This window comes from Bradyrhizobium sp. HKCCYLS2038, from assembly GCF_051167655.1.
Classification (GTDB): Bacteria; Pseudomonadota; Alphaproteobacteria; order Rhizobiales; family Xanthobacteraceae; genus Bradyrhizobium.
In genome coordinates, this window is sequence record NZ_JBNPTM010000004.1 from 1 (window position 1) to 111,760 (window position 111,760).

Below are 111,760 nucleotides of genomic sequence, written 5' to 3' on the forward strand. Positions count from 1 at the left end.
GCTGCCGTGGAGCTGGAAGCTGGCCGATCATATCAAGACCTGAGGTATGTGCAGCGGCCGGACGCTTACGTCGCCCTCTTTCGACCCCCATCCTTCTCGGCAATTCGCTCGTACGACTGCGCTCTCCGTCGAAGGTTCGGCTACTCCAGAGAACTCTCGGCGGTCCTGAAATCGACGGAGAATGGAGATCGCGAGAATCCGCACCTCGATGTGACCGACATCAACTCCAAATTCGACAATTCTCTCGACTTCGCCGACGAAGAATCCAGTCTTCGACGCGCACATAGATCGCATTCGAGCGCAGCTGCTTTGCATCAGATCTGACGCGTGTTTTGCAGTTGGACTGCAGACTGAGCGCATCATCACGGCTCCCCCGTGAACACGGGAACTGCGCGTCCGATGACATCAGACATCGCCGTCAAACCGAAATATCGGCCGTCAAACGAGCTGTCAGACTGCCAATTCATCAGGAAGATCTGACCGTCGCCGACGATACGGCAGCCCTGCCAATCCGGCAGCGGATGGCCCCGGCGATCGGTCTGTTGCGCGGCTCCTACCTCGACATCATCCACGCTGATGGCTAGCTCACGGCGACAGACCGTTTGGCCGGGAAGGGCAAGGATCCGCTTCAGCATCGGGACGCCGACCGGCAAGAAGCCGCCGGCGGCGAGGAACGCCGCTAGCTGCTGATGAGGCCGCACAACGACCAGCTCGGTGACGTACCAGTCGCTGACCGGCTGCACGGCATAGAGCCCGATTGGCACGCTTTCAGAGGCATTCCAGATCAAGCGCGGCTGCGGATCGAGCGCACTCGTTCCGAGCAGGAGCGAGACGCCGGAAAGCAACGCCACAGCGATGGAAAAGCGCTGTCTCATGGCATGATACTCCGGCGATGCAACCAGGCGCGGTGCCGGAGCAGCGTGTAGGGCCGCGGCGGTTCGTTGGTCGTGAAGCGGTTCTGAACGTGCCGCCAATGATCCGGTGCGACATCCACTGGGTCGATGCCGAGCGCCTCGACCGCGTCGATGTGCTGCAGCACGCGCTCGACCTTCGGCCAGCCGAACACTTGCAGGAGAATTGCAGCTCCAGGGCCGACGAAGGGCACGGTCGCGCAGGCTTCCCCGGGGCGGACAGCCTGCAATATGTCGATCCGCGACAGCACCGTGCCGTAGTCATTCGACGACCAGCGGACGAAAGCAAACACGCTGCCCGGCGTGAATGAGACCACGCGTCGATAGTGATCGAGCCGCAGCTCTTGAACGGTTCGGCCGAAACGGATGCGGTTCTCGATCTTGCCCTGCAGCCATAGCAGCTGGACGCGCGTCAGCTCGCTCATCGGATCATCTCTCGGCTGGACAGGACTGGGAGGCGCTGGAGGGCCCGGCACGAGCGCACAGAAGGCCGCTCCAGCATCCCGGAAGGCCGCTCACGCAAAGGCAGCAGGCGTCCAACGGCGCGGCGCAGACGGTGACCGTTAGACAAAATCCGAAGGATTTTGCAGTTAGGTAAGTTAAGGGGCCGAAAAGCTAAGCCGGCAGAGCGACTTAAGACCGATTTTGGTCCCCGATAGCACGAGGATCCGGTCCCCGATAGCACGAGCCTTACGGTCCCCGATAGCACGAGACAATTCACAGCTTGTCCCCCGCAGCGCTCGATGAGTGATGCTTGGCGAAGCGCCGAGCGACGGGGTCCGTCATGGCGGCGGTGAAGTTCAGCCGCTCGGTTCCGTTCGGATCGCGGGTCAGCACGAGCTCGTAGCCCGGCAATGTCTGACGGCGGACGATTTCGCGCAGATCGTAGGCGAAATGTTTGAGCGGCGAGAGGCTGCCGGACTTGGCGTGGAGATAGCCGAGATCGAAGCTCCAGCCGCCGTCCTGATGACCGCCATGCTTGCGCACGAGACGATAGAGCCAGCGCTCCAAGCCGCCTGTCAGTGCAAAATATTGGCGGTCGATCGTCAGCACGAGCGCATCGTCAATTACGCCCGAATAGAACCAATCCGGCAGGATCAGCTGCAGTCCGGACGGACTGCCATGCGCATCCGCAGTCTCCTTCCACTCGTTGATCCAGGAGAAGCGGTGCCGCCGCCGCTCCGTCGGTTGACGGATCGAGGTCAGCACGGTCGTCGATTGCAGGCGGTCGAGACCTGCTTTCAGACGGTCGTAATCGCGCGCGCCGGTACCACGCCCGACGAAGTTCAGGATCTCATACGGCGTCGCCGCCATCAGACGCGATGTCTTCAGTCCGGCGTCACGCGCTCCGACAATCTGCGACGCTGCCCAGATCAAAACATCCGCGTCCCAGATGGTTGCCATGCCGTGCTCGGGGACGGCCTCAACACGGATCGCGACGCTTCCTGCGCGGAAATCGATCGGCACGACGCGTTTGGCTTTGGCCAGCGAGAAGAACGGATAGGCCATCAGATCCTGCGCATCGCGTGGCGCGAGATCGCCAGGCAGCGCGCGAAACAGATCGAGCTGTGCACGCTCGGATTTGCGCAAATGACGCATGCTCACGCGCGCACGGCGCGCTGTACGCGACGCTCTTTGCCCGCATAGGGAACGAGACCTGCATGCCTCTTCGCCGGCAGGACCGTCCCCTGCCCGGGATCGGCGGTGGACGTTTTCGTGCCGCGATCAACCCAAGCCTTGAGGTCGTCGAGCGCATAGACGACGCGTCCGCCGATCTTGCGATAGGTCGGGCCAGTGCCGTAGGTCCGGTGCTTCTCGAGCGTGCGGCCGGACAGGCCGAGATAACGCGCAGCCTCGGGTGTACGAAGAAAGCGCGGCGGAAGACCGGCTAAGGAATCGGACATCTGGCAACCTCCAGGACAGACCTGCGCGCTTGCGCGTAGTGCAGCGCGTCGACGGTCAGCATGGAGGCGTAGAACAGCGAAGGGGGAGGCCGCAGATCGAGGGGGCCGTTTCCGGCCACCTCCTCAATTTCCGTGAAGCTATTCGTCCTTGCGCGGCGGTCGCAGGAGTTGCCGATATCCCCCGCGGATCAAGGACAGGCCGTCCTCGACCAGACGTCGGGTAAGGCTGCGCACTTCGCTCGTTTTCCAAGCGCGCGCAGGAATGCGCGCTGCGCCGAACAGCACTTCCGCAATCGTCCGATGACTATTGCCCTGCTGCCAACCGTCGAGCGCGCGCAAGATCAGCACCAGGCGCGTGCGGCGCTGCTCCGTCAAGCCGTCGGAGGCGGGTCCAAGCGGCTGCGCGCGCAGAGCACGCCAGAGCCGGTCGGCGGCATGGTGGCGCATCTTGAAGTCGCGGTCATACGGCAGCAGCACCGCGTAGGACGCCGTGCTCATCGGCTTCCTGCGCAGCCACACGCGATGCTGATTTGTGCCGATTCGAACGACGACATGCCAGCCGTCCATCGCCCGCCGAAGCTGGTCCGGCGCAAACGAAGGCAGTTTTACGATCGGCGTGACCACTGGCACGCGCGTGCCGATCTCGACAAGCGCCAGCACAGTAGACAACCGCTCAGGTGCCCAGAACACGGACTGGGCATCGAAAGGCAGCGCGGGATCAGCGGCGAAATATCAACCCCCAATGCTTCCGGAAGTTGGCAGGCGCACTGCGATCAGGATGTGTTATCGCTGAGAACTGCGCACGATAGTTCGGTGATCGGCGAACACTCTCCCAAGCGAAGCCTGGACGGTCCGCGCGATGAATGTTCGCGTAGGCCTTGGGTGAGCGCCAATCGAATTCCGCCATCGTGCTGTCCTCATCAAGTTAGGACTGCAACGCAACAGACCAATGATGGCGCCATTTAAGATTGTTGAAGAGATTCTCGACTCGCGCAGGTAAATGGATGCGGACTACAGCCCAAACCAACTACACGATTGCTTGAGACGATCAAGTTCCGCTCTGGTTGCACAACTTCAGGTCTCTGGGGGACTACGTAGGAAGTGGTTGTAACCTTCCTCTGACAACCACTTTGCCCGCGCCAGATGGCTGTCGAATGCGCGGCGGGCGCGTTCGGGTTCGCGGACCGGATCAATGTGCAGAACGATCTGCGCGACCTCTTCCCAGTCGGCGCCGGCCGCCTCTGCATCGAGAAGCCGGAGATACGTGACGAGGTGCTCCTCGTCGTACGGCGTCAGAACGGGCTCGGTCGGAGCAGTATCGGCCACATCAGGATCGAGCGGAGGAAAGGACATCGGTTAGAAACCTACAAAATCAAACACAATGCTCTTTTTTTGCCGACGAGAGAGACGGGAGCAGCCCTACAGGAGACCGAGACGAGGCACCATTAGCCAACGTAATCAATCGCTTGGTCCCGATTTGTAGAAAATACTCCGTGGTGAAATACTCGACAAGCCTGTGCTGTCTTGGAGATGAACATCCGAGACGTCTTGGCCGCCAACTTGAAGCGCTTGCGCCGAACCAAAGGCGTTTCGCAGGAAGAACTCGCCCACCGCGCCGATATTGATCGGACCTATATCAGCTTGGTTGAGAGAAGCCGCAATGCCGTCTCGATCGACGTGCTCGCCGCTCTCGCGGCTGGCCTCGGCGTCGAGCCGGCAGACCTGTTGAAGCCGACGCCGCCGGCAGTGGATCTCAACAAGAACGGGCGACGTATCAAGAACCGATAATGCCAAAGCGTGCTCAAAGTTTGGCAGTCGGGTCCTGCTCGGCAGCGTCCTGGCTCTCCCCTCCGAGTTCCGAAAAGCCCCTTCAGCCAAGTGCTGGGGGACATCAGGCATTACGCCCGCAGACTTAGCGGCTCACCTTTCAGCCGCTGCGCTGGAATCAATACGGGCATGACCACCCTGACCCGCCGCCGCGATCCACAATCACCGAAGGAGACTTCGGCGCATCTATTTCGGGGATGTCCAGGCCGTCACGATTGCCAAGCGTACGGAAGGTCCTATGGGCCCGCCCGCCTGGCAATGGTCCTGCGGCTTCTATCCCGGCAGCCACCCGGGCGAGCAGAAGGTCGACAGCACCCGTAGCCATGAACAGGCGTGTGAGGCCTTCGGGCGGCATGGGACGCCCTTCCAACCAGCCGCCAGAAGACTTCTGAATCAGATTTAGTTAGATGGACAGCTGGGCGAGGCATAAATCTCATTGAGATAGCGGGCTAGCCTGAGACCTGCGCGCCCCAACTGCATCTCTACTTTCGGCTTCGCCTTCCTGAAGTAGCTGCGGTCCAGCGTCGTACCTTCAGCGACCCACATCTCCTTGGCGATGGCATGGGCCTCATTTGCCCAGTCGAGGGGTGAGCCTTGCGCTTCCTTGGCGACGTCTGCGTTCTTGAGCCATCCCTTTTCCAGGGCGTCGACGTAGGAACCCCAAGCGTAAGTGGTCTTGGTGATTAGAGTCGAATCCCAGACCTCGTGCAGGTTTTGCCATTCGTGCGCCACAAGGCAGGTGCGGCCCTCACAGATATCTCCAGGAATCAGCATATGCAGGTGAACGCCGTTGGCACCTTCCTCTTCCTTGACGGTGTGAAACGGCTGGTGGATGTCGCCAAGGAAATGCACCGCGAACCTGAGGTTATCGATCTTCTTGGCGGGATCGGTCTCGCATCGCATCTCCTTCTTGAGGTCTTCCAGCTTGCTGACCACGCACCCCGCGCCGCAGTCACCCGGCCAGTTGATCGCGGTGTCGACCGGAGAGTTGATGTAGTGCCACTTGCCCGTCTCGGCGTGGCCGGAGCGGTAGTCATCCGCCCAGCTTGCGCTTGAGGCCAGGGATGGGAGTGAGAACGCGGGAAGGGGGTTGTTAGGGTCCGGCCACAGCAGCTTGCTGATGGCTTCGGCCGCTTCCTTCGAGAGCCGCCGCTGAGCAACCTCGGCGACGATGGAATGTCCCTCCTGCCCCCAGGCGAACGCCTGGCCGGGAATGGACAGCAATGCTGCGACACAAAAAGCTATTCTGATCATGAAAACCCCTTGCGACCTAAAGTTGGCGGGAACTAGTATGCAACTCTAGCCCCATTTCTGAAGTCAATATTTTAGTCGACCTCCTTGGAGGGCTTATGACGCCGAATTTTACCTTCGATCCCATTCGCCGATCTCTTTACTCCGCCGAAGAATTGCTCACTGGCTACGATCCTGCCGATGTCCGAAGCTACGCCAACAGTCTCGATTTCAGGATCATGCAGGAATATGTCCGCGCCGGCGGAGCGCAGCCGGATGATTACCTGGCGAGTCTGATGAGGTCGCTGCACGATGCGACCATCACCCAGCATCTAGCCAATGTCCTGGATGGTAAACGGGTCGCGGCGATCATGGGTGGCCATAGTATGGCGCGATCCAATACTCCAGACTCCGACTATGCCCTGACAGCCCAGATTGCCAAGGGGCTCGCCGAGCGTGGGATGTTGGTCCTCAGTGGCGGCGGCCCTGGTGCCATGGAGGCTACTCATCTCGGGGCCTTGTTTGCCGGAAATGACGAGGGCCTTCGCAAGGCGCTCAACGACTTTGCAGCTGCGGGGGTGCTCACGTTGCCCCCCGATCAGAACAAGATCCTCGCTCCAGATGGCACGCCCGACTTCAAGATCGTAGAAGAGTATGCAGCCTGGAGTAAGCCAGCGATCGAAATTTGGAAGTCTCAGGGAAAGAAAGGCGCGGGCATATCGATCCCGACCTATCAATATGGCCAGGAGCCGTTCAGCCCGTTCGCAGAAGGCATTGCCAAGTACTTCCAGAACAGTATTCGCGAAGACGGCCTTCTCGCCGTGGCAACGCATGGCATCGTCTATGTGAAGGGCGGCGCCGGGACATTACAGGAGGTGTTCCAGGACGCGGCGCAGAACTACTACCATACTTTCCCGGCCAAGCAGGGTGCAGGCTATTTCAGTCCGATGGTCTTCTTCGGACCAACTTGGAGTACTGACCGTCCCGTGCAGCCCCTGCTGGATTCCCTGTTTGCGGGTTCAGCCGAGTACAAAAGCCGCGTGCTCTTTACCAGCAGCGTCGAGGCTGCGGTCGATTTCATCTCCGGTTTTGCACCGCCCCACCCTAACGTCACGATCGCCGCTCTCGCGGATAAGCCCAGCGCGGTATAGCGCGTGCACAATTTGAGCCGAATCTAACCGATTAATTGAGCCGGAATCATTGGCATGTCGGAAAACTCTATTAAAGGCTCTCCCAAGGGAAAAGGTGACATGCAATCGCCCGAGCCCGCTTCGCCCTCCCTTAGCGCGCAAATCGCTTCGTTTGTCGACGCGCTGACCGCTTTGGGAAAGCTTATGCTTGTTCTGGCCGTACTGGGATTGCTCTGGAGTAAACACGAAGCTGTGGAGACCTATGCGCTTCAGTGGCTCAACAGCGCCAACAAGGTCGGCTTCCTTGGCTGGAGCATCGAGCGCCAAATTTCAGCCGAACAGGCGGTTGCCAGGATCGCAAAAGACAAGGCGGATGTTACCAATCTCGCTTTCGCCGAGGGAGCGATTGAGCGCGCAGCTCGAAGTGCGCCAGCGATCGTTGGCTCGCGTGTCCTCTGGGTGGACGATCATCCCACAAACAACGATCCTGAGCGTGATGCGCTTAAGGCCATCGGAATTCAGGTGTTCAGGGTCAAGAACACCAGTGACGCGGTTCGCTTCGTTCCTGTCCTGGAGCCGGACCTCATCATCACCGATGTTGTCAGAGAAGGCGATCAGGCTCTACCTTTACGCAAGTGCCCTGCCCACTATTTCGAGTTGCCGCCGAACGTAACGGTCGACCTAGCCTCGCTCAACAGCGACTTACTCCAGGGAAAGACTAAGGCTACTGGCTTCAGCTTGCCTGAAGCAATTTCCGACCTCGATCAAGGTTATACGGATCACCTGACGTCCAGAATCCTGCTCTATTCCGGTTCAGCCGGTGGCCGTGCCGCGAGTCAGTGCGCAAGGCTGGTGACAAATCGTCCTGACGTTCTGCTTCACAGCATCGTCAGCGCTTTGGAGGAGCGGCACTGGCAAAAGTTGAGGCAACAGCCTGCAACTGACACCAAGACCGCCGAAAAATAGTCGGCATTGCCTGTCCAAAGATCTCTCTCGGAATCTGTCGCTCTCCATGATTGGGCGGCGCGAACTATCTCTATCGCCACGTCTCTCCTGGCGTCCAACGCCCTAGCCTGCAACTGACCTGACGCATACTTCCCTCCTGCGCCGCAAGTGGCAGGCCCTCGCGAAGCCGCCAATACCGCCGGCTTTCGCGACCTACCGAGCCAGTGCTAGCCATTTGGTCCAGATCAATTGTCCCCGCCCGGATCACTCGGACGGGGACGATCTAGCTTCACTCGGCTGCCTTGCGCGGCCGCGACCAGAGGAGCGTGTATCCCTCGCCGCCTTCGTCGTCGAACAAGTTGGCGTAGATCGGGGCGTTGAACGAGGGATCGTCGAGCTTGAGCGAGAGATAGTCGCGTCCTTCCTCTGATCGGCGGGCCCAGGCGGCACCGATCTCGACCCGGCCGGCGTAGACGCGGTGGCTGGGCGCGTTCTCGCTGGAGCGGTTGGCCTCGGGGACGATGCGCACGCCCTTGGCCTTGAGGCTCAGGGTGATGATCTCGCCCTGGAAATCGTCGCCGACCTTCTTGAAGGAACCGATGGAAGCCATGTTGTCTCTCCTTGGCTGGTTCGGGCCGCGACCACCGCGGCCTCGATGGCGCATGTCGGGCCGAAGGCGATCGGCGGCGCACCCGAAGGGCTGCAGCGACAGCGGAGGATGCCGCTGGCCAACTTTCTTGTCCCGCGAGGAATGGGCTTCGCCCAGGGGAAGAAAGTTGGCCGGCGGCGTTGCGCTCAGGCGATCGAGGCGCAGCCGGTCTTCGGACAGATCAAGCCATCAAGAGGCAAGGTGCGTCGCGAGCCGATCAGTTTCAGGAGAGACGTGGGGGCCTGGACATACAAGACGTTCGGCGAACCAGGCGTACGATCAGAAATCCCCGAAAAGAATAGCGTGTGCGAATCGAGGCCCCTGTCCGCGACTGCCTGACGCGAGGTACTGATCTCTTGCGCCGGAAGGCTCGTTCTGCCGAGGGCCCCATTTCCAGAGGGACGCCCGCCTCCGCTCAGCCGGTCACGTCCCGCCTTTCAAACGCCTAACCGCGGACCGCTCAAGCCACAGGCGGTTGGGCTACACAGTCCAGGCTTACAGCCGTGAGGAGTAGAGAGACCGATCCCTGTCCTGCTCGGACTGCAACGGACGGGACAGTTCGTTGTTGAGCAACTGCTGCAGAGCGTATCCGGCGACCAAGAGCGCACCCGACCATCCAATGATTTCGCGCCAGAACGGTGAAGGCTCGGCAATCAAGGCAGCAACTGCAAACGCGACTTGCCGACCAGCCATCGCTGCCGGGACGAGAAACGCGGCTGCCACAAGCCCGCGTAGCAGCAAGGATGTCGAAGAGGCGAACAGGGCGCGGCCGATCATCAAGGTAAAAGCTGCCGCAGCAATGCCGGCCAAAATAGCCAGGCCGCCCCCGCAACCTGCATTCAGGACCGTCATGCCGACGGTGACCGCGACGAAGAACGGCAGAGCATGGACCGCAAGCTTGAACACCGCACGGCACAAAAGCCCGACGCTGACCAGTCCAAGGATGAGAGCAATCGCGAGCATGGTGGTGGCCTCCGTGCAAAGCTGTGACGGGATGCGCCTTCCACCACCACCGCGGCGCAATCCAAACACGATGCATCGTGATTTGGACGAAGTTGAGGAGAGTCACGCGAACGATCGAGGTGGTCCACGCATGAGGTTGACGAGTTGACGGCGCTCACGCGCCGCCCTTGCCGAAGGTCCAGACGGGAATGCCGAGACGACGGGCCTTGTCGGCGAGGTTGCCCTGGATGCCCGAACCCGGGAAGACCATGACGCCGATCGGGAGCGTCTCCAGCATGGCGTCGTTGCGCTTGAACGGTGCAGCCTTGTTGTGCCTGGTCCAATCGGGCTTGAAGGCGATCTGCGGCACCTTGCGGTTTGCCGCCCATTTGGAGGCGATCAGTTCGGCGCCTTTCGGCGAGCCACCGTGCAGGAGTACCATGTCCTGGTGTTTGGCGTGAACCTTGTCGAGACGATCCCAAATGAGTGCGACGTCATTGAAGTCCGGCCCGCCGGTAAGAGCGATCTTCGGCCCCGGCGGCAGCATAACCTCGGTCTCGGCGCGGCGCTTGGCTGCGAGGAAGTCGCGAGAGTCGATCATGGCCGCCGTCAGCGTGCGATGGTTGACCTGGGAGCCCGATCGCGGCCGCCACGGTGATCGCGTATGCAGCTCGAAGGCCTCGGCGGCAAGGTCGCGGAACAGCTCCAGGGCGTTGCGGCGCTCGACCAGCGACACTCCTTCCGAGGTCAGGCGCTCGAGCTCCACGGAGCGGACCTCTGAGCCGTTCTGCTCACGCTGGCTCGTCCGCTGCGCCTGCTCGTTGTCGTCGAGCTCGCGCTCGGTGCGTAAGGTCGCGCGATGGAACAGGTTGACCGTCGACCAGAGCAGATCTTTCAGCTCGGGCTCGAGGCGGGTGTCGGAAAGTGTAGCGACGAGCGCATCGAAGATGTCGGCTACTGCGCCGGCGATTGCCCTGCCCTCCGGCAGCGGCCGCGGATCGGGCTCGTCGTCGAAAGGCCGGTAGCCATGCAGTTGGAGTTCGGCCAAGGCGTAGTCGGTCGTCGATTGGGTGCCGCGGGGGTCGCGCGTCTCGTCGTGCTGGTCGGACATGGTCATCTCGTCTGTGATCGCTGACCGCGCCGATCGCGGCCTTCCATAGCGATCTCCAAGACGGCGGGCGGACCGGACCAGAACCCGCTGATCCCCTCGGGAGCGGCGGGCCGGAGCGACAGCGGAGGATGGCGGTGCGCGGCTATTTTGTCTCGCGATGCAAAGGCCCGCGCGCGGGCTGGCGGAAAATAGCTGCGCACCGCCATTGCCGGACCGGACCGCCTGCCGTCCGATCGCCTCCGAAGAAGGCCCCGGCGCGCTTTCGAAGGTCACAGATGAGGAGGCCCGTGTCCGGGCGACAGGCGACGAATGCAGCACTCACAGGCAGCATCCAGCCGATGCCTCAAGCCTTGTCTCCGTCCACGAAGCGCGCGACGTCCTCGGGCAAGAGCTGACGTCGCACCACTCCGTGGAGTTGGGCCTTCCCAAGAAGCCGCAGATCCTCGTTGAAGTCCTCGAGACGAGGACACAACGCGATCGCCTCGATGCCGGCGTCGAGCGCCCGTGCGGTCAGTGCTTCAGCGGCAGTGATGCCGGCATGATCTGCATCGACAGCGACATAGAGCCTGCGCAGCGTGGCCGGCCAGAGCAGTGTCGCGAGGTGGTTGGCGGAGAGTGCGGCGGCAACGGGCAAGAACGGCAGCACTGTCCGCAACGATAGCATGGTCTCGATGCCCTCACCGGCCGCCATGACGTCGTTGGCCATTCCAAAGCGAACGGCATGTCCGAGCAGATCGCCCATCGCCCGCCGCGGCGTCTCGATCGGCGCCTTGCCGAACCGTCGATCATCAAAGCCATCGGGATCGAGCCAGGTGCGATGAACGCCGGTGAGGTGACCCTCAAGATCGGTCACGGTAGCAATCAGGGCTGGCCAGGTCTCGACAGTGGTCTCATCGTCCGGGCGATAGAAGCATTGTGGGTGGAAGCGCAGAGCGTCGGCGCCCACGGGTGGGTCGATGTCGCGATTGCGCAAATACACTTCACCGAGGGTACCAGCGATCGGCTGGGCCATCGCAAACAATCGGCGAGCCGCCCTGACCGGGTCTCTGGAGCGTCGGAAGTTCTTGCGCGGAGCCGGCGGCTCCCGCTGCGAGGTCGGCAGCTTCAGGAACCGACGCGCCTCCTCGGCGATCTCACGGAAGCTGCGCAAGCCGCATGTATGGCCGATCACATCGAGCAGATCGCCATGTTCACCAGTTGCGGCATCGGTCCATTTGCCAGCCGCTCCCTTCGCTGACGCCTGCAGACGCACGAACAGCGAGCGCCCGGGCGTGTTGTTGATGTCCCCGACGAGCCAATACCGTCCCTCACGCTTGCCGTTGGAGAGATAGTGACGGCATACGCACTCGGCTTCACGCGCAAGGCGGCCTGCCAGCTCGGATGCATCGCTCATCACGACTGCTCCCGCCCACGAACACCCACGATCGGAAACCGCTCCAGCACCTTGGCGAGGATTTCAGCGCCGCCCTCACCCGTTGGCACGAACATCCTGAGCTTCCAGGAGATGATCTCACCGAACAGTCCGTAGGCTCGGAGACAGTCCCTGAGTCCATCGGAGAAGCCTGCGAGCTCGATCCGAGTGGCGCCCATGACGCGGACGCGCCGGAGCTGCAAGCCCTCTGCGAGTTCGAGCACGCCCCCGTCACGCAGCAGCGCCGAGAACGCGTCATCGGCTGAAAGCGAAGGCCCCTCCACTGACATCGTGGTCACCCAGCTCAGCAGGACCTTGCGGCCGATGATGCGCTCGCCCGCGTCAGTCTGGAGGCGATAGACCCGGGTGGACTCGTGGGGCAACCGCTTCCAGATCGGAAGCAGGAGCCCCGTAACGAGATAGATCGTGCTTGTCGTGAACTCGGGAATGGATGCGAGCTGTGCGTTCCAGCCCGCCTTGAACTGCTCACGGTCCGTCTCACCCCACTCTTGCTCGGCGAGCTTGGCGACCGGCAGGGTCTGGCGCCCCATCGGTCCGATCAAATGAACACGCTGCTCGATCTCGCCATCATCCAGCAACCAGCTCGGCGCGGGCACCTGGATTGCGGTCCGCCCGGACAAACCATGACGCACCGGAACAGCACGACGTTGCAGCAGCCGCTCCAATGCCTCGTCCAGCGGCATCGGCCTGTTGCGGTCGCGCTGGCTGATGGTGACCAGATGGGTCTCTGCGCCGGTGGCCGGATGCGTATAAATCGTGCGCCGCTCCTTGATGACGAAGCTTTCGGCGCGCAGCGTCTCCAGACCAGCGTCGTAAGTGCCGGACGCGATCGCGCCCTCGATCCGCGTCGCAAGCAGCTGCTCGAAGACCGTGAACAGGATGTTCTGCAGCTCGATCGTCAGCGCCAGCAGCCGGTTCAAGAAGGTCGTGATCGGCGGCAGCTCGTCGCGCAGGCCGTTCTCGTCTGTAAGCTTCAGGCCGGTCGCCCGCTCGAAGCGCTGCAAAGAGCAACTCCCAACCTGGCCGCGCGCGAGAAGCCCATAGAACTGCCGCAGCGCATCTCGCGCGTGCGGGCTTTCCAGATTGTCCTCCGGACGGAACAGCCCCTGCCCGCCAGTCTGACGCTGACCACGGGTGATCGCCCCCAGCGTGTCGAGCCGTCGCGCGATCGTCGACAGGAACCGCTTCTCCGCCTTGACGTCGGTCGCGATGGGCCGAAACAGAGGCGGCTGGGCCTGGTTGGTGCGGTTGGTCCGCCCAAGCCCCTGGATCGCGGCATCCGCCTTCCAGCCGGGCTCCAGCAGATAGTGCACCCGCAGCCGCCGGTTCTTGGCCGAGAGCTCCGCATGGTAGCTGCGCCCGGTGCCGCCAGCATCGGAGAAGATCAGGATCCGCTTCTGGTCGTCCATGAACGCGACAGCCTCGGCGAGGTTGGCTGAGGCCGGCCGGGTCTCTACAGCGAGCCGGTCACGGATCCGAACGATCCGTCTGCAGCGCCCCGTGATTTCGGCGACCATGTCCGTGCCGAACCGCTGGACGATCTGATCAAGCGCGCCCGGCACAGGCGCGAGCGACACGAGATGCTCGATCATCTCGTCGCGACGTGCCACCGCCTCGCGGCTCTCGACCGGCTGGCCATCGCGGTACACCGGGCGCGAGCACAGATTGCCCTCGCCGTCGGTGAACGTCTCATAGAGCTGAACCGGGAAGGAATGGGCGAGATAGTCGAGGACGTATTCGCGGGGCGTGATATCGACCTGGACGTCGCCCCATTCCTCGGTCGGGATCTCGGCGAGCCGGCGCTCCATCAGGGCCTCGCCCGTCGAGACGATCTGGATGACGGCGGCATGGCCGGCTTCGAGATCTCGCTTGATCGCATTGATCAGCGTCGGCGTCTTCATCGAGGTCAACAGATGCCCGAAGAAGCGCTGCTTGGCGGATTCGAAGGCCGAGCGCGCCGCCGACTTGGCCTGAGCATTCAGCGTCCCGGTTGCGCCGGTGATATTGGCCGCGCGCATCGCGGCCTCGAGATTGTTATGAATGACCGCGAACGCCTCGGCATAGGCATCGTAGATCCGGACCTGCTCGTCCGTGAGCTGATGCTCGAGAAGATCGTATTCGATGCCCTCGAAGGACAGTGATCGCGCGGTATAGAGGCCGAGCGCCTTGAGATCGCGCGCCATCACCTCCATGGCTGCGACCCCGCCCTCCTCGATCGCCGCCACGAAATCGGCCCGCGTCGGGAATGGAAAGTCGGCGCCACCCCACAATCCGAGCCGCTGGGCATAAGCAAGATTGTGGACGGTCGTCGCCCCCGTCGCTGAAACATAGACTATCCTCGCATTCGGCAGCGCGTGTTGCAGCCGCAATCCCGCGCGGCCCTGCTGCGAAGCCGCCTGCTCCCCGCGCTCGCCCTTGCTGCCAGCAGCGTTCTGCATCGCATGGCTCTCGTCGAAGATGATCACGCCATCGAAGTCGCGCCCTACCCAGTCGACGATCTGGCCGATGCGCGAAAGCTTCTCGCCCTTCTCATCGGTCCGTAGCGTAGCGTAGGTCGTAAAAAGGATGGCTTCACCGAGCCGGATCGGCGTTCCCTGCCGAAAGCGCGACAGTGGCGTGACCAGCAAGCGCTCCATGCCGAGCGCCGCCCAATCGCGCTGGGCGTCCTCGATCAGCTTGTCGGACTTGCTGACCCAGATCGCCCGGTGCCGGCCCTTCAGCCAGTTGTCCAGCAGGATGCCCGCGACCTGACGGCCCTTGCCCGCGCCTGTGCCGTCGCCGAGGAACCAGCCACGCCGGAAACGCACCGTCCCCTCGGCGTCTTCGCTGGCTGCGCGGACCTGATCGAAGGTCTCATCGACGATCCAGGAGCCTGCGAGAAATCCGCCATGCGCCTCGCCGGCATAGATGAGGCTCTCGAACTGCGCGTCGGATAGAACGCCGTTGCTGACGATTTGAGGCAGCACATGCGGTCGATAGGTAGGCTTGGGCGGCATGACCGAGGCCATCGCCGCCGATTGCACCAGCTTCGTCGGATGAGGCTTTGCGCCTGGGATCCTGATCGACTGCAGCTGATACGGCTCATAGAGCGCCTCCGTCAGGCGAGGCCCGTCCTCGGGCAGATCATCCACGAGATCATAGGCGAGCTCGCAGCCGGCCGGTTCGCGGGCCGGCGCCGAAGGAGGCTCGCAGGCAGCAGGCGGGACGCGTCCTGCTCTCGCACGGAGACCAACAGGCTCGCTTGCCTGCGCGAGAAGGCACCCCGTCATCGGCAGCCGTGGCGGCACGAGCGCCGTGATCCACTCGAGCAAGGTCCGAACATCCGGTGCCATTCCCGCCGACTGCGGAAACACGCGAGGATCCGACGCCGGCTGCTTGTCGATCACGATCAGGCGCGTGGCGGTGGTGGTGCCTTGTCGTGCGTAGACCGAGCCGTCGATTGCGGCGGAGAACACGACACGACCTCGGTCCTGCAGGCCCACGAAGGCGTCCGTCCAGGTCGGGTTGTCCGGCGCAAAACCAGCGGCTGTGATGGCGACCAGGCGTCCGCCCTCTCCAAGCCGCGCGAGCGCCGAAGAGAGATGGCGCAAGGTTGTATCGGCCTGAGGACGATCCACGTTCATCGTCGCCGAGAACGGCGGGTTCATCAGGACCACGCTCGGGACGCAGGCCCTATCGAGATAGTCATCGATCTGCGCGGCATCGAAGCGCGTCACGGTCAACCCTGCGAATACCAGATCGAGCAACGCGGCGCGGCTCGCAGCGAGTTCGTTGAGCAGAAGCGAGCCGCCCGCGAGCTCCGCGAAGATGGCCAAGCTTCCCGTGCCTGCGGAAGGTTCGAGTACGCGATCGGCCGAGGTCACTTGCGCCGTCGCCGCCGCGACGAGCGCCAACGGCAGCGGCGTCGAGAACTGCTGAAGGGTCTGGCTCTCCATCGAGCGCCGAGTATGGCTCGGCAGAAGCGCAGCGATCTTGCAGATCATTGGCAGCAAGGCTGAGGGCACGCCATTGCTGGCCTTGATCATCGCGGGTCCGTACTTCGCCAAAAACAGAACGGCGGCGACCTCGCAAGCCTCGTACGCCGTCCTCCAGTCCCAGCTGCCCTCGGCATCAGAGGCGCAGAAGGCGGTCTGCATGGCGTGGCGCAGGCACCTCGCATCGATGCGCTCGCCGCGGGCAAGATGTTGGAGCAGCAGCTCGGCCGCACGATGGATGGCTTTGGCGCGTGCAAGGAGCGCGAAGGGAGCCGTGTGACAGCTCGTCTCGGTGACCATGGCGAAGAACCTCAAGGGAGAGCGAGGATACGGAGGTCCGCCGAACGCTCTCTCTTGTCAGGCGGCCTCACCCGCGCTGCCCCGTCTCTCACTCTCGCTGCGCCCCAGCTCGCTGATGACCTGCATGAAAAAGCCCGGCCGAACTGGCCGGGCTTCCATGATCTCTATCCTGACACTCAGGCCGTCCCGCACCGCGGGTCACTCCGCAGCGATGATCTCCTCCACTTCATCAGCGCCTTCCGTCGCCTCCTCGTCCTCGCTGAGGAAAGCCGGGAGGCTGTCGCCACCTTCGCCCTCAGCTGCCGGCGCAACATCGGTCTCTGCTCCTCGCAGCGGCTCCGGCAGCCAGCCACTGCCATCGAGCAACCGTTCGGCTTCGCGCGCCATATCTGGCTTCTTGAGATGTTCGATGAGCTGGGCCGAGGCCTCGCCCTTGGCCTCGCGCACAGTCTGCAGGATGCGATGCTTGGTGACACGACCGAGATAGTTGTCCACGGTGGGCTTCCAGCCGGCACTGATCATGTCGAGCCCAACAGCGCGCGACAGCCGGTCCGCCTGGTCGAGGCGACCGCGGACGCCGTGCACAGACAGGCGCCCTTGATGCACCCGGTTGGCCGGCTCAGAAATCGCATTCACCGCCTGCGCTGCGCAATGCGCGAAGAGCTCGGCCTGCGTCGTCCCGTCCATCGCCGTCAGTGCTTCCCAGAGGTCCTTGTCGCTCGCCGGCAGCTTTGCCTTCCAGGCCGCGTGACGGGCGGCAATCGCCTTTGCCGGAATGCTGTCCTGCAGGCCCGGCGGCTGCTCCGAAAAGCTCGGGCTACGCAGCGATATCTCCAGGCAGTTGAGCGCGGAGCCAAATGGATAGAACGTCGCCAACACGAAGCTGTGCAGCACCGCCTGGAAGGCGACCGACGGCTGCTGACCCAGCGCATCGCGCAGAGCGAGCGTGCGATAGGCCGAGAGCTCGCTGATCAGCCGGTCCGGCAAGGGCCGTTCGACGTCCTCCTCTTCCTCATCGGGCACCTCGCTCTGGCCGCCGCCGATCACGATCGTCGGCGCCGTTGCCCTGACCTCCGCGTCCGGAATGCCGGTCCGGCCATCGGCGTCCGTCCCAGCTTCGGCACCCAGCTGGTCGCTCGTCGCGGCGACCTCATCTTCCGGGCGGACGAAGCCGCGGGCGACCCGGAGCCGGCCCTCGGAGTCGACGCTGACGAACGCGCCGGCGCGCGCCATCTCCGCCGCATCGAAGGTCACGGGCCTTTCCTCGAAGGATTCCAGCGCAGCTTCGATCTCACCGAGGCGCCGATCGACCTCCTCGGGCAGCTCATCGGCCTGACCATAGTCCACTTCGAGCTTGGCCTGTTCGGCCTTCAGCGCTTCGATTGCAGCCTGCTCGCCGGCGGTGAGCTCGGCCGGCTCTCCCTGAAGCTCGCGCAAGCCATGGGAGTGTCCGAACGGGAAGTCAACGGCGGCCGCGATCCACTTCCAGCCCTCCGCGCCGATCCTCTCGGCTTCAGTCTGCAGCTTCTCCGCCACGAGGCGATCGAGCAGCGCGACATCCTGCAGCCAGCCGCCGTCATCGGCCTCGAACAGATCCCGCAGCACCACCCCGCCTGCAACCTCATAGGAGGCAAGCCCGACGAATTGGACCCTGCGATCGAACGCCCGAACCGTCAGCTCGGTCAGCTGACGGCGGATCTGGTAAGGCGCATCGCAGCCAGAGCGGCTGACCTTGTCCCAGACCTCCTGCTGACGGACATGATCGGTCGCGACCGTGAAGGCCATCAGTTGCTCGAGCGTCATGCCGTCCGCGGCGTAGACATCGAGCAGCACTGGCGAGACAGCCGCCAGCCGCAAGCGTTGTTTGACCACCGCACCCGTCACGAAATGCCGCGCCGCGATCTCCTCCTCGCTCATGCCGCTGTCACGCAGCGCCTGGAACGCGCGGAATTGATCAAGGGGATGCAGACCAATGCGCTGGTCGTTTTCGGCGAAAGAGTCATCCAAGGCTGAACCGGAATCGCGCACCACGCAAGGCACGGCCTGCGTCTTGGCCATCAGCTTCTGCTTGACCAGCAGTTCGAGCGCCCGGTAGCGCCTGCCGCCCGCCGGCACCTCGAACATCCCGGTCTCCTTGCCATCATCACCGAGCACGGCGCGGACGTTCAAGCTCTGCAGCAGCGTCCGTTCGGCAATGCTTTCCGCCAATTGTTCGATCGAAACGCCGCCCTTGAAACGGCGGACGTTGGACTGGCTCAGGACGAGCTTGTTGAAAGGAATGTCGCGCGACGGCGACAGCGTGATCTTCTGGGTAGCCTTGGTCATCGCTCGGTTCTCCACGACGGGCGGCCCAAGAACCTCTCTCTCAGGCCTTCACCCCGTCGCAGAGCACCTCTCGCCCTCTTGCTCTCCTCCGCTCGGCCCCGGAGCACCGCACTCACGCAGCAGCGCAGTCGCTTCCGCTCGTATCCACCTGGCCGTCCGCTTGCGGTGCAAATCCGAGGATATAGTCGGCCACACGGCTTGCCTGGCTCGCCGCACGGACGATGGCGCGATTGTCCTCGCGCAGGACATCGAGCCAGGCGCCGATGTAATCGGCATGACGCACGGTCGGCACGATGCCAAGCGCAGCGCAGCTGAAGGCGGACGCGATTTCCGCGATCAACTCCTCGAAGGCATATTTGCTGCTGCCGAACCGGCCTGAGAGATCGCGGTTCAGCCGCGACGAATGCCCGCTCGCATGGGCGAGCTCATGCAATGCCGTGCGGTGCCAGTTGATAGGCTCGAAGAAGGCGGCAGGTGGCGGCACCTGCACGAAATCCTCAACCGGAGCATAGAACGCCCGGTCACCACCAATCCGGAACTCGACGCCGCTGTTCGCGATCAGCGTCTCCAAAACAGGCTCAACCAACCCAGGCCGCGGTGGTGGCGCCGCGGTTGCGATGTCCTCGGACAAACCGTCGCATTGGTCGGTGTTGAAGACCGTAAACCGCTTGAGAAACGGAATCGCCTGTGCCTCCTCGCCCACCTCGCGGGCACGCTGCCGCTCATCGGTGGGGACAAAGCGGTCTGCATAGACGACGGTGACACCACGCTCGCCCTTGCGCACATGGCCGCCGACCGACAGCGCCTGCCGGAATGTCAGCCAGCTCTGGCCGAAAAATCCGTGCTCGATAACGGCGCCCCATAGTATCAGGACATTAATCCCGGTGTATGCCCGACCCGTCGTCGCATTCCGGGGTAAGGCAAGCTGGGCTTTCGCGGCTTGCGTGCCCCAGGGCTGAACCCAGGGCACACGGCCGGCCTCCAGCTCGCCGATGATCTTGCTTGTTATCTCCTCATAGAGGCTCGCTCGGCCCTCGCCAGAGCGCCCACCAACTCTCCGTCCCTGCATCGCGGTTCTCCGCGACGGGCGCGGCGAGAACTCTCTCGCCACTTCCAACCCGTCACAGCCAAACCGGCCTGCACTCTTCCTCTATCCGACCAAGCCGCGGGGGGACCGTGGAGCTAGCCGATCCAGGAGTGCGGATTCACATGGCCGCGGCAACCGCATTGAGCCCCGTCAACCTGTTCGAAGCGCAAGAAGATTTGGCCCCCAGTCAAGACCCTAAAGTTCGAGATATCAATCGTAATGAATAGAGAAGTCCCGCCAGCGCTTATTCTGAGTCCATACGGTCGTAACCGCGGAAGCAAAGAACGGAACGAAGCGCTCTGGTAGCTCACGCCGCAGCATTAGCGTCCGGCCAACAGACCTCGCGATGAAGCTGTCCATGACGAGGAAGCTCATGCCGATCGTATCCCAGCAACATGAGAGGAGATCACCATCGCCGCGGCTGGCAGCTTCTGCCATCTGAGCAGACGCGACAAGCCAGGTCTTGCGTGATGCGGCGCGATCCGCGGCAATAACGGTGACAGATCAGGAGAAGAACCTGACTCCGGCGGTCAGAAGCACTGACGAAAGCAGCCGCGCCGTAGAGGGAGACGAGGTCACATTGGCCGTCTTTCCCACAATCACGTAGAGGCCCACGAACGTGATCCACATGGCCTGCAGCCTGATATCCCAAATTGGTTTAGCCAGGGGATGCCCCTGACGCGGAGAGACTGCTCGCTCCTGATTCGTATGTGTCATCAGTTATCCTCTCGTGCATCATCTTGCCGCGCCTGCGGCGCGGCAAGATGAGCTGGTGCCACGAACTGTTTGCCGCAGCCCGCAACTCAAGCGCGCCTGCTCTGCACACGGCGTCCTCGATCAGCCGGGTATGCACACGCAGCTGGTCCCCCAAGCCGGACGGTCACAATCCTGAACCTCCGCGTTTGCCCTGCGTGCCATTCGCAATGTCCAATGCGACCTCCAATACCTCCTTCGCTACGACTGGCCTGTCTCCGCGCTTGATCCGCAGCGCCACGATCAACGGCTCCATATTCGAACCAAACTCGTCGGCTTTCAGCATTTCGCTGACGCGGTCGCCATGACCGGTGGCCGCTATCGCCATAGCCGCATCCACGAACATCGCCGTGAGCTCCCGTTGTTCCGGCAGATCCTTCAGGGCGAGTTTCAGGTGCTCAAGAGCTCGATTGGCCTGACCACGATCCAGCAAAGTGCGCGCGAGGAAAAGCTGCGCTTCCGCGGGCTCCGGCGAAAGACGCGCGGCCTCTAACGCATCTCTTATCTGACTTTCTGGGTCGTTCTGACGCAGTCGGGCCCGCGCGAGAAGTGCACGCGGGTCTAAAGCATCGGATTCCATCGCGCGCGCGATGAGTTGCTCTCCCTCATTGCGGTCGACGAAGCGAGAAAGACCGGTCAACGCTTCGATGCCGTCGTCTCGCTCTCCGAGCGCAGATCGGTAGGCACGGCTAGCGTTTTCTGCATCACCGTTGCGCGCTGCGATATCGCCCTCGAGAACCGCGCAGCAATAGCAGGGGCTCTCGCCCGCGAACCATTTTGCTATCGCCTCCTGGGCGGCAGTCTCTTCGCCCCGATGGACCAGATACTCTGCGAGGAATCGAACCGCAGAACAATCACGCCCTTTTCGGGCTACCGAAACAGCCTCCCTAAAGGCCTCTTCGGCCTCAGCAGATCTCTTAGGTTGCGATTGAAGAAGAACGGCCAACATAATCCAGCCGCGAACATGATCTTCTATCGTCAAAGCCTTCCGTACGTAGACTTCGGAAAGAGTCTTATCATCGGCGGCCTTCGCGAGCAGACTGGCGTATATCCAGGCATTGTAGTCTTCCGGAAGGCGTTCAGTGAGATCTTTCGCGACCGCCAACACGCGAGAGATCGGCTCTCCGATCTGCTGCAACGCCCGTGCATAGCTGACAAAGACTTCTGGCGCCCCCGCTCCCTTTGCAATGGAGCTTTCCAAAGCTTGGACAGCATCGTTGGGACTGCCTTCTCGCGCAAGGAACGAACCCAAGTCGGCCCAGGCGAGCCACTCCTGCGAAGCTTCCGCTGCTCGTCGGAGTAGATCGATCGCTTCTTGTCGACGGTCGGATCCGCTCAACAATTCGGCCAAGGCCCGCCTGCTAAGGAAGTTGTCTCGTTCGTCTGCAAATCCGCGCAGTAGAGACTCGGCTTCCACAAGCTGGTTATCGGCTTGCAAGACTTCCGCGTAACCGGCGCGATCCTGGTCAGTAATCGCACCGAAACGCAAGGCCCGTTCATAAAGTTCGATCGCCTCCTTCCGCTCTCCCTTCTCTTCTTTGATTCTTGCTAGATGGCCGAGAGCGAAGCCGAAGTCGGCATCCGCGCTCAAGGCTGCCTCGAATGCCGCCTCAGCGAGTTCTAGTTCGCGGGCTTCGCCGTGTGCCATGCCCTTGATTGCGTGTCCCCAAGGGTCCTGCGGGCGAAGCCTGATGGATTCGTCGGCCGCTCTGAGTGCCTCGTCCGTTCGGTCCTCGCCGAGGTAGATCAACGCGAGCTTCATCCACGCTTCAGCGTCGTGGGGGCGGATTTCCGTGGCCCGCGAATAGAGATTGATGGCTTTCTCTGTGTCCCCGGCGTCCAGTAGCCGATCGGCCTCAGAAAGCAACTCTGCAAGCTCATCATCGGCGTCTCGCGATTCAACAGCGACTGATGGCGCGTGAGCCCGGGCGCTGTCTGCTGCGGCTTTTTGGTGGGCCGTGAAGGACGTGAGGAAGTCCGGAGGAGTTCGTTCCAGAATGCTTGTGCGAACGAGCGTCGGAGTGCGTTCGAGGATCGCGTCGTAGAAGGCATGGTAGTCCGTGCGGCTGTCAGGCCGAACAGAGCAAGCCTCCATCGCAAGCGTGGTCGCGGTGTCGATAAGTTCGTCGCGGTCGTAGTAATCGGTCATGAACGAGACGAGCGCGCGAACACGGCTCGACGGATGACTGCGGCGACGCATGAGGTAGTAGATGTTGAACAGCCGCTCGGCCGCCGAGTAGAGCGCCTGTTTCCCTGATCCGGGGCTTTTGATCACAGAACCGCGCTCCGCGAGGCGCGCCAGCATCGCCGACGCGGTGTTGGTCGATACGCGCGCGGCCTCGGCGACCTGTTTCGCCGTTGCCGGGTCCCAGGCTTCCAGCAGGGCGGCAAATATCTTGCGTTCCGTGGGCGGAAGGCTATCGAGCTGGCTCTTGAAATACTCAGTATTCTGGTCGATCAGGAAATTCAGGTTTTCCATCAAGTTGTGAAGCGAAGGAGACCGCATGAACTCCGCGAGGATGTGGATCATGCGAGGGCTTCCGCCCGTCAGAATCTCGATCGGGCGGATCCGGTCGATCTTGATCTCCTGCTTGGTGAGAAAATTCCAAAGTGCACGGCACTCCTCGCGCGACAGCGGCCTGAGGTCGATCCTAAGAAAATCGGACGGGAGGGCGACGTTCTCTGCGGTCGCAAGCTGGGAAACCGACGTGGCCAACACTCCGAAAACGGAGACATCGGAAAGCCGCTTCAGCAGATCCTGCGCGCCCAAGCCGATCTGATCGTCGAGTATGGTCTGGAAATTTTCGACGATGATCAAAAGCCGCTTTCCTACGCTGGCGGAGAAGTCCTGCAGCGCTTTCGAAGCGAGATCGAGCAGTTCCTCCTCGCCCGGATGCGACAGGGCTCGCTCATAGGCGGCTTTGATTACGCCATCGTTCGACCGATCCTGAAGATGGAATAAGCATTCAAGGAAGAATTCCCCCGGCGTGGTGATGGCGTAGCTTTCCTCCCCGAAGAAGATCGGGTGCCACCTTCTGCTCAACGACGGATCCTGGTGGACCTCTGCCAGGACGCGCCGGCACAGGGTGGTCTTGCCAGCGCCGCGCGGCGCAACGATCAGGACTCTCGGTGGGGCCGAAGCGCTCTCCCGGAAGGGAGCGAGAGCCAGTTCGAGGTCCGCCTTCCGCACGATGAAGGTCTGGACGGACTCCTCGTCGGTCTGAAACCCAGGATTGAACCTGTACGTCGTTGCCATCAGTCTATTGATTTCATTAGAGAATTAGGCCGACCGAGGATCGATCGGTGCCGCCGCCACCATACATGCCAACAAAATTGATGGCAATTCTTGCGAATCGAGCCATCCGGGAGTAAGGTTACCAACAAATTTGATGGCAAACTGAATTCGGCCCTCCGGATGTCCGGGCGCCCCTTCAGATCCGCCATCGACGATCAAACCCGGCGATCCCGATCGAGAATCGCCGCCGAACGCATCGGAAATCATGTGACGGCGAAACTGAAGGCTGTTCCCGCGGAGGCAGATCTGCCCAAGGGCATCCAGCGCATCCTCTCTCTTCCGGACGACTCGCTTGGCGCCCTCTGGAACTCCATCGTTCTGGACCCGGCGATCAAGAACAAGCTCACGGCCCAGGCGATCCTTAACTTCACGATCCGGGAGAAGGTCTCCCGGACAGTGCTTCCTCTGCACGGCGTCATTCTGCTGGTGGGGGAGCCCGGAACCGGCAAGACCTCCTTGGCCCGCGGCTTGGCGCACCGTGTCTCGAAGGCATTCCCAGGCGCGAATTTCCGTCTGATGGAAGTAGAGCCGCATCAGCTTGCGAGCTCGTCCCTCGGGAAGAGTCAGCGTGCGGTCACGGAGCTGTTCGGCCAAGCCATCGCGGAAGCCGCCGCACAGGGACCCGTCGTTGTTCTGCTCGACGAGGTCGAGACACTCGCCGTGGATCGCGCCAAATTGAGCATGGACGCCAACCCCGTCGACGTACACCGCGCGACCGATGCTGTCCTGGTTCAACTCGACGCCTTGGCCGAGCGATATCCGAACCTTCTCTTCGTCGCGACCAGCAACTTCCCGCGCGCGGTCGACGGCGCCTTCACTTCCCGCTGCGATCTCATCGTCGAGATCCAGCTCCCCTCGAAGGAGGCGTGCGCGCAAATCCTCAAGGACTGCCTGACCGCGCTCAGCGCGACGTATCCAGCAGTCGCAAGACTCGCGAACGCGCCCGGCTTCGCGGAATGCGCCGCAGCCTGCGTCGGGCTCGACGGCCGTGCCATCCGCAAGATGGTCGCGAGCGCGCTGGCGACCGATCCGGACACGGCCATGCATCCGGAGAAGGTCACCCTCGGGCAACTGCTCGCAGCGGCAAAGGCGGCGAAAGCGGCCCGTCTCACTGTGGAGGGCTGACGATGAGCACGGTCATCCGACGCACCTTCGCCTCCACTCCCGCCCGCGATGCCCTCGCGACGTGGAGCGCGATCGCCGACCTGCTCGCGCCCGGGGCCTCGCACCCCGCCCGCAAGGAGCTGGCCGCCGTTGCCGGCATTGCCGCCAGCATCATCTCGGACCGCGCACCGAAGGACTACCCCATCGTTGCCACCTGCGACGGCCCGCGCACCCGGATCTACTGCATCTTCGACGACGACGCCGTGGACGGGTCGGACGCGAACGAAGCGGTCCTGGGTTACGACGCCCTGAAGGGCAACTGGGCTATCTCGTTGCCTTGCAATGCCGACGAACTCGACTGGGTGCAGCGGGCTCTGAAGCAGCACAGCGCCAGGATCACGGCGCGTGAGGCCGATGCTCCAGTCGCAGCCGATCAGAACGAGCCCACTACGGCCGCGTCCCGGCTCTCGCTCGTTCCCGATCTCAAGGGATTGCTCGAACCATGACCGCCGTGGCCGTAAACGTCTATTCCCACACCCACTCGGTCACATACGTGGCCGAGAACATTCTCAAGAGCCTGAAGGACGTCATCCTTCACAGTGGACTCGATCCGGCGGTGTTCGTGAACAACTGGGAGCTTCACAAGCGCGGCGTCGACGGATGGCTCCGCTCCGGCGACCTCAAGTGCGTGAAACTCGACATCTATCACCCGCTCACCGATGAGCTTCTGTTCCAGTGGAACATCGAGATCTCCTACAGCTGGACGGGCGGCGACGGCAGCTTCTGGACCGACACCGAACAGCTGAAATATGCGATCCGCAAAGCCGGTCTGGTGCCGAGCGAAGCGAAGTACGACCTGCGCCTCAATTTGAAGTCGGGGCATCGCGAGATCACCGGCTGGGGCACGGGGAAGGCCCGTTCTGCCGAGGGCATGATCCGCCAGAGCCTCGGCACTACCATCGGCCACGGCAGCCTCAGCGGCAGCACGTCGTACCTGAGGAGGCCCTGATGCTGACCACTAACGAAGCCTTCCGCAAGTTCAAGAATAAGCTCGAGCTCAACCAGCGCGAGGAGGACAACGCCAGATCGCGCGAGCAGGAAGTACGCGAGTACCTGGACACCAAGTTCTCGATCGTCAACGACTTCCTGACCGGCTCGTACGCGCGCTGGACGAAGACCAAGCCGCTTAAGGACGTCGATATATTCTTCGTGCTGAACCCGAACAAGCACGACTACCGCTCCAAGGCCCCTTCGGTGGTCCTGGACGACTTCTACGACGCTCTCGTCAAGAAGTATGGCGACAAGGCCGTCAAGAAGCAGGGGCGATCGATCAACATCGACTTCGGTGTGCAAGTCGATGCCGAGGACAACACCGACTACCGCATCATGAGCGTCGATGCCGTGCCCGCCTTCGTCGCCGGCGACGACTACGAAATACCCGACAAGGATCTCGGCAAGTGGATCAAGACCAATCCGAAAAAGCATGCCGAGAAGGCGACCGCTGCGCACCAAGCCTACTCTAGCGAATGGAAGGGTCTCGTGCGGATGGTCAAATACTGGAACAATAATCCGAAGCACGGCGAGAAGCCCGTCAAGCCGTCCTTCCTGATCGAGGTCATGGCGCTGGAGGTGCTCTACGGAGGCTTCGGTGGTAGCTTCGATCGCGAAATCCAGAGCTTTTTCGCAACTCTCGCCGATCGGATCTTCGACACCTGGCCGGACCCGGCGGGGTTGGGGCCGCCGATCAGCGACGGCATGGATCAGGCGCGCAAGCAGCGCGCACGCGATCTGCTGCGCGCGGCGGAGCAAGAGGCTGCCTATGCGATCGATCTCGACCGTAAAGGACGTCATGGCGACTCGCTCAAGGCTTGGCGAGCGCTGTTCGGCCAGAAGTTTCCGATATCGTGAGGAGTATCCAACGTGACTGACTGGTCGCTTTCCGTGCTGCTGTCGGGGTTGCACGACGATATCCAGCAGAAGCTTGCTATCGCACGCAAATCGTTCGCCCACCCCGGGACGAAGGGCGACGCGAGCGAGCAGGTGTGGCTGGAGATGCTGCAGGCCTACCTGCCGCAACGGTACCAAGCCGCATCGGCGCACATCGTCGACAGCCAGGGCAACTTCAGCGACCAGATCGATGTCGTCGTCTTCGACCGGCAGTATTCGCCGTTCATCTTCAAGTACCAGGGACAGACGATCGTCCCGGCGGAAAGCGTATACGCGGCGTTCGAGGCGAAGCAGGCGATCAACGCCTCCATGGTCGGATACGCGCAGAAGAAGATTGCCTCTGTGCGATGCCTTCACCGTACCAGCTTGCCGATACCGCACGCCGGCGGAACCTATCCCGCGAAGCCGCTGATCCCGATCATCGGCGGCCTGCTCACGTTCGAGAGCGACTGGAGCCCGCCCTTCGGAGAGCCGCTTGAACGCGCGCTCGATGTGACCGACGAACTCGAGCGTTTGGACATGGGATGCGTCGCCGCGCACGGGCACTTCACGTTCGACCCCAAGGCGAAGACATACAATTTCACCAAGGACGGGCGCCCCGCGACGGCCTTCCTGTTCAATCTCATCTCCATTCTCCAGTACAGCGGGACTGTTCCGATGATCGACATCCAAGCCTACGCCCGCTGGTTGTCATGAACTGCCAGGAGCGCATCGAATGAAAAGAGTTCTCCGGTTCATCGAGCGGACTGCGCATACGGTCGGCTTTCTCCTTGCCATCATCGCGATCGTCTGGATCGGCGTTCTGGTGGGTCGCCCCGCAGAGAAGAGTGGTAGTCAACCGACGTTCGCTGGCGCAGACCAGAAGCAGAAGCGGTTGGTGGTCTATCTCGACGGCACATGGAATTCCGTCGATAGCAACACGAACGTCTGGCGGATGAGGGCGCTGACGGCGGCTAAGGGCAAGGACGACAGGCCGCAGCTGGTCTACTACTCGGTCGGCGTGAACGGCGTGCTCGGTGGCGTCTTTGGTCAGGGCTTGGATGACAACATCCGTCTGGCCTACGAATGGCTGATCGAGAACTACAATGAAGGCGACGAGATATTCATCTTCGGATTCAGCCGCGGCGCATACACGGCGAGGGCACTCGCCGGCCTCATCGCCATCGACGGTGTCCTGAAGGCCGGCTCCCCGATCGGAGTGGCCGAATTGTTCGCCCGCTACCGCAAGGGCAACGAGGAGACCATCTGGAGACTGAGGGAGATGCAGGCCTCCGGCGAGGCAAGCAAGCTTACCGAGCAGGAGCGCTGGCTCCTGAAGTATTCCAACCCCGCTGATGTCAAGATGATCGGCGTTTGGGACACGGTGGGCTCGGTCGGTTTGGCGGCCGGCAACATCGAGGGTATCAGCCGTTCGCAGTTCGACTACCTGCAGACCGGCCTGCGGATCCACATCCTCAATGGCTATCATGCGCTCGCTGTCGACGAACATCGCAGAGATTTCGCTCCGACGCTCTGGACCGTCCGTCATCCCAAGGAGCCGAAGGCGGTGATCGCGCAACCTCGTCCTCTGTCGGCCGTCGAACAGCGGTGGTTTGTAGGCGCCCACGCCAACGTCGGAGGCGGCTATGAAACCGATCTTCTCAATCAGGCTCCGCTCCGTTGGTTGATGAAGAAGGCAGAGTCTCACGGGCTGACCTTCCGAACCGAAGTAGAGTTGGAAGGGGACTCGCTGGCCGCCCCTATCGCCGATTCATACGGCAAATTCGGCTACGGATTGTACCGATGGATCACGTCGCCTTTCTACCGTCCAATTGGCGCCGAAGCCGAGGAGCGCGACGACGGCACTCATCCGACGGTTAACGAAACAATCGACGTAAGCGTCTTCGACCGGTGGCGCGCAGACCCCGCATATCGCCCGGTCAACCTTGTCGATTGGGCCAAGCGAAAGAACCTCGATCCGGGTCGGCTGCAAACGTCTGTTCAAGCAGCGAACCCGCAATCGTCCGCGCCCGACTGATCCGTCCGGAGCTGACCGACAGGATTCGGTCGTGGGTCGTCTGCGTAATGTCGCGCAGCGTTGCGGCGGTCTTAGTCCGACGGATGCCGTCCGGGCCAATCGACGTGCGTGTGAGCAATCTCTGCGCCGGCGCGGATCCGGTCAAGTCTTGTTCGACTTCGGCGCCTGACCACCGCCTGTTTAACGAACTGCCAAGCGTTCCGGTCGTTGGCAGCGGCCTCCTTAACTGTCTCCGTGATATCCGGCTTCATGTAGAATAGCACTGCACGGCGCCGATCCCGCCGGGCCTTTCAATACCGTCGCGGCCCGCCCGATTCACGTGCCGCGAGCTGCGTCCAGACCGTGCCCCACCTGCCACCCATCAGAAAGCCGCGTGAGCTCGCCCGCTCTCCTCCTGGTCAAATTCTTAGACTTGAACTGTATCGCGCCAGCCCAGGCGCACATGTCGCGCCGGACCTTCGGACCGTTTGAAAAGCCGTTTTAGTTGTCAAAACTCAAACGGTGATTTTGGCTAAGTGCTTGAATTGAATGGCGCGCCCGGAACGATTCGAACGTCCGACCCTCAGATTCGTAGTCTGCCCGCTAGTCCTGCCCTTGGCCTAGAACCAACATTCGGACTGGCGCGCGACGGCCGAGAAAAGTTCGCATTGGCGCTCCGGCAGGGATCGACACGAGCCGGTTATGGCGAACTAAGGCGCGCAGTTGCTACCTAGTAGTCGAGCGCCAACTCTAGCGCATTTGATTGGGTCGAACCACCTCCCATTTCAGCCTGATGCTTGGCATGAAATGCGGGAGAACACGCAAAACTCGGTGTAGCCAGTGTGAGACGGCTGTTGTCGCTTACACGAATTTCTACGCCATTGTATCCGAAACACTCACCGACGTTTCATAGGTCTTCCATCGGTGAGCTGTAGCACTTTCACTGATTTAGAAAGCACCGTGCTCCTCCGTGCCCGATGCTAAACTGAGGCGACCGCAACGATTACATGAGCACAGCAGACAACAACGCCATCAAGCAGCGCCGTCTCGTCGACTTGAAGGACGGGTGCAGCTATGGCAAATTCGGCAAGACAAAAGCCTACGAACTTATCGCGCAAGAGCGTATCAGGGCCTACAAGATGGGAGGCAAGACACTCATCGATCTCGATAGCATTGATGAGTATCACGCCTCGCTGCCACGGGTCGAATCGCGAGCTATGATTTAGGCGGACTTGCGCAGCGGCTCGGTGGCTCTTTCGCGTAAGCGATCTAGGCGATCGGCCCAATGCTGCATGAGGCGCACGCGTTCGTTCCAATAGGCTGCTCGGTTATAGATGGCGCGAATCTTGTTCTTGTCACCCTTGGCAAGCTGGCGCCGCACCACCTCGTCGCGACGCCGTCTCTTTTTCTCGTCTGTTTCATGGGCGAGTTGGGCTTCCACCACATCGCCTTCAAAAGCACCTTCTTCATTGAGCAAGGTCGAGGCGCTGGAGCGGAACCCGTGTGCACAGTGGTCGCCACCGGGGCCGGTGTCGTAGCCCATGATGCGCAGCGCCTTGTTGATCGTGTTGTCGGACATCGGCACATCGTCGTCATGGGAAAACAAATACCGACCGCGGCCAGTCAGGGGTCGCAACTCGGCCAGGATAGCCAGGACTTGGCGAGACAGCGGCACCTCGTGATCATCGCGCATCTTCATCTTCTCTGCGGGGATCAGCCAGACGCAATTCTTCTCGTCAAACTCAGTCCACTCGGCCAGCCGTAGCTCGCCAGGGCGGACCATGGTCAAGGCGATCAGCTTGAGGGCGTAGCGGACAAGTCCGCCGTTCTTGGCGTCATAGACCTCAATGCGGCGCATCAGATCGCCGACATCTTCCGGATCGGTCAGTGCTGGGCGAGGGTTGCCTTTGGGTGCCTTTGTGAGGGCGTGCTTCAGATCGCGGGTGGGATCGCTGCTGCAGTACGAGGCGCCGACACCAAACTGGAACACACGCGAGGCGGTCGATCGCAGGCGCCCAACGGTGTAGAAGCGGCCACGGGCCTCGACGCGGCGCAAGGCTGTCAGCAGTTCCGGCGGCGTGATCTCGGACAGTGGGCGATCACCAAGCTCGCGATAAAGCTGAGCAAGATTCCAGCACTCCCGCTTGATCGTTGCCTTTGCCTTGTTCTCTTTCTCGAGCTTCGCCTTGACCCATTCCTCGCCCACGGCCCGAAAGGTGTGTTTGAGCTTCGCGTCTTCCTGGCGGTTCGTCTCGCGCACAGCGACGGGGTCCAAGCCTTGGTCGAGCAGCTTCGCCGCCTCATGACGCTTTTCGCGCGCGGCCTTGAGCCCGACAGTTGGAAAGGTGCCGAAAGACATGTTCTTGCGCTTCCCGCCGAAGCGGTAGCGAAAAAGCCAGAGCTTCGTTCCATTGGGCCGAACCACGACGCTCAGGCCCTGGCCGTCGGCCATCGCGTATTCCTTGGCCAACGGCGCCGCGTTGCGGATCTTCGTATCGCTCAGCTCGTCCATGGGAGGCGCCCTCGCAATAGTGAGCCGCTCCAGTGTACCCGGCCAATTCAGTGTACCTACAGTGTACCCAAAAGAGCCGGATGCCAGCGAACGGCCGCGAACCGTATCGGGCTTTTATAGACGCCGAAGCGTCTGATTTTATGGCGAATCTAGCTGAGCGGCGAACCGGCGCGCACGGGAAAGAACGGGTCCGGAAAGGATGATGGTGCCCAGGGGCGGGATCGAACCACCGACACTGCGATTTTCAGTCGCATGCTCTACCAACTGAGCTACCTGGGCAGGTCTCGTGAGGGGCAAAAAGCCCTGCGAGCCGGCGGTTTATAGTGGGCGCGGACGGTGCTGTCTACCGCCCAGACGCGAAGTTTTCACATTCCTTTTGCAGTTGCCCAGCCGCGCCGCCGGGCGCCGGCATCGCCGGCCCAAGACGATGAAAATACTGATTTATTCGACGTCCTCCTCGTCGCCCTCGGCGGCCGGGATGACGTAGGAGCCGCTGAGCCAGCGATGCAGGTCGACGTCGCGACAGCGCGGCGAGCAGAACGGGCGGGACGCTTCCGCGGCGGGCCGGTTGCAGACCGGGCAGCGGCGGATGGGCTTGGGCGGGGCGGCGGTCTTCGGGCTGGTCGATTCGTCGGACATGGCCGCTATTTAGGCGTCCCGACGGGCGGATGCACCCCCATCCTGCGCTCAGACGCCGACGGTGTTGAGCCAGCCGAAGCGGATCGGAAAACCCTCGCCGGCGAGCAGGGTCGTGGTCTCGTACAGCGGCAGGCCGACGACGTTGGTGTAGGAGCCGACCATCTTGACCACGAACGAGCCGGCGATGCCCTGGACGGCGTAGCCGCCGGCCTTGCCGCGCCATTCGCCGGAGCCGATATAGGCCTGGATGTCGTCCTCGCTGAGCCGCTTGAAGCGGACGCGGGTCTCGACCAGGCGCTGGCGGAACGCCTCCTTCGGCGTCACCAGGGTGATCGCGGTGTAGACGCGGTGGTTGCGGCCGGACAGCAGCCGCAGGCACTGCGAGGCCTCGTCGACCAGATTGGCCTTCGGCAGGATGCGGCGGCCGACCGCGACCACGGTGTCGGCGGAGATGATGAAGGCGCCGCGCAGCTCGTCGTCGAGCTGGACCGATTTCAGCGCCGCATCTGCCTTGGCGCGGGCAAGGCGGTTGGCGCAGGCGCGCGGCAGCTCGCCGCGCTTCGGCGTCTCGTCGACGTCGGCGGGGCGCAGTGCGTCAGGCTCGATGCCGGCTTGGTTGAGCAGCGCGAGACGCCTCGGCGAACCGGATGCGAGAACGATTTTGGGACGGCCGAGCATGCTGATTTCGCTAGGGGATTCGGAAGCGGCGGGGCGGGCGCGCGGAACCTATCGGAAGGGCTGTCATTCCACAACCCGAAGGGTGCGGCAAGCTGCGACAGCCTGCTCTAAGGCGCGAGTTTGAGCTGAGGACGACGCTGGCATTTCGGTTCGATGACACCGCGCTCGGGACCCGGAGCTCACAACGCGGCCGGACCCGGCTTGGCGAAGCGCTTGCGGATGCGCGTGAACAGGCCGTCGCAGACCTCGCGATAGGCGGCGAGCTTCTGCTCGCGGTTGCCGTCGGTATTGGTCGGATCCGGCGTCGGCCAATATTCGACGTCGGCGGCGATGGTGCGGGTCAGCTCGAGGGCCTTGTGATGCGCCTCGGGCGAGAGGGTGATGATGAGGTCGAAGTTGAGTCCCTCCCAGTCCTCGAGCTCCGCGAAGGTGGTCGGCTTGTGCTGCGAGATGTCCTGGCCGAGCTCGGCCATCACGGCGACGGCGAAGGGGTCGAGCTCGCCCTTCTTGACGCCGGCAGAGCGGACGTACAGCGCCTGCGGAAACATCTGGCGCAGCAGGCTCTCGGCCATCGGCGAGCGCACGCTGTTCTGGCCACAGGCGAACAGCACCGCCTGCGGCTGGCGCGCGCGCGGCGGCCCCTCGGCCATGCGCCTAGGCGCCCTTGGCCGAAAGCTGGGACGCGCGCTGGCGGGCGCGCGGCGTCACTGGCCCTCGCCCTTCCAGTGCAGCACCGTGATCAGGGTGAACAGCCGGCGCGAGGTCTCGAAGTCGACCCGCACCTTGCCCTTGAGCCGCTCCTGCAGGGTGCGCGAGCCCTCGTCATGGATGCCGCGGCGGCCCATGTCGATGGCCTCGATCTTGTCCGGCGTCGCGGTGCGGATCGCGTTGTAATAGCTGTCGCAGATCATGAAGTAGTCCTTCACGATCCGCCGGAACGGCGACAGCGACAGCAGGTGCGTCACGACCGGGGTGCCGTCCTCCTTGCGGATGTCGAACATCAGCCGGTTGGCGGTGATGCCGAGATGCAAAGTGAAGGGACCATTGCCGTCGGCGCCCTCGGGCGCGAACAGATTCTCCTCGACGAGGTCATAGATCGCGATCGCCCGCTCATGCTCGATGTCCGGACCGGAGCGGCCGATCGACTCCTCGTCGAGCGTCACCGCCACGATGCGATTGGTCCGGTCGTCGCCTGGCGGGTTCTGGGTCATGGCAGGTTGAGACGTATTCCCACGGAGCGCGAATGGGCGTCGAGACCCTCGGCCTTGCCCAGAGTCATCGCCGCTGGTCCCAGCGCGCGCAACTGGTCAGGACCGCATTTCAACAGCGACGTGCGCTTCATGAAGTCGAGCACGCCGAGACCGGAGGAGAACCGCGCCGAGCGCGCGGTCGGCAGCACGTGATTGGAGCCGCCGACATAGTCGCCGATCGCCTCCGGCGTGTGCGCGCCCAGGAAGATTGCACCGGCATTGCGGACCTTGGCGGCGAAGGCGTCGGGGTCGGCGGTCATGATTTCCAGGTGCTCGGCGGCGATGGCATCCGCCAGCGGCACGGCCTGGTCGAGGTTGTCGACCTCGATGATGGCGCCGAAATCGGCCCAGGACGCGCCGGCGATCGCCACGCGAGGCAAGGTCTTGAGCTGGCCCTCGACGGCGCGGGCAACGTCATCGGCCAGGCGGCGGCTGTCGGTGATCAGGATCGACTGCGCGCTGGCGTCGTGCTCGGCCTGGGCGAGCAGGTCGGCGGCGATCCAGTCGGCATTGCCGCTGTCGTCGGCGATGACCAGCACCTCGGACGGGCCGGCGATCATGTCGATGCCGACCTTGCCGAACACCAGCCGCTTGGCAGCGGCGACATAGGCATTGCCGGGGCCGACGATCTTGGCGACGGGGGCGATCGTCGCGGTGCCATGGGCGAGCGCGGCCACGGCCTGGGCGCCGCCGACGCGGTAGATCTCGGAGACGCCGCCGAGCTGCGCGGCCGCCAGCACCAGCGGGTTGAGCCTGCCATCGGGCGCCGGCACCACCATGACCAGCCGGCCGACGCCGGCGACCTTGGCGGGAATGGCATTCATCAGCACCGAGGAGGGATAGGCCGCGGTGCCGCCGGGCACATAAAGACCGGCGGATTCGATCGCGCTCCAGCGCCAGCCGAGCTCGACGCCGGCGGCGTCGGTGAAGCGCTGGTCGGACGGCAGCTGCTTGAGATGAAAGGCCTCGATGCGGTCGCGGGCGAATTTCAGCGCATCGACGGTCGCCGCATCGCAGGCCTTCACCCCGGCTTCGATCTCGCCCGCCGTGACGCGCAGCGTGGCGGCGGTCAGCTCCAGGCGGTCGAACTTGGCCGTCGCCTCGAGAAGCGCCGCATCGCCGCGCCGGGCGACGTCGTCGACGATGGCGCGGGCGGCGGCTTCGACGTCGGCGGAGGTCTCGCGCTTGGCGGCGAGAAACTGCCGAAACTGGGCGTCGAAATCGGCGCTGGCGCGGGACAGGCGAATGGGCATCTCTGGCACTTTCCGAAGGGGTGGCTGCCCCCGACCCCCTGCTCAATGGCGCGGCAGCGCGGGGCCGTCAACCCTTTGAACCCTGCCCTACCCCGACAGCGGCGGCACGTCGTCGATCGCGCCGACACCGAGATCGTCCTGGCCGAGATCGGTCAGCTCGCATTCCAGGCATTCGACATCCAGTCGCAGCGCCCCGCCATGGGAGAACAGCAAGAGCGCGCTGCCGGCCGGAGCCTCGCTGCCGGCATGGAATTCGATGCCGATCAGCTCCAGCGCCGCATCCGGCGCGGCGAGGTCGATGCGGCGCGACTTGCAGGCCAGCACCCGGTCGAAACGCAACGCCGAAAGCAGCCGGCGCGGCTCGCTCTCGCCGTGCAGCGCCTGGTCCCAGTCGAGCCGGTTCATGCCGATCACCAGCCGCTTCTCGGCCTGGCGCCAGATGATGTCGGCCGGCACAACCCGCGCGTCCTGCACATGTGCCGAGATCACCGCGAGATCATCGGCGTCGAGCGCGATCAGTTTGAGCCGGTCGGTCACCACATCATCCTCTTGGCCAAGCCCTCATTCGCGGATGCGCTCGATGGTGGCGCCGCAGGCCTTCAGCTTGTCCTCGAGCCGCTCGAAGCCGCGATCGAGATGGTAGACACGGTTGATCATGGTCTCGCCCTCCGCCGCCAGCCCGGCAATCACCAGCGACACCGACGCGCGCAGGTCGGTCGCCATCACAGGCGCGCCGCGCAGGGTCGAGATGCCTTCGATCCGCGCGGTCTCGCCGTCCAGACTGATACGCGCACCGAACCGCGCCAGTTCCTGGACGTGCATGAAACGGTTCTCGAAGATGGTCTCGGTGATCGCCGACGCACCCTGCGCACGCACCATCAGCGCCATAAGCTGGGCCTGCAGATCGGTGGGGAAGCCGGGAAACGGCGCGGTCGTGACCTGCACCGGACGGATGCCGTGACCGTTGCGCACAACGCGGATGCCATCGGCATCGCTCGAGATCTCCGCGCCTGCTTCCGCCAGCACGTCGAGCGCCGATTGCAGCAGCTCGGGCCGGGCGCCGGCGAGCCGGACGTCGCCGCCGGTCATCGCGGTCGCGATCGCATAGGTGCCCGCCTCGATGCGATCGGGTAGCACGGTATGCCGCGCGCCGTGCAGCGACGCCACGCCCTCGATCTCGATAACAGGCGTGCCGGCGCCGGAGATGCGCGCGCCCATCTTGTTGAGGCAGTCGGCGAGATCGGTGATCTCCGGCTCGCAGGCGGCGTTGGTGATGACCGTCGTGCCCTTGGCGAGCGACGCCGCCATGACCGCCACGTGAGTGCCGCCAACGGTGACCTTGGGGAAATCGATCGTGCCGCCGCGCAGGCCGCCCGGCGCCTTGGCGACGACATAGCCGGCGTCGATGTCGATGCTGGCGCCGAGCTTTTCCAGCGCCATGATCAGGAGATCCACCGGCCGCGTGCCGATGGCGCAGCCGCCGGGCAAGGACACCCGCGCCTCGTGCATGCGCGCGAGCAGCGGCGCGATCACCCAGAAACTCGCCCGCATCCGCGACACCAGCTCATACGGCGCCGTGGTGTCGATGATGTCAGCCGCGGAGATCTGCAGGGTCTGGCCCTGGTACTGGCCGTCGCCCGGACGCTTGCCGACCGACATGATGTCCACGCCGTGATTGCCGAGAATGCGCTGCAGCTGCGCGACGTCGGCCAGCCGCGGGACGTTGTCGAGAATCAGCGTCTCCTGCGTCAGCAGGCCTGCGATCATCAGCGGCAGCGCGGCGTTCTTCGCGCCCGAAATCGGGATGGTGCCGTGAAGCGGGGTGCCGCCGACGATGCGAATGCGATCCATGCTGATCCTGCTGGGCTGACCGGGAAATTTGGCTGAGATGGGCGCAACAGGACCGACATTACGGCGATTTGATGGGTTCGCAACGGCGGGGCGCAACCTCGGGGATTTCGTCCCCTGCCTGTGCAATCCGCCGCTCCCGAATCACACCGGAGGCACCAGCGGATCGGCGAGAAAGCCGTGCAGCGCCGCCACCACCTGGGCGCCCTCGCCGATCGCGCCGCCGACGCGCTTGACCGAGCCGGAGCGGACGTCGCCGACCGCGAAGACGCCGGGCACCGAGGTCTCCAGCGGTGACACCATCCGCCCGGCATTCTGCTCCGACTGCGCGCCGGTCACGACGAAGCCGGCGCGGTCGAGCGTGACGCCGCAATCGCCGAGCCAGCCGGTGGCCGGATCGGCGCCGACGAACAGAAACAGATTGCTGATGTCAGCGGGCGTCTCCTCGCCGGACAGCCGGCTCTTCAAGGTGATGCGTGCGAGCCCGGTGTCAGTGCCGCCGTCGAGTGCGACCACCTCGGTATTGAACAGCAGCTCGATGTTCGGCGTCGCCTCGATGCGCTCGATCAGGTAGCGCGACATCGACGCAGCCAAGCCGCCGCCGCGGATGATCATGCGCACCTTCTTGACGTGGCCCGACAGAAACACCGCGGCCTGCCCCGCCGAATTGCCGCCGCCGACCAGCGCAACCTCCTGCCCCGCACACAGCCGCGCCTCGATCGGCGACGCCCAGTACCAGACGCCGCGGCCCTCGAACTCCTTGAGCCGGTCGAGCCCCGGCCGCCGATAGCGCGCGCCGCTGGCGACCACGACCGAGCGCGCCCGCACCTCGTCGCCGCCCTCCAGCGCCAGCACGAAGGCGCCGGCCTTGCGCTCGCAATCGAGCGCGGCCACCGACACCGGGATCATGATCTCGGCGCCGAACTTCTGCGCCTGGTTGAAGGCGCGCGCAGTCAGCGCCAGCCCCGTGATCCCCGTTGGAAAGCCAAAATAGTTCTCGATACGCGCGCTGGCGCCGGCCTGGCCGCCGAACGCGCGCGAATCCAGCACCGCCACGGACAGACCTTCCGACGCGCCATACACCGCGGTCGCCAGTCCCGCCGGCCCGCAGCCGACGACCGCGACGTCGTAGATCTTCTCGCTGCGCGGACCGCCGATCATGCCTACGGCGCGCGCGAGCTCGGTCTCGCTCGGATTGCGCAGCACGCTGCCATCGGACACGACGACCAGCGGCAGCTCGGCCGGCGTCGGCGAATAGCGCGCGATCAGGTCGGCGGCGTCGTGATCCGTGGCCGGATCGAGCAGATGGTGCGGAAAGCCGTTGCGGGTGAGGAAGCTCTGCAGCCGCGCGATCGCGGCCGATTGCGGCGGGCCGATCATGACCGGGCCGCCGGCGCCGCCCTGGATCAGATTGACCCGGCGCAGGATCAGCGCGCGCATGATGCGCTCGCCGAGGTCGGCCTCGGCGATCAGCAACGCACGCAGCTTCTCGGGGCGAATCAGGATGACCTCGACCTCGCCCTCGGCGTGGCCATCGACCAGCGCGATGCGGCCGGAGAGCTGGCCGATCTCGGCCAGGAATTGACCCGGCCCCTGGTCGATGACCGGCGTGACGTGGCCGAGGCCATCGCGCTGGGTGATGGCGACGTGGCCCTTGAGAATCACGAACATGCCGGGCCCGGGCTTGCCGGTCTCGAACAGCAGTTCGCCGTCGCGATAGGTTTGGATCTCGCCGAAGCCACGCAGGCGCGTGATCTCCGACGCGGTCAGCTCGGGAAAGGTCTGCTCGAAGCGGGCGAAGCTCTTCGCCAGATCCGCTGGCTGTGCCGCGTTCGCCGTCGTCCCGTCATTCGCCGCCATCACGCTCCCCGCTTCCGCTCTGCTCAATGCGTCACATCATCCTGGTCGCCGGGCGCGGCCTGGTCCGAGCTGTCATCCTCTGCCGCCGCCTGGCTGCGCTCCCGGCTCTGCGCCTTGCGCCGCTTCAAATTCTCGCGCAGCGCCTGCTTCAGCCGCTCCTCGCGCGATGATTTCTGCGGCGCCTTGCTGGTCTGATCCGTCATCCCTCCTCCGGTCGCAAATACCGCTGCTCGCCATGCGCACAATTGATGCTGCGAACGCGAAAGCCAAGAGGGGATGGCGACGCAGACGGTAGGTTCCGCCTTTTCCGGCGTCGCCTGCCCGGATGGGGAGGTGCCGGCACGTCCCATGGCCATTTCCGGCGATTCTCGCCGCCAACGGTGCCGATCGCGGCCCGAACGACGATTTCGCCCCGATTCGGCGGCCCTTCGCTGGATTTTGCCCCCTCGGGCCGGCGTCTTTCCCCGAAAACCGGGCGAGCCGCGCTTGCGCAGGAGGGGACCTTGTGGCAAGAACCGCCCGCGTTCGGTCGCAGCCTTCGGGCCGGCCCCCGCGAGTCCCTTTGCTGCCGTAGCTCAGTGGTAGAGCACTCCCTTGGTAAGGGAGAGGTCGACAGTTCAATCCTGTCCGGCAGCACCAGGGCATCCCTCCAAGCCTCGCAACACCTTCCGCCGTCACGCAGACCCGTCGTCGCACGATCGCAGATGTACATCATCGGCCTCGCGGCGCTGATGCGTCCGAGCTTTGCGGCAGGATCGCCCTCTTCGAGATCGAGGGCGCAGGGAAGGCCGGGCGCTGGCCGCGCCCGTGGCCCGCCTGCGAAAGAAAATGCAGGCGGCAGGTACCACAGGTCTGGCCGAACACGCCCGGCCCTCCCTGCGCAATGGGCTTACGGATTATACGCGCTCTCCCTGGGGACCGGCTTGTTTGCCCCCATCACCCGCGACGCGCGTGACGCACATCAGCGAGCTTGACCTCGGCACCGGGAGGCCAGGACCACGCGACTTCTCCGTCCGCATCGAGATTGTTCGTCCGCTCGCGAATGCGTAGCTTGCAACCCGATCCGGCCATCGCATCCCCCACCCAACGCTCGTGACGACTCGCGAACGCCCCTCTTCGATGAGCACGGGACGGCCGAAAATGTGCAGGTGATTTGCCCGACGGTGCAAGGGGAATTGTTGCGGCAGAGTGGCACGACGGGCAGTTTGGGCATGGCGGGTATGCGGGAGGCTTTGTTGTTTGATGAAGCACCAACGCAATCCTGCTGCCGTAGCTCAGTGACAGAGCACTCCCGTGGCAAGGAAGATGTCGACAGATCAATCCTGTACAGCAGCACCATCTCGGTCGGACTTTCTCAAATAACTAAGCTGGCCGCCTATTAAATCAGCTTTTTGGGCAGCGCCTTTAGCGCCTTTACAACCGTTTCTCCTCCAAAAATAGTGCCTGCGATCGCCACTGCTATTGCCGAATCGGCATTCAGCAGATGCAGCAGACTTGCTGACCCCAAGAAGAGACTTCCAGCTGCGGCATTGTCGCAGATATTCGCATGTCGCTTTGACCACCATCCGTACAGCCCTTCCTTGAAGGTGCTCACCGTCTTAACGACAACAGTTTCCTTTTCGTGTCCGTTAACGTACGCCGTAACTGCGCTTCGAATGGCCTCTAATTGAGCACGCATACCTTCGAGTTCGGATATCTGGCTTTTCCTGGCGGCGATGGCCTCTGGAGAATTCGGACGCTCGTCAGCTAACACTTCAATTTTGCCGTCGATCTGAAGAGTGAGCGCAGCAATGGCCACTTGAATGGCCTTGTAGTTCGCTTCTACCGACTTCCCGATTTTTGTCCGCGACTTGGACTTCTTGGACCGAGGTGGAGCAACGACGGCCCTAAGCTCCTTCAGATCAAACACTCGAAAATTTCCCTCCTTAATGTAAGCAAGTTCTTTTGGCTCGCCAACATATTCAGTTCCAACGAGCCAAAACTCATCAAAATCCTGAAAGGGCTGTTTGACCTGCTGTAACCAGTTTTGAAAGCGACTTCGCTGCTCTCTGATAGTTATGGCATCAAGCTTGAATTTAAGTTCAACTCCGTACCGCCGCTCTCGACCAAGTTCGACACGAGTTGCAACAAGGTCGGGAGAGAATCGGCGCCGACCTCCGGCAGCCGTCACGCTCCACCCCGCTGCCCGAAATATTTCCACTACATCGAGAAGCATCTTCTTTTCGAATTCAGGCAACCCGCTTGACGAAATATTGAGCGCCTCTTGAATTGCTTGCAGTGCAATCTTCTTAGGATCCACATTTTCTTTTGCCATTGTCGCCCCGCCGCCCAAGCCCCATCAGCTTCCAGTTCTTGGCACGCAATTTCCAGCAGACATATTCGCTCTCAATACTAACTGAATTGCTTTCGAGCTCAACTTTTTGTCGACACGCAACGCACGCGTTACTCGATTCAAACAACTGAACAAAACTCGCCCGACGGCATCTTCAACGGGGCTCACGCACAGAACCCTTAACTGGACGTCGATTAAGCATCATCGGACGGCCGAACCGCATCAAAGCACCCCCTCTGCCAGAAGAAATTACGGTGACAGCGCTGTCACCGTAACTCCGCGCACAATTATGTGAGATAGTTACGTTGACGCCCACCAAACCCGACCCAGTAATTTACTCCCAAGTCAAACCGCCAGCAGAAGCTGCTAGTGTAAGACTTACCTCTTACATCTGAGTACTCTAGCAAGATGTAAAAGAAAAAGCTCTCTAGCTGATCCAATTCAGGCACAGGATGAACCTCCTGAGAGAGCAAATCGACCACTACGCCGTACTTTGCCAAGCCACCAGGGCAATCGACTTGCAGCTTTCCTGACCTTTCTTGGGGTCCGATAGAGATGTGGAATTCATCACGTAGTAGTCCTGATGAAGGCTCAGTCTGATGTACTCCCTCGAGAGCAATGTAACAGGCTGCTATAGTCGCAGGCATTCGCCCGTGGTTCGCAATCTCAAAGACGGCGACCGGTGGTGCACCAAAGGAATTAGCATCATCGCCTCGGCTAACAAGATGCCGTGACAAATGAACGAAAATCCAAGGTCGCTCCAACTCACTGAGTGCCCGCTCCGCCGCCTTGGCCGAGCGGTCTGCGACCGCGATTGACTTTTGCGTATCGCGAAACTGGATGGCCGAGCTCTTCTTCAAGAATCGAAGCTGTCGCTCGCCGGCCTTATACAGACCAATGGTGGCTATCCAGAGCCCAACCGTTGAGATTGCAAGCACGAGCGTGAAGAGCGCCACCGGGTCAGAAGTCGTGCGTTCCCAGATCGATCTGCACTCATCACCTTTCAGGCCAGAGTGCTCGGCCAGTTCGAAACACTTCTGTCGTTGCGCCTCAGTCGGCGCATAGGCCGCCTGCCATCCGAGGACAGCGATCCAGAACAGGGTGCTCACGAGGAACCCGATCACAATCTCGGCTCTCATCCACCGACAGATGCGCTGCAGCAATCGATCCATTGAAATTCACTTCTACAATTGGAAAGCAGTACCTCCGGCTGAGCGAAGGCCGCAAGGCTGTCGCTCGAAGTAACGAATGACAATTGTACCCACCGCCAATACACTCAGTCCACCGGAGACACGTAAAATCTCAACAAGCGAGAGCGGCAACCCGGCGACGAATCTCCTGACGTCGGCGGGCGAGCGCAGGGTGATGCCGTGCAGGCCCGGCGGCAGCTGGGCCATCAGCTTCGCCTCGCCGGGCCGGCGCGAGGGATAGGTCCAGACCCAGTTGCGGAAGAACGACCAGTCGAACCGCTCGAGATTGCCTTCACCGACGTCGGCGCGGGGGCGGCCGTAGCCGCGAAGACTCCGCCACACCGCGCGCGGAAAATAGATCCGGCGCGGCAGGTCGAGCCAGATCACGACCTCGGCGCGCGGCAGCCGCAGGTCGAGCGAGCTGGCATAGTTGCCGTCCATCACCCAGGCATCTCCTGCCGCAGCCGTCGCGACCTTGGCGCGGAAGCTCGCGGCATCCGATGCCACCCAGCCGGGCGTCCAGTACAGCGCGTCGAGGTGCACCACGGGCAAGCCGACGCGGCTGCCGATGGCGCGTGCGAGCGTCGACTTTCCCGCGCCCGACGGGCCGAGAACGAGGATGCGGCTTGGTTGCGAGTTCGGCGGCGGCTCCATCAGCCCTCGGACGTTGGCTCGCTGCGCATGGCCGAACGGAGCACGCTCTTGGTCGTCGTCGCGAACGAAAAACCATGCGAAGATAGAGTCGGCCGGAGCATCCTGGAAGACCCCGATGTCCCTGATCGATCGCCTGCTGCCGAACTACCAATTCTCCGAACGGCACGAGGCGCGCGTGCGCTGTCCGCCCGGCGAGTTGCTCGACATGATCCAGGGCTGGGATCCGCGCGACCGCTTTGCCGACATGGCGATGGCGCTGCGGCAGACGCCGGCGCGGCTGATGCATGCGCTGGCGCCGGCGCGGCATGCGGCGCCGCAGCCGTTCGGCCTGAGGAGCTTCACGCCGCTCGGCCGCGACGGCGACCACGCCATCGTCGCCGGATTGATCGGACGGTTCTGGCGAAACGATTTCGGCCTGGTGAAGATCGACGGCCCTGAGGCGTTCATGGCCTTCGACGCGCCGGGCACGCCGAAGCTCGTGCTCGGCTTCATGGCGGAGAGCGAGGGCGAGATGACGCGGCTCGTCACCGAGACGCGGGTGTATTGTCCCGACCGCAAAGCGTATCTGATGTTCCTGCCGTACTGGCTGCTGATACGGCCGGCAAGCGGCCTCATTCGCCGGCGGATGCTGGGTGCGATCGGCGCAATCGCGGAGCAGCGCGGGAGCCAGTTCGCGCCCGGCCAGTAAGGGCTTTGTCGCAGCCTCGACGCTCACGTTCGACTGTGAAACGTGCGCATGACAGGGAGCCATGAGATGGCGGACATGGAGCTGATCGCGCGCTGGAAGGCGACGACCGCCCTGCTCGACCGCGCCCGTCACGCGCTGCCGAAGCCTTTGCCCCCGCACGAGCTGGCCTATGCCAGCCTTTCGACGCAATTGGACGAGTATCTGGAGCACAACGAACTCGAGCTCGCGCTCGATACGCTCATGGAGCTGGGCGACCTCACCACGCCCCGCGGCGCATTCTGGCGCGATTTGGAGCGCGCCGCCGAGATCATGAACCTGAACAATCGGCGGCAGGCGTTCCGCGCGGCGCCGATTCCGCCGGCGGACGAATAGGACGCCCACGCGAGGGATGCGTCTCGGTGCTTGCGGAGACCGCGCATGTCGCTGGCGTTCATGCGACTGCGTTCGCCGAAGGACGATCGAGCAGCACGCCCCGCCGACGCCGCTCTATCCGGCGCCGTCTTACGCCGCGCGCACCGAGTTCAGGAAGCGGCTGACCTCGTCGCGGAGGCGGCTGCTCTGGCCGGACAGCGACTTCGCGGCCGACAGCACCTGCGAGGAGGCCGAGCCGGTGTCGTTGGCGCCCTGGCGGACATTGGCGATGTTCGCCGACACTTGCTGCGTGCCATGGGCCGCCTGCTGGACGTTTCGCGAGATCTCGCGCGTCGCCGAGCTCTGCTGCTCGACCGCCGAGGCGATCGCCGACGCAATCTCGGACATCCGCGCGATGGTCTCGCCGATCTCCTTGATCGAGCCGACCGACTCCTGGGTCGCGGACTGGATGCCGCCGATCTGCTGGCCGATCTCGCCGGTCGCCTTCGCGGTCTGCTCAGCCAGCGCCTTCACCTCGGAGGCGACCACGGCGAAGCCGCGGCCGGCCTCGCCGGCGCGCGCGGCCTCGATGGTGGCGTTGAGCGCGAGCAGATTGGTCTGTCCGGCGATCGCGTTGATCAGCTCGACGACGTCGCCGATCCGGGCCGCCGCCTTGGCGAGCTCGGCGACATTGTCGTTGGTCTTGCGCGCCTGCGCCAGCGCATCGCTGGCGATGCGCGCGGAGTCCTGCACCTGGCGGCTGATCTCGTTGACCGATGAACTCATCTCCTCGGCGGCCGCGGCGACCGAATGCACGTTGGACGAGGCCTCTTCCGACGCCGAGGTGACGACGGTGGCGAGCTCCAGCGAGCGGCCGGCGGTCGTCGTCAGCGAGCCGGCGGAGCGCTCCAGGTCGGCCGACGCCGACGACACGATGCCGACGACCTCGCCGATCGCCGCCTCGAACTCGCGCGTGAAGCGCTCGACGCGCTGGCCGCGCTCGATCTTGGCCTGGGCTTCGGCCGCGGCCGCCTGCTCGGCACGCTTCTTTTCCAGCAGCGCCTCCTTGAAGGTGCGCAGCGAGCCGGTCATCGCTGCGATCTCGTCGTCGCGGTCAACAGCGGGAATGGCGACGTCGTCGCGGCCCGCCGCCATCTCGCCGATCAGTCCGGTCAGGCTCACGATCGGATTGATGACGCGGCGGCGCAGCAGCATGGTGACGAACACGAGAATGCCGGCGAGCGCCAGGACCACCAGCGTCGCCAGCGCGAGCATCACATAGGCCGCGTCGCGCGCCGCAACGGCGCGGTCGCGCGCCTCGGCAATCGCCGCATCGCGCACGACGAAGAATTTCTGCACGGCGGGGACGACGGTCTCGGCGAGCTGATCGGCGTTGAGCGTGTAGTTGAGGTCGCCGAGCCCGGTGGCGATCTCCTTGTCCACGATCGGAACGGCACGACTGAAATAGGCATCCCTCGCCTCCTTGAACGCCGCGAGCAGGCGCTCCGGATTGCCGAGCTGATCGATGCCGGAGTCGAGGCGCTCGCGGTCGACCTCGGTGCGGCCGACGGCGCGGTCCATCGCCGCCTTCTCGGCCGGGGTCACGGCGCGGCGGGCGCTGAGCGCCGGCGACAGCGCGGCGGCGCGGCCGCCGGCGGTGACGCGCAGATCCTGCGCGGTGCGGGCGACGTCGAGCAGCGTCGTCAGCGACGCGTCCGCATTGGCGATGCGGTTCTGCAGCCGGTTCAGGATCGGCTCGATCGCAAGCGCCGCCTGAGTGACGCCGGGGAGGAAGCTCTTGATCACCGCCTGATCGCGGGCGCTCAAGGGCGTGCTCAGCGCGGGATCGACCTTGGCCAGGATCTCGGACAGTTTCGACGACGCCTGCTCCAGGCTGCGCGTGAGCGCCTCGCTGTCGGAGACGTTGGCCAGCTGCGCACGCGCCTTGGCGAACGACGCCTCCGATGACTGCCTGATCTTGCGCACGCCTTCGAGCTGCGCCGGCGTCGCCTGGGTGTCCTGAAACAGCGGCGTGATGTAGGGCGCGCGATGGCCGACGACATCCTGCACGTAGAGCAGCACGGCGCCAAAGGCCTCCACGGCCCTGATGGCTTCGGCCTTGTCGTTGACCGCCCTGACCTGCTCGATCACGACCTGTGCGGCGGGGAGAACGGCCAGGGCCGTCACCGAAAGCATGGAAATAGCGAAGAGGCGGCCGATCTTCATCGTTGAATCCCGGGTTTGAACCCGGCGAACCTACCGTTCGATCATTAAGGCTCTGCTTAGGATCGCTTCCGTAGATTTACGGCCACTCCTTAGCGCAGGCGCTCGCGCGCGTCCTACAAATCGAAATTGGTCGGCATCATCACGACGTCGCGGATGGTCATGCCGCGCGGACGCGTCAGCATGAACATGATGACATTGGCCACGTCAGCAGGCTCCAGCAGGCTGCCGGATGCGCGCGCCTCTCGCAGCTTGTCCGCCGGCCAGTCGGCGATCAGCGCGGTCACAACAGGACCCGGCGAGATCGCGCCGACGCGGATGCCGTGCTTGAACACCTGGCGGCGCACCGTCTGCACGAAGCAGTCGATCGCCCATTTCGAGGACGCATAGACCGGCTCCCACGGCGTCGGATAATGCGCGGCGAGCGAGCTGGTGACGATGATGTCGCCGGAGCCGCGCTCGATCATGTGCGGCAGGACGTCGCGGACGTTCTTCATCACGACGTTGACGTTGAGGTTCAGCATGCGGTCGATCGCGTCGGTCGCGGCATCGACCAGGTCGCCGCCGAGATAGCTGCCGGCATTGGCGTGGAAAATGTCGAGCCGGCCGGCGGCATCGAGGACGCGCGGCAGCAGGGTGGCGCAATCGGCGGCATCGAGCAGATCAATGACCATGGGGATGGCGGCCTCGCCATGCCGCGCGCGCAAGCTCGCCAGTGCCGCGGCGTCGCGGTCGACCATCACGACCCGCGCGCCGGCCGCCAGCATCGCCTCGCTGCTGGCGAGACCGATGCCCGAGGCCGCACCGGTCACGGCGGCCACTTTGCCTTCGAGTTCACCTGTCATCCTGGTCTCCTCCCGGGTCTTTTGCGGATCAACCTAGCAAAGCAAGCCCGCGATGTCGGGACCAATCCGCGGGGGATGCGCGGTCGCCGCTGGCATAGGCCTTGCCTCTCGCAAAGCAATTTCGTGCATCGCAGGGGGTCCCAATGAGCAGCTCGCATTTCGATTTCACACGCCGCAGCATCCTGTTCGGCGGCCTTGGTGCGGCCGGATTGACGCTGGCGCCACGCATGGCGCTGGCGCAAGGCCGCGCCGAGACGCTGCTGGTGGTGCAGGAGCTCGGGCCGAACTCGCTGGACATGCAGGGCACCGGCTCGAACCAGACGGTGAACGGCCTTGCCTGGAACTGCTACGACCGGCTGCTCAGCTACGCGGCAAAGACGCTGCCCGACGCCACCACGTCCTACGACCGCGCCGTGCTGGCGCCGGAGCTCGCCGAAAGCTGGGAGATCGGCGCCGACGGAATGTCCTGCACCTTCAAGCTGCGCAAGGATGCGACCTTCCACGACGGCACGCCGGTCACGGCGAAGGACGTCAAATGGTCGTTCGACCGCGCGGTGTCGGTCGGCGGCTTCCCGACCTTCCAGATGTCGGCGGGATCGCTGGAGAAGCCGGAGCAGTTCGTGGTGGTCGACGACCACACCTTCCGCATCGACTACATCCGCAAGGACAAGATGCTGCTGTTCAACGTCGCCGTGGTCGTGCCCTTCGTGATCAATTCGGAGCTCGCCAAGAAGAATGCGACCGCGGAAGATCCGTGGGCGCTGGCCTGGCTGAAGAGCAACGAGGCCGGCGGTGGCGCCTACAAGGTCGAGAGCTGGAAGCCGGGCACCGAGACCGTGCTGAGCCGGTTCGATAATTGGAAATGTGGTCCGCTGCCGAAGATCAAGCGCGTGATCGCGCGCGACATTCCATCCGCGGGCACGCGGCGCGCCATGCTCGAGCGCGGCGATGCGGATCTCTCCTCAGGCTTCGCGCCGCGCGACTTCGATCAGCTGATCAAGGAAGGCAAGGTCAAGGTCACCGGCGTTCCGATTCCCAACGCGCTCTGGTACGTCGCGCTCAACACGGCGAAGCCGCCATTCGACAATGTGAAGCTGCGCCAGGCGATCGCCTGGGCGATGCCCTATGAGCAGATCCAGTCGAGCGCCTTCTTCGGCCGCGCCGTGCCGATGTATGGTGGCGCCGCAGATGTGACCAAGCCGGTGTGGCCGCAGCCGTTCCCCTATGTCACCGATCTCGACAAGGCCAAGGCGCTGATGAAGGAGGCCGGCTTGGAAGGCCTTGAGACGACCTTGTCGCTCGACGCCGGCACCGCGACGGTCGGCGAGCCCACCGCGATCCTGATCCAGGAGAACCTCGCGAAGATCGGCATCAAGGCGTCGATCGAGAAGATCCCGGGAGCCAACTGGCGCACGACGCTCAACAAGAAGGAGCTGCCGATGGCGCTGAACCGGTTCTCGGGCTGGCTCGATTATCCCGAATACTACTTCTATTGGAATTTCCACGGCCGCAATTCGATCTTCAACATCTCGTCCTACCAGAGCAAGGACATGGACGCGCTGATCGACAAGGCGCGCTTCACCACCGATGCGACGGAGTATGAAGCCACGGTGAAGGACTTCATCGGCCTGTGTATGCGCGAGGTGCCGGTGGTGCCACTCAACCAGCCGATTCACGACGTCGCCATGCAGAAGGCCGTGAGCGGCTACGAGTTCTGGTTTCACAGAGAGCCGGACTACCGGCAGTTCGCGAAGGGGTAGCCTCTCGCCGTCATTCCGGGGCGTGCGCAGCACGAGCCCGGAATCCATCTCACCACACAGTGCGCCGCAGAATGGATTCCGGGCTCGACGCGCTTGCGCGCGCCGCCCCGGAATGACACCGACACCAGGATTGCTTTTCCCTCACAACCACCCGCGTCTTCGGAACTGCCAGTACAGCACGCTGCACACCGTGGCGATGAAGCCGAGCACGGCGTAGTAGCCGTATTGCCATTTCAGCTCCGGCATGTGCTCGAAGTTCATGCCGTAGATGCCGGCAACCGCGGTGGGCACCGCGAGGATCGCAGCCCATGACGTCAGCCGGCGGGCGATGTCGGTCTGCTGCGCCTGGCCGGCCATCATGCTGGCCTCGAACACGAAGGCGAGGATCTCGCGCAGCGAATCCGCATCTTCCTCGGCGCGCTTGGCATGGTCGAGCACGTCGCGGAACAACGGAGCCATCTCGGCATCGATCGCGACGTTGTCGACGTGCTCGAGCCGCTTGCAGACGTCGACCACCGGCCCGACGGCGCGGCGCAGCCTGAGCAGGTCACGGCGCAGGCGATAGAGACGGTCGACCTCGTGGCGCGCCAGCGGACGCTGCAGCACCACCTCCTCCAGCGTCTCGACCTCGGCCATGATGCTCTCGGTCACCGGGCGGTAGTTGTCGACGATGAAATCGAGGATCGCATAGAGGATGTAGTCCTCACCCTTGGCGAGCGAGCCGGGGCAACTCTCGCAGCGCTCGCGCACCGCGCCGTAGGACGTCGATGCGCCATGCCGCACCGAGACGACGAAGCCCGGGCCGACGAAGATGTGCGTCTCGCCGAAGACGATGTGCTCCTCGACCAGTTGCGCCGTGCGCGCGACGACGAACAGGGCGTCACCATAGCGCTCGACCTTGGGCTGCTGATGCGCCTTGGACGCGTCCTCGATCGCGAGCTCGTGCAGGCCGAACTGATCGGCGACGCGCTGCAGCAGCTCCGCATCCGGCTCGTGCAGCCCGATCCAGACCACGTGGTCCGGCCGCTTGCTCCAGTCGCCCGCCTCTTCGATCGCGATGTCGGCGACGCGGCGGCCGTTGGCATAGACGCCGGCCGCGACCACGCCGGGTTCGCGCGGCTCGCCGCGCGCCCGAACAGCCGGCAGATCGGCTGTTGGCTGGGTCGTGACGTGACGCATGGCTCGTTCTCCGCTCTCCAGACCGACTTTCGACGCGAGGAGTCGCCGGGTCAAGCGTTGCATCAGGTCACGCCCGTGGGGCCGTCGAGCAATTGCCGGACGCGCCGGGCCAGGTCGGTGCGCCGGTACGGCTTGTTGATGATCTCGAACTCGCCGATGTTGGCGTCGGCGCGCTCGACCGCTGCATCGGAATAGCCGGTCGTCAGCAGCACCTTCAATTTCGGCTGGCGCTTGCGCGCCTCGCGCGCCAGCACGGTGCCGTTCATGCCGCCCGGCATCACCAGGTCGGTGAACAGCAGATCGAAGCGGACGGACAGGTCCAAGCGCTCCAGCGCGGCGTGCGCGTTTTCGGCCACCTCGGTGCGATAGCCGAAATCCTCCAGGATCGAGCGCGCGAGCTCGGCCACTTCAGCGCGATCCTCCACGATCAGGATGCGCTCGCTGCCGCTGCGGTCCATCGCCATCTGCGGTCGCACCGAGGGAGTTGCGATCGCCTGTTCGGTCGCGGGAAACAAAAGCTGCACGGTGGTGCCGAGCCCGACCTCGCTGTAGATGTAGGTGCTGCCGCCGGACTGCCGGGTGAAGCCATAGACCATCGCAAGCCCCAACCCGGTGCCCTTCCCCTCCTCCTTCGTGGTGAAGAACGGCTCAGCGACGCGCGCGAGAATGTCGGGCGGGATCCCGATCCCGTCATCGGAGACCTTCAGCGCCACGTAGCGCCCGCCCTTGGGAACGCCGAACTGCACGACGTCCTCCTCGGAGATCTCCTTGTTCTCGGTGCGGATGGTCAGCGTGCCGCCGCGCGGCATGGCATCGCGCGCATTGACGAACAGATTGAGCAGCGCGACCTCGGCCTGGGTCTGATCGACACGGCTGTTCCACAGCCCGGGCTGTGCCTTGACGACGATGCGGACGTTCTCGCCGAGCGTATGCCGCGCCATCTGCACCAGCGTCTCGATCATGTTGTTGAGGTTGATCGGCCGGCTGTCGAGCCGCTGCTTGCGGGCGAACGACAACAGCTGCTGCGTCAGGGTCGCGGCACGGTTGGCGGCGGAGCGGATGTTGTCGACGGCGCGGCGATGCCGCGGGGCGAGCTCGCTGACGGCGCCCTGCAGGGTCTCGGTGTACCCGATGATCACCTGCAGGATGTTGTTGAAGTCGTGCGCGATGCCGCCGGTGAGCTGGCCGATCGCCTCCATCTTCTGCGACTGCACCAGCGCGCTCTCGGCGTCGCGCCGGCGCGACACGTCGAGCTGCGAGGCGAAGAAGTAGACGAGATCGCCATCGCGGTTGTAGACCGGGCTGATGAACAGCGCGTTCCAGAACGCCGCACCGTTCTTGCGGTAGTTCAGGATCTCGACCGCAATGTCCTGGCGATTGGCGATCGCCGTGCGCACGGCGTCGATGGTGTCGCGGTCGGTGTCCGGCCCCTGCAGAAAGCGACAATTGGAGCCGACGATCTCGCCGAGGCCATAGCCGGTCATCTCGAGAAACGCGCGATTGGCGAACAGGATCGGATTGTCGTTCTGGCGCGGATCGGTGACGATCATCGGCATCCGCGTCGTCTCCACGGCAGCGAAGAAGATGTCGTGATGGTCGGTCGAGAGGTCGGATGCATCGCCGCTGTCGACGACCGCACGATCGCGCTGCGGCTTGTGGTCTGACATCTTCCCTGCTCCGCCTTTCCAAAAGCGACATCATCGTCGCACGGCTCCGCGCGTTCCGATCAGCGCACATTCGATATGCCGCTGGAATGGATCGGGTTCCGGGAGGCAGGGTTGCGCGACGAGAAGAGCAAACGACGATCACGAACATGCGAAGCCGGAGCCGTGGAACCGTTTCGGCTATCACCCTCGCGATAGCGGTGGAGGTCAGCTGCCGTCCGCTCGACGCTGCCCGCGCAAACCGCTACATCATCGATCCGCTTTTCTGAGATGGGCAGGAGTCATCGTCATGGCTGGACAAAAGGTCGCGCTGGTCACCGCCGGAGGCAGCGGCATGGGCGCGGCTGCGGCACGCCGCCTCGCGCGTGACGGCTTTCACGTCGCGGTCCTGTCCTCGTCCGGCAAGGGCGAGGCGCTGGCGGCAGAACTCGGCGGCTTAGGCGTCACCGGCTCGAACAAGTCCAACGATGATCTGAAGCGGCTCGTCGACGGCGCGATGAGCCGCTGGGGCCGAATCGACGTGCTCGTCAATAGCGCCGGCCACGGGCCGCGCGCGCCGATCCTGGAATTGACCGACGAGCAGTGGCACGCGGGGCTCGATACTTATCTCCTGAACGTCATCCGCCCTGCGCGCCTGGTGGCGCCGATCATGCAGGCGCAGAAGAGCGGCGCGATCATCAACATCTCGACCGCCTGGACGTTCGAGCCGTCTGCGATGTTTCCGACCTCCGCGGTGTTCCGCGCCGGGCTGGCGTCGTTCACCAAGATCTTCACGGACACCTATGCGGCCGACAACGTCCGGATGAACAACGTGCTGCCGGGCTGGATCGACAGCCTTCCCGCCACCGAGGAGCGCCGCAAGACCGTACCGATGGGCCGCTACGGCAAGGCCGAGGAGATCGCCGCCACCATCGCCTTCCTGGCCTCCGACGGCGCCGCCTACATCACCGGCCAGAACATCCGCGTCGACGGCGGCCTGACGCGGAGTGTGTGAGGGGCAGCTAACCACACAGAGGCAACACCTGCAGAAGCAGCGATCGCTACAATCAAGTTGCCGATTAGTTACTCCGTCATGCCCGGGCCTGTCCCGGGCATCCACGTTTATCCGGACATGCCGAACGACGTGGATGGCCGGGACAAGCCCGGCCATGACGGCTGAAATATTGGAGGTTGACCTCCCGCGGCCGTTGCTCTGCCACCGACGCTTAGTCCTCAAAACATCTCGAAATATTCGCGCTGCTCCCAGTCGGACACCTCGGCATCGAAGCGTTCGATCTCGGCGTTCTTGATGAACGTGTAGTAGTCGATGAAGGTGGCGCCGAAGGCATTGCGGAAGAACGCGTCGTCCTTCAGCGCGTCGACCGCCTCGCGCAGCGATGTCGGCAGCAGGCTCGCTTTGGTCTCGTAGGGCACGTCCGCGGAGGGTCCCGGATCGAGCTTGCGGTCGATGCCGTCGAGACCGGCTACGATCTGCGAGGCCATATAGAGATAGGGATTGGCGGCGGGCTCGCCGATGCGGTTTTCCAATCGCGTGGCGCGGTCGCCGGGGCCGCCGAGCACGCGGATCATGACGCCGCGGTTGTCACGGCCCCAGATGGCGCGGTCCGGCGCCAGCGAATAGGCGCGGTAGCGCCGGTAGCCGTTGATCGTCGGCGTCGAGAACAGCGCGGACGCCCGCGCATGCGCGAGCAGGCCCGCCATGTAGTGACGGCCGAGCGCGGAAAGGCCGTCCGTCTCGTCCGTCATGAACGCGTTGCGGCCGTCGCGCGCCACCAGCGACTGGTGCAGGTGCCAGCCCGACGACATCACGTTGGGAATGCGCGGCCGGCACATGAAGGTGGCGTGATAGCCATGGCGCTGGCAGATCTGCTTCACGGCGCTGCGGAACAGCACCATCGTATCCGCCGGTGCGAGGCCAATGCCCGGCTGCAGCACGAACTCGCATTGGCTCGGACCATATTCGAGCTCGATCGAGCGCAGCGGCAGGCCGAGCGCGACGAGATTGGCCCTGATGATTTCGAGCGCCGGCGCCATCTGATCGAAGCGCTGCTCGGTGAGATACTGATAGCCCTGCGTCAGCAGGCTGACCGTCGGCGGCACGCCGGGCTGTCCGGGCGCGCCGGCATCACCGGGCGCGAGCCTGGGATCCTCGACCTTGAAGATATGGCACTCGACCTCGAGGCCGGCCATGAACTGATAGCCGCGCGAATCGAGCGTCGCGAGCGTCGACCGCAACAGATTGCGTGTCGCGAACGGCACGGGCGCGCCATTGGAAAAATACAGATCGCACAGCACCCAGCCGGTGCCGGGCGCCCAGGGCAGCACGCGGAACGTCGTGGGATCAGCGATCATGAGCGCATCGCTGCCGCCCTGCATCTCCGTCATGCCAAAACCGCCGCCGGCGGTGAACACCGGGAACACCGTGCGATGCGAGGTGTCCTTGGCGAGCAGTGTCGTCGTGATCGAGCAGCCATCCTCGAGCGAGGACAGCGCGGCATCGACGGTCAGCGCCTTGCCGCGGAGAATGCCGTGCTGATCGGGGAAGGAGAAGCGGATGGTGGTGAGGCCGTGCTCCTCGGCAAGACGGCGCATGCGCGTTGCGGCGTCAGCCTGCTCGGCGGTCCACAGCTGATGCTTGGCAACGAAACTCAACGATGGCTCCTGGAATCGTAGGGTGGGCAAAGGAGCGTTCGCGTCGGTGCCTCTGCCCTGGCTCGGGTGGACACTGCGAACGCGACGTGCCCGCCGCCGCGACCGTGCATGTGAATGGTGGGCACGCCGTCGGACGGCGCATTGCGCCGTTCCGCCAGCTTTGCCCACCCTACGGCAGTTCGCAGCAACGCGATTACTCCGCGGCGCTCAGATGCGGCGCGAGGCGGACGATATCTGCTGGGACCGGGGCGGCCCAGGGGGCGTTGCGGCGGCGGCGGACGTCGACGTCCATCCAATAGGTCTCCCAACCGCGCGTCGGGCCGATGCCGTCCATGGTCGCCGGCCCCTGCACGCTGCGCGCTGCTGATGCGTCGAGATGCAGCATCGGCGTCTCGCCGCGCGCGACGGTCTCTATCTGCTCGCGCAGCAGGCGGCGATATTGGATGATGGCCTTGTCCGATTGTCCCAAATGCTCGCGGGTGCGGTCCTGGATGCGGCCCATCGACTCCACCGCCCACTGGTCGTGCACGTTGATGTCGCTGCCCATGCCGGTGTAGGTCTCCGTCGCCTGCTCCCGCGGGTCGAAGCCGTAGTCGTTGCCCTTGTTCTTGCGCGAGCGATACTCGGGCAACTCATAGAGCTCGAGCCGCTGCGCCCGCATCTTCGCGCGGTCGACCGGCGCGCCATAGCTGGTGAAGATCGCATACCAGTAGCAGGTCTCGTCATCGACCGGCACGTGCCACTGCGTGATCGTCATCTCCGTGCTCATCGGAATCACGAAGGCATGCGGGAACAGCTGATTGGTGACGCGGACGTGGGTTCGATCGGCATCGATCTCGCGCAGGGCGATGATGCGCAGGCCGTATTCGGTGCGCTCGACATTGATGATCGGGCGATCATATTCGCGCAGCACCTTGGTCATCGGCAGCTCGCTGTCGGCGGAGGCGCCGCGGAACTGCTTGCCATAGGCGGTTGAGGTGTCCTCATCCTCGAAGAAGCGATGCAGGAACGAGGCATGCGCCGGATCGATGCCGACCTCCAGGGCCTGCAGCCAGTTGCACTCGATCAGGCCCTTGAAGGCGAAGGTGTAGGTGTCGGGCGCGGTGAAGCAGTCGAGATCCGGAAACGCCGGGGCCGCGCCGTCGCCGAGCCAGGCCCAGAGGATGCCGCCCTTCTCGACCACCGGATAAGAGCGCTGCTTGACGTTCTGGCAGAGCGGCGAGCCGGCCGGTTCCGCCGGCGTTTCCAGGCAGGCGCCGTCGACGTCGAACAGCCAGCCATGGAACGCGCAGCGCAGGCCGCCGTTCTCAAGACGGCCGAAGGCGAGGTCGGCGCCGCGATGCGGACAGTCGCGGTCGAGCAGCCCATAGCGGCCCTGCTCGTCCTTGAAGAGCACGAAGTCCTGGCCGAGCAGCTTGACCGCGCGCACCGGGCGCTCACCCGCGAGCTCGTCCACCAAGGCGGCCGGTTGCCAGTACATCCTCATTAGTTTACCGGCAGGCGCGTTGAGTCCGATGCGCGTAATCAGGTCGTTCTGCTCCTTGCTCATCATGATGGCCGTCTCTCCTGTTCCGTCGCAAGTCGGGCGTTGTCGTCACGCGATCATCTAATAATGTTCGTTACACGAACACATGTTCGCCAAGATTAGATTCGCTTTAACTAGGGGGAAGCGCAAGTGAAAAAGCTACAACCGAAGCCGAGAGGCGAAGGGACAGCAGCTTCACTGCGGCCGAGAACAACAACAATGGATCGTGTCAGGCCGATGCCGAAACTAAAGCGGACTGAGGAGGAGAAGAAGCAAGCTCGGGGCGATGGTCCGGAGTTTGTGGAAGCGCTCGATCGCGGCTTGCGGGTGATCCAAGCCTTCAGCCGCGAGGGTCGGCCGATGACGTTGAGCAAGGCCGCCGAGCTCACAGGTCTCGCCCGCGCCACCGTGCGGCGCATCCTGCTGACGCTCAAGGCCTCCGGCCTGGTGCATGGCGACGACCGGCTGTTCTCGTTGACGCCGCGCGTGCTGTTGTTGGCATCGAGCTACCTCGCATCGAACCAGATCAACACCGTGATGCAGCCGATGATGGACGCGACGGCGACGGAGGCGCGCGAGGTCTGCTCGCTTGCCGTTCTCGACGGTGACCAGGTCGTCTTCATCGCGCGCGCATCCGCGACGCGGATGTTCTCCACGGGGCTCGACATCGGCTACCGGCTACCGGCCTACTGTACCTCGGTAGGTCGCGCGCTGCTCAGCCGGATGCCCGACGACCAGTTGCGCGAGGCGATCGAGCGCATGACGCTCACGGCGGTGACGCCGCAGACGGTCACCGACAAGGAGGCGCTGATCGCAGCGATATCTGCCGTTCGCAGTGACGGCTACTCGCTGGTCGATGGCGAAGCCGAGGAGGGCTTCCGCTCGATCTCGGTGCCGATCCGCCGTTACGACGGCGGCATTGTCGCCGCGGCCAATATCGGCGGGCACGTCGACCGCATCACGACCGACGAGATGAAGGAGCGCTTCCTGCCGCTCCTGAACAAGCTCGCCGCAGCCGCCCAGCCGTTGCTGGTGTAGTCACACCGAAGGTGCCGGCTTCGCACGAAGCCGCACGGGACGAGCCGCAGCCTTGCGCACCGAGATCGGGAGCGCCGGCGCACGAACGGCACGAGCCCGACAGATCATCCTGACAGCACGGGCACGCCATCGTCCAGCATCCTTCGGGCACGCCCCGGCGGACGCGATCGCGTCATACACCGGCGCGGATCCGGCAACCGACAGCGCGCGACGGCGCCGGCATGCCCTGTCATCGACGGATCTTCAGATGACCTCAGTCATCCAATATCGTACCGCCCGCGCCATGAGCGCTTAAGTAGTTCGAATCCCATCGGGCTATCTATTAGTTGCAGATCGACATGTGGTCGAATCCTGGCGATGCCTTTCGACAGCCACAACTAATTAGCTTCGATGGCTGCTCGCTGCCCGTTAATACCGGCTGCCACGGACGTGATATTGTCGTGGCGCCGGGTTCCCACTGCCACGATTACTTGTAACCGGCTGGTACTATCGCGCTACTTGCACCCGCGGTGCGTCTTCCCTGGTAGTAATCAGATGCGCCGCGCGCGACGCAAAGGTAGGCGTCGCCACCAGATTGCCGCGAGCGCCGCAGCCGGCACCGCCGCCATGCGCGATCGAGCGCCGTGCCCAATCCTTAGACGCGCCGTCCCGGTCCTGCGGCAGCACAGTCCAGGGACGGCCCATGCAGGATTGCGACGCCTCGTCTCAGGCCACCCAGCCCCAGTCCGTCTTCCACACGATCCAATAATCGCCGTCGGCGCGCTTGAAGCCGGTGCTGCCGTCGGCGCGCACCATGCGGGCAAAGCTGTAGACGAGATCGTCACTCTGCCGACGCAGCTCGAAACGCAGGACTTCGTTGGACATCGGCAGCATCTCGCGCATAAATAGCATCGTAGGCAAGCAACACCCGCTTCGAAAACCTTAACGCCGTTCCAGGGGAAGAGCCATGACTGATGCGCTGCCGCTCGTGCTGGTGCCCGAGCTGATCTCGTCGCCCCGCATATATGCGCCAGTGATCCCGGCGCTGTGGCGGCTCGGGCCTGTCATGGTGGCGAACCACATCCGCGATGACAGCATGGCCGGGATTGCCCACCGCATCCTGGCCGAGGCGCCGCCGCGCTTCGCGCTCGCGGGCCATTCGATGGGCGGCTACATCGCCTTCGAGATCATGCGCCAGGCGCCGGAGCGCGTCTCCAGGCTGGCGCTGATCAACACCCAGGCGCGGCCGGATACGCCGGAGGCGAGCGCGCGCCGCCGCACCATGATCACGCGCGCGAAGGATGGCGACTATCACACCGTGGTCGATGAGCTGTTCGCGGGCTTCGTGCATCCCTCGCGCCAGGACGATCCGCGGCTGCGCCAGATGGTGCACGACATGGCCGAGGAGGTCGGCGTCATCGGCTTCATCCGGCAGCTCACTGCGATCATGGGCCGCCCGGACTCGCGGCCGACGTTGACCGCGATCCGCTGTCCGACGCTGGTGCTGACCGGCGACACCGACAACACCATTCCCAACACCTTGTCGAAGGAGATGGCCGACGGCATCAGCGGCAGCTGGCTGGTCGTGCTCGACAATTGCGGCCACCTGCCGCAACCCGAGCAGCCGGAGGAAACGGCGCAGGCGCTGATGGAGTGGCTGAGGGGGTGAGATGGCGATCACAGCTTATTGCTGGCGTTGTCGGATCGAATTGCCGATGCTCGACGAGAAGGAGTGGGCGGAGATCGAGCCGCTCCTCAGAAGGCGGATCGACGACATCAAGGAGTATCGGCGGGCGAATGAATGTAGTCTCGGGCAGGCCGTTACTGCGGTCGACAGCAAAGCGGGCGCGCTGCAGCGCTACCGCGAACTGACCGACTTCGACGAGACCAATGCGCTTGCGATCTGGCACCATCGGCGAAGTGATTTCGGTCCGCCCTGCATGTCGTGCGGAAAGCCGTTGAGAACACCGCGCGCGAAATTCTGTGCCGCGTGCGGAACGCCGGTTTGCTAACATCATCGCACCCCACCTCCGTCATTCCGGGGCATTCGCGCAGCGAATGAGCCCGGAATCCATACTCACAGGCCGCCGTTACCGGGCAAGAACGCCGTGTGCAGGCACCGCGAACAACATCGGGTCTCGTGGTTATGGATTCCGGGCTCGCGCTTCGCGCGCCCCGGAATGACGATGGAGAGAGAGTGCGGCCCGCACGACGCAGCATCGCCCTAACGAGAGTACCATCGAAACTGGTAGCTAAGGCAAGCTAACGCGCAGCGGCATCCTCACTCCCGCTGGGCTACCTCACCTTCATCCCGTCCACGAACACATCCAGCAGCCGCAGCACGCTTTGTTGCCAGCCGGTCTGGTCGTGCATGTAGCACATGCCGATCAGGGCGCGGAGGACGTCGTCTGCGCTGATGTCGCTGCGGATCTCGCCGGCATCGACGGCGCGGACGAGCAGCGCGCCGATCGAGCGGGTGAGATGGCCTTGCGAATAGGCGATGAGCTCGGAGTTCGCGTTCATCACGATCGCGAGCGCCGCGATCATGCCCTTCTTGGTGGCGACGAACTGCACCGTCGAGCGCAGCCAGCGCCGGAGCGCCTCGACCGGCGACGGCTCGCCCTTCAGCTCTTCGGCCAACTCGGCGAGCTGCTCGACCTCTCTGCGATACACCGCCTCGAACAGGTCGTCGCGGGTGGGGAAGTGGCGATAGAGCGTGCCGATGCCGACGCCAGCCTGGCGCGCCACCGCTTCGAGGCTGGCCTCCGCGCCGCCGACGCTGAACACCGCCTTGGCCGCCTCCAGCACCCGCTCGCGGTTGCGCTGCGCATCGGCGCGCGGCTTGCGATGGCGCTCTTGTGGTTTCGTCTCCATCTCACCAGCTCTTGATGACGGACCGTTCATGTCCCCTTGCTAAACGGAGGATGCCTCCGTATAACTAGACCTGCCACCCGGGACAGCCAACCTTGCTCAGCTCGTCGTCCCGCGGTCGCTGGATCTGGACGGACGACCGCCCGTAAGGCGGCGTTCGCTGCGATCCGATTAGGCCATCGCTTCGATCGGAACAACGCATGAATTGGACTGTCAGACTCACCGTCAACGGTGAGCCGCGAACCCTTGCGCTCGACGACCCCAGGGTCACCCTGCTCGACCTGCTGCGTGAGCGCCTCCACCTCACCGGTACCAAGAAGGGCTGCGACCGCGGCCAGTGCGGCGCCTGCACCGTGCTGGTCGACGGCCGCCGCATCAATTCCTGCCTGACGCTCGCAGTCAGTCTCGACGGCGCCACCATCACCACGATCGAAGGCCTCGCGCAGGGTGATCAGCTGCATCCCGTGCAGGAGGCGTTCATCGCCCACGACGCCCTGCAATGCGGCTTCTGCACGCCGGGCCAGATCATGAGCGCGGTCGGCCTGATCCATGAAGGCCACGCCGGCGATGATCCCGAGCGCGTGCGCGAGGGCATGAGCGGCAATCTGTGCCGCTGCAGCGCCTATGTCGGGATCGTCGAGGCGGTGCTCGACGCCCAGGCGACGCTCGCCAATGACAAGGAGCGCGCGGCATGAACCGGTTCGATTACGTCAAGCCGACCACGATCGCAGACGCGATCGCGGCGGCCAGCGCGCCCGGCGCGGCCTATCTCGCCTCCGGCACCAATCTGCTCGACCTGATGAAGGGCAATGTCGTCAGGCCGGCGCGGCTGGTCGACATCACAGAGATCAAGGACCTGACGCGGATCGAGACGTCAGGCAACGGCGATCTCAGGATCGGCGCGCTGGTGCGCAATGCGGATCTCGCGCATGACGCCAGTTTCGCGCGCGACTATCCGGCGGTGGCGGAGGCGCTGCTGTCGGGCGCCTCGGCGCAGTTGCGCAATGCGGCGACCGTCGGCGGCAATCTGCTGCAGCGGACGCGTTGCGCCTATTTCTACGATACGGCGTCGGCCTGCAACAAGCGCAGCCCCGGCGCGGGCTGCGATGCGCGCGGCGGCGACAACCACCAGCATGCCGTGCTCGGCTGGAGCGAGGCGTGCATCGCGACCAACCCGTCCGACTTCTGCGTGCCGCTCGCGGCCTTCGATGCCGTCGTCGAGATCGAGGGACGGTCAGGCCGGCGCGAAGTCGCGCTGGACGCGCTGCACCTCCTGCCCGGCACCTCGCCGGAGCGTGAGACCGTGCTCGCGCCCGGCGAGCTGATCGTGGCGATCCGCCTGCCCGCCGCCGCGCGCGCCTTCGCCAGGCATGCGCGCTATCTGAAGGTGCGCGAGCGCAACTCCTATGCGTTCGCCGTCGTCTCCGCTGCGGCCGGCCTCGTGATCGAGAACGGCGGCATCAGGCAAGCGCGTCTCGCGCTCGGCGGCGTCGCCGCCAAGCCGTGGCGCGCCCGCGAGGCTGAAGCGCTGCTCGCCGGCGAGAGGGCCGATGCACGCGTGTTCGAGCAGGCTGCGGACGCTGCGCTCGGCGCGGCGAACGCCTCCGGCGACAACGCCTACAAGATCTCGCTCGCACGCCAGCTGATCGTGCGCGCGCTGGCCGCTGCTGCCCAGGGCACGCCATCGCGCATGCCGGCGCTGCCGGCCTCTCCCTTCTCCTCCGTTCCAGGAGTGCTCCATGACGCCTGAGCTCAACCCGACCCGCGATCCCGCCCACATCCGCCACGGCTCCAACATCGGCCAGCCGCTGTCGCGCGTGGATGGTCTCGCCAAGGTCACTGGGCGCGCGACCTACGCCGCCGACAACAATCCGCCGGGACTGCTCTATGCAGTGCTTGCCGTCTCCAGCATCGCACGCGGCCGCGTGACCGCGCTCGACGTCGATGCTGCCAAGGCGCATCCCGGCGTGGTCGAGGTGATGACCCCGGCTAACCGGCCGCCGCTGCACGCCGATCCCGACGGCAAGCCGAACCCGTTCGCGTTCCGATTCGAAGCGCTGCAGAACGACCGCGTGCGCTATGCCAACCAGGTGATCGCGGTCGTGGTGGCCGAAAGCCTCGAAGCTGCGACCGAAGGGGCCGCGCTGCTGGCCCCGCGCTATCAGACCGAGCCAGCGCGCATCGGCCTGGATGCCGAGGCCTATGTGCCGCCGGTCGTCGGCATGGGCTTTCCCGCCGAGAGCTACCACGGCGATGTCGAAGCCGCGCTCGCCGGCAGCGACAAGCAGGTCACGGCGACCTATGAGACGCCGCCGCATTATCACAACGCGATGGAGCCCCATGCGATCGTCGCGGAATGGCAGGGCGACAAGCTCGTCGTGGACACGCCGACTCAGGGCCTCGTGATGATGCGCGGCCGCCTTGCGGAGCTGTTCGGCATCGCGCCGGAGAACATCCTGATCCGCAGCCCGTTTCTCGGCGGCGGTTTTGGCGGCAAGGGCTTCATCGCGGGCCCGCAGATCCTTGGCATCCTCGCCGCGAAGATGACCGGCCGCCCGGTCAAGCTCGTCGTTCGCCGCGAGCAGCTCTATGGCCCGTTCGGCCACCGCTCGCCGACCCGGCAGACGCTGCGTCTCGGGGCGAACGCTGCGGGCCAGCTCGCAGGCATCCATCATCACGCCCGGGTCGCGACCTCGAGCTTCGAGGACTTCTACGAGTCCGCGGCGCATCTCACGCACACGCTGTATGCCGCGCCGGCGATCGCCACGACCTACGACGCAGTCCGCATGGACACCGGCACGCCGCTGTTCGTGCGCGCGCCGGGCATCGCGCCGGGATCGATCGCGCTTGAGAGCGCGGTCGACGAGATGGCCGAAGCCTGCGGCCTCGATCCGCTGGCGTTCCGGGTGAAGAACTATGCCGAGGTCGAGCCCTCGACCGGCAAGCCGTTCTCGTCGAAGGCGCTGCGCGAGTGCTACACGCAAGGCGCGGAGCGTTTCGGCTGGGGGGATCGTCCGCTGAAGCCGCGGATGATGCGCGACAAGGACGGCTTCCTGGTCGGCTGGGGCATGGGCACCGCGACGTTCCATGCGCTGATGTTCGCAGGGCAAGCGCGCGCGGTGATCCGGCGCGACGGCAGCGGCGTGGTGGAGAGTGGCGCCCACGACATGGGCCAGGGTGCGTGGACGGCGTTCGCGCAGATCGCAGCCGACTCGCTGGCGCTGGAGCGCGATCAGGTCACGTTCAAGGCCGGCACCTCCGATCTGCCCGATGCCGGCATCGCCGGCGGCTCGGCGCATACCGCAACCGTCGGCACCGCGATCCACAATGCCGGCGCCGCCGTCATCGCCAAGCTCGCCGAGCTCGCCACGTCGGATCAGCGCTCGCCGCTGTTCGGTGCCGGCAATGCGGGCGTGATCGCGCGCCAGGGGCGGCTGCTGCGGCGTGACGACGAGGGCCGCGGCGAGAGCTATGCCGACATCCTCGCGCGCGCGGGCCTCGACGAGGTCGAAGGCGCGGGCAGCGGCGTGCCGGATCCGGCCGCCAACGAGCAATACGCGATGCATTCGCACGGCGCCGTCTTCGCAGAGGTGAAGGTTGATCCCGATCTCGGCCAGGTCCGTGTGACGCGCATGGTGGGGGCCTTCGCGGCGGGGCGGATCATCAATCCGAAGCTGGTGAACAGCCAGCTGATCGGCGGCATGATCTGGGGCATCTCGCTGGCGCTGCACGAGGAGGCGGTCACCGACCGCCGCACCGGACGGATCATGAACGCCAATCTCGGCGAGTATCATGTGCCGGTGAATGCCGACATCCCAGCGATCGAGGCGTTCACGGTCGCGGAGCACGATCCGTTCGTGAACCCGCTCGGCATCAAGGGCGTCGGCGAGATCGGCATCACCGGCTCGGCGGGCGCCGTCGCCAATGCGGTGGCGCATGCGACGGGCATTCGCGTCAGGCGCTTCCCGTTGCGAATCGCTGATCTGGTGAAGCGGTGAGCTGAACCCCGCGTCGTCTCTCCAAATGACAGAAGGCGCGCTCACCCCGGAGCGCGCCTTCCGCTCGTCATCGCAACGTCACGCCGCCTGCCGCGCGAAGGTCCGCCTGAACCACGACAGGAACGCCTCGCGGTTCTGGCCCGGCTCGAACTCGACATGCAGCGCGTCCTTGTCGCGGCCACGGACCTCATAGGCCACACTGCCGTCGAAGCCGCTGAATTCCATCACGCCGCGATCGCCGATGCTCCCCTCGGGCTGGAAGCGGAACCAGGCGCCGCCTTCGGAGATATCCACCAGGTCGGCTTTCACGGGGCCCTTGCGATTGTCGACGACCTTGATAGGGAGGCTCGATCTGAGCCGCGGCGACTGGCGACGATCCGCCTCCGTCGTGGTGGTCCTGACCACCTTCACCAGCGTGGCCTTCAGCGCCGTCAGGCTGGAGGCCACATTGCCGATCGCGCTGCGTACCTCGGCGGCGCGATCGTTGACCATCCCGGCATCCTTGCCGACATTGCCGATCTTCGCCGAGACATCGCGCGCGGCATCGGCCGAGGAGTGAACCGACCGGCTGATCTCCTGGGTCGCCGCGTGCTGCTCCTCCATTGCGGCGGCGATCGAGGCCGCCACCTCGTCGATCTCGGCAATCTGGCTGCCGATGCCTTCGACCACGTCGATGGTCGCCTGCGTGGTGGTCTGCACCTCGCCGATCAGGCGCGAGATCTCCTCCGTCGACTTGGCGGTCTGATCGGACAGCGACTTGACCTCCGCCGCAACCACTGCGAAGCCGCGCCCGGCATCGCCGGCACGCGCCGCCTCGATGGTGGCGTTGAGCGCCAGCAGATTGGTCTGCTCGGCGATGCCACCGATCAGGTTCGAGACCTCGGCGATCTTGTCGACCGCCTTGGTCAGCGACATCATCGTCGACTTCGCCTTCTCGCGTCCGGTCACGGCCGACTTGGTGATGGTGCTGGCGCGCGCCACCTGGCTCGAGATTTCACGGATCGCCGAGCTGAGCTGCTCCGACGCCGCCGACACGGTCTGCGCATTGGCGAGCGACTGCTCGGAGGCCGCCGCGACGGACTGCGCGTCCGACGACAGTTCATGGGCGAGGTCCGAAAGACCACTGGCGACCGCCTCGACCTGGCGCGACGCCCCCGCTGCCGCCTCGACCGACGTACCGGTCTCGCGCTCGATCACGTCGGCCATCTCGAGCATGGCCTTCTTCTTCACCTGCTCCGCCTCGGCGCGATCACGCTCCTGCTTGTCGCGCAACTCGCCGTTCTCCAGCGCGTTTTTCTTGAAAATGCTGAGCGCGCGCGCCATCGCTCCGATCTCGTCGCCACGCTGCGAATAGGGAATGTCGGCCGACAGCTCTCCGGTCGCGATCCGCCGCATCAGGCCGGTCATGCGCGACAGCGGACGGACGACGCCCATCACCAGTCCCGTCATGCCGCCGACCACCAGCGCCAGGACGATGCCGGCGACGGTCCAGACCACGACCGAGATGCTGCGATCCTGGTCCGCGGCCTGGGCCTCGATGTCCGAATTCAGCTTGTTGGCCTTTTCGACCAGCACGTCGATGAAGGCGCGATGTGCGGCGTATGCGCCGCTAAGCCGGGCATAGGCCGCATCGGCCTTCGTCATGTCGCCGGCGCGCAGCGCCGGGACGAGCTCGCCTTCGGCGGCCTGCCAGAACTTGCGGACCTCGGCATCGGATCGGTCGACCAGCAGCGTCTTCAGATCGGGCTCGAGCGCCGAGCCGGCCCAGAACGTCTTGCGATCCTCATAGTCCTTCTTGAGCTGCGCCAGCTTCTTGACGTGCTCATCCGCGTTCTTGGGATTGCGCAGCGCCAGCGTCGCTTCGAGATAGGCTTCCAGCACATATTCCGGCGGCGGCAGGATGTCGGCCACCAGATCGTTGCCCAGCTTGATCTTGCTGTAGAGCGGCCCACCGACCTTCAGCTCGCGCAGCGCATAGGCGCTGGTCATGACGACGGCGCCGAAGCCGAGTGCGAGCACGAGGCCAAACACCGCGATGATCGCGGAAATCGAGAGACGCATCTTCATGGCGAACAGATCATTCCCGGTTGGAGACCCGTGATCGGGAAGCGCCTTCGAGGCCAACTCGCGCGTCATCGGCGAGAGCGCGGCCGGAATGCCCTTGTTGAATTCGAACGCCACCATGGTGAACAAACAGTATTCAGGGAGTGTGAATTTCCCCCTCCGTAAAATTGCGGAGCTGGCGTCTCACGCGCGCCGATGGCTGACAGAACTCGCGCGACTTTTGACCAGGTACGACCTCTGACCTGGCGCAAGGCGGTCGGCTCGCGGACCGGCAAGAATGCGGCCTTGCCCTCCAAGGAGCCATCATGTCGAAACCGATTCCCGACAAGGCCGAGATCGCGCTGGAATATCCCGACAAGTTCTATGCCGGCACGTTCGAGCACTCGTCCCGCTTCGAAGCCCGTCTCGAAACCACCGGACTGGCCTTGACCCTGGAGAGGCCGGGGCCCGAGGAAATCCGCAAATCGATTCACATGCATCTGAACTACGGACTGCTGGCCGCGATTCTGAACGAGATGGCCGCAAGCATCACGTCGCTGCCGAAGGATGACGTGATTCATCGCGAGCAGCTGCGCGAGGCCGTCGCCACCCTGCACCAAGCTCTTAACGCCCCTTAACCAGTTGTGCCGCGACGGCACAGCTGCGGACTTCGTTCACGCCGGACTCTGATCTCGTTAGGACCTTGCTAACTATGAGAAGACGTTTGGTCATGGTCCGGTTGGGTTCGAGACCGGTGTGCTGCGCCGGTGACAGCATTTTACGCGAAAGCGATCTATCTCCGATCCATCGACGGCGCGCGATGCGCGAGCCTTGTTAGTTGAGTGTTGGAGACACGCCATGAAGAAGATCCTGTTCGCAACCGTTGCCCTTGCCGCGCTCGCCTCGGCCCAGTCCGCTGTTGCCGCCGATCTCGGCGCCCGGACCTATCCCTACGCCGCCAAGGCGCCGGCCTACGTCGCCCCGATCTACAACTGGACCGGCTTCTATCTCGGCGCTCATCTCGGCGGCGCGTTCTCCAGCGACAACAATTTCTCCGGCCTTGCGACCGGCAACAACTCGAACGGCCGCTTCCTCGGCGGCGTCCAGGTCGGCGCCGACTGGCAGTTCGCCCCGACCTGGGTGATCGGCGCCGAAGGCCAGTACAGCTGGGTCGGCGGCAGCGTCGGCGCGGCGTTCCCCGGCGGCTTCGTCTATACCAACAGCCAGCGCGGCCTCGGCTCGATCACCGGCCGCTTCGGCTACACCTGGGGCCCGGGCCTGCTCTACGTAAAGGGCGGCTACGCCTATTCGGACAACAACGAGAAGGTGACGCTCGGCGGCGTCCCGGTCGCCTTCGCCACTTCGGGCGACCACCGCAACGGCTGGACCGTCGGCGGCGGCGTCGAATACATGTTCGCACCGAGCTGGTCGGCCAAGGCCGAATATCAGTACTACAATTTCGGCAGCGCCACCTTCGCGGCGCCCGCCGCGCTGGTCCCGACCGGCAGCTTCACCACCGACGACCACACCTTCAAGGCCGGCGTCAACTACCGCTTCAACTGGGGCGCGCCGGTCGCCGCTCGCTACTGATCAACAGGCGTCTGACAACAACAAACGACACGAGGGCCGGCAGCGATGCCGGCCTTCGTTGTTTGCGCCACCATGATTGCGCAATCACGGCGCGGACCCACGAATCATGACCAGAGCGTTAAACTCCGCGCGGCGAAAAGCTGATTAGTGAGAAAAATCAGCCTCGCCTAGGTATTTTCCCGTATTTGTTAACTGGCTCCCGCCATACTGCCCGCAAAGCTTCAGCGTAAAGTCGCGTGCGTTCGGGGGAACAAGGATGGCAATTCGGTTCGGCATCGGCAGAGCAATCGGAGTCCTGCGACCCAGATGGGGTGTTCGCGGCAGCCTGTTCGCGGCCTTCGCGGTGATTGCCGGCATGGCGATCGCGATCAGCGTCGCCGCCGGGCTGATGCTGCGTCAGATCGGCGGGACCATGGTCGAGCTGTCGGGCCGCGACATTCCCCGCCTCACCGCCAGCCTGCAGCTGCTGGCGCAGAGTTCGAGCCTCGCAAGCCTCGGCCCGGCGCTGTTGGGATCGCAGAACGAGGATGCTCTCAACGATCGCCTGAAGAAGATGCAGGAGATCCAGAAGGTCACGCAGGAGCGGCTCACCGAGATCATCGCGCTCGGCGCCGAGAAGAGCATCGTGGCGCCGCTCGGCGAGACGATCAAGAACATCAACGAGGCCAATCAGAGCCTGGTGTCGGCAGCCCGCGAGCGGCTGGCCGTCGCAGCGACGCACAACCAGCAGTATGGCGCGCTGCGCAAGGCGCAGGAAGAATTCACCAAGGCGGCGAACGAGCCGATGCTGGACGCGCAGACCCAGCTCAACGCCGTGCTCGGTGCGGCCGAGGTGTCGGCCGATGATGCCACCGCGGCGGCGCGGTTCGTCGAGCAGCTCGGCAACGTCACGGCCTCCGGCAATCTGATCGTGGCGCAGATGGCGGCCGCGCTGTCAGCCAATGACGGCGACACGCTCGACACGATCGAGCGGCAGTTCAAGGACGCGCTGGCTCAGTTGAAATCCAACCTCGAACTGCTGCCGGCCGGCCGCGGCACCAAGGCGATCCAGGATGCCGCGATGAAGCTCGCCGCGCTCGGCGAGGGCAAGGGCCGGGTGTTCAAGACCCGTGAGAAGGAGCTCGACGCCAACGATTACGGCCAGACCGTGCTTGAGGAGACGCGCAAGCTCAATGTCGGCCTCGACATCAGCGTCCAGCAACTGGTCGAGGGCGTGCGCAAGTCGACCGAAGGCGCCACCAACACGGCCGGCCGCGAGATCGAGCTCGGAACGCTTGGAATGATCGGCGCCGGCGCGGCCACGCTGCTCGGCTCGGTGCTGTTCGTCTGGCTCTATGTCGGCGGCAACATCCTGCGCCGCATCAAGCGGCTGCAGCAGGCGATGCAGACACTGTCGAGCGGCGACCTCGACAGCGAGATCGCCACCTCGAAACAGCGCGACGAGATCGGCGCCATGGTCGATACCCTGCAGGTGTTCCGCGACAACATGATCCAGGCCCGCACGCTCGCCGCCGAGCAGGACCGCGAGAATGCCGCCAAGGCGCAGCGCGCCAGTCGCATGGAGGCTCGGATCGCCGAGTTCGAAGCGACGGTGCAAAGTGCCCTCGGCAATCTGCAGAGCTCCGCCTCGGCGATGCAGACGACGGCGCAGAGCATGTCGCAGACCGCCGATCAGTCCAATTCGCTGGTCAACGCCGTCGCCGCCGCTGCCGAGCAAACGTCGGTCAACGTGCAGACCGTCTCGGCCGGCACCGAGGAGCTGTCGTCCTCGATCGCGGAGATCGGCCGCCAGGTCGTGACCTCGGCGCAGATCGCCAAGAAGGCGGTCGAAGAGGCCGGCGCCACCGACTCCACGATGCAGGGCCTCGCCGACAATGCGAGCCGTGTCAGCGTGGTCGTCGATCTGATCCAGGCAATCGCCTCGCAGACCAATCTGCTCGCGCTCAACGCCACCATCGAGGCGGCGCGCGCCGGCGACGCCGGCCGCGGCTTCGCAGTGGTCGCCCAGGAGGTGAAGAGCCTCGCCAGCCAGACCGCCAAGGCCACCGACGAGATCCGCACCCAGATCGCCAGCATGCAGCAGGTGGCCTCGTCGGCGGTGACGGCCATCCGCAACATCGGCGGCACCATCGCCGAGATCGACAACGTCACCACCGCGATCGCCGCCGCCGTCGAGCAGCAGGGCACCGCGACGCACGAGATCGCCCGCAACATTCAGCAGGCGGCCTCGGGCACCAGCGAGGTCTCCGACAACATCACCGGCGTCTCCAGCGCCTCGGCTCAGGCCGGCACCTCAGCCAACGAGGTGCTGAGCGCCTCGGAGGCGCTACGCCGCGAGGCCGACACCTTGCGCGCCGAGGTCGACGCATTCCTGAGCAACATCAGGGCGGCGTAGCGGCGATCCGGGCCTCGCCCTTCGAGACGCTCGCCTCTGGCGGGCTCCTCAGGGTGAGGAGGTGCAGGTCGATTTGTGGCCGGCAGACCGAGGGATCGAAGCGCAGACCCTCAACCCTCTCTATGAGCACGCTGCTCATGGCCGATTTGCAGCTCCGATTTCGGAGCTGCACCCTCATGGTGAGGAGGCGCGCAGCGCCTTCTCGAACCATGAGGCCCCTGCCTGCCGCGCCCCGGAATGACAGGCAGGCATGCCAGGTCCGCCGTGTTTTTCGACTGGCCTTCGCCCGCGGCGGCCGTTAATCGATGGGGCATGACCAAGACAGACACCGCCATCTCCTCCGCCGAAGCCCTGCGCTATCCCTGGGAGCAGCATCCCGGCGAGGACCAGGTGGTGGAGGTTGCGCCCGGCGTGCTGTGGCTGCGGCTGAAGCTGCCGTTCCGGCTCAACCATGTGAACATCTACCTGCTCGCTGACGGCGACGGCTGGGTCGCGGTGGATTCCGGCTTCGGCAACGAGGAGTCGATCGCCGCCTGGACGCGGCTGCTCGAAGGTCCGCTCCAGCACGTCAGGATCAGCCGGCTGATCGTGACCCATTCGCATCCCGATCACGTCGGTCTCGCCGGCTGGATCGTCGAGCGCTTCAACTGCCCGCTGGTGATGTCGCAGGTCGAGTATCTGCAATCGGTCTATCACCAGAACCGCGGCACCGAGGAGCGCCGCAATGCGCAGCGGCTGTTCTTCCGCCGCCACGGCATGGACGAAACGCTCACCGACAAGCTGCTCGGCCGCGGCCAGGAATATCTGCAGCGCGTCTCGGTACTGCCGGCCTCCTACCGCCGCATCTCCCATGGCGACGAGATCGAGATCGGCAGCCGACGCTTCAAGGTGATCACCGGCGGAGGCCACGCGCTCGATCAGGTGATGCTGTATTGCGCCGCCGACAAGCTGTTCCTGTCCGCCGACCAGGTGCTGAGCAAGATCTCGCCAAATGTCAGCGTCTGGGCGGTCGAGCCGCACCAGAACTCGCTCGGCGAATATCTGGCCTCGCTGGCGAGCCTGACCACCACCCTGCCCTATGATGTGCTGGTGCTGCCCGGCCATGGCGTGCCGTTCTACGGCCTGAAGACCCGCATCAAGCAGCTCGCCGACCATCACGAGGAGCGCTGCCGGATGATCGCGGACGCCTGCCGCGACGAGACCAGAACCTCGGCGCAACTCGTGCCGGTCGTGTTCCACAAGCACGTGCTCGACCCGCACCAGATGGGCTTCGCCGCCGGCGAGCTGATCGCGCACGTCAACTACATGCTGGTCGAGGGCCGCCTGACCGCCCGCGAGGTCGATGGCGTGCTGCATTATCGCACCACCTGAGGCTGCCGCAGCGCCGCCGCGATGCGACCGCGGATCCGTCCAGATTGGGCTATCCATGGACAAAACGCCCAGGTCCTGCCGTGGGATTCCGGCTCGACAGCCGATCTGGAAACGCTCTAAGAAGGCTGTGAACCCCGCCACTTAGAGGGTCCGCTCCAGGCGCTGCATTGCAGCGCAGCACGTCAGGTTCCGTGATGGACTACAGCCAGTACTTCAGTGCCGCCCTCGGTCGTCTGCATGATGAGCGTCGCTACCGGGTTTTCGCCGATCTCGAACGCATCGCCGGCCGGTTCCCGCACGCGACCTGGCATTCCCCGAACGGTCCGCGCAATGTCGTGATCTGGTGCTCCAACGACTATCTCGGCATGGGCCAGCACCCGAAGGTGGTCGGCGCCATGGTCGAGACCGCGACCCGCGTCGGCACCGGCGCCGGCGGCACCCGCAACATCGCTGGCACCCATCATCCGCTGGTGCAGCTCGAAGCCGAGCTCGCCGACCTGCACGGCAAGGAAGCGGCGCTGCTGTTCACCTCCGGCTACGTCTCCAACCAGACCGGCATCGCCACGCTCGCCAAGCTGATCCCGGACTGCCTGATCCTGTCGGATGCGCTCAACCACAATTCGATGATCGAGGGCGTGCGGCAATCCGGCTGCGAGCGCCAGATCTGGCGCCACAACGATCTCGCCCATCTCGAGCAGCTCCTGATCGCAGCAGGCCCGAACCGGCCGAAGCTGATCGCCTGCGAGAGCCTGTATTCGATGGACGGCGACGTCGCGCCGCTGGCGGCGATCTGCGATCTCGCCGAGCGCTACAAGGCCATGACCTATGTCGACGAGGTGCACGCGGTCGGCATGTACGGCCCGCGCGGCGGCGGCATTGCCGAGCGCGACGGCGTCATGCACCGCATCGACATTCTCGAAGGCACGCTGGCCAAGGCGTTCGGCTGCCTCGGCGGCTATATCGCAGCCAAGGGCGAGATCATCGACGCGGTGCGCTCCTACGCGCCGGGCTTCATCTTCACGACAGCGCTGCCGCCGCCGATCTGCTCGGCCGCGACCGCCGCGATCAAGCATCTGAAATCGTCGAGCTGGGAGCGCGAGCGCCACCAGGACCGCGCCGCGCGCGTCAAAGCGATCCTCAACGCCGCCGGCCTGCCGGTGATGGACAACGACACCCACATCGTGCCGCTGTTCGTCGGCGACCCCGAGAAGTGCAAGCAGGCCTCCGACCTGCTGCTGGAAGAGCACGGCATCTACATCCAGCCAATCAACTACCCGACCGTCGCCAAGGGCACCGAGCGCCTCCGCATCACCCCCTCGCCCTACCACGACGACGGCCTGATCGACCGCCTCGCGGAGGCCCTGCTGCAGGTGTGGGAACGGCTGGGTCTGGCGCTGCACAAGAAGCCGCTGGCGGCGGAGTAACTTTTCAGCTTGCCTTGGTGAGGCCGCACAGGTCCACGCGACGACGGTGCGCTCCCCTCCCCCTTGCGGGGAGGGGTCGGGGGTGGGGGTCCACGAGTCCCGCTGCCCATGAGAGCCGAGGCTCTTCACGCGACCAATCCAGCTGCTCAGTCGAGATTTGGACAGCGCACGCCAACTAGCTTCAGCACCCGGAGACCCCCACCCCCAACCCCTCCCCGCAAGGGGGAGGGGAGCCGACTGACCTCGCCGTGAGAGATCGACTCCCACAGGCTGTGCTCGTCCAACACCATCCCTGCAGCCGAGGCGTCACCTTAACGACGCCGCCTCATTCCCACGTTCCCTGCCACATCCCTATCGCCCCACTTCCCCCAAAGCGCTAAGCTCGCGGCCCAATTCATACGTTGGAGCAATCGAGGAGTTGGCGTAACCGCATGCTGCACGACTGGGGCGTGATCGCAGCCGCGTTCGGCTACATCGGGTTCCTGTTCCTGGTCGCCAGCCGCGGCAACCGGGCCGGCGGGCGGCGGCCATCGCGGCTGTCGGGCCTGATCTACCCGCTGTCGCTGGCGATCTACTGCACCTCCTGGACATTCTTCGGCTCGGTCGGCTTCGCCTCGCGCAATAGCGTCGACTTCCTCGCGATCTATCTCGGCCCAATCCTGATGGTGGGCGCCTGCACGCCGCTGCTGCGCCGGGTCATCCATCTCGCCAAGTCGCAGAACATCACCTCGGTGGCCGACCTGATCGGCGCGCGCTACGGCAAGAGCCAGGCGGTGGCGGCGACCGTGGCGCTGATCGCGATCATCGGCTCGGTGCCCTACATCGCACTGCAGCTCAAGGCGGTGGCGTCGTCGCTCGAAACCATCATGATCGACGACCGCGCCTTCGCGCACATCCCGATCGTCGGCGACATGGCGCTGATGGTGACCTTGGCGATGGCGATGTTCGCGGTGCTGTTCGGCACCCGCCAGACCGACGCCACCGAGCACCAGCACGGCCTGATGCTGGCGGTGGCGACCGAGTCGATCATCAAGCTGGTCGCCTTCATCGCCGCGGGCGCCTTCGTCACCTTCGTGATGTTCTCGCCGGTCGAGCTGATCGAACGGGCGATGAAATCGCCCGAGGCCGAGCGCGCGCTGGAATATGTGCCGGGGATCGGCAGCTTCCTGACCATGACGCTGCTGTCGTTCTGCGCCGCGATGCTGCTGCCGCGCCAGTTCCATGTCAGCGTGGTCGAGAACGCCGACGATGCAGAGGTGTCGCGCGCGCGCTGGCTGTTTCCGCTCTATCTGGTCGCGATCAACCTGTTCGTGATCCCGATCGCGCTCGCCGGCCTCGTCACCTTCCCGTTCGGCGCGGTCGACAGCGACATGTATGTGCTGGCGCTGCCGATCGAGGCCAACTCGCAATGGCTGTCGATCATCGTCTTCGTCGGCGGCCTGTCGGCAGCGACCGCGATGGTGATCGTCGAATGCGTCGCGCTGTCGATCATGGTCTGCAACGACATCGTGGTGCCGCTGGTGCTGCAACGGCAAGAGCAGCGCGAGATCGGCCGCGACTTCGCGGCTTTCCTGCTCGGCACCCGTCGCATCGCGATCTTCGCCATCATGGTGATGGCCTATTTCTACTATCGCGCGCTCGGCAACACCCAGCTCGCCGCGATCGGCCTGCTGTCGTTCGCGGCGATCGCGCAGCTCGCGCCGAGCTTCTTCGGCGGCCTGTTCTGGCGGCGCGCCACCGCGCGCGGCGCGATGGGCGGCATGCTGGTCGGCTTCGCCGTCTGGCTCTACACGCTGTTCATCCCGAGCTTTCTCGACACCTCTACGTCCGGCATCCTCTTCCTTCAGCATGGCCCGTTCGGGCTCGAGGCGCTCAGGCCGCAGGCGCTGCTCGGCACCGATCTGCCGCCGTTGCTGCATGGCGTGCTGTGGAGCCTGTCGCTCAATCTCCTGACCTACATCGTGCTGTCGCTGGCGCGGCAGCCGTCGTCGATCGAGCTGCTGCAGGCCGATCTGTTCGTGCCGGCAGAGCTGACGCCGAGCGCGCCGAGCTTCCGCCGCTGGCGCTCGACCGTGACCGTGCAGGACATCCAGAGCACCGTCGGGCAATATCTCGGCCCCGACCGCGCCCGCGCCTCGTTCGAAGCCTTCGCCGCCCAGCGCGGCATCCCGCTCGATCCGGCCGCGCCGGCCGACTTCGAGCTGTTGCGCCACGCCGAGCACCTGATCGCCTCCTCGATCGGCGCAGCGTCGTCGCGCCTCGTGATGTCGCTGTTGCTGCGCAAGCGCACGGTGTCGGCCAAGGCCGCGCTGAAGCTGCTCGACGATTCCCACGCCGCGCTGCATTTCAACCGCGAGATCCTGCAGACCGCGCTGAACCATGTACGCCAGGGCATCGCGGTGTTCGATGCCGATTTGCAGCTGATCTGCTCCAACGGCCAGTTCGTCGAGCTGCTCGGCCTGCCGCCGCATCTGGTGCAGATCGGCAGCCCGTTGCGCGAGATCCTCGAATTCATCGGTACGATCGGCGCGCCCAGCGAGGAGGACAGCGAGCTGCTGCTGGCGCGCCGGCTCGCCGCCTACACCACCGAGGGCCAGTCCTATCTCGAGCGGCTCCCCGATCGCCACATGGTGATCGAGGTGCGCTCCAACCGCATGCCGGATGGCGGCATCGTCATCACCTTCACCGACGTGACGCCGTCGTTCGAGGCGGCTGAGGCGCTGGAGCGCGCCAATGCCACGCTGGAAAAGCGCGTGCGCGACCGCACCGAGGAATTGACCCGGCTGAACTCCGAGCTCGCGGTCGCCAAGAGCGCGGCCGAGGATGCCAACATTTCCAAAACGCGCTTCCTCGCAGCGGCCAGCCACGACATCCTGCAGCCGCTCAACGCGGCGCGGCTCTATGTCACGAGCCTGGTCGAACGCCAGACCGCGGGCGAGGATTCGCGCCTCGTGGAGAACATCGATGACTCGCTGGAGGCGATCGAGGAGATCCTCGGCGCGCTGCTCGATATCTCCCGGCTCGATGCCGGCGCGATGACACCGTCGGTGTCGAGCTTCAAGATGGCCGACCTGATGCGCTCGCTGGAGATCGAGTTCGCGCCGGCCGCGCGCGCCAAGGGGCTCGATCTCGTCTTCGTGCCGTGCTCGCTGCCCGTCGAATCCGACCGCCTGCTGCTGCGCCGGCTGCTGCAGAACTTCATCTCCAACGCCATCAAGTACACGCCGCAGGGCCGCGTGCTGGTCGGCTGCCGCCGCCGCGGCACGTCGCTGCAGATCGGCGTCTACGACACCGGCGTCGGCATTCCCCCGGTCAAGCGCGGCGAGATCTTCAAGGAATTCCACCGCCTCGAACAGGGCGCGCGTATCGCCCGCGGCCTCGGCCTCGGCCTCTCCATCGTCGAGCGCATCGCGCGCGTGCTCGACCACGGCATTGCACTGGACTCGCAGCCCGGCCGCGGCTCGGTGTTTTCGATCACTGTGCCGATCGCCAAGGCGATCAACCACACCGCCGCCGTCACCAGCGCCACGCCGCTGGCGACGACGCCGATCGCGGGCGCGCTGATCGTCTGCATCGAGAACGATCCCGCCATCCTCGACGGCATGAAGACGCTGCTGACGGCGTGGGACGCCGAGGTCATCGCCGTCTCAGATCCGGAATCCGCCGAAGAGGCGATCGCGGCGCGTAACGGCGCCGTCACCGGTCTCCTGGTCGACTATCACCTCGACCGCGGCAACGGCATCGCCGCCATCCGCGACATCCGCCGCCGCTTCAACGAGGCGCTGCCCGCCATCCTGATCACCGCCGACCGCAGCCCCCACGTCCGCGCCGCCGCCCGCGACGACAACATCGCCGTCCTCAACAAGCCACTGAAGCCGGCCTCGCTGCGCGCGTTGCTCGGGCAGTGGCGGATCCAGCAAATGGTGGCGGCGGAGTAGGATCAGGATCCAACCTCGCCGTCGCGCTTGCCCGCCAGTTCCCGCGGCGAGTGTCCCGACATCCGGCTGAACACGCGCGAAAACGCCGCGGCGCTGTCGTAGCCCACCTGAGCGGCGACGCTCTTCACGGGCTTGCCCTTGGCCAGCAGCTGCCGCGCCAGTGTCATGCGCCAGGCCGTCAGATAGTCGATCGGCGTGCGGCCGACGCGCATCCGGAACAATTCGGCGAAGCGTGTGCGCGACATGCCGGCAAGGTCGGCGAGATCCTCCAGCGTCCACGGCTTGGTCGGCGCATCATGGATCGCGGTCAGTGCCTTGGCGAGGCGCGGATCGGCGAGTCCGGCGAGCACGCCACTCTCGACGCCGCCGTGGGCCACGACGTCGCGCACGATCAGGATCAGCAGATAGTCGAACAACCGGTCCAGCGCCGCCTGCCGACCGCCGCCGTCGGCGAAGCCTTCGGCCATGAGCAGGTCGCAGACCGGCGCGAGCGTCGGATGCCCGGCGAGCGGCATCACCACGAGCTCGGGCAGGCCCTCGCCGATCGGATTGCCCTCGGCGCCGCCGAGCTCGACGGTTGCGCAGACGAGGTCGGCGCCACGCTCGGGATCGACGACGAAGCGGTGCGTCCGCCCGCGCGGGAAGAACAGCAGCGTCGGCTCGTGCAGGGCGAGGTGGGCAGCGCCCGGCTGGGTCAGCGTCAGGACGCCGCCCTTGAACAGGTGGAGATGGCCGACCTCGGGGAAATCCACGCTGTTGCAGAGGTTGCCGGCGAAGAAGGTCCGGGCCCGTGGCGTGACGTGGGCGAACAGCGCGGCAAACGGATCCATGGGACGATCTGCAATGTTTCTGGCACCTGACGTCACCCATAGTCCGGCATAGAGGGGGCGTGCAACCCACTTCCCTCAGAAAAGGATCTCCTCCATGCCCCGTATCGCTGTTGTCGATACCGCCCGCGCCGATGCCGGCGTCCTCGCCACCCTCGCTGCCGTCAAGGCCAAGATCGGCATGACGCCGAACCTGTTCTCGACCTTCGCTCAGTCCCCCGCCGCGCTGAACGGCTATGTCGCCTTCTCGGATGCGCTCGCCAAAGGCGCGCTCAGCGCCAGGCAGCGCGAGATCGTGGCCCTCACGGTCGCGCAGGCCAATGGCTGCGAGTACTGCCTCGCGGCACACTCGCTGATGGGCAAGGGCGCGGGCCTCACTCCGGACGGCCTGCGCAAGGCGCGCCAGGGCACGGCTGACGACGCCACCGACGCCGCCATCGCCCGCTTCGCGCGCCGCGTTCTCGAAGCCAAGGGACAGGTGGCGGACGCCGATATCACGGCCGCCCGCTCCGCGGGTCTCGACGAGGGCCGCCTGATCGAGATCATCGCCAACGTCGCGATCAACGTCCTCACCAACTACACCAACAACGTGGCGCAGACCGTCATCGACTTCCCGAAGGTCGATCTCGCCTTGCAGCCGGCCTGACGACGACACGCAGGTCGCCCGCCGGGGACTCTCCCAACCCGGCGGGCGGCACGCCGCGAACCCTGCCCCCTAACTCACTCTCCACTCGCTCATCCGCTCCACCAGATAGTCCACGAACACCCGCACCCGTGCCGGCGTGTTGGCTCCGCCGACGAAGACGGCGTGGAAGACCTCCCGGTCGCCGGGATTGTAGGCCTCGAGCAGCCGCACCAGCCGCCCGTCAGCGATGGCGTTGCCGAGACTGAAATCGCCGACGCGGGCGACGCCGACGCCATCGAGCGCGAGCTCGGTCAGCGTGTCGCCGCTGTTGGCTTCGATGGCGCCGCGCAGCTTCAGCGCATAGTCGACGCCGTCGCGCCGGAACGGCCACACCGGCTCGGCGCGGCGGAAGCTGAAGTTCAGGCAGTTGTGGTTGTGCAGGTCCTCGGGCGTCTCCGGCATGCCCCAGCGCGCGAGATAGTCGGGCGAGGCGACGATGCTGCGGCCGTTGTCGCCGAGCCGGCGCGCGGTGAGCGCGCTGTCGGCGAGCGGGCCGCCGCGGATTGCCACGTCCGCCTGCCCCGCCGCCACGTCGACGAGCTGGTCGCCGAGATTGATGTCGACCAGGATGTTCGGATAGCGCCGCGCGAATTCTCCGAGCAGCGGCACGATGCAGAGACGGCCGTGCGAGAGCGCGGCGCTGACCCGGATGCGGCCGCGCGGCGCGCCCTGGTCGGCGATCGCCTGCTCGGCCTCGTCGAGATCGGCGAGGATGCGGCGGGCGGCGGCGAGATAGGATTGCCCCTCGGCCGTCAACGTGAGCGCGCGCGTGCTCCGGAGCAGCAGCCGCGCGCCGAGCCTGATCTCGATGCGGTCGAGCGTGCGGCTGACGGCTGAGGGCGTCAGCCCAAGACCGCGCCCCGCCGCCGAGAAGCTGCCGCTGTCGGCGACGGCACAGAACACTTCGAGATCCCGGGCGCGGTCTGCGCCGGCCAACATCATCTTTGCGCGCAGATCAAAAATCCTTCGCTTCACTATCCTCTAATACCGTGATCCGCCCCGGTCTAGTTTTGCGTGCATCGACAACTCAGAGGAGACCGCCATGTCCCTGCCCCGCCTGCTGCGACAGACCGCCCTCGCCGCGACCGCGCTGACCGCGCTCGCCAGCGCCGCGCTCGCCGGCGCCACCGAGGCGCCGGGCAACTTTCCGACCAGCTTCCGCACCCAGGAGGTCCCGACCAACGGCACGACGATCCATGTCCGGGTCGGCGGCTCCGGACCGGCCGTCGTGCTGCTGCACGGCTATGGCGACACCGGCGACATGTGGGTGCCGCTGGCCGCCAGGCTGGCCGCGAACCACACCGTGATCGTGCCCGATTTGCGCGGGCTCGGCCTGTCCGCTCGCGCCGACAAGGGCTTTGAGAAGGCCAACCAGGCCGAGGACATCACCGGCGTGATGGACGCGCTCGGCGCCCGCACCGCCGACGTCGTCGCGCACGACATCGGCAACATGGTCGCCTATGCGCTGGCGGCCCGGCACTCCGACCGCATCACCAAGCTGGTGCTGATGGATGCGCCGGTGCCGGGCATCGGCCCGTGGGAGGAGATCCTGAAGAACCCGCTGCTGTGGCACTTCCGCTTCGGCGGCCCGGACATGGAGCGCCTGGTCGAAGGCCGCGAGCGCATCTATCTCGACCGCTTCTGGAACGAGTTCTCGGCCAACCCGAAGAATTTCCCGGAAGCCGCGCGGGTCCACTACGCGCAGCTCTACGCCGGCCCGGGGCGGATGCATGCGGGCTTCAGCCAGTTCGCCGCGTTCGACCAGGACGCGATCGACAACCGCGCCTGGCTCGACGCGCATGGCAAGCTGCCGATGCCGGTGCTGGCCGTCGGAGGCGCGTCATCCTTCGGCGCTACAATGGCGACAGTGGCGCGCGCCGGCGCAACCAACGTGCAGGGGCAGGTCATCGACGGTTCCGGCCACTGGCTGATGGAGGAGCAGCCGGCTGCGACGGTCGCGGCGATCGATGCCTTCCTCAACTCACCGCCGGCCGCCGCGCCGTCGCCGCGCTGATACCAAGGGCAGCGGATGGCCGGTCCGGAGTTCAGCGCACGGAACAAAGCAGCCGAGGGCCGCGTTCGGGCTTTCGGGCGCCGTGGAACGGCGTCCTGAGATTCAGCCTGGGAGAACACCGACATGGACAAGAAGACAGCCGCACTGCTCGGAGCCGCAGCCGCGGCGATCACCGCCGGTGGCGCACAGGCCAATACATTGCCAGGCGCGAACGCGTCCGTCATCCCGCAGGCATCGTCCTACGCGGAGTTGCTCGCGCCACTTCCCAATGCTCTGGCATTGCTGCAGGCCGACGACGCCGCACGCGCCCAGACAAAGACGAACGAGGCCAGGGCGGACGAGGTCAAGCTGGCGGAAACCGTGATCATCCGCAGAGGCCGCCGGCACTACCACGATCACCATCATCATCACCACCACCGCACGGTCATCGGCATTCCCGGCGTCGGCGGCGTCAGCATCGGACGGGGTCACCATCATCACCATCATCATCATCACGGCTACTACGATCGCTGAGGATAGATGCAGGCGTCGTTCGTAGCTTGATCCGCTGCAGGCGCGGCGAGATCGAGCAGGCGGCGCCGCTTGGACCGCTCGCCGGCGGCGATCCCGATCGCTGCCGGGCGCACGTTTGTCCCATGCTCATCGGCGACCGATTACCTGGTCGCGTACTGCTCCAGGATGCGCACGATCTGCAGCCGCTGCTCCTTGGCGGCGGGCGACCCTGATCCGCTCTTTCCCGTGTTCATGCCGGCCAATTGCATCGGCGTCGATCCTCTCTTGTTGGGCAGACGCGGATCGGCGCCAGCCTTGATCAAGGCCATCACCGCGTTCGCACAACGATTGCGTACGGCGCGGTGAAGCGGCGCGACGCCGCTGTTGTCGAGCGCGTTCGGGTCCGCACCGGCGCGCACCAGCGCGGCGATGATCTTCACCTGCGCCTCGGGATTCCAGGCTGGTGAACCCGGCCCGCCATCGGCAGCGTAGTGCAGCGGTTGCGCACCGCGCCTGTTGCGGGCATGGACGTCGGCTCCCCGCGAGATCAGTTCGCTGATGATCCGGGACTGCTGGGCCGCTGCGGCCATGTGCACGGCAGAGTCGCCCGCGTAGATATAGTGCCCGATACAATCGAAGAAATTCGCCCGTGCCCCCTGCCGTGACGCACCTCGCATGCAGCACTCCGTCGCGAGCTGAGGATGAGCATCGAGCAGGTCGACAGCCCGTGCGATGTCTCCAGCGACGACGATCTCCACGAACGATCTGAAGTCGGCTCTATTGTCGGCAGCCTTCATGAGGTGGCCTCCACGTTCCCGCCATGCTGCTCAGCCTTTGCAACATCTCCCGCGGACAGGCGCAGCGGATCTGACTGTCATCGGCAACGACCAAGATTTCAGTTCCGCCAAGTGCCTCATTTCGCCAGCGATCGCAGCCGCTCGAGTCGCCCGCGCACCTCTGTCCCGGCGAGATTCAAAATGGGTCCGGCGGATCCCGTCACGAAGGTGACGTAGGAAACTTGATCCTGAAAGAAGAAGATGTAGTCGGCACCCGCCAGCAGCGGCAACGTGCAATTGCCGTATCCCAACGGCAGGCTCCTGACCTTCGCATCGGCGGGCGGCTGTCCCTTGATCACCTCGACGGTGGTGATCGAAGCTTCAAGGATCTGCGGATACACTTTCTTGACGTCGTCTGGTGCGGCGATCTCTGCGACAGACGTCACATGCGCGACAAACACCGAAGTCGCCTTTGCGAACAACTGCTCCTCGGACGGCGGGCCGTTCAGGGAAGAGCATGCGGCCGCCGGCGAGATCTGCGCGATCGCAATGGCGGCCAATGGGAAAGCCAAACGCATGCGCAGGAGTCCTGACATCGTGCTCGGCCATCCCTTCTCGCGCAACGAGTAATCCACATCCAATCAGCAAGCCGCCGCCCGCATTCACATCCTATCAGTGGGCAACGGGCCGGTCCAACACAGCTCGCGGACGACAATCAGCAGGCCAGCAGAGTCGTGGTGCATCGCCCGCGCCAGATATCGCCCTGGCCGCAACGCGACAGTCAGATGGTTGCTCCGCCGATCCTCACCCCAATCGGCCGCATCGATCAGCCACATCACACCCGACACACCGGTCTCGAATTCGAGCCGCTCCGCCTCAGGGCCGTCGAGATCGGCGCGCAGTTGCGACGTCTGCAGAGCAGGACCGATCAGTCGCTCGTCGTCGACGCCGAGCCACTGCACCAGGAAACCCCGATCGTCCCGGTCGTCGGCGTACCAGGCGACGTCGCCGGCATCACCGGACAACACGACGGCGACACCCTGCCCGCAGCTGATCGCCCCGAGCCAGTTCGTCACCCGGCAGGCGCGCGCATAGTCGCTCTGGTCAGCCGGATCGTCGTGATCGCTCCATCCCTCGATGCCGCGCCAATCTGACAGCAGCTCGGCAGGGATCAGCAGGTGGGGACCGCCGGTGGTTTCGACCCAGGTTCTGGTTCTCGTCATGCGGTGGAGGCTAGCAGATCGCCGTCTCGCTTGACATCGCAGCCACCCAACGCTCGTACTCTCGTAAGCATCGTCGTCTAGCGCGCTGCGGCGACGATCCCCAAGGCCGTGGCCGGGTTCATGGCGTCCACCATGGCCGTCGGCATCAGAATCGTCGCGCCGCGTTCCTTGGTGGTTTCGTAGATGATGTTCATGGCGCGCAACTGCAGCGCCGCCGGACTGCGGGCATAGGTGTCCGCGGCCTCGACGAACTTCTGCGCGACCTCCTGCTCGGCTTGACCAAGCAGCACGCGAGCAAGTCGCTCGCGCTCGGCCTGCGCCTGGCGGCTCATCGCATCCTGCAGCGCCGGGGGCACGCCGATGTCGCGGATCTCTACCGACAAGACTGAAACACCCCAATCCGCCGTCTTGCGGCCGATCTCCTCGCGCAGCAACTGATCGCCCTGCTTGCGCTCGGACAGCAGGGTCGAGAGCAGAGACGAGCCGACCATCTCGCGCAGCGAGGTCTGCGCCACGCGCGTGATCGCCTGGCGGTAGTCGATGATCTCGAGTGCGACGCGTTCCGGATCATGGATCTGCCAGAACACCACGGCGTCGATGTTGACCGGAACGGTGTCCTTGCTCAACGCCTGCTCGGCATTGATCTCGGTGGTCTGGATGCGCTGGTCGAGCCACACCGCGACCTGGTCGACGAACGGCACGATGACGAACAGGCCAGGGCCGCGAACGCCGACGAGGCGGCCGAGCCGGAGCACGATGGCCCGCTCCCACTGGTCGGCGATCATGACGGCTTGCGGGATGAGAAAGGCGACGAGCACCAGCACCGCGGCAGCCACATACGGCACGGCCGAACCGGTGTCACGGCCGGACCAGGCGATCAAGCCGGCCAGTGCCAGCGTGAGCACGGCGAGCACCAGCGCAGGCTGGTTCGTGCCTTTTCCCGAGAGATAGCTAGTCATTGGACGCCTCCTTGTTGACGAGCGCGATCATTCGTTCCGCCACCGCGACCGGATCGACGCCGGCGGCGGCGGCCGTCGCCAGCATCTGCTTGGCAAGGCTATCGACCTGCTGGGCCAGCGCCCGCGCATTCGGAGGCCGCGGCGGCTGCGCGACAAAACTGCCGCGCCCTCTGACGAGCGTGATCGCGCCGATCCGCTCCAACTCGTCATAGGCGTGCCGGACCGTGTTGAGATCGACCTTCAGGGCCACCGCCATCTCGCGCATCGTCGGCATCCGGTCGCCAGGACGCAGAAGCCCCGCGCCGAGGCTCCGCAGCATCTGGTCGCGAAGCTGGACGTAGATCGGAATGCCGGAACTCTCCAGCCGCAGCGATTTCATTAGCTCTGTATGCATTATCTAGTACAATATACTTTACCTACAGAACGTCAATGGCTGTTTTGAAATCCACTGCGACCGTATCCGTGCCGCCAGCACAAGCCGGACTGCGGTGGCACCTGCCGTGATGACCGAATGGCGCAGCAAATCTCGCCCCCGCGCTTCGGAATTCCGGCACATTGCCTATTTCTTTTTCCCAGAAATCATGCTACCCCTTGAGTCGTCCCGTGCCCGCCATGAGGGGCGCTTCGCGATCGTCACGAACGTGGGGTGCGGGATGCGGTGGGCGCGTCGGGTCGCAGCGGGCTTTGGCTCGCGGACGAACGATCCGGCGCGCACGGTCAAGCCGTGTGGTCCTGGCATCCCGGTGCTGATGCCAAGTCGGTGACGACGATGTTGCTGACGACGGGGGCAAGAACGCCGGTCCCCGGGGAGAGCACGGAGCAGCCGTCAAAACCATCGCGCAGGGAGGGCCGGGTGTATCAGGCCAGACCTGTGGTGACTGCCGCCTGCTTTTTTTCTGCAGGCGGGCCACGGGCGCGGCCAGCGCCCGGCCTTCCCTGCGCCCTCATTCTTCAAGAGGGCGGATGATCAGCAAAGCTCGGACGCCGATGGCGCCGCGAGGCTGAGAAGGTGTGTCGCGATGGATCGACCAAATGACGTGGATTTCCCGCTCAGCGCCGGTCTTGTGCTCTCGCGCCGAAGATCGCGCTCCTCACCCTGAGGAGCCTGCCGAAGGCGGGCGTCTCGAAGGGCGAGGCCCCAGCTCGGGCCTCATGGTTCGAGACGCGCCGCGAGCCCTCAGATTGCGCAATAGTGAGCTGACTGGCGCGGCGCTCCTCACCATCAGGATCTGGCACCGAGACCGGAGCTGCACATTGGCCATGCGCAGCGTGCTCATAAGAAAATCAGCCCTTCACTTCCCCGTCGGCACGTCCTGCCGCCAGGCGCTGCCCGCGATCTTTGCCGCGGCGATCACGGCCTGGGTCCGGCTCTCGACGCCGAGCTTTTGCAGGATGGCCGAGACATGCGCCTTGATGGTCGCCTCGGAGACGCCGAGCTCGTAGGCGATCTGCTTGTTGAGCAGGCCCTGCGACAGCATCATCAACACGCGCACCTGCTGCGGCGTGAGCGTGACCAGGCGGTCGCGCAGCTTGGTCATTTCCGGATCGGCGCCGGCGGCGAGATCGGTGTCGGCCGGCACCCACACCTCGCCGTCCATGACCTTTTTAATGGCGTCGCGCAGGGTATCGACGCCGAACCGCTTCGGGATGAAGCCGGAGGCGCCGAAATCGAGCGAGCGGCGGATCGTCGCGCCGTCGTCGCTGGCCGACACGATCACCACCGGAATCGCCGGGTATTGCGCGCGCAGATAGATCAGCCCGGAAAAGCCGGAGATGCCGGGCATGGTGAGGTCGAGCAGGACGAGATCGACCTCGGAATCCTTTTCCAGGAGCGCGGTGAGGTCCTCGAACGAACCGGCCTCGTCGACCACGGCCTCCGCGAGCACGCTGGCGACCGCCTGCCGCAACGCGTTGCGGAACAGCGGGTGATCATCGGCGATGACGAGATGGGTGGTGGCAGCCGCCATGAATCCTGACTTGAATCCTGACTTGAAAACAGACTTGACCTTGCAACACCGGCGACGCGCACGTCGCTCGGACTTCCGAAAATACTCGCCCGGCGGCTGGTTGCATGCAAGCGTGCAATTCCGCTTGCAGGCCGAGCGGTTAATCCGCGCCTTGTGCGACGCAGCATCGATAGCGCACCGATCGGCCCGCGAACTTGATCCGCCGCAATGTCCCCACCTTTCCCGCGCGCGCTGGCCGGCAGGGCCGAAAGTCGTATTGGGGCGAGTTTCACTGCAATGTTACTGAAGACCCAAGGCCTCCGCGACGACAGCCGTCCAAGTCCGGCATGCGGAGACGAAGCCATCATCACAACGATCTTGGGGAGCGAATGCCAATGTCAACAATGGTCGCCACGCAAGCGAGATCGGGAGGCATGACGAAGGACGAACGCTTCGTCATTCTGGCCTCCTCTCTCGGCACCGTCTTCGAGTGGTACGACTTCTACCTGTACGGGTCCCTGGCCTCGATCATCGGCGCGCAGTTCTTCTCCGCCTATCCGCCGGCCACCCGCGACATCTTCGCCCTGCTCGCCTTCGCCGCCGGCTTCCTGGTTCGCCCGTTCGGCGCCATCGTGTTCGGCCGCATCGGCGACATCGTCGGCCGCAAATACACCTTCCTGGTCACGATCCTGATCATGGGTCTGTCGACCTTCATCGTCGGCCTGCTGCCGAGCGCCGAGACGATCGGCTTCGCAGCGCCGGTGATCCTGATCTCGCTGCGCCTGCTGCAGGGCCTTGCGCTCGGCGGCGAGTATGGCGGTGCCGCGACCTACGTCGCCGAGCACGCGCCGAACGGCAAGCGCGGCTACTACACCTCCTTCATCCAGACCACCGCGACGCTCGGCCTGTTCCTGTCGCTGCTCGTGATCCTGTTCACCCGCACCATCATCGGCGAGGCCGACTTCGCCAAGTGGGGCTGGCGCGTTCCGTTCCTGGTCTCGGTGCTGCTGCTCGGCGTCTCGCTCTGGATCCGCCTGCGCCTCAACGAATCGCCGGTCTTCCAGAAGATGAAGGAAGAGGGCAAGAGCTCGAAGGCGCCGCTGACGGAAGCGTTCGGCAACTGGAGCAACGCCAAGATCGTGCTGCTCGCCCTGATCGGCGGCACCATGGGCCAGGGCGTGGTCTGGTACACCGGCCAGTTCTACGCGCTGTTCTTCCTGCAATCGATCCTGAAGGTCGACGGCTACACCGCCAACCTCCTGATCGCCTGGTCGCTGCTGCTCGGCACCGGCTTCTTCGTGGTCTTCGGCGTGCTGTCCGACAAGATCGGCCGCAAGCCGATCATCATGGGCGGCTGCCTGATCGCGGCGCTGACCTTCTTCCCGATCTTCAAGATGATCACCAGCAACGCCAACCCGGCGTTGGAGAAGGCGATCGAGACGGTGAAGGTGGAAGTGGTGGCCGATCCCGCCGGCTGCGGCGACCTGTTCAACCCGGTCGGCACCCGCGTCTTCACCCAGCCCTGCGACACCGCCCGCGCCTACCTGTCCGGGCAGTCGGTGAAGTACTCGACGACCTCGGGTCCGGCCGGGTCCGGCGTGAAGGTGACGGTCAACGGCCAGGACGTGCCCTATGCCGACGCCAAGGCCGGTAACCCCGCGGTCCTCGCCGCCGTCCAGGCCGCCGGCTATCCGAAGGCGGGCGACGCCGGGATCGTAAAGATGGCGCATCCGTTCGACGTCTTCCGTCCGCAGGTCGCCGCGATCGTCGGCCTGCTGTTCATCCTGGTGATCTTCGTCACCATGGTGTACGGCCCGATCGCCGCGATGCTGGTCGAACTGTTCCCGACCAAGATCCGCTACACCTCGATGTCGCTGCCCTACCATATCGGCAACGGCTGGTTCGGCGGCCTGCTGCCGGCGACCGCGTTCGCGATCGTGGCCTCGACCGGCGATATCTACGCCGGCCTGTGGTACCCGATCACGTTCGCCGTGATCACGGCGATCGTCGGCTTCATCTTCCTGCCGGAGACGAAGGACGTGAACATCCAGGACCATTGAGGCCCTGATCACGATGCGAGCGGCGCCCCCGCTCGCATCCCCTTCAAACGAACGGCCGCGGATCGCTCCGCGGCCGTTCGGCGTTTCAAGCCAAGGATTTTCTTCTTTATGGCGTCAGACCGCGCCGATGAACTGCACCACCACCTCGCGCCGATGCGGTCGCGCGCGATGCTCGATCAGGTAGATCGCCTGCCAGGTCCCGAGCAGCATGCGGCCGTTCTGCACCGGCACCTGCAGCGAGACCGCGCTCAGCATGGTCTTGATGTGGGCCGGCATGTCATCGGGCCCCTCGGTGTCGTGCACCCAGCCGGCGTTCTCGGGCGCCAGCCGCGCCAGTGCCGTGGTGAGATCGCGCAGCACCGTGGGGTCGGCGTTTTCCTGGATCGTCAGCGACGCCGAGGTGTGTCGGATGAACACGGTCACGACACCTTCCCGCGCCGCGACCTCGCGCAGGAACGCCTCGACGTCGCGCGTGAGGTCGGTGAAGCCGCGGCCCGGCGTCCGGACGGTGAGCGTGGCGGTCACCACCGTGCTGACGGTCACCGCCGTGGGCGCGCTGCGCGACGTCGATGTTGCGGCCATGCCGTCGGCCTCCTGCGCCCGGTCTCAGATCTTGCCCGAGACGTCCTTCTGCACCCGGCTCGCCATGTCGAGCAGCCGGCGCCAGGCCTGCTCGAGGAAGCCCATCATGCGATCCATGTCCTGGTCGCTCGGCAGCGGAATCTCCAGCTTGCGCGCGCCGTCAGCAGATTTCGAATCAGGCTTCGAGTCGAGCCTGGGCTCGGACTTCTTCAACTGATCGGCCTTCGGCAGCGCCTGGTCCTTCGGCAGCGGCTCATCGATCTTGCCGGAGATGCTTTGGTCGCGCGAGGCGAGTTGGGCCTTGAGCTTCTCGTTCTCCGCCTGCAGCCGGCCAATCTCGGCGTCCAGGGCGGCGCGCTCATCGGGGACGGCGTAGCACGCCCAGCCGGAACCGGAGTTGTTGTTGCAGGTCGCGACCGCACCGGTCCTGCTATCGAGCCGGACCACGCCATCCGGCGTCGTCGACATCGTGTAGCGGCCCTTCTCGCCCTCGGGCGCGGTGTCCTCGATCGCCAACGCCTCGCCGCCGAGACAGCTCAACGCCAGGAGCGCGACCAGGGGCTGCCGGTATGGCTTCGTGAGACTCATGGCTCGCTCTCCAGGACGCTTTCACGACGGCCGTCATGCACGCCCACATTGTGTCGGTGCCATGGCGTTCCCTGTGGTGCGGTGAGTTGCCACGGCGCGCACCTATGGTTCGCACGTATAGGCGGATCGGCCGGATTTCAACGCATCGGCCAGCAACTCGAGCCGGTCCTGGCCCCAGAAGATTTCGCCATCCAGCACATAGGCCGGCGAGCCGAACACGTCGGCAGCGATCGCATCCTGCCGGTTCTGCTCATAGGCCGCCCCCACGGCATCGGCGGCCGCGCGCGTCACGAGGTCGCGGCCCGGCAATCCCGCCGCATCCGCCAGGCCAGCGATCACCTCGGCATCTCCGAGATTCAGCTGCTGCTCCCAGATCGCCGGGAATGCCCGCGCGAGGTACGGCTCCGGATCATGCCCCGCCTGCAGCGCCGCAATGACGACGCCGTCGGCGAGCCGGGCATTGAACGGCCAGTTCTTCGGCTGGATATGGAAATCGAGCCCGCGTCGATCGCGCCAGCGCTTCAGCTCGACGATGCGATAGCGCTGCCGCGCCGGATGGCGCTTGGCGAGCGGCAGCCCGCCGGTCTCGGCGAACAGGTCGAGCAGCATCACGGGCTTGAGGTTAACGGCGGCGCCGTGGCTCGCGGCAACGTCGCGAAACAGCCGGTGGCCGATATAGGCCCATGGCGATTGCAGGGAGAAGTAATAGTCGATCTGGCGCGGCATGCGGGTTCCCGTACTGTCTCAAGGTACCGACGGCATCGGATCAGACGGCTTTGGCCGGTGCAAGATCGCAACTGCACACAACGCTGTTGATGCGGCGCAGTGACAGCCGCGACCGATCTGACGAAAAAGCCGAGAAAACGAGTAGAATCAGGCATCTAACAGTTCAACACGCAATCTTGACTTGGGTGGATGCGGTCAGTATGGTCCGCGCGGCTTTAAAGGGCGATGGGGCGCTATTTCCTGCAACTCGCAGCATCGGGTCGGGTCTCCACACGTGGCGATGGCACATGGCGGATGACACGAACGACAGCGGCGGACACGGAGATCGCGACAAGTCGCCCGATGAGGTTGCGCTTTCCGCAAGGCTCGGAAGTCTCGACCAACGGTTGTCCGAATTTCGCGACGGCCGAAAGATCGGGGCTGATCAACCTGGAAACGGCAGCGGTGACACTGCAGCCCGGGCTTCGGCCATGGCGCGTGGACTGCGACTGTCATCCGAGTTGATCGCCGGTGTCCTCGTCGGCGCGGTGCTTGGCTGGGGCTTCGACCGCTTGCTGTCGACATCGCCCTTTGGATTTATCGTGTTTTTCCTGCTCGGCTTTGCCGCCGGCGTGTTGAACGTGGTGAGATCTGCAGGCATAGCTCCCGACAGGCCCCGCCAGTGAGACCTGCGTCAAAGACCGCAACGCTGAAGGCCAGCGAGTGAATTGCAAAGCGCCGGCGTGGCCGGTGAACAACTGAGACGCCACGCGGATGATCGATCCGATCCACCAATTCCACCTCAACAAGATCTTCACGATCGGCCACATCGGCAATCAGGAGATCGCCTTCACCAACTCGTCCGCGTACATGCTGCTCGCGGTCGTTCTCATCACCGTCATGATGATGGCCGCCGGGCGCGCGCTCGTGCCGGGCCGCTTCCAGTCGGTGGTGGAGCTGTCCTACGAATTCGTGGCCAACACCATCAGAACGAGCGCCGGTTCGCACGGCATGACGTTCTTCCCGCTGGTGTTCTCGCTGTTCATGTTCATCTTCGTCTCGAACATCGTCGGCATCATCCCCTACACCTTCACCATCGCCAGCCACATCATCGTCACCTTCTCGCTGGCGCTGCTGGTGTTCCTGACGGTCATCATCTACGGCTTCTACAAGAACGGCCTGAAGTTCTTTAAGCTGTTCGTACCGTCCGGCATCCCCGCGGTGATCCTGCCGCTGGTGGTCGTGATCGAAATCATCTCCTTCTTCTCCCGCCCGATCTCCCACAGCGTCCGTCTGTTCGCCAACATGCTGGCCGGCCACGTCACGCTGAAGGTGTTCGCGAGCTTCGTGACCATGCTTGGCGCGCTCGGCTTCGTCGGCAAGGTCGGCGCGCTGCTGCCGCTCGGTCTTACGGTCGCCCTGACCGGCCTCGAGCTGATGGTCGCGTTCCTCCAGGCCTACGTCTTCACGATCCTCACCTGCATCTATCTCAACGATGCTATCCATCCGGGCCACTGATCCGGCCCTCTCTACCAAACCTCTCAAAGGAGTTCGTCATGGATCCGGTTGCAGCGAAGTACATTGGCGCGGGCATTGCCTGCATCGGCATGGGTGGCGCGGGTGCCGGCATCGGCATCATCTTCGGCAACTACCTGTCGGCCGCTCTGCGCAATCCGTCGGCCGCCCAGGGCCAGTTCGGTAACCTGATTTTCGGCTTCGCGGTGACCGAAGCGCTCGGCATCTTCTCGCTGCTGATCGCCCTGCTCCTGCTGTACGCCGTCTAAGACGGCCTGAGCCGGACAGGAGAAGCCCGTGGCTGAAAGTCATGGCGAAGCCAAGGGCGGCGAGGCCAAGGGCACCGCAAGCGCCCATACGGAGGCCGATGGCGGGCATGGTTTCCCTCCCTTCTCGAAGGAAACTTTTCCCTCCCAGATCGTCTCGCTGGTGATCGCCTTCGTGGCGCTGTACGTGATCGTCTCGCGTGTGGCGCTGCCGAAGGTCGGGGCCGTCATCGACGCCCGCCAGAAGTCGATCGACGGCGACCTGGCCGACGCGCAGCGGCTGAAGGATGAATCCGAAGCCGCGATGAAGGCGTATGAGACCGAGCTGGCGACGGCCCGTTCCCGCGCCCAGGCGATCGGTGCCGAGACCCGCGAGAAGCTCGCGGCCACCTCAGAGACCGAGCGCAAGGCGCTGGAAGACAGCCTCGCGGCCAAGCTCGCGGCGGCCGAGACCTCCATCGCCACCACGCGCGCGACCGCAATGAGCAATGTCCGCGGCATCGCCGCTGACGCAGCCTCTGCGATCGTGCAGCAGCTCACCGGCAAGGCCCCCGCGGCCAAGACGGTCGAGGCTGCGGTCGATGCATCGTTGAAGGGAACAGCCTGATGCATTTGCTCGCTGATCCGGAAACCTGGGTTGCGATTGCTTTCGTGATCCTGATGGGCCTGTTCGCCTATCTCGGTGTCCACCGCATGGTTCTGACGGCGCTCGATCATCGCGGCGAGCGCATCAGGAACGAGCTGGCGGAGGCCAAGCGGCTCAAGGACGAGGCGGCCAAGGTGCTCGCCGAATACAAGACCCGCCGCGCCAGCGCCGAGCGTGAGGCCGAGGAGATCGTCACCAGCGCCAAGGCGGAAGCCGAGCGCATCGCGGCGGAAGCCAAGGCCAAGATGGAAGACTTCGTCGCCCGTCGCACCAAGGCCGCCGAGAGCAAGATCGCCATGGCCGAAGCCCAGGCGCTGTCCGACGTCAGGGCCGCCGCGGCGGACGCCGCCGTCCAGGCCGCCGCGACCGTGCTGTCGCAGTCGGTCAAGGGCGGTCTCGGCGAAGACCTGGTCGCCAAGGGCATCGCTGAAGTCGGCCGCAAGCTGAACTGAGCGGCCCTCCGTCATCGACCAACCATCTTCAAAAGGCCGGTGCGCTTCGCTCGCACCGGCCTTTTGCTTTGAAGCTCCGTCCCCTCACTTCTTCGCCTTCTTGGCGCGCGGCCGCTCCGGGCCCAGGGCCTGCGGATCGAAGCCGATGTAGAAGACGTAATTGTCGGCATTGGCGCCCGGCGGGGGCACCGGATAGACCATGTCCTCGGCCACGATCGTGAACGGAACGCTGCCCTCCTCGGTCATCTGCACCGTGGTGCGATAGGATTTGGTCGCGATCACCTTCTCGCCGATGCCGCCCTGAACCACGGCGATGCGCATCGGAATGTCGACGCTGGCCGGCGCGCCCGCAGGGCCGACGACGACCCGCCCCTGAATGCCGACCTTGGCGACGATCTCGGCGCCATTCAGATTGCATTCCCGCGCCGTCCTGGTGATCGAGGCCTGAAACCGCACGTCGTTGCCGACCGCCTGCTTGCCCGGGGTGGCCACGGCATAGGTCGAGGCTCCCGCCCGGATGTTGACCGGCGGGCAGGTCAGGCCTTCCGTCGGATCGACCGGCGGCCCGCCATTGGCGGGCAGGTTCTGCTGCCCCTTGTCATCGGAGCCGCCCCCGAACAGGTTCTTGAAGCGGTCGGTCAGGGATTGAGCCGCCGCAGGCGGAGCCGCTCCGGCCACACTCATGGCCACCAGCACGGCCGCCAACGTTCCAACCCTGATCACGCTCGTCTGTCGCATCGTCTGATATCCCCGGCAACTCGGTCGTCCAGCCTCGGCGTCTATACCCATTTCCGAGCCCGGAACCAGTCCCGATCGGCCTCTCCCGCCCCCGGCCCGATCACGAATCCTAACCCCGGAAGTCCTCATGCAGCAGGCCGTAGAGGTAGTGGTCCTGCCAGACCCCGTTGATGCAGAGGTAGCGGCGCGCCAGCCCTTCGCGGGTGAAGCCGCACTTCTCCAGAACCCGGATCGACGGCGTGTTGGTCGGGATGCAGGCCGCCTCGACCCGGTGCAGATTGAGCTCGCCGAACAGCGTCGGCAGCAGCAGCCGCAGTGCTGCGGTCATGTAGCCATGATGCGCGTGCGGCTGGCCCATCCAGTAGCCGATGGTGCCGGCCTGGACGATGCCACGGCGGACATTGGCCAGCGTGATGCCGCCGAGCATTGCGCCATCCGATTCGCGGAACACGATGAACGGATAGGAACGATCGGCCGAGATGTCCTCGGCGTAGCGGCGCAGGCGGCGGCGGAAGCCGGAGCGGGTCAGGTCGTCGGACGGCCAGATCGGCTCCCAAGGCGTCAGATAATCCCGGCTGATCTCGCGCAGCCGCGCCCATTGCGCATAGTCCGCCATCTGCGGCGCGCGCAGCATGAGGCCGTGGCCGCGTGGAGCGAGCGCCGCCGGACCGTTGGATGGTAAGCGAAACAGGGCCATCGGTGATGCTCCCCCTGCTCTTTCCGTTTCGGAGCTCGGCTCCTGGCAATCCCTGAACTCTGCCCGACCATTCCGACGCAATTCGGGAGCGCGATACGCGCCGGCCTGCGGCGCGTCTTCGCCGCTCAGTGCAATTGGGCCTTCGGTTTCGAACCGGTCAGACCTTCGGCGAAAGTCACCGCCGTGTCCAGACCCCTGCCGCTGCCGAGCGCGACCACCGCCGGCTTGCTGCGCGCCATCAACGCCCGCGCTGCATCGCGCGTGCTGTCGACGCTGACGGCCTCGATCTTGGCGACCATCTCCTGCAGGGTCTGCGGCCGGCCGTAGGCCAAGATGTGACGCGCCAGCTGCTCGGCGCGCGCGCTGCAGCTCTCCAGCGCCATCAACAATCCCGCCTTCATCTGCGCCTTGGCGCGCGCGACCTCGGCCTCGCTCAACGTCTCCACGGCATTGCCGATGATGTCGACCACGACCTCCATCATTTCCGGCGCATCGGCCGGATCGGTGCCGGTGTAGAGGCCGAAGAACCCGGTGTCGCTGTAGGGCGCATGGAACGTGTAGACGGAGTAGCAGAGGCCGCGGTTCTCGCGCACTTCCTGGAACAGCCGGGACGACATGCCGCCGCCGAGGATGTTGGTGAACACCTGAAGCGAGAACAGCGACGGATCCGCCTGCGGCACGCCCTCGAGCGCCAAGGTCAGATGCGCCTGCTCGAGGTCGCGATGCACGACACGGGAGCCGCCCTTGCCGAACGCCGCCGGCAGTGGCGTCGGCGCCGGCCCGCCGTTGAAACTGGCGAATCGCTTCGTCACGTCCTCGACCACGCGCTGGTGATCGACGGCACCGGCCGCGGCGACCACCATGTCGGGCCCGCGATAATGCGTCGACAGATAGCCGTGCAGCTTGTCGCGGTCGAACGCCTCCAACGTCTTGGCGGTGCCGAGCAGTGAGCGCCCCATCGGCTGATCGGGGAAGCACAGCTCGTTGAGATGCTCGAATACGACGTCGTCGGGCGTGTCCTGCGCCGCGCCGATCTCCTGCACGATGACGTTCTTCTCGCGCTCCAGCTCCTCCGGCACGAAAGAGGGATTGGCGAGGATGTCGGAGAGCACGTCGAGCGCCAGCGGCACGTCAGCCTTCAGCACCCGCGCATAATAGGCCGTGGTCTCGGTCGAGGTGCCGGCATTGAGGTCGCCGCCGACCGCCTCGATCGCCTCGACGATCTCGCGCGCGCTGCGCGTCGTCGTGCCCTTGAACGCCATGTGCTCGAGCAGGTGCGAGATGCCATGCTCATCCGGCTTCTCGTCGCGGCCGCCGACGCCGGCCCAGACCCCGAGCGCGGCTGTCTCCAGATGCGGCATCGTGTCGGTGACGACCGTCAGTCCCGTCGGCAGCTTGGTGACTTCCACGCCCATCATGCAATTCCCTGCTTGGCGGCCCGGCTGACCGAACGGATGAATGTCTCCACCTCGGCCTGATCGTTCCGCATGATCCTGATGTCCTCGCGCTTGCTCATCAGCCCTTCCAGCCAGACCGGCAGCTGCGGCCGCTGTCCACAGGCAGCCTCGACCGCGTCGGGAAATTTGGCGGGATGCGCCGTCGACAGCACGATGTTCGGCACCGAGGTATCGGTGCCGTCGCGGTCGGCCACCGCCAGCGCTACCGCCGTGTGCGGATCGACGAGATCGCCGGCCTCGCGGAAGGCGGCGCGAATCGCCGCTGCCGTCTCGGTCTCGTCGGCGCGGCCGGCATCGAAATCGGCGCGGATCGCCACCAGCATGGAGTCCGGCAGCACGAAACGTCCGGACTGCTTCAGGCCGTCCATCAGCCGCCGCACCGTGCCGGCGTCGCGGCCACCGGCCTCGAACAAGAGCCGCTCGAAATTCGACGACACCTGGATATCCATCGACGGCGAGGCCGACGCATGCACCTCGCGCACCTCGTAGATGCCGGTCTGAAGAGTACGCGCCAGAATGTCGTTGACGTTGGTGGCGACGCGCAGGGTGCGTACCGGCAGGCCCATGCGCTTGGCGACATAGCCGGCGAAGATGTCGCCGAAATTGCCGGTCGGTACGGTGAAGTCGACCGCGCGGTGCGGCGCGCCGACCGCCACCGCCGAGGTGAAGTAGTAGACGACCTGGGCGACGATGCGCGCCCAGTTGATCGAGTTGACGCCGGACAGGGCCACCGAATCGCGGAAGGCGTGATGGTTGAACAGGCCCTTCACGATCGCCTGGCAGTCGTCGAAATGGCCTTCGATGGCCAGCGCATGCACGTTCGCCGCGCCCGACGTCGTCATCATCCGACGCTGCACCTCGGAAATGCGGCCGTGCGGGAACAGCACGATGAGGTCGGCATTGTCGCGGCCGGCGAACGCATCGACGGCGGCCCCGCCGGTGTCGCCCGAGGTCGCGACCACGATGGTGGTGCGCTCACCGCGCTTCGCCAGCACGTGGTCCATCAGCCGCGAGATCAGCTGCATGGCGACGTCCTTGAACGCCAGGGTCGGGCCGTGGAACAGCTCCAGCACGAACTGATGCGGCGCGCTCTGGTCGAGCGGCACCACCGCGGGATGACGGAACGTGGCATAGGCCTCGTTGGCCATGCGGCCGAGCTCGGCATCGGAGATCTCGCCGGCGACGAACGGCTTGATGACCTCGACGGCGACCTCCCAATAGGGCCGGCCGAAGAACCCAGCGATTGTCGCGGGCGCCAGCTGCGGCCAGGTCTCGGGCACGTAGAGGCCGCCGTCCCGGGCGAGCCCGGTCAGCATCACATCGCAGAAGGTGAGCGCGGGGGCTTCCCCGCGGGTCGAAACATAGCGCGTCAAACCGCTCTCCTGACCTGCGTCACCAGGCCATAACCCGTTGATTGAACTCGAAATCGGAACCGCCCGGCGGCAACATGGTCCGGCACCATAATGGTTTTGCCCCGCCCGCGAAACCGCTTGTTGCCGCAGGAATGGTCGCGGGGGCGGGTTACGGCGGGGTTACGGGGCAAGTGTCTGCAAGGGTGGATGCGAGTGGATCGAATGGATCGGGCGGACCGCCCCCACCACCGCTGTCGTCGCCCGCGCAGGCGGGCGACCCAGTCCGCCGCGCCGCCTGAGGTCGACCGCACCGCCACAGCGTACTGGATCCCCGCCTGCGCGGAGATGGAGATGACGGCGGTGCTTGCGGCTTCCCGCGGGGCACTTTGAACAAGCGAACGAGCTATGCGATAACCGCACGATCTCTCTACCTCGTCATTCCGGGGCGCGCGGAGCGCGAGCCCGGAATCCATAACCACGACCGGGAGTGTGGATTCCGGGCTCGCCCTGCGGGCGCCCCGGAATGACGCCGCGCGTGAAGAAGCAGTCTCGCGGCACGATCGGCGCCCGAGCTTTGCGGAAATTCCTCCCTCCTTGAACGGAGGGCGCAGGGAAGACCGGATGCCGGCTGGCACCCGCGGCCCCCGTGCGAGCAAGAATGCACGGGGCAGGAACCACAGGTTCAGCCAGAGCGACCCGGCCTTCCCTGCGCAACGGGTTACGGCTTATACGCGCTCTCCTCGGTGCACCGGGCTTTCTGGCCACCGTGAGCGACAGCGCATCAGCACTGCCGCAGGACACCAGCGTCGGGGTGTCAGGACCACGCGACTTCGCCGTCCGTGCCGGCCGCTCTCGTCAGGCGCAGCCACCACGTCCATCGCATCCCACCCCAACGTCCGTGACGACGCGTACGCCCCTCGCAACGAGGCGGGACAGGGAGAGACAATCATGATTTCGGAAAAAATGAAAGATGAATTTCGAGCGGATCGGGCTGGACGGCTTGATCGCCTTGGATCTGCTGACAAAAAGAAATGTTCGGCGCAGCCAGATTTGTTAGTTCGCGACGCCTGCGCGAACCAGGTGCCGACAGCCCGTCGGGCAACTCAAGTCCGAAGATGAGACGATGGCATGCGATGAGGACTGACACGGCCTCCCTAACCCCCGGTGTCGTCCCGGGCAAGTCCGACAACGCGCAAGCGTTGGCGGACGCCCGGGACCCATAACTACCATCCTCCGTGTGAGGCACGCTGTGGCTCCAGCCTGCCGCCTCACACCCGGTAGGGGTTATGGGTCCCGGGTCGGCGCCCGCCGGCGCTGTCGCGCCGCCGCGCTTGCCCGGGACGACAGCGGAGTGTGAGGCGCAGCATGATCTCCAGAGGAGACGACGCATCGCGCGTGGCTCTTGGCCCCTGGCTCGCTTGAACCGGAACACCGGCTCGATTGTCAAATCGAGCGTCGGCCGCGCGGGCCGGCAGGAGATGGAGCCTTCCATGATCATCGTGACGACTGAAAACGTGACCGGCTACCGCACGGTGCGCATGCTGGGACAGTGCTTCGGCGTGGTGGTGCGCAGCCGCGGCATCGGCGGCAACTTCATGGCCAGCCTGCGCTCGATCGTCGGTGGCGAGATCCATGAATACACCCAGATGCTCGAGGAGGCGCGGCGGCACGCACTGGACCGGCTCGTCCAGAACGCCACGTCGATGGGCGCCAACGCGATCGTGATGATGCGCTTCGATAGCGCCGAGATCGGCCAGACCATGAGCGAGATCGTCGCCTACGGCACCGCGGCGGTCATCGAACCCGCGCGATGATCGCCCTCGTGCTCTGGCTCGCGGTCATCGCAGCCGTCGTGCTGGTGTGGTTCTTCTTCCGCCAGGGCGGCTACAAGCGCGACGCGCTCTCGGCGCCGCCCGGGCCGGGCTGGGTCAAGACCGAGGAGCGCTTCGTCGACCCCACCAGCGGCGAAACGCTCGACGTGTGGTTCGATCCGAAAACCGGCGAGCGGGCGTATGTGCGGGCGGGACGGTGAGCACATCGCGACAGCGGGTGACCCGGCCCTCCTCTGCCCGGCCACGAGCACTTCTCGCAAATTCTCTTCTTTTAAGCGAAGATGCTCTACGTCGGAGGGCCAACTGATCGGCCAGATTAAAGCATCATGGCGTTCTGGAAAACACTGATACCCGACGAACCTCTGTTCTTGGATGCGCAGCGAGGTCAGGTTCGATACCAGGGTCGCATACCACCTGTGGTCAAGGCATGGTGCCTCATTTCGCTGGGACTCATTGGCTTGATCGTGGCGACCGCTACCGCGCTATTCCGAAATGCCGGCCCTATTCTGGCGGGGATGATCTTTGCACTCTTCCCGCTATGGATGCTGATGTTCTGGAAAGATCTCGCTTCGACCACCCGCGACGTAAAGCAGAGAGCGCTTGAACAAATGCCGCTTGTCTCTCAGCTGAACTTGAGTGTGCAATGGGCCGCGATCTCAATATCATTGGTTGCACCGCTCATGCTCATAGGGCTCTGCGTCATCCTCTGGAGCACCTATATGCGGTAGTGTGCGATCCCAGTCATTCATTTTGCAGCCGTAGAAGTCTGGGAAGCCGAGGATCTCCTGAAACACGCGGTGGAAGCTTTTCCAATACGATCGACAGGGATAGAGACGATCATGACTCGCACCGCTGCCCGATTTCCACCTCCAAGCGCCCCTGCCGAACGGCCAGGGTTCTCACCACGTCCCCTCGTCGCTCGAATAGCGCCCAAGCCGGATCGCCTTCGGCGGTCATGAAGGATGTCACGTAGAGCTCATCCGACAGGCTCACGGCGATTTCGGGCAATCGTCCAAAGACCGAAAAATCCAGGACGGCCTTGTTACGGATGCGATCAAATGTTGCCGCCCACAAGGACTCTTCGCTCCAGCTTCCGCACAGGATCGACGAGCTGTCTTCGATACGCCAGCTCCACTGGATCATCAGGCCAAACTCTCCCTGCGGATTACCAGGCGTTCCGTCGCGCCGGGTACGGCCTGTGAGATGCCCAAACTCCAGGAAAATGGCCGAGCCGGCGCCTCGCCACACGTGGGAAAGTGGCAACCCTATCAGCGGATCACGGAATGTCCGCAGAAGACCAACACTATCATTACTCAACTTCGGCTCCTAAAACCGCCGCACGTCTCACCTTGACCAATATTTGACTCCTTAGCAAACTTGGCTCGAATGAAGGCGAACCAGCGGTGCACTAGCAGATGCTATTCCCAGGGGTTCCATGATCATCCAGCATATCGCAGCCTTCACCGACGGAGACCGCGGCGGCAATCCGGCCGGTGTCGTCATCAGCGAGATACTGCCGGACCCTGCCACGATGCAGGCGATGGCGGCTGACATCGGCTACTCGGAGACGGCGTTCGCGGCCCCGCTCGGCGACACATGGCGGGTGCGCTACTTCGCGCCGCAGGCCGAGGTCGATTTCTGCGGACACGCGACGATTGCGCTCGGCGCCGCGCTGGCCCGGCACAAGAGCTCCGGCTCCTTTGCCTTGCAGCTCAATCACGCCGACATCACCGTCGATGGGCACGCTTCGGCAACGGATTGGAGCGCGGCGTTCCGCTCGCCGCCGACGCGGACGCGCGCTCTGCCGGCTGCGGCGCTCGAAGAGATCCTCGCGCTGTTCGGGCTGTCGCATGGCGATCTCGACGCGCGCATTCCGCCGGTCGTTGCCCATGCCGGGATGGATCATCCGGTGATCGCGCTGCGCGATCGCGGCCGGCTCGCTGCGATCGCCTACGACTTTGGACGCGGCCAGGAGCTGGCGCAGCGCGCGCGCTTCTGCACCTTCGCCCTCGTTCACGCCGAAACGCCGCAGCTGTTTCACGCGCGCAATCCGTTCCCGTTCGGCGGGGTTTACGAGGACCCGGCGACCGGCGCCGCCGCGGCGGCGTTCGCCGGCTATCTGCGCGAGCTCGGCTGGGCGGCCGAAGGGCCGATCGTGATCCGGCAGGGCGAGGACATGGGCGTGCCGTGCTGCCTGCAGGTGGATCTCGATGGGCCTGCGGGGGCACCCGTCCGCGTGTCCGGACGCGTCCGATCGATGCGCGCGTGACATGATCCAAGCCATGTCGCGAATGGAGAGCTGCCATTCGGCGCCGCGCGCCAGACACAGGCGTTTGACTTGCGGGGGCACCGGCTCAACGATGATCGCGGTGCCGGCGCAACCAGGCACGACACGAGCATGATCGTTCTGATCAGCGGCAGCCTACGCGCGCATTCAGCCAGCAGCGCCGTCATCGCGGCCGCGGCTGAACTGGCTCCGGCCGGTGTCCCCTCGATGATCTACACGGAACTCGCGACGCTGCCGCATTTCAATCCGGACAACGACCGGCATCCGCTGCCGGTCGAGGTCGCGCGCCTGCGTGAGCTGCTCGCCCGTGCAAGCGCGGTGATGCTCTCGACGCCGGAATATGCCGGCTCGCTGCCGGGCAGCTTCAAGAACCTGATCGACTGGACGGTTGGGGCTGGCAGCCTCTATCAGCGCCCCGTCGGCTGGATCAATCCTTCCGGCCATGGCGGCGCGCACGATGCCTATGCCGACCTGCGCACCGTACTGGAGCGCGCCGGCGCGACCATTATCGAGGCGGCCTGCGTCGCCACGCCGGCGCCACCGACGGCGCTCGATGCCGAGGGCCGCATTGCCTCACTCGAGATTCGCGCGACAATCGCGACAGCCATGACCGCCCTGGCTCAGGCCGCAGCGACGAGCGACGAGCGCACGACCTGAACGTCTCGCCGGGAGCAGCATGCGTTTCCGGGCAACGCACGTCTGCACCTCACTTTGGACGGCTCGGTTACGCCGTCCCCGCGTCCATACCGCGAAGGCGGCGATCATCGCCGAAGCAGGAAAACGTCTGCTAGCTCTCGCTGGCTCGCCTTGCTAGCTTCGTACGGCGACTACTGCCTGTGGAGCGTGATCCGGAAAAGTGAAACTGGTCGTACCAAAAGATCACGCTCAACAGAAGGACAAGAGCATGATGCGCTCTCGTGGAAACGCATCATGCTCTCGCGTACCACGAGGTCAAATTGATGAGACCGGAAGACTCTCCATTTCCCCCCGGCTGGTGGGGCACAGACCTGGCGAACGTCGGTCTTGGAGATGTTCGACCATGGGTTTCGACGTATGGATGTTACGACTACGCACAGCTTCCGTCGTTGCCTTGTGATCTGAGTGGTAGTTTCGGCTGGTTGTCGCAAGCTCAGGCCCATTCATCCCATATTGGTGACGAGCGAGCGAAGGATAATGCGAGGGCGTTCGGCGAACTGCAGAGGGTCGTTGAGTTCAAGGGCATCCGCTTGCCTGCTGCATTCACCAAGTTCTTCTCCACGCCAACGCTCCAGCAGCGGATACGCTCGAACACAGATTGCTTTTTGGCCCTCTGCGCCGACGTCGTACCATCTGTCGTAGGGCACGGACATCTCATCCGGTTCCTCGCCGACTCGCAGGGGTGCATTTTCTGGTACGTTTATTTGACCGCAGATGGATCGGACCATGCGGTCGTTGCATCGCCGGATTTCTACGGCACCGAGGCCGAGCGTTGGAATGACGACGAGGCGGACCCATCGGCGATCGTTTTCAGCGCCGGATCTTTCGAAGAGTTTCTCTGTCGTTTTTGGCTGGAGAATGAAATCTGGTTTGCCGCGTATGAAAAGACGCAGATGCCGGAGCTCGGCCAGATCTACATAGAGCGATATAGGAGAGGTCCGTAGCTCGTAGGTCGTGCACGCATCCCACGCGAATTGGTCCAGTCGACTTCCCCCGCTGGACCCAGTGCGCCCAGTCCGGTGGACCAGGCGTCATCGATCAGCGCTGCGCCGTCCTCTTGCCCACACTGCGAAGGCTGCGATCAGCGCCGCGGCCAGAGAGAACCAGGTGATGGCGTATTGCATGTGCTCGTCGCGCAGATGCGGCGACAACGGGCCGGGCTTGGGGATGCCGTTGTCGGGCACCGGCGTCTCCAGGTCGATGTAGAACGGCGCGACCTCGCCCCAGCCGAGCGCCTTGGCTATGGCGAGATGGTCGCGGGTGAACCACAGACGCTTGTCGCGATTCTCGGCCGCGGTGAGCAGGCCGGCGGATTCGGGGAAACGCAGATAGCCGGTCAGGGTCACCGGTTCGCCGGTGACGAGCTTGCCGACCTGGCGGTCCTGGATGGTGCGCTCCTGCATGGTGTTGGTAACGAAGCCGGCGTCGATCACGATCGTTTCGCCCGAGGCGAGGCGTGCGGGGAGAAACGCCCAGGTGCCGGGGCCCGAGACGTCCTCGCGCACGGCGGAGCCGGCGCTGTAGACCATCGCGTCGGGAAGCTTGGCGTAGGTGGCGCTGAAGCTGACGCGGCGGAATTCATCGCGCTCCGGCGTCAGCGTGCGCCATTCGCTTTGCGGCGGCAGTGATGCGGGAGCCGCGGCGACGCGATCGGTGAGCGCGTCGATCAGCGCATGCTTCGCCGCGCGGCGTTGCAATTGCCAGACGCCGAGGCCGATGAACAGCGCGACCATCAGGACGGTGAAGGCGGCAAAGCCGCGGGAGGAGGTCTGCGAGCGGGTGGAGGTCATGTGCTGATTTGGGCCGGTCGATTTGCGCGGTCTTTTTTGTCTTGGTTGAAGGAAGATGGCGCAGCGGGCTCGGTCCTCACCTCGCCCCGCTTGCGGGGGCGCGACGAGCTTCGCTCGCGCTGAGAGCCCGGATTGCATCGTCAGATGCAATCCGGGTGAGGGGGTACAGGTCTCGCCACACACACTCCCCGTGCGGCTGCCCTCACCCCAACCCTCTTCCCGTGAAGAACGGGGCGAGGGAGCGCACCGCCGATGCCGCGCCGGTCCGCAACTCAAAGAGTAGGCCGAACCTCATCGCGGCGTCTTGTCCACCAGGCGGCCGGGGGCGGCCTTGTGGTGGAATTGCAGGGCGATCAGCAGCGACTTCATGGCGCGCAGCGGCAGCAAGGTCGTCACCAGGATCAGCGGTCCCCACAGCGCCGCGTGGACCCAGAACGGCGGCTGGTACTTGACCTCGACGATCAGCGCGGCGCCGACGACGATGGCGCCGGCGAGCATCATGATGAAGATGGCCGGACCGTCGCCGGTGTCGATGAAGGCGTAGTCGAGATCACAGGCCTCGCAGCGCTTGCGAAGGTTGAGGAAGCCCTCGAACAGCTTGCCCTGGCCGCAGCGCGGGCAGCGGCAGGCGAGGCCGCGCAGGATGGTCTGCGTCAGGGTGACGGGTTGGGTCGAGAGGGTCATGTCTGCCTGCCTTCGAAATCGCGATGCGCGCGCCGCTGCCGCGGTGGGCCGGATGCCGGGATGCGCCGGGCATCTTTCATGTTGCCGGCCGGCTAGGCCGAAGCTCGGCTGCGGCGAGCGCCACGCCAGGGCTCGACAATCGGGGCTCAACAAAAAGGGCGGCCGTTCGGCCGCCCCCTTGTAACACGTTTCGCACCCGGCGTGACGGTCTCAATGGGCGCCGTGCGCCATCGCCTCGGCGCCGTGGCCCCAGACGTAGATGCAGATGAACAGGAACAGCCACACCACGTCGACGAAGTGCCAGTACCAGGCGGCGAACTCGAAGCCGAGATGCTGCTTCGGCGTGAAATGGCCGGCATAGGCGCGGATCAGGCAGACGATCAGGAAGATCGTTCCGACCAGGACGTGGAAGCCGTGGAAGCCGGTCGCCATGAAGAAGGTCGAGCCGTAGATGTGGCCGGCGAACGAGAACGTCGCGTGGCCGTACTCATAGGCCTGGACGCAGGTGAAGGTGGCGCCGAGCAGCACGGTGAGGATCAGGCCGTATTTCAGGCCCTTGCGGTCGCCTTCGAGCAGAGCGTGGTGCGCCCAGGTGACGGTCGTGCCCGAGGTCAGCAGGATCAGCGTGTTGAGCAGCGGCAGATGCCAGGGATCGAAGGTCTCGATGCCCTTGGGCGGCCAGACGCCGCCGAACAGCGCGTCGCGGGTGGCCTGAACCTCGTAGCCCGGATAGAGCGCCGAATTGAAATACGCCCAGAACCAGGCGACGAAGAACATCACCTCGGAGGCGATGAACAGGATCATGCCGTAGCGGTGATGCAGCTGCACCACGCGGGTGTGATCGCCCTTGTACTGGGCTTCCTTGATGACGTCGCCCCACCAGCTCGCCATCGTGTAGAGCACGCCGACGAAGCCGACGCCGAACACGATCGGCGCGGCGCCGAACATCTTGTGCATCCAGCCGATCGCGCCGAACGCCATGATGAAGGCCGAGACCGAGCCGACGAACGGCCAGGGGCTCGGGTCGACGAGGTGGTAGTCGTGATGCTTGGCGTGCGCCTCAGCCATGTCTAGTCTCTCCCCAGATCGATGCCGGTCGCGCCGGCACGTAGTCGTTCAACAGCGATGGTCCCGGCAATCCGGACGTCCGCGGCATCAGAGATTGCCCCGCGGCTTGTCCGGCTCGCCTGCGGCGACGGGCTTGGGCGCGGCGTCGCGGACCGGATAGAAGGTGTAGGACAGCGTGATCGTCTTCAGACCGTCGTTCTCGTGATCGGCGGTGATCGCCGGATCGACATAGAACACCACCGGCATCTCGCGGGTCTCGCCCGGGGCCATGGTCTGCTCGGTGAAGCAGAAGCAGTTGATCTTCTGGAAATAGGCGCCCGAGGTCAGCGGCGTCACGTTGTAGGCGGCCTGCGCCATGGTGGTGCGCGCCGACTGGTTGGTCACGGTGTAGTAGACCGTCACCACCTCGCCGATCGCGACCTCGATCTCGGTCTTCTCGGGCTGGAACTTCCACGGCAGCCCGCCGGCGACGTTGGAATCGAAGCGGACGTTGATGCGGCGCGCCAGCGGCGCCGATGACGGAGCCGACGTCGCGACCTGGGTGGTGCCATTGAAGCCGGTGGCGCGGCAGAACCAGTTGTAGAACGGCACGGCGGCGTAGGACGCGCCAACCATCAGCACCACGACGGCGCCGCAGATGCCGCCGACCAGCGCATCGCGGCCGACGCCGCGGCGCGGCGCGGCCTGCGCTGATGTCCCAGAGGTCTGCTCGGGGGTCTGGTCGTCGCTCGCCATCGTCCCGCTCTGCTTCACACCGTCCTGCATCGTCGTCCTACATCGGCCGCTTCAGAACGATCGGGCCCTTCACCATGGTCACGGCGAAGAACAGCACCACCAGCACGCCGAGCGCGAGCGCAATCGCGATCGAGCGGCGGCGGCGGCTGCGCAGCTGCGCCTCGGTGAGGACGATGCCCTCCGACTCGTTCGGATCTGTCATCGCGGTTGCCATGCCTTCCTGCCCCGCGCTCCCTTAAAAGATCAGCGGCGCGATCATGCGCGCGACAGCCTCGAGCCCGAGCGTCGCGAACAGCGCGAACAGATACAGGATCGAGAAGCCGAACAGCTTGCGGTTGGCGCGCAGCGAGGGGATGCGCTCACGCTTGCGGAACACCTCGATGGCGAGCCACAGCATGCCGGCGCCGAGCACCAGCGAGACCACGCCATAGACCGCGTCGAAATAGCCGAGCGCCCAGGGCGCCAGCGCGACGGCCACCAGGACGATTGTGTAGAGCAGGATCTGCAGCCGGGTCGCATCGGGACCCGCGACGACGGGCAGCATCGGCACGCCGGCGCGCGCGTAGTCGTCCGTGCGGAACAGCGCCAGGGCCCAGAAGTGCGGCGGGGTCCAGAAGAAGATGATCAGGAACAGCCACAGCGGCTCCGGCGCCAGCGATCCGGTGGCCGCGGCCCAGGCGACGACCGGGGGCAGCGCGCCGGCGGCGCCGCCGATGACGATGTTCTGCGCGGTCCAGCGCTTGAGCCACAGCGTGTAGATCACGACATAGAAGAAGATCGTGAAGGCGAGCAGCGCCCCGGCGAACCAGTTGACGAGGATGCCGAGCGTCAGCACCGAGAAGAACGACAGCGTGATACCGAAGGCGAGCGCCTCCTGCCGGGTGACGCGTCCGCGCGGGATCGGGCGGTTGGAGGTGCGCGACATCAGCGAGTCGATGTCGCCCTCGAGCGCCATGTTCAGCGCACCGGAGGCGCCGGCGCCGACGGCGATGCACAAGAGCGAGGTGATGGCGAGCACCGGATGGAAATGGCCGGGAGCGATCAGGAGGCCGATCAGCGCCGTGAAGATCACGAGCGACATCACCCGCGGCTTGAGGAGCGCGAGATAGTCGCCGACATCGGCCTCGGAGATCCGCGGGCCGACCGCAATGGCATTCTGATCAATGACCGACACGACGATTCCAGACTTCAATTCAAAGCTTTTCAGAAGCGATCTGCTTCACCGCGGAACGGCACGCAACGACGCGCGCCGGCCGGTAGATGCCGACGCGGCACCGGATGATGCCGCGTCGGGAGAGCCGGGATCACTGCACCTTGGGCAGGACCTCGAACTGGTGGAACGGCGGCGGCGACGAAAGGGTCCATTCCAGGGTGGTCGCGCCCGGTCCCCACGGATTGTTCGCCGCCTGCTGCTTGCGCATGAAGGCCTCGATCACACCGTAGATGAAGATCAGCACGCCGAACGCCGAGATGTAGGAGCCGATCGACGACACCAGGTTCCAGCCGGCATAGGCATCCGGATAGTCGATGTAGCGGCGCGGCATGCCCGAGAGGCCGAGGAAGTGCTGCGGGAAGAACACCAGGTTCACGCCGATGAACGTCACCCAGAAGTGCGCCTTGGCAACGCCCTCGTTGTACATGTAGCCGAACATCTTCGGGAACCAGTAGTACCAGCCGGCGAAGATCGCGAACACGGCGCCGAGCGACAGCACGTAGTGGAAGTGCGCGACGACGTAGTACGTGTCCTGCAGCACGCGGTCGACGCCAGCATTCGCCAGCACGACGCCGGTGACGCCGCCGACCGTGAACAGGAAGATGAAGCCCACGGCCCACAGCATCGGCGCGCGGAACTCGATCGAGCCGCCCCACATCGTGGCGATCCAGGAGAAGATCTTCACGCCGGTCGGCACCGCGATCACCATGGTGGCGGCGACGAAATAGGCCTGCGTCGCCGACGACATGCCGACGGTGTACATGTGGTGCGCCCAGACGATGAAGCCGATGCCGCCGATTGCGACCATGGCGTAGGCCATGCCGAGATAGCCGAACACGGGCTTGCGCGAGAAGGTCGAGACGATCTGGCTGATCATGCCGAAGCCGGGCAGGATCAGGATGTACACTTCCGGATGGCCGAAGAACCAGAACAGATGCTGGAACAGCAGCGGGTCACCGCCGCCCTCGGGGGCGAAGAAGGTGGTGCCGAAATTGCGGTCGGTCAGCATCATCGTGATCGCGCCGGCGAGCACCGGCAGCGACAGCAGCAGCAGGAACACCGTCACCAGGATCGACCACACGAACAGCGGCATCTTGTGCAGGGTCATGCCCGGCGCGCGCATGTTGAAGATCGTGGTGATGAAGTTGATCGAGCCGAGGATCGACGACGCACCGGCGAGATGCAGCGACAGGATCGCGAAGTCCACCGCCGGTCCCGGATGGCCCGAGGTCGACAGCGGCACATACATCGTCCAGCCGGCGCCGACGCCGTTGGCGCCGGGCTCGCCCTCGACGAAGGTCGAGGTCAGGAGCAGCGCGAACGAGGCGGGCAGCAGCCAGAACGAGATGTTGTTCATGCGCGGGAACGCCATGTCCGGCGCGCCGATCATCAGCGGCACCATCCAGTTGCCGAAGCCGCCGATCATCGCCGGCATGACCATGAAGAAGATCATGATCAGGCCGTGCGAGGTCACGAACACGTTGTAGGTGTGGTTCTCGTGGAAGAGCTGCACGCCCGGATACATCAGCTCGATGCGGATCGCGACCGACATCACGAGGCCGATGATGCCGGCGCACACCGCGAAGATCAGGTACATCGTGCCGATGTCTTTGTGGTTGGTCGAATAGATCCACCGCCGCCATCCGGTCGGATGGTCGTGCGCGTGATCGTCATGGCCGGTATGGGTCGCTACGTTCGTCGCCATTGTCCAATCCTCAGTGTCCCCGTGGGCCGCGCGACGCGGCCCTGCAATCTCGCGTTCGTCCCCGCCGGTCTACTGCGATACGCCCGCAGCCGACGCATAGGTGCTCGTCGGCGCGCTGGCGTATTTCTTCTTCGCGTCCTCGATCCAGGCCGCGAAGTCCTGATCGCTGACGACGCGGACGGCGATCGGCATGTAGGCGTGATCCTTGCCGCACAGCTCGGAGCACTGACCGTAATACATGCCGACCTTGGTCGCCTTGAACCAGGTCTCGTTGAGGCGGCCGGGAATGGCGTCGATCTTGATGCCGAAGGACGGCACGGCGAACGAATGGATCACGTCGGCGCCGGTGGTCTGCACCCGGATCACCTTGTTGACCGGCACAACCATCTCATTGTCGACCGCGAGCAGGCGCGGCTGCTTGTCCTGGGCCATCAGCGAGTCGAACTCGAACTTGCCGTTGTCCGGATAGGCGTAGCTCCAGTACCACTGCTTGCCGGTGGCCTTGATGGTGAGATCGGCGTTCGGCACGTCGAGCTCGAGGAACAGCAGCCGGAACGACGGCACCGCGATGGTGACCAGGATCAGCACCGGGATCAGCGTCCACGCCACTTCCAGCAGCGTGTTGTGCGTGGTGCGCGACGGCACCGGATTGGCGCGCGCGTTGAACTTCACCACCACGGCCACGAGCAGCGCCAGCACGAACAGCGTGATGATCGTGATGATCGTCAGCAGCAGCCCGTGGAACCAGGTGATGTTCTCCATCACCGGCGTCGCGGCTTCCTGCAGCTTGTATTCCCACGGTGCCGGCTGCCCCATTTCAGCAGACGCCGATCCACTCCCAACGAGCGTCATGCCCGCCACGGCCAAGCCCAGCAAGCAGGCACTCAATTGGCCTTTCGACATCTTCATGTCGTCGCGCTCCCTTCAGATCTTTCCCCCGCGGCGCGCATATCTCTCCGAGAGGCGCGCCGTGCGATCCGCTCTCCTGACAAATGGCCTTCGGGCGGATGCATAGAAAAGCACCTGGGCCAGTTCACTGGAATGACGAAATCTTTCTTCTCAAATCATAATTCTTGATCTATCGCAATGCAGTCTTAAGCCGGATTTCGCCGGGGGCACGATCCGCAACAACGGGCGAATTTTCCGAGAACTTGCCGCGTCGCGCAGTTTCGCGGACAACGAGCGCTTGACAGGCCGTGTGTCCGATGTAGGCAACGGAACATCGCGGTTTGCGACGCCGATTCGGCAGACTGCGGCGGCAGGTCGCCGGACGAGGCCTTATTTCGTAACGTTTCGCGCCGTAGGCTGACGACGCTGTCCTCATGACGCCATCATTGCCGTATCATGGCGTCGGGCACGCAGGTCACCCACAGGAAATTGTCATGGCACTGACCCGAACCAGGGTTTCAACGGACAGGACAGCTGACATGTCGACCCCAGCTGCGAATGACTCGCGCCGTTTGTGCCGATTCAGTGCGGCTCGCGCGCGACTCACCGCCAGCGCCGCTGCCCTTTGTGCCGCGGCTGCGATCGTGGTGACTATGGCGGCCAGCATCGGCCTGCCGGGCGCGGCTCACGCGCAGGGCGCGGTGCGCTCCGTGCATGGCGACTGGCAGATCCGCTGCGACACGCCGCCGGGCGCGCAGGCCGAGCAGTGCGCGCTGATTCAGAGCGTGGTGGCCGAGGACCGCTCGAATGCCGGCCTCACCGTCATCATGCTCAAGACCGCCGACCAGAAGAGCCGGCTGATGCGCGTGGTCGCGCCGCTCGGCGTGCTGCTGCCGTCCGGCCTCGGCCTCAAGCTCGACAACCAGGACGTCGGCCGCGCCGGCTTCGTGCGCTGCCTGCCGAACGGCTGCGTCGCCGAGGTCGTGCTGGAGGACAAGCTGCTCAACCAGCTCAAGACCGCGAAGACCGCAACCTTCATCATCTTCGAGACGCCGGAGGAAGGCATCGGCTTCCCGCTCAGCCTGAACGGCTTGGCCGACGGCTTTGACAAGCTACCCTGACGCCCAGCATACCTGACACATCGACATGATGGTGTTGGCGCGATCGTGAATTCGGCCGCGCCAACCGCACGCTGTAGCCGATGTCAGCGCGCGCCGTCGAGCGCGAGGGCCATCACCAGCAGCGTCTTGTCGGAGCCGTCATTGCCGGCCTCGCGCGGCTGCACCGCCTTGAGCAGGAAACCAGCCTTCTGATACAGCCGGATCGCGTCGGTATTGCCGCGGTAGACCGTCAGCTCGACGCGCGAGAAGCCAGTCCGGCGCGCCGCCTCGAGCGCCGCGACCATCATCCGGGTTCCAATGCCCTGCTGCCGAAACTGCGGCATGAGACCCATGCCGAGCACCCCAATTCGAGCATCGATCGGCCCTGATTTGGGCGTTACGTCGCACCAGCCGACCACCTCGCCGGCCGACAGCGCCACGAATTGCGGATAACCTTGCTCGATATTGTTCAGAATAAAGGCACGCGTGGACTCCAGCGGCGGCGCCTGCACGAAGGACAGGTAGCGCCGTTCACGCGCGACGAAATCGAGCGTGCGGTGAAAGCTCTCGATGTGAGCGGCCGTGATGGGTACGATCTCAACCATGTCAATTCGGTAATCATTCAGCCCCTCGCGCCCCCACGTCAAAACAACTATCTTGGAATGAACGCTCCGACAACGGATTGACCCATGACGAATCCCGCCACCACCTCCCTGCTCGACCGCGCCAATCTCGATCGCGACGCGGTCCGCAGCGAGATCGCGCGCGGCCTGACCGGCGCCGACGACGGCGAGCTGTATCTCGAATACAGTCAGACCGAGGCGCTGACCTTCGACAATGGCCGCCTGAAGCAGGCGACCTACGACACCAGCCAGGGATTCGGCCTGCGCGCCGTCAAGGACGACGCGGTTGGCTATGCGCACTCCTCCGACGTGTCGCTGCCGGCACTGATGCGCGCCGCCGATGCCGTCAGCGCCGTGCGCGGTGGCTATTCCGGCAACTTCGCCAGCCCGCCGCCGCACACCAATGTGAGGCTCTATGGCGACGACAATCCGCTGGATGCGCCGGGCTTCGAGAGCAAGGTCAAGCTGCTCGGCGAGATCGACTCCTATCTGCGCGACAAGGATCCGCGGGTGCGGCAGGTGACGGTCAGCCTCGGCGCGACGTGGC

The 111,760-nt window shown here is 64.9% G+C and carries 109 protein-coding genes and 4 tRNA genes (1 of these 113 cut by a window edge); 46 read left to right on the forward strand and 67 right to left on the reverse strand.

The window, feature by feature from the left end; all coding sequences use genetic code 11:
• Positions 1-324: hypothetical protein (locus ACQR1I_RS18000; protein WP_434888753.1), on the forward strand; the 324-nt coding region annotated here is incomplete at its 5' end.
• A gap of 38 nt (positions 325-362) precedes the next feature.
• Here the strand turns inward: ACQR1I_RS18000 and ACQR1I_RS18005 are convergent.
• The 7 genes from ACQR1I_RS18005 to ACQR1I_RS18035 form a co-directional block, all read right to left on the reverse strand.
• On the reverse strand, positions 363-875 hold the full coding sequence (locus ACQR1I_RS18005; protein WP_434871246.1) for a S26 family signal peptidase: 513 nt from the start codon (positions 873-875) through the stop codon (positions 363-365).
• On the reverse strand, positions 872-1,336 hold the full coding sequence (locus tag ACQR1I_RS18010) for a DUF2840 domain-containing protein (RefSeq protein WP_434871247.1): 465 nt from the start codon (positions 1,334-1,336) through the stop codon (positions 872-874). Before ACQR1I_RS18010 ends, ACQR1I_RS18005 begins: the two co-directional genes overlap by 4 nt.
• A gap of 292 nt (positions 1,337-1,628) precedes the next feature.
• The gene (locus ACQR1I_RS18015) at positions 1,629-2,510 is read right to left on the reverse strand and encodes a replication initiator protein A (RefSeq protein WP_434871256.1); all 882 of its coding nucleotides are present in this window, start codon (positions 2,508-2,510) and stop codon (positions 1,629-1,631) included.
• A gap of 2 nt (positions 2,511-2,512) precedes the next feature.
• Positions 2,513-2,815: a helix-turn-helix transcriptional regulator gene (locus ACQR1I_RS18020; RefSeq protein WP_434871248.1), complete on the reverse strand. Its 303-nt coding sequence runs from the start codon at positions 2,813-2,815 to the stop codon at positions 2,513-2,515.
• Between the two features lie 138 nt (positions 2,816-2,953).
• A complete protein-coding gene (locus tag ACQR1I_RS18025) occupies positions 2,954-3,475 on the reverse strand; it encodes a DUF2285 domain-containing protein (protein ID WP_434871249.1) in 522 nt (173 codons plus the stop codon).
• 58 nt (positions 3,476-3,533) lie between these two features.
• Entirely contained in the window at positions 3,534-3,722 is a 189-nt protein-coding gene (locus ACQR1I_RS18030) for a transcriptional regulator domain-containing protein (protein WP_434871250.1), read from the reverse strand.
• 167 nt (positions 3,723-3,889) lie between these two features.
• Positions 3,890-4,168: a DNA -binding domain-containing protein gene (locus tag ACQR1I_RS18035; RefSeq protein WP_434871251.1), complete on the reverse strand. Its 279-nt coding sequence runs from the start codon at positions 4,166-4,168 to the stop codon at positions 3,890-3,892.
• Between the two features lie 177 nt (positions 4,169-4,345).
• On the opposite strand from ACQR1I_RS18035, the gene ACQR1I_RS18040 reads away from it, so the two are divergent.
• Positions 4,346-4,603: a helix-turn-helix domain-containing protein gene (locus ACQR1I_RS18040; protein WP_434871257.1), complete on the forward strand. Its 258-nt coding sequence runs from the start codon at positions 4,346-4,348 to the stop codon at positions 4,601-4,603.
• Positions 4,604-5,041: 438 nt separating this feature from the next.
• Here ACQR1I_RS18040 and ACQR1I_RS18045 read toward each other — a convergent pair whose 3' ends face one another.
• Entirely contained in the window at positions 5,042-5,896 is an 855-nt protein-coding gene (locus tag ACQR1I_RS18045) for a S1/P1 nuclease (protein ID WP_434871252.1), read from the reverse strand.
• Positions 5,897-5,991: 95 nt separating this feature from the next.
• Here ACQR1I_RS18045 and ACQR1I_RS18050 point away from each other — a divergent pair, with 95 nt between their 5' ends.
• Together ACQR1I_RS18050 and ACQR1I_RS18055 are read left to right on the forward strand one after the other, a co-directional pair.
• On the forward strand, positions 5,992-7,023 hold the full coding sequence (locus tag ACQR1I_RS18050) for an LOG family protein (RefSeq protein ID WP_434871253.1): 1,032 nt from the start codon (positions 5,992-5,994) through the stop codon (positions 7,021-7,023).
• A 54-nt stretch (positions 7,024-7,077) separates the two neighbouring features.
• Positions 7,078-7,968: a hypothetical protein gene (locus ACQR1I_RS18055; RefSeq protein WP_434871254.1), complete on the forward strand. Its 891-nt coding sequence runs from the start codon at positions 7,078-7,080 to the stop codon at positions 7,966-7,968.
• 268 nt (positions 7,969-8,236) lie between these two features.
• Here ACQR1I_RS18055 and ACQR1I_RS18060 read toward each other — a convergent pair whose 3' ends face one another.
• The 9 genes from ACQR1I_RS18060 to ACQR1I_RS18100 all read right to left on the reverse strand — a co-directional run bounded on the left by ACQR1I_RS18060 (position 8,237) and on the right by ACQR1I_RS18100 (position 23,776).
• Complete coding sequence (locus tag ACQR1I_RS18060) at positions 8,237-8,557, reverse strand: DUF736 domain-containing protein (protein ID WP_009032057.1); 321 nt, start codon at positions 8,555-8,557, stop codon at positions 8,237-8,239.
• Positions 8,558-9,091: 534 nt separating this feature from the next.
• Positions 9,092-9,559 carry a hypothetical protein gene (locus ACQR1I_RS18065; protein WP_434888754.1) on the reverse strand — a complete coding sequence of 156 codons (468 nt, stop codon included), beginning with the start codon at positions 9,557-9,559 and terminating at the stop codon, positions 9,092-9,094.
• A 154-nt stretch (positions 9,560-9,713) separates the two neighbouring features.
• A complete protein-coding gene (locus tag ACQR1I_RS18070) occupies positions 9,714-10,649 on the reverse strand; it encodes a DUF2493 domain-containing protein (protein ID WP_434888755.1) in 936 nt (311 codons plus the stop codon).
• Between the two features lie 343 nt (positions 10,650-10,992).
• Entirely contained in the window at positions 10,993-12,045 is a 1,053-nt protein-coding gene (locus ACQR1I_RS18075; protein ID WP_434865914.1) for a DUF7146 domain-containing protein, read from the reverse strand.
• Positions 12,042-16,355 (reverse strand): strawberry notch-like NTP hydrolase domain-containing protein, encoded by a 4,314-nt coding sequence (locus tag ACQR1I_RS18080; protein ID WP_434865915.1) that lies wholly within the window; start codon positions 16,353-16,355, stop codon positions 12,042-12,044. The genes ACQR1I_RS18075 and ACQR1I_RS18080 overlap by 4 nt, the downstream gene beginning before the upstream one ends.
• A 198-nt stretch (positions 16,356-16,553) precedes the next feature.
• Positions 16,554-18,680, reverse strand: a complete 2,127-nt coding sequence (locus ACQR1I_RS18085) for a ParB N-terminal domain-containing protein (protein ID WP_434865916.1) — start codon at positions 18,678-18,680, stop codon at positions 16,554-16,556.
• 112 nt (positions 18,681-18,792) lie between these two features.
• A complete protein-coding gene (locus ACQR1I_RS18090) occupies positions 18,793-19,749 on the reverse strand; it encodes an ArdC family protein (protein WP_434865917.1) in 957 nt (318 codons plus the stop codon).
• Positions 19,750-19,977: 228 nt separating this feature from the next.
• Positions 19,978-20,142, reverse strand: coding sequence for a hypothetical protein (locus ACQR1I_RS18095; protein WP_434865918.1), 165 nt, complete (start codon positions 20,140-20,142; stop codon positions 19,978-19,980).
• Between the two features lie 505 nt (positions 20,143-20,647).
• Positions 20,648-23,776 (reverse strand): tetratricopeptide repeat protein, encoded by a 3,129-nt coding sequence (locus ACQR1I_RS18100; RefSeq protein ID WP_434865919.1) that lies wholly within the window; start codon positions 23,774-23,776, stop codon positions 20,648-20,650.
• Positions 23,777-23,866: 90 nt separating this feature from the next.
• Between ACQR1I_RS18100 and ACQR1I_RS18105 the strand changes: the two genes are divergently transcribed.
• Genes ACQR1I_RS18105 through ACQR1I_RS18130 form a run of 6 tightly spaced genes read left to right on the forward strand, consistent with a single transcriptional unit; the run spans position 23,867 to position 28,883 of the window.
• Positions 23,867-24,940 (forward strand): AAA family ATPase, encoded by a 1,074-nt coding sequence (locus ACQR1I_RS18105; protein WP_434865920.1) that lies wholly within the window; start codon positions 23,867-23,869, stop codon positions 24,938-24,940.
• Positions 24,941-24,942: 2 nt separating this feature from the next.
• The gene (locus ACQR1I_RS18110; RefSeq protein WP_434865921.1) at positions 24,943-25,425 is read left to right on the forward strand and encodes a hypothetical protein; all 483 of its coding nucleotides are present in this window, start codon (positions 24,943-24,945) and stop codon (positions 25,423-25,425) included.
• Positions 25,422-25,928, forward strand: a complete 507-nt coding sequence (locus ACQR1I_RS18115; protein ID WP_434865922.1) for an HORMA domain containing protein — start codon at positions 25,422-25,424, stop codon at positions 25,926-25,928. The genes ACQR1I_RS18110 and ACQR1I_RS18115 overlap by 4 nt, the downstream gene beginning before the upstream one ends.
• The gene (locus tag ACQR1I_RS18120; RefSeq protein WP_434865923.1) at positions 25,928-26,827 is read left to right on the forward strand and encodes a CBASS oligonucleotide cyclase; all 900 of its coding nucleotides are present in this window, start codon (positions 25,928-25,930) and stop codon (positions 26,825-26,827) included. Before ACQR1I_RS18115 ends, ACQR1I_RS18120 begins: the two co-directional genes overlap by 1 nt.
• Before the next feature lie 12 nt (positions 26,828-26,839).
• Positions 26,840-27,562, forward strand: coding sequence for a DUF6602 domain-containing protein (locus ACQR1I_RS18125; RefSeq protein WP_434865924.1), 723 nt, complete (start codon positions 26,840-26,842; stop codon positions 27,560-27,562).
• 19 nt (positions 27,563-27,581) lie between these two features.
• Positions 27,582-28,883, forward strand: a complete 1,302-nt coding sequence (locus tag ACQR1I_RS18130; protein ID WP_434865925.1) for a phospholipase effector Tle1 domain-containing protein — start codon at positions 27,582-27,584, stop codon at positions 28,881-28,883.
• A 529-nt stretch (positions 28,884-29,412) separates the two neighbouring features.
• Here ACQR1I_RS18130 and ACQR1I_RS18135 read toward each other — a convergent pair.
• Positions 29,413-29,507 (reverse strand) — tRNA-Arg (locus tag ACQR1I_RS18135).
• 362 nt (positions 29,508-29,869) lie between these two features.
• Here ACQR1I_RS18135 and ACQR1I_RS18140 point away from each other — a divergent pair.
• Positions 29,870-30,088 (forward strand): hypothetical protein, encoded by a 219-nt coding sequence (locus ACQR1I_RS18140; RefSeq protein WP_434865926.1) that lies wholly within the window; start codon positions 29,870-29,872, stop codon positions 30,086-30,088.
• Here ACQR1I_RS18140 and ACQR1I_RS18145 read toward each other — a convergent pair.
• The 11 genes from ACQR1I_RS18145 to ACQR1I_RS18195 form a co-directional block, all read right to left on the reverse strand.
• Positions 30,085-31,374, reverse strand: coding sequence for a tyrosine-type recombinase/integrase (locus tag ACQR1I_RS18145; RefSeq protein WP_434865927.1), 1,290 nt, complete (start codon positions 31,372-31,374; stop codon positions 30,085-30,087). The two genes, ACQR1I_RS18140 and ACQR1I_RS18145, sit on opposite strands and share 4 nt — an antisense overlap.
• 203 nt (positions 31,375-31,577) lie before the next feature.
• Positions 31,578-31,653: transfer RNA gene (locus ACQR1I_RS18150), tRNA-Phe, on the reverse strand.
• A gap of 162 nt (positions 31,654-31,815) precedes the next feature.
• The gene (gene yacG / locus ACQR1I_RS18155) at positions 31,816-32,013 is read right to left on the reverse strand and encodes a DNA gyrase inhibitor YacG (RefSeq protein ID WP_434865928.1); all 198 of its coding nucleotides are present in this window, start codon (positions 32,011-32,013) and stop codon (positions 31,816-31,818) included.
• Between the two features lie 48 nt (positions 32,014-32,061).
• Positions 32,062-32,691 carry a Maf-like protein gene (locus ACQR1I_RS18160; protein ID WP_006613056.1) on the reverse strand — a complete coding sequence of 210 codons (630 nt, stop codon included), beginning with the start codon at positions 32,689-32,691 and terminating at the stop codon, positions 32,062-32,064.
• 179 nt (positions 32,692-32,870) lie between these two features.
• Complete coding sequence (locus ACQR1I_RS18165) at positions 32,871-33,341, reverse strand: low molecular weight phosphatase family protein (protein WP_434865929.1); 471 nt, start codon at positions 33,339-33,341, stop codon at positions 32,871-32,873.
• Between the two features lie 54 nt (positions 33,342-33,395).
• Positions 33,396-33,902 carry a UPF0262 family protein gene (locus ACQR1I_RS18170; RefSeq protein ID WP_434865930.1) on the reverse strand — a complete coding sequence of 169 codons (507 nt, stop codon included), beginning with the start codon at positions 33,900-33,902 and terminating at the stop codon, positions 33,396-33,398.
• Entirely contained in the window at positions 33,899-35,194 is a 1,296-nt protein-coding gene (gene hisD / locus ACQR1I_RS18175) for a histidinol dehydrogenase (RefSeq protein WP_434865931.1), read from the reverse strand. Before hisD ends, ACQR1I_RS18170 begins: the two co-directional genes overlap by 4 nt.
• Positions 35,195-35,281: 87 nt before the next feature.
• Entirely contained in the window at positions 35,282-35,731 is a 450-nt protein-coding gene (locus ACQR1I_RS18180; protein ID WP_434865932.1) for a DUF2948 family protein, read from the reverse strand.
• Between the two features lie 24 nt (positions 35,732-35,755).
• Complete coding sequence (murA, locus tag ACQR1I_RS18185) at positions 35,756-37,045, reverse strand: UDP-N-acetylglucosamine 1-carboxyvinyltransferase (RefSeq protein ID WP_434865933.1); 1,290 nt, start codon at positions 37,043-37,045, stop codon at positions 35,756-35,758.
• A gap of 141 nt (positions 37,046-37,186) precedes the next feature.
• On the reverse strand, positions 37,187-38,902 hold the full coding sequence (locus ACQR1I_RS18190; protein ID WP_434865934.1) for an FAD-dependent oxidoreductase: 1,716 nt from the start codon (positions 38,900-38,902) through the stop codon (positions 37,187-37,189).
• Positions 38,903-38,925: 23 nt separating this feature from the next.
• Positions 38,926-39,105, reverse strand: coding sequence for a hypothetical protein (locus ACQR1I_RS18195; RefSeq protein ID WP_434865935.1), 180 nt, complete (start codon positions 39,103-39,105; stop codon positions 38,926-38,928).
• A gap of 361 nt (positions 39,106-39,466) precedes the next feature.
• On the opposite strand from ACQR1I_RS18195, the gene ACQR1I_RS18200 reads away from it, so the two are divergent.
• Positions 39,467-39,541: transfer RNA gene (locus ACQR1I_RS18200), tRNA-Thr, on the forward strand.
• A 624-nt stretch (positions 39,542-40,165) separates the two neighbouring features.
• Positions 40,166-40,240 (forward strand) — tRNA-Ala (locus tag ACQR1I_RS18205).
• A 40-nt stretch (positions 40,241-40,280) separates the two neighbouring features.
• Here the strand turns inward: ACQR1I_RS18205 and ACQR1I_RS18210 are convergent.
• From ACQR1I_RS18210 to ACQR1I_RS18220, 3 genes are all read right to left on the reverse strand, one after another.
• A complete protein-coding gene (locus ACQR1I_RS18210; protein WP_434865936.1) occupies positions 40,281-41,216 on the reverse strand; it encodes a hypothetical protein in 936 nt (311 codons plus the stop codon).
• A 305-nt stretch (positions 41,217-41,521) separates the two neighbouring features.
• Positions 41,522-42,406 carry a hypothetical protein gene (locus tag ACQR1I_RS18215; RefSeq protein WP_434865937.1) on the reverse strand — a complete coding sequence of 295 codons (885 nt, stop codon included), beginning with the start codon at positions 42,404-42,406 and terminating at the stop codon, positions 41,522-41,524.
• Between the two features lie 12 nt (positions 42,407-42,418).
• A complete protein-coding gene (locus tag ACQR1I_RS18220; RefSeq protein WP_434865938.1) occupies positions 42,419-43,078 on the reverse strand; it encodes an AAA family ATPase in 660 nt (219 codons plus the stop codon).
• 115 nt (positions 43,079-43,193) lie between these two features.
• Here ACQR1I_RS18220 and ACQR1I_RS18225 point away from each other — a divergent pair, with 115 nt between their 5' ends.
• Positions 43,194-43,766 (forward strand): hypothetical protein, encoded by a 573-nt coding sequence (locus tag ACQR1I_RS18225; RefSeq protein ID WP_434865939.1) that lies wholly within the window; start codon positions 43,194-43,196, stop codon positions 43,764-43,766.
• Positions 43,767-43,832: 66 nt separating this feature from the next.
• Positions 43,833-44,138 (forward strand): hypothetical protein, encoded by a 306-nt coding sequence (locus tag ACQR1I_RS18230; RefSeq protein WP_434865940.1) that lies wholly within the window; start codon positions 43,833-43,835, stop codon positions 44,136-44,138.
• Positions 44,139-44,267: 129 nt separating this feature from the next.
• Here ACQR1I_RS18230 and ACQR1I_RS18235 read toward each other — a convergent pair whose 3' ends face one another.
• Positions 44,268-46,343, reverse strand: a complete 2,076-nt coding sequence (locus tag ACQR1I_RS18235) for a methyl-accepting chemotaxis protein (protein WP_434865941.1) — start codon at positions 46,341-46,343, stop codon at positions 44,268-44,270.
• A 113-nt stretch (positions 46,344-46,456) separates the two neighbouring features.
• On the reverse strand, positions 46,457-47,185 hold the full coding sequence (locus ACQR1I_RS18240) for an SDR family oxidoreductase (RefSeq protein ID WP_434865942.1): 729 nt from the start codon (positions 47,183-47,185) through the stop codon (positions 46,457-46,459).
• Between the two features lie 143 nt (positions 47,186-47,328).
• On the opposite strand from ACQR1I_RS18240, the gene ACQR1I_RS18245 reads away from it, so the two are divergent.
• On the forward strand, positions 47,329-48,945 hold the full coding sequence (locus tag ACQR1I_RS18245) for an ABC transporter substrate-binding protein (RefSeq protein ID WP_434865943.1): 1,617 nt from the start codon (positions 47,329-47,331) through the stop codon (positions 48,943-48,945).
• Positions 48,946-49,086: 141 nt separating this feature from the next.
• Here the strand turns inward: ACQR1I_RS18245 and corA are convergent, their stop codons facing one another.
• Together corA and ACQR1I_RS18255 are read right to left on the reverse strand one after the other, a co-directional pair.
• Complete coding sequence (corA, locus tag ACQR1I_RS18250; RefSeq protein WP_434865944.1) at positions 49,087-50,124, reverse strand: magnesium/cobalt transporter CorA; 1,038 nt, start codon at positions 50,122-50,124, stop codon at positions 49,087-49,089.
• 62 nt (positions 50,125-50,186) lie between these two features.
• Positions 50,187-51,791 (reverse strand): hybrid sensor histidine kinase/response regulator, encoded by a 1,605-nt coding sequence (locus tag ACQR1I_RS18255; RefSeq protein ID WP_434865945.1) that lies wholly within the window; start codon positions 51,789-51,791, stop codon positions 50,187-50,189.
• A 286-nt stretch (positions 51,792-52,077) separates the two neighbouring features.
• Between ACQR1I_RS18255 and ACQR1I_RS18260 the strand changes: the two genes are divergently transcribed.
• On the forward strand, positions 52,078-52,782 hold the full coding sequence (locus ACQR1I_RS18260) for an SDR family oxidoreductase (RefSeq protein WP_434865946.1): 705 nt from the start codon (positions 52,078-52,080) through the stop codon (positions 52,780-52,782).
• Between the two features lie 218 nt (positions 52,783-53,000).
• On the opposite strand, the gene ACQR1I_RS18265 is transcribed toward ACQR1I_RS18260, so the two are convergent.
• Both ACQR1I_RS18265 and ACQR1I_RS18270 read right to left on the reverse strand, forming a co-directional pair.
• Positions 53,001-54,440, reverse strand: a complete 1,440-nt coding sequence (locus ACQR1I_RS18265; RefSeq protein WP_434865947.1) for a glutamine synthetase family protein — start codon at positions 54,438-54,440, stop codon at positions 53,001-53,003.
• A gap of 193 nt (positions 54,441-54,633) precedes the next feature.
• Positions 54,634-55,992 carry a Rieske 2Fe-2S domain-containing protein gene (locus tag ACQR1I_RS18270; RefSeq protein WP_434865948.1) on the reverse strand — a complete coding sequence of 453 codons (1,359 nt, stop codon included), beginning with the start codon at positions 55,990-55,992 and terminating at the stop codon, positions 54,634-54,636.
• Between the two features lie 210 nt (positions 55,993-56,202).
• On the opposite strand from ACQR1I_RS18270, the gene ACQR1I_RS18275 reads away from it, so the two are divergent.
• Complete coding sequence (locus ACQR1I_RS18275) at positions 56,203-57,003, forward strand: IclR family transcriptional regulator domain-containing protein (protein ID WP_434865949.1); 801 nt, start codon at positions 56,203-56,205, stop codon at positions 57,001-57,003.
• Between the two features lie 705 nt (positions 57,004-57,708).
• Here the strand turns inward: ACQR1I_RS18275 and ACQR1I_RS18280 are convergent.
• Positions 57,709-57,867, reverse strand: coding sequence for a hypothetical protein (locus ACQR1I_RS18280; RefSeq protein WP_434865950.1), 159 nt, complete (start codon positions 57,865-57,867; stop codon positions 57,709-57,711).
• Between the two features lie 82 nt (positions 57,868-57,949).
• Here ACQR1I_RS18280 and ACQR1I_RS18285 point away from each other — a divergent pair, with 82 nt between their 5' ends.
• Together ACQR1I_RS18285 and ACQR1I_RS18290 are read left to right on the forward strand one after the other, a co-directional pair.
• The gene (locus ACQR1I_RS18285; RefSeq protein ID WP_434865951.1) at positions 57,950-58,651 is read left to right on the forward strand and encodes an alpha/beta fold hydrolase; all 702 of its coding nucleotides are present in this window, start codon (positions 57,950-57,952) and stop codon (positions 58,649-58,651) included.
• Position 58,652: 1 nt separating this feature from the next.
• Positions 58,653-58,994 carry a hypothetical protein gene (locus ACQR1I_RS18290; RefSeq protein WP_434865952.1) on the forward strand — a complete coding sequence of 114 codons (342 nt, stop codon included), beginning with the start codon at positions 58,653-58,655 and terminating at the stop codon, positions 58,992-58,994.
• Between the two features lie 283 nt (positions 58,995-59,277).
• Here ACQR1I_RS18290 and ACQR1I_RS18295 read toward each other — a convergent pair whose 3' ends face one another.
• Positions 59,278-59,856 carry a TetR/AcrR family transcriptional regulator gene (locus ACQR1I_RS18295; protein ID WP_434865953.1) on the reverse strand — a complete coding sequence of 193 codons (579 nt, stop codon included), beginning with the start codon at positions 59,854-59,856 and terminating at the stop codon, positions 59,278-59,280.
• A 197-nt stretch (positions 59,857-60,053) separates the two neighbouring features.
• On the opposite strand from ACQR1I_RS18295, the gene ACQR1I_RS18300 reads away from it, so the two are divergent.
• Genes ACQR1I_RS18300 through ACQR1I_RS18310 form a run of 3 tightly spaced genes read left to right on the forward strand, consistent with a single transcriptional unit; the run spans position 60,054 to position 63,851 of the window.
• The gene (locus tag ACQR1I_RS18300) at positions 60,054-60,548 is read left to right on the forward strand and encodes a (2Fe-2S)-binding protein (protein WP_434865954.1); all 495 of its coding nucleotides are present in this window, start codon (positions 60,054-60,056) and stop codon (positions 60,546-60,548) included.
• A complete protein-coding gene (locus ACQR1I_RS18305; protein ID WP_434865955.1) occupies positions 60,545-61,603 on the forward strand; it encodes an FAD binding domain-containing protein in 1,059 nt (352 codons plus the stop codon). The genes ACQR1I_RS18300 and ACQR1I_RS18305 overlap by 4 nt, the downstream gene beginning before the upstream one ends.
• Positions 61,593-63,851: a xanthine dehydrogenase family protein molybdopterin-binding subunit gene (locus tag ACQR1I_RS18310; RefSeq protein ID WP_434865956.1), complete on the forward strand. Its 2,259-nt coding sequence runs from the start codon at positions 61,593-61,595 to the stop codon at positions 63,849-63,851. The genes ACQR1I_RS18305 and ACQR1I_RS18310 overlap by 11 nt, the downstream gene beginning before the upstream one ends.
• 78 nt (positions 63,852-63,929) lie before the next feature.
• Here the strand turns inward: ACQR1I_RS18310 and ACQR1I_RS18315 are convergent, their stop codons facing one another.
• Complete coding sequence (locus ACQR1I_RS18315) at positions 63,930-65,918, reverse strand: methyl-accepting chemotaxis protein (protein ID WP_434866614.1); 1,989 nt, start codon at positions 65,916-65,918, stop codon at positions 63,930-63,932.
• Positions 65,919-66,220: 302 nt separating this feature from the next.
• Here ACQR1I_RS18315 and ACQR1I_RS18320 point away from each other — a divergent pair, with 302 nt between their 5' ends.
• The 6 genes from ACQR1I_RS18320 to ACQR1I_RS18345 all read left to right on the forward strand — a co-directional run bounded on the left by ACQR1I_RS18320 (position 66,221) and on the right by ACQR1I_RS18345 (position 76,612).
• Positions 66,221-66,532 (forward strand): hypothetical protein, encoded by a 312-nt coding sequence (locus ACQR1I_RS18320; RefSeq protein ID WP_434865957.1) that lies wholly within the window; start codon positions 66,221-66,223, stop codon positions 66,530-66,532.
• A gap of 220 nt (positions 66,533-66,752) precedes the next feature.
• A complete protein-coding gene (locus ACQR1I_RS18325) occupies positions 66,753-67,484 on the forward strand; it encodes an outer membrane protein (protein WP_434865958.1) in 732 nt (243 codons plus the stop codon).
• Positions 67,485-67,740: 256 nt separating this feature from the next.
• Positions 67,741-69,879 (forward strand): methyl-accepting chemotaxis protein, encoded by a 2,139-nt coding sequence (locus ACQR1I_RS18330; protein ID WP_434865959.1) that lies wholly within the window; start codon positions 67,741-67,743, stop codon positions 69,877-69,879.
• A gap of 312 nt (positions 69,880-70,191) precedes the next feature.
• Positions 70,192-71,250 (forward strand): MBL fold metallo-hydrolase, encoded by a 1,059-nt coding sequence (locus ACQR1I_RS18335; protein ID WP_434865960.1) that lies wholly within the window; start codon positions 70,192-70,194, stop codon positions 71,248-71,250.
• A gap of 194 nt (positions 71,251-71,444) precedes the next feature.
• Complete coding sequence (hemA, locus tag ACQR1I_RS18340; RefSeq protein ID WP_434865961.1) at positions 71,445-72,674, forward strand: 5-aminolevulinate synthase; 1,230 nt, start codon at positions 71,445-71,447, stop codon at positions 72,672-72,674.
• A gap of 431 nt (positions 72,675-73,105) precedes the next feature.
• The gene (locus ACQR1I_RS18345) at positions 73,106-76,612 is read left to right on the forward strand and encodes a PAS domain-containing hybrid sensor histidine kinase/response regulator (protein ID WP_434865962.1); all 3,507 of its coding nucleotides are present in this window, start codon (positions 73,106-73,108) and stop codon (positions 76,610-76,612) included.
• 2 nt (positions 76,613-76,614) lie between these two features.
• Here the strand turns inward: ACQR1I_RS18345 and ACQR1I_RS18350 are convergent, their stop codons facing one another.
• Entirely contained in the window at positions 76,615-77,442 is an 828-nt protein-coding gene (locus ACQR1I_RS18350) for an AraC family transcriptional regulator (protein ID WP_434865963.1), read from the reverse strand.
• 94 nt (positions 77,443-77,536) lie between these two features.
• Between ACQR1I_RS18350 and ACQR1I_RS18355 the strand changes: the two genes are divergently transcribed.
• Positions 77,537-78,085, forward strand: coding sequence for a carboxymuconolactone decarboxylase family protein (locus ACQR1I_RS18355; protein WP_434865964.1), 549 nt, complete (start codon positions 77,537-77,539; stop codon positions 78,083-78,085).
• 69 nt (positions 78,086-78,154) lie between these two features.
• Here the strand turns inward: ACQR1I_RS18355 and ACQR1I_RS18360 are convergent, their stop codons facing one another.
• A complete protein-coding gene (locus ACQR1I_RS18360; RefSeq protein ID WP_434865965.1) occupies positions 78,155-79,066 on the reverse strand; it encodes a LysR family transcriptional regulator in 912 nt (303 codons plus the stop codon).
• A 100-nt stretch (positions 79,067-79,166) separates the two neighbouring features.
• On the opposite strand from ACQR1I_RS18360, the gene ACQR1I_RS18365 reads away from it, so the two are divergent.
• Positions 79,167-80,138, forward strand: a complete 972-nt coding sequence (locus ACQR1I_RS18365) for an alpha/beta fold hydrolase (RefSeq protein ID WP_434865966.1) — start codon at positions 79,167-79,169, stop codon at positions 80,136-80,138.
• 123 nt (positions 80,139-80,261) lie between these two features.
• Complete coding sequence (locus ACQR1I_RS18370; RefSeq protein ID WP_434865967.1) at positions 80,262-80,651, forward strand: hypothetical protein; 390 nt, start codon at positions 80,262-80,264, stop codon at positions 80,649-80,651.
• Positions 80,652-80,791: 140 nt separating this feature from the next.
• On the opposite strand, the gene ACQR1I_RS18375 is transcribed toward ACQR1I_RS18370, so the two are convergent.
• The 6 genes from ACQR1I_RS18375 to ACQR1I_RS18400 form a co-directional block, all read right to left on the reverse strand.
• Positions 80,792-81,427, reverse strand: coding sequence for an ankyrin repeat domain-containing protein (locus ACQR1I_RS18375; protein ID WP_434865968.1), 636 nt, complete (start codon positions 81,425-81,427; stop codon positions 80,792-80,794).
• A 116-nt stretch (positions 81,428-81,543) separates the two neighbouring features.
• Positions 81,544-81,984, reverse strand: a complete 441-nt coding sequence (locus ACQR1I_RS18380; RefSeq protein WP_434865969.1) for a hypothetical protein — start codon at positions 81,982-81,984, stop codon at positions 81,544-81,546.
• 84 nt (positions 81,985-82,068) lie between these two features.
• Positions 82,069-82,629, reverse strand: coding sequence for an Imm21 family immunity protein (locus tag ACQR1I_RS18385; protein WP_434865970.1), 561 nt, complete (start codon positions 82,627-82,629; stop codon positions 82,069-82,071).
• Positions 82,630-82,706: 77 nt separating this feature from the next.
• Positions 82,707-83,588, reverse strand: a complete 882-nt coding sequence (locus ACQR1I_RS18390) for a slipin family protein (RefSeq protein ID WP_434865971.1) — start codon at positions 83,586-83,588, stop codon at positions 82,707-82,709.
• Positions 83,581-83,967: a GntR family transcriptional regulator gene (locus ACQR1I_RS18395; protein ID WP_434865972.1), complete on the reverse strand. Its 387-nt coding sequence runs from the start codon at positions 83,965-83,967 to the stop codon at positions 83,581-83,583. Before ACQR1I_RS18395 ends, ACQR1I_RS18390 begins: the two co-directional genes overlap by 8 nt.
• A gap of 913 nt (positions 83,968-84,880) precedes the next feature.
• A complete protein-coding gene (locus tag ACQR1I_RS18400; protein WP_434865973.1) occupies positions 84,881-85,555 on the reverse strand; it encodes a response regulator in 675 nt (224 codons plus the stop codon).
• A 413-nt stretch (positions 85,556-85,968) separates the two neighbouring features.
• Between ACQR1I_RS18400 and ACQR1I_RS18405 the strand changes: the two genes are divergently transcribed.
• Positions 85,969-87,594, forward strand: a complete 1,626-nt coding sequence (locus ACQR1I_RS18405) for an MFS transporter (protein WP_434865974.1) — start codon at positions 85,969-85,971, stop codon at positions 87,592-87,594.
• Positions 87,595-87,708: 114 nt separating this feature from the next.
• Here the strand turns inward: ACQR1I_RS18405 and ACQR1I_RS18410 are convergent, their stop codons facing one another.
• The 3 genes from ACQR1I_RS18410 to ACQR1I_RS18420 form a co-directional block, all read right to left on the reverse strand.
• Positions 87,709-88,176, reverse strand: coding sequence for a secondary thiamine-phosphate synthase enzyme YjbQ (locus ACQR1I_RS18410; RefSeq protein WP_434865975.1), 468 nt, complete (start codon positions 88,174-88,176; stop codon positions 87,709-87,711).
• Positions 88,177-88,200: 24 nt separating this feature from the next.
• Entirely contained in the window at positions 88,201-88,764 is a 564-nt protein-coding gene (locus ACQR1I_RS18415; RefSeq protein ID WP_434865976.1) for a hypothetical protein, read from the reverse strand.
• Positions 88,765-88,866: 102 nt separating this feature from the next.
• Positions 88,867-89,490: a 2-hydroxychromene-2-carboxylate isomerase gene (locus ACQR1I_RS18420; RefSeq protein WP_434865977.1), complete on the reverse strand. Its 624-nt coding sequence runs from the start codon at positions 89,488-89,490 to the stop codon at positions 88,867-88,869.
• Positions 89,491-89,777: 287 nt separating this feature from the next.
• Between ACQR1I_RS18420 and ACQR1I_RS18425 the strand changes: the two genes are divergently transcribed.
• The 5 genes from ACQR1I_RS18425 (at position 89,778) to ACQR1I_RS18445 (ending at position 92,348) form a co-directional block, all read left to right on the forward strand.
• The gene (locus ACQR1I_RS18425; RefSeq protein WP_434865978.1) at positions 89,778-90,155 is read left to right on the forward strand and encodes an AtpZ/AtpI family protein; all 378 of its coding nucleotides are present in this window, start codon (positions 89,778-89,780) and stop codon (positions 90,153-90,155) included.
• 88 nt (positions 90,156-90,243) lie between these two features.
• Positions 90,244-90,987 carry a F0F1 ATP synthase subunit A gene (locus ACQR1I_RS18430; RefSeq protein WP_434865979.1) on the forward strand — a complete coding sequence of 248 codons (744 nt, stop codon included), beginning with the start codon at positions 90,244-90,246 and terminating at the stop codon, positions 90,985-90,987.
• A 38-nt stretch (positions 90,988-91,025) separates the two neighbouring features.
• A complete protein-coding gene (locus ACQR1I_RS18435) occupies positions 91,026-91,253 on the forward strand; it encodes a F0F1 ATP synthase subunit C (RefSeq protein WP_006615622.1) in 228 nt (75 codons plus the stop codon).
• 28 nt (positions 91,254-91,281) lie between these two features.
• Positions 91,282-91,857: a F0F1 ATP synthase subunit B family protein gene (locus ACQR1I_RS18440; protein WP_434865980.1), complete on the forward strand. Its 576-nt coding sequence runs from the start codon at positions 91,282-91,284 to the stop codon at positions 91,855-91,857.
• Positions 91,857-92,348 carry a F0F1 ATP synthase subunit B family protein gene (locus ACQR1I_RS18445; RefSeq protein WP_434865981.1) on the forward strand — a complete coding sequence of 164 codons (492 nt, stop codon included), beginning with the start codon at positions 91,857-91,859 and terminating at the stop codon, positions 92,346-92,348. Before ACQR1I_RS18440 ends, ACQR1I_RS18445 begins: the two co-directional genes overlap by 1 nt.
• A gap of 84 nt (positions 92,349-92,432) precedes the next feature.
• On the opposite strand, the gene ACQR1I_RS18450 is transcribed toward ACQR1I_RS18445, so the two are convergent.
• The 5 genes from ACQR1I_RS18450 to ACQR1I_RS18470 form a co-directional block, all read right to left on the reverse strand.
• A complete protein-coding gene (locus ACQR1I_RS18450; RefSeq protein ID WP_434866615.1) occupies positions 92,433-93,053 on the reverse strand; it encodes a hypothetical protein in 621 nt (206 codons plus the stop codon).
• Between the two features lie 142 nt (positions 93,054-93,195).
• Positions 93,196-93,783: a GNAT family N-acetyltransferase gene (locus ACQR1I_RS18455; RefSeq protein WP_434865982.1), complete on the reverse strand. Its 588-nt coding sequence runs from the start codon at positions 93,781-93,783 to the stop codon at positions 93,196-93,198.
• 125 nt (positions 93,784-93,908) lie between these two features.
• On the reverse strand, positions 93,909-95,198 hold the full coding sequence (locus ACQR1I_RS18460; protein WP_434866616.1) for a M16 family metallopeptidase: 1,290 nt from the start codon (positions 95,196-95,198) through the stop codon (positions 93,909-93,911).
• Positions 95,198-96,613, reverse strand: a complete 1,416-nt coding sequence (thrC, locus tag ACQR1I_RS18465) for a threonine synthase (protein WP_434865983.1) — start codon at positions 96,611-96,613, stop codon at positions 95,198-95,200. The genes ACQR1I_RS18460 and thrC overlap by 1 nt, the downstream gene beginning before the upstream one ends.
• A gap of 925 nt (positions 96,614-97,538) precedes the next feature.
• Positions 97,539-97,739 (reverse strand): hypothetical protein, encoded by a 201-nt coding sequence (locus ACQR1I_RS18470; RefSeq protein ID WP_434865984.1) that lies wholly within the window; start codon positions 97,737-97,739, stop codon positions 97,539-97,541.
• Between the two features lie 343 nt (positions 97,740-98,082).
• Between ACQR1I_RS18470 and ACQR1I_RS18475 the strand changes: the two genes are divergently transcribed.
• The 3 genes from ACQR1I_RS18475 (at position 98,083) to ACQR1I_RS18485 (ending at position 99,152) form a co-directional block, all read left to right on the forward strand.
• Positions 98,083-98,406, forward strand: coding sequence for a YbjQ family protein (locus tag ACQR1I_RS18475; protein ID WP_434865985.1), 324 nt, complete (start codon positions 98,083-98,085; stop codon positions 98,404-98,406).
• The gene (locus ACQR1I_RS18480) at positions 98,403-98,624 is read left to right on the forward strand and encodes a hypothetical protein (RefSeq protein ID WP_434865986.1); all 222 of its coding nucleotides are present in this window, start codon (positions 98,403-98,405) and stop codon (positions 98,622-98,624) included. The genes ACQR1I_RS18475 and ACQR1I_RS18480 overlap by 4 nt, the downstream gene beginning before the upstream one ends.
• 126 nt (positions 98,625-98,750) lie before the next feature.
• Positions 98,751-99,152: a hypothetical protein gene (locus ACQR1I_RS18485; protein WP_434865987.1), complete on the forward strand. Its 402-nt coding sequence runs from the start codon at positions 98,751-98,753 to the stop codon at positions 99,150-99,152.
• 109 nt (positions 99,153-99,261) lie between these two features.
• Here the strand turns inward: ACQR1I_RS18485 and ACQR1I_RS18490 are convergent, their stop codons facing one another.
• Complete coding sequence (locus ACQR1I_RS18490) at positions 99,262-99,741, reverse strand: hypothetical protein (RefSeq protein WP_434865988.1); 480 nt, start codon at positions 99,739-99,741, stop codon at positions 99,262-99,264.
• A gap of 118 nt (positions 99,742-99,859) precedes the next feature.
• Between ACQR1I_RS18490 and ACQR1I_RS18495 the strand changes: the two genes are divergently transcribed.
• From ACQR1I_RS18495 to ACQR1I_RS18505, 3 genes are all read left to right on the forward strand, one after another.
• A complete protein-coding gene (locus ACQR1I_RS18495) occupies positions 99,860-100,693 on the forward strand; it encodes a PhzF family phenazine biosynthesis protein (protein ID WP_434865989.1) in 834 nt (277 codons plus the stop codon).
• Positions 100,694-100,822: 129 nt separating this feature from the next.
• A complete protein-coding gene (locus ACQR1I_RS18500) occupies positions 100,823-101,368 on the forward strand; it encodes an NADPH-dependent FMN reductase (RefSeq protein WP_434865990.1) in 546 nt (181 codons plus the stop codon).
• 302 nt (positions 101,369-101,670) lie between these two features.
• Positions 101,671-102,351 (forward strand): hypothetical protein, encoded by a 681-nt coding sequence (locus ACQR1I_RS18505; RefSeq protein ID WP_434865991.1) that lies wholly within the window; start codon positions 101,671-101,673, stop codon positions 102,349-102,351.
• An 87-nt stretch (positions 102,352-102,438) separates the two neighbouring features.
• On the opposite strand, the gene ACQR1I_RS18510 is transcribed toward ACQR1I_RS18505, so the two are convergent.
• From ACQR1I_RS18510 to coxB, 8 genes are all read right to left on the reverse strand, one after another.
• Positions 102,439-103,197, reverse strand: a complete 759-nt coding sequence (locus tag ACQR1I_RS18510; RefSeq protein ID WP_434865992.1) for an SURF1 family protein — start codon at positions 103,195-103,197, stop codon at positions 102,439-102,441.
• Positions 103,198-103,488: 291 nt separating this feature from the next.
• Positions 103,489-103,881, reverse strand: a complete 393-nt coding sequence (locus ACQR1I_RS18515) for a DUF983 domain-containing protein (RefSeq protein WP_434865993.1) — start codon at positions 103,879-103,881, stop codon at positions 103,489-103,491.
• Between the two features lie 210 nt (positions 103,882-104,091).
• A complete protein-coding gene (locus ACQR1I_RS18520; RefSeq protein ID WP_434865994.1) occupies positions 104,092-104,949 on the reverse strand; it encodes a cytochrome c oxidase subunit 3 in 858 nt (285 codons plus the stop codon).
• Positions 104,950-105,036: 87 nt separating this feature from the next.
• Entirely contained in the window at positions 105,037-105,684 is a 648-nt protein-coding gene (locus ACQR1I_RS18525) for a cytochrome c oxidase assembly protein (protein ID WP_434866617.1), read from the reverse strand.
• A gap of 37 nt (positions 105,685-105,721) precedes the next feature.
• A complete protein-coding gene (locus ACQR1I_RS18530; RefSeq protein WP_434865995.1) occupies positions 105,722-105,898 on the reverse strand; it encodes a CoxF protein in 177 nt (58 codons plus the stop codon).
• 21 nt (positions 105,899-105,919) lie between these two features.
• A complete protein-coding gene (locus ACQR1I_RS18535; RefSeq protein ID WP_434865996.1) occupies positions 105,920-106,858 on the reverse strand; it encodes a heme o synthase in 939 nt (312 codons plus the stop codon).
• 130 nt (positions 106,859-106,988) lie between these two features.
• Positions 106,989-108,602, reverse strand: coding sequence for a cytochrome c oxidase subunit I (gene ctaD / locus ACQR1I_RS18540; protein ID WP_434865997.1), 1,614 nt, complete (start codon positions 108,600-108,602; stop codon positions 106,989-106,991).
• Positions 108,603-108,671: 69 nt separating this feature from the next.
• The gene (gene coxB, locus ACQR1I_RS18545) at positions 108,672-109,511 is read right to left on the reverse strand and encodes a cytochrome c oxidase subunit II (protein ID WP_434865998.1); all 840 of its coding nucleotides are present in this window, start codon (positions 109,509-109,511) and stop codon (positions 108,672-108,674) included.
• 473 nt (positions 109,512-109,984) lie between these two features.
• Here coxB and ACQR1I_RS18550 point away from each other — a divergent pair, with 473 nt between their 5' ends.
• Positions 109,985-110,611 (forward strand): invasion associated locus B family protein, encoded by a 627-nt coding sequence (locus ACQR1I_RS18550; protein ID WP_434865999.1) that lies wholly within the window; start codon positions 109,985-109,987, stop codon positions 110,609-110,611.
• Positions 110,612-110,694: 83 nt separating this feature from the next.
• On the opposite strand, the gene ACQR1I_RS18555 is transcribed toward ACQR1I_RS18550, so the two are convergent.
• Entirely contained in the window at positions 110,695-111,195 is a 501-nt protein-coding gene (locus tag ACQR1I_RS18555) for a GNAT family N-acetyltransferase (protein ID WP_434866618.1), read from the reverse strand.
• Between the two features lie 84 nt (positions 111,196-111,279).
• Between ACQR1I_RS18555 and tldD the strand changes: the two genes are divergently transcribed.
• Positions 111,280-111,760, forward strand: partial view of a metalloprotease TldD gene (gene tldD / locus ACQR1I_RS18560; protein WP_434866000.1) — the 5' end (the start) only. It continues 947 nt past the right edge of the window; 481 of the gene's 1,428 nt are visible here — the first part of the coding sequence; its start codon is at positions 111,280-111,282; its stop codon lies off the right edge, out of view.

Excerpts from the sequence above, each read along its gene's own strand:
- ACQR1I_RS18425 (WP_434865978.1), top strand. The coding sequence starts at position 89,778 with ATGGCGGATGACACGAACGACAGCGGCGGACACGGAGATCGCGACAAG.
- ACQR1I_RS18505 (WP_434865991.1), top strand. The coding sequence starts at position 101,671 with ATGAGACCGGAAGACTCTCCATTTCCCCCCGGCTGGTGGGGCACAGAC.
- ACQR1I_RS18255 (WP_434865945.1), bottom strand. The coding sequence starts at position 51,791 with ATGTCAGACCACAAGCCGCAGCGCGATCGTGCGGTCGTCGACAGCGGC.
- ACQR1I_RS18400 (WP_434865973.1), bottom strand. The coding sequence starts at position 85,555 with ATGGCGGCTGCCACCACCCATCTCGTCATCGCCGATGATCACCCGCTG.
- ctaD (WP_434865997.1), bottom strand. The coding sequence starts at position 108,602 with ATGGCGACGAACGTAGCGACCCATACCGGCCATGACGATCACGCGCAC.
- ACQR1I_RS18120 (WP_434865923.1), top strand. The coding sequence starts at position 25,928 with ATGCTGACCACTAACGAAGCCTTCCGCAAGTTCAAGAATAAGCTCGAG.
- yacG (WP_434865928.1), bottom strand. The coding sequence starts at position 32,013 with ATGTCCGACGAATCGACCAGCCCGAAGACCGCCGCCCCGCCCAAGCCC.
- ACQR1I_RS18320 (WP_434865957.1), top strand. The coding sequence starts at position 66,221 with ATGTCGAAACCGATTCCCGACAAGGCCGAGATCGCGCTGGAATATCCC.
- ACQR1I_RS18390 (WP_434865971.1), bottom strand. The coding sequence starts at position 83,588 with ATGACTAGCTATCTCTCGGGAAAAGGCACGAACCAGCCTGCGCTGGTG.
- ACQR1I_RS18060 (WP_009032057.1), bottom strand. The coding sequence starts at position 8,557 with ATGGCTTCCATCGGTTCCTTCAAGAAGGTCGGCGACGATTTCCAGGGC.
- ACQR1I_RS18355 (WP_434865964.1), top strand. The coding sequence starts at position 77,537 with ATGCCCCGTATCGCTGTTGTCGATACCGCCCGCGCCGATGCCGGCGTC.
- corA (WP_434865944.1), bottom strand. The coding sequence starts at position 50,124 with ATGCGTCACGTCACGACCCAGCCAACAGCCGATCTGCCGGCTGTTCGG.
- ACQR1I_RS18115 (WP_434865922.1), top strand. The coding sequence starts at position 25,422 with ATGACCGCCGTGGCCGTAAACGTCTATTCCCACACCCACTCGGTCACA.
- ACQR1I_RS18520 (WP_434865994.1), bottom strand. The coding sequence starts at position 104,949 with ATGGCTGAGGCGCACGCCAAGCATCACGACTACCACCTCGTCGACCCG.
- ACQR1I_RS18500 (WP_434865990.1), top strand. The coding sequence starts at position 100,823 with ATGATCGTTCTGATCAGCGGCAGCCTACGCGCGCATTCAGCCAGCAGC.
- ACQR1I_RS18095 (WP_434865918.1), bottom strand. The coding sequence starts at position 20,142 with ATGAGCTTCCTCGTCATGGACAGCTTCATCGCGAGGTCTGTTGGCCGG.
- ACQR1I_RS18020 (WP_434871248.1), bottom strand. The coding sequence starts at position 2,815 with ATGTCCGATTCCTTAGCCGGTCTTCCGCCGCGCTTTCTTCGTACACCC.
- ACQR1I_RS18415 (WP_434865976.1), bottom strand. The coding sequence starts at position 88,764 with ATGAGTCTCACGAAGCCATACCGGCAGCCCCTGGTCGCGCTCCTGGCG.
- ACQR1I_RS18215 (WP_434865937.1), bottom strand. The coding sequence starts at position 42,406 with ATGGATCGATTGCTGCAGCGCATCTGTCGGTGGATGAGAGCCGAGATT.
- ACQR1I_RS18455 (WP_434865982.1), bottom strand. The coding sequence starts at position 93,783 with ATGGCCCTGTTTCGCTTACCATCCAACGGTCCGGCGGCGCTCGCTCCA.
- ACQR1I_RS18100 (WP_434865919.1), bottom strand. The coding sequence starts at position 23,776 with ATGGCAACGACGTACAGGTTCAATCCTGGGTTTCAGACCGACGAGGAG.
- ACQR1I_RS18030 (WP_434871250.1), bottom strand. The coding sequence starts at position 3,722 with ATGGCGGAATTCGATTGGCGCTCACCCAAGGCCTACGCGAACATTCAT.
- ACQR1I_RS18070 (WP_434888755.1), bottom strand. The coding sequence starts at position 10,649 with ATGTCCGACCAGCACGACGAGACGCGCGACCCCCGCGGCACCCAATCG.
- ACQR1I_RS18525 (WP_434866617.1), bottom strand. The coding sequence starts at position 105,684 with ATGGCGAGCGACGACCAGACCCCCGAGCAGACCTCTGGGACATCAGCG.
- ACQR1I_RS18345 (WP_434865962.1), top strand. The coding sequence starts at position 73,106 with ATGCTGCACGACTGGGGCGTGATCGCAGCCGCGTTCGGCTACATCGGG.
- ACQR1I_RS18305 (WP_434865955.1), top strand. The coding sequence starts at position 60,545 with ATGAACCGGTTCGATTACGTCAAGCCGACCACGATCGCAGACGCGATC.
- ACQR1I_RS18220 (WP_434865938.1), bottom strand. The coding sequence starts at position 43,078 with ATGGAGCCGCCGCCGAACTCGCAACCAAGCCGCATCCTCGTTCTCGGC.
- ACQR1I_RS18405 (WP_434865974.1), top strand. The coding sequence starts at position 85,969 with ATGACGAAGGACGAACGCTTCGTCATTCTGGCCTCCTCTCTCGGCACC.
- ACQR1I_RS18285 (WP_434865951.1), top strand. The coding sequence starts at position 57,950 with ATGACTGATGCGCTGCCGCTCGTGCTGGTGCCCGAGCTGATCTCGTCG.
- ACQR1I_RS18055 (WP_434871254.1), top strand. The coding sequence starts at position 7,078 with ATGTCGGAAAACTCTATTAAAGGCTCTCCCAAGGGAAAAGGTGACATG.
- coxB (WP_434865998.1), bottom strand. The coding sequence starts at position 109,511 with ATGAAGATGTCGAAAGGCCAATTGAGTGCCTGCTTGCTGGGCTTGGCC.
- ACQR1I_RS18370 (WP_434865967.1), top strand. The coding sequence starts at position 80,262 with ATGGACAAGAAGACAGCCGCACTGCTCGGAGCCGCAGCCGCGGCGATC.
- ACQR1I_RS18290 (WP_434865952.1), top strand. The coding sequence starts at position 58,653 with ATGGCGATCACAGCTTATTGCTGGCGTTGTCGGATCGAATTGCCGATG.
- ACQR1I_RS18480 (WP_434865986.1), top strand. The coding sequence starts at position 98,403 with ATGATCGCCCTCGTGCTCTGGCTCGCGGTCATCGCAGCCGTCGTGCTG.
- ACQR1I_RS18375 (WP_434865968.1), bottom strand. The coding sequence starts at position 81,427 with ATGAAGGCTGCCGACAATAGAGCCGACTTCAGATCGTTCGTGGAGATC.
- ACQR1I_RS18280 (WP_434865950.1), bottom strand. The coding sequence starts at position 57,867 with ATGTCCAACGAAGTCCTGCGTTTCGAGCTGCGTCGGCAGAGTGACGAT.
- ACQR1I_RS18530 (WP_434865995.1), bottom strand. The coding sequence starts at position 105,898 with ATGGCAACCGCGATGACAGATCCGAACGAGTCGGAGGGCATCGTCCTC.
- ACQR1I_RS18410 (WP_434865975.1), bottom strand. The coding sequence starts at position 88,176 with ATGGCCGCAACATCGACGTCGCGCAGCGCGCCCACGGCGGTGACCGTC.
- ACQR1I_RS18445 (WP_434865981.1), top strand. The coding sequence starts at position 91,857 with ATGCATTTGCTCGCTGATCCGGAAACCTGGGTTGCGATTGCTTTCGTG.
- ACQR1I_RS18080 (WP_434865915.1), bottom strand. The coding sequence starts at position 16,355 with ATGGTCACCGAGACGAGCTGTCACACGGCTCCCTTCGCGCTCCTTGCA.
- ACQR1I_RS18045 (WP_434871252.1), bottom strand. The coding sequence starts at position 5,896 with ATGATCAGAATAGCTTTTTGTGTCGCAGCATTGCTGTCCATTCCCGGC.
- ACQR1I_RS18435 (WP_006615622.1), top strand. The coding sequence starts at position 91,026 with ATGGATCCGGTTGCAGCGAAGTACATTGGCGCGGGCATTGCCTGCATC.
- ACQR1I_RS18015 (WP_434871256.1), bottom strand. The coding sequence starts at position 2,510 with ATGCGTCATTTGCGCAAATCCGAGCGTGCACAGCTCGATCTGTTTCGC.
- ACQR1I_RS18380 (WP_434865969.1), bottom strand. The coding sequence starts at position 81,984 with ATGCGTTTGGCTTTCCCATTGGCCGCCATTGCGATCGCGCAGATCTCG.
- ACQR1I_RS18395 (WP_434865972.1), bottom strand. The coding sequence starts at position 83,967 with ATGAAATCGCTGCGGCTGGAGAGTTCCGGCATTCCGATCTACGTCCAG.
- ACQR1I_RS18245 (WP_434865943.1), top strand. The coding sequence starts at position 47,329 with ATGAGCAGCTCGCATTTCGATTTCACACGCCGCAGCATCCTGTTCGGC.
- ACQR1I_RS18300 (WP_434865954.1), top strand. The coding sequence starts at position 60,054 with ATGAATTGGACTGTCAGACTCACCGTCAACGGTGAGCCGCGAACCCTT.
- ACQR1I_RS18385 (WP_434865970.1), bottom strand. The coding sequence starts at position 82,629 with ATGACGAGAACCAGAACCTGGGTCGAAACCACCGGCGGTCCCCACCTG.
- ACQR1I_RS18420 (WP_434865977.1), bottom strand. The coding sequence starts at position 89,490 with ATGCCGCGCCAGATCGACTATTACTTCTCCCTGCAATCGCCATGGGCC.
- ACQR1I_RS18550 (WP_434865999.1), top strand. The coding sequence starts at position 109,985 with ATGGCACTGACCCGAACCAGGGTTTCAACGGACAGGACAGCTGACATG.
- ACQR1I_RS18110 (WP_434865921.1), top strand. The coding sequence starts at position 24,943 with ATGAGCACGGTCATCCGACGCACCTTCGCCTCCACTCCCGCCCGCGAT.
- ACQR1I_RS18035 (WP_434871251.1), bottom strand. The coding sequence starts at position 4,168 with ATGTCCTTTCCTCCGCTCGATCCTGATGTGGCCGATACTGCTCCGACC.
- ACQR1I_RS18350 (WP_434865963.1), bottom strand. The coding sequence starts at position 77,442 with ATGGATCCGTTTGCCGCGCTGTTCGCCCACGTCACGCCACGGGCCCGG.
- ACQR1I_RS18360 (WP_434865965.1), bottom strand. The coding sequence starts at position 79,066 with ATGATGTTGGCCGGCGCAGACCGCGCCCGGGATCTCGAAGTGTTCTGT.
- ACQR1I_RS18310 (WP_434865956.1), top strand. The coding sequence starts at position 61,593 with ATGACGCCTGAGCTCAACCCGACCCGCGATCCCGCCCACATCCGCCAC.
- ACQR1I_RS18315 (WP_434866614.1), bottom strand. The coding sequence starts at position 65,918 with ATGAAGATGCGTCTCTCGATTTCCGCGATCATCGCGGTGTTTGGCCTC.
- ACQR1I_RS18050 (WP_434871253.1), top strand. The coding sequence starts at position 5,992 with ATGACGCCGAATTTTACCTTCGATCCCATTCGCCGATCTCTTTACTCC.
- ACQR1I_RS18130 (WP_434865925.1), top strand. The coding sequence starts at position 27,582 with ATGAAAAGAGTTCTCCGGTTCATCGAGCGGACTGCGCATACGGTCGGC.
- ACQR1I_RS18335 (WP_434865960.1), top strand. The coding sequence starts at position 70,192 with ATGACCAAGACAGACACCGCCATCTCCTCCGCCGAAGCCCTGCGCTAT.
- ACQR1I_RS18165 (WP_434865929.1), bottom strand. The coding sequence starts at position 33,341 with ATGGCCGAGGGGCCGCCGCGCGCGCGCCAGCCGCAGGCGGTGCTGTTC.
- ACQR1I_RS18010 (WP_434871247.1), bottom strand. The coding sequence starts at position 1,336 with ATGAGCGAGCTGACGCGCGTCCAGCTGCTATGGCTGCAGGGCAAGATC.
- ACQR1I_RS18230 (WP_434865940.1), top strand. The coding sequence starts at position 43,833 with ATGGCGGACATGGAGCTGATCGCGCGCTGGAAGGCGACGACCGCCCTG.
- ACQR1I_RS18495 (WP_434865989.1), top strand. The coding sequence starts at position 99,860 with ATGATCATCCAGCATATCGCAGCCTTCACCGACGGAGACCGCGGCGGC.
- ACQR1I_RS18365 (WP_434865966.1), top strand. The coding sequence starts at position 79,167 with ATGTCCCTGCCCCGCCTGCTGCGACAGACCGCCCTCGCCGCGACCGCG.
- ACQR1I_RS18190 (WP_434865934.1), bottom strand. The coding sequence starts at position 38,902 with ATGGCGGCGAATGACGGGACGACGGCGAACGCGGCACAGCCAGCGGAT.
- ACQR1I_RS18515 (WP_434865993.1), bottom strand. The coding sequence starts at position 103,881 with ATGACCCTCTCGACCCAACCCGTCACCCTGACGCAGACCATCCTGCGC.
- ACQR1I_RS18170 (WP_434865930.1), bottom strand. The coding sequence starts at position 33,902 with ATGACCCAGAACCCGCCAGGCGACGACCGGACCAATCGCATCGTGGCG.
- ACQR1I_RS18085 (WP_434865916.1), bottom strand. The coding sequence starts at position 18,680 with ATGACCAAGGCTACCCAGAAGATCACGCTGTCGCCGTCGCGCGACATT.
- ACQR1I_RS18065 (WP_434888754.1), bottom strand. The coding sequence starts at position 9,559 with ATGCTCGCGATTGCTCTCATCCTTGGACTGGTCAGCGTCGGGCTTTTG.
- ACQR1I_RS18485 (WP_434865987.1), top strand. The coding sequence starts at position 98,751 with ATGGCGTTCTGGAAAACACTGATACCCGACGAACCTCTGTTCTTGGAT.
- ACQR1I_RS18325 (WP_434865958.1), top strand. The coding sequence starts at position 66,753 with ATGAAGAAGATCCTGTTCGCAACCGTTGCCCTTGCCGCGCTCGCCTCG.
- ACQR1I_RS18555 (WP_434866618.1), bottom strand. The coding sequence starts at position 111,195 with ATGGTTGAGATCGTACCCATCACGGCCGCTCACATCGAGAGCTTTCAC.
- hisD (WP_434865931.1), bottom strand. The coding sequence starts at position 35,194 with ATGCCCATTCGCCTGTCCCGCGCCAGCGCCGATTTCGACGCCCAGTTT.
- ACQR1I_RS18040 (WP_434871257.1), top strand. The coding sequence starts at position 4,346 with ATGAACATCCGAGACGTCTTGGCCGCCAACTTGAAGCGCTTGCGCCGA.
- ACQR1I_RS18195 (WP_434865935.1), bottom strand. The coding sequence starts at position 39,105 with ATGACGGATCAGACCAGCAAGGCGCCGCAGAAATCATCGCGCGAGGAG.
- ACQR1I_RS18145 (WP_434865927.1), bottom strand. The coding sequence starts at position 31,374 with ATGGACGAGCTGAGCGATACGAAGATCCGCAACGCGGCGCCGTTGGCC.
- hemA (WP_434865961.1), top strand. The coding sequence starts at position 71,445 with ATGGACTACAGCCAGTACTTCAGTGCCGCCCTCGGTCGTCTGCATGAT.
- ACQR1I_RS18160 (WP_006613056.1), bottom strand. The coding sequence starts at position 32,691 with ATGCTCGGCCGTCCCAAAATCGTTCTCGCATCCGGTTCGCCGAGGCGT.
- ACQR1I_RS18210 (WP_434865936.1), bottom strand. The coding sequence starts at position 41,216 with ATGGCAAAAGAAAATGTGGATCCTAAGAAGATTGCACTGCAAGCAATT.
- ACQR1I_RS18275 (WP_434865949.1), top strand. The coding sequence starts at position 56,203 with ATGCCGAAACTAAAGCGGACTGAGGAGGAGAAGAAGCAAGCTCGGGGC.
- ACQR1I_RS18260 (WP_434865946.1), top strand. The coding sequence starts at position 52,078 with ATGGCTGGACAAAAGGTCGCGCTGGTCACCGCCGGAGGCAGCGGCATG.
- ACQR1I_RS18270 (WP_434865948.1), bottom strand. The coding sequence starts at position 55,992 with ATGATGAGCAAGGAGCAGAACGACCTGATTACGCGCATCGGACTCAAC.
- ACQR1I_RS18475 (WP_434865985.1), top strand. The coding sequence starts at position 98,083 with ATGATCATCGTGACGACTGAAAACGTGACCGGCTACCGCACGGTGCGC.
- ACQR1I_RS18225 (WP_434865939.1), top strand. The coding sequence starts at position 43,194 with ATGTCCCTGATCGATCGCCTGCTGCCGAACTACCAATTCTCCGAACGG.
- murA (WP_434865933.1), bottom strand. The coding sequence starts at position 37,045 with ATGGATCGCATTCGCATCGTCGGCGGCACCCCGCTTCACGGCACCATC.
- ACQR1I_RS18240 (WP_434865942.1), bottom strand. The coding sequence starts at position 47,185 with ATGACAGGTGAACTCGAAGGCAAAGTGGCCGCCGTGACCGGTGCGGCC.
- ACQR1I_RS18510 (WP_434865992.1), bottom strand. The coding sequence starts at position 103,197 with ATGACCTCCACCCGCTCGCAGACCTCCTCCCGCGGCTTTGCCGCCTTC.
- ACQR1I_RS18235 (WP_434865941.1), bottom strand. The coding sequence starts at position 46,343 with ATGAAGATCGGCCGCCTCTTCGCTATTTCCATGCTTTCGGTGACGGCC.
- ACQR1I_RS18140 (WP_434865926.1), top strand. The coding sequence starts at position 29,870 with ATGAGCACAGCAGACAACAACGCCATCAAGCAGCGCCGTCTCGTCGAC.
- ACQR1I_RS18295 (WP_434865953.1), bottom strand. The coding sequence starts at position 59,856 with ATGGAGACGAAACCACAAGAGCGCCATCGCAAGCCGCGCGCCGATGCG.
- ACQR1I_RS18460 (WP_434866616.1), bottom strand. The coding sequence starts at position 95,198 with ATGGGCGTGGAAGTCACCAAGCTGCCGACGGGACTGACGGTCGTCACC.
- ACQR1I_RS18090 (WP_434865917.1), bottom strand. The coding sequence starts at position 19,749 with ATGCAGGGACGGAGAGTTGGTGGGCGCTCTGGCGAGGGCCGAGCGAGC.
- ACQR1I_RS18430 (WP_434865979.1), top strand. The coding sequence starts at position 90,244 with ATGATCGATCCGATCCACCAATTCCACCTCAACAAGATCTTCACGATC.
- ACQR1I_RS18005 (WP_434871246.1), bottom strand. The coding sequence starts at position 875 with ATGAGACAGCGCTTTTCCATCGCTGTGGCGTTGCTTTCCGGCGTCTCG.
- ACQR1I_RS18330 (WP_434865959.1), top strand. The coding sequence starts at position 67,741 with ATGGCAATTCGGTTCGGCATCGGCAGAGCAATCGGAGTCCTGCGACCC.